Origin of the sequence: Hamadaea tsunoensis DSM 44101, assembly GCF_000428945.1 — a bacterium.
Classification (GTDB): domain Bacteria; phylum Actinomycetota; class Actinomycetes; order Mycobacteriales; family Micromonosporaceae; genus Hamadaea; species Hamadaea tsunoensis.
This window is the reverse complement of sequence record NZ_AUAX01000034.1, coordinates 1-98,725: the sequence shown is the minus strand read 5'-3', so window position 1 is coordinate 98,725 and position 98,725 is coordinate 1. Positions and strand designations below refer to the sequence as shown.

General features: G+C 70.4%; 84 protein-coding genes and 1 pseudogene. 54 read left to right on the top strand and 31 right to left on the bottom strand.

Annotated features, from left to right (window positions below; all coding sequences use genetic code 11):
* Window positions 1-167 precede the first annotated feature (167 nt).
* The 8 genes from G401_RS50345 to dapB all read left to right on the top strand — a co-directional run bounded on the left by G401_RS50345 (window position 168) and on the right by dapB (window position 9,777).
* The gene (locus G401_RS50345) at window positions 168-905 is read left to right on the top strand and encodes a M23 family metallopeptidase (RefSeq protein WP_245601949.1); all 738 of its coding nucleotides are present in this window, start codon (window positions 168-170) and stop codon (window positions 903-905) included.
* Window positions 906-971: 66 nt separating this feature from the next.
* Window positions 972-1,859 carry a tRNA pseudouridine(55) synthase TruB gene (gene truB / locus G401_RS0134185; protein ID WP_027346032.1) on the top strand — a complete coding sequence of 296 codons (888 nt, stop codon included), beginning with the start codon at window positions 972-974 and terminating at the stop codon, window positions 1,857-1,859.
* 28 nt (window positions 1,860-1,887) lie between these two features.
* Entirely contained in the window at window positions 1,888-3,723 is a 1,836-nt protein-coding gene (locus G401_RS0134180; RefSeq protein WP_027346031.1) for a hypothetical protein, read from the top strand.
* A gap of 22 nt (window positions 3,724-3,745) precedes the next feature.
* Complete coding sequence (locus tag G401_RS0134175) at window positions 3,746-4,675, top strand: bifunctional riboflavin kinase/FAD synthetase (RefSeq protein ID WP_027346030.1); 930 nt, start codon at window positions 3,746-3,748, stop codon at window positions 4,673-4,675.
* Window positions 4,676-4,846: 171 nt separating this feature from the next.
* A complete protein-coding gene (rpsO, locus tag G401_RS0134170) occupies window positions 4,847-5,116 on the top strand; it encodes a 30S ribosomal protein S15 (protein ID WP_027346029.1) in 270 nt (89 codons plus the stop codon).
* Window positions 5,117-5,359: 243 nt separating this feature from the next.
* Window positions 5,360-7,678 carry a polyribonucleotide nucleotidyltransferase gene (locus G401_RS0134165; protein WP_027346028.1) on the top strand — a complete coding sequence of 773 codons (2,319 nt, stop codon included), beginning with the start codon at window positions 5,360-5,362 and terminating at the stop codon, window positions 7,676-7,678.
* The gene (locus G401_RS0134160) at window positions 7,635-8,981 is read left to right on the top strand and encodes a M16 family metallopeptidase (RefSeq protein WP_027346027.1); all 1,347 of its coding nucleotides are present in this window, start codon (window positions 7,635-7,637) and stop codon (window positions 8,979-8,981) included. The genes G401_RS0134165 and G401_RS0134160 overlap by 44 nt, the downstream gene beginning before the upstream one ends.
* Window positions 8,982-9,018: 37 nt before the next feature.
* On the top strand, window positions 9,019-9,777 hold the full coding sequence (dapB, locus tag G401_RS0134155; protein ID WP_027346026.1) for a 4-hydroxy-tetrahydrodipicolinate reductase: 759 nt from the start codon (window positions 9,019-9,021) through the stop codon (window positions 9,775-9,777).
* Between the two features lie 894 nt (window positions 9,778-10,671).
* Here the strand turns inward: dapB and G401_RS0134150 are convergent.
* Window positions 10,672-11,229 carry a GNAT family N-acetyltransferase gene (locus tag G401_RS0134150; protein WP_027346025.1) on the bottom strand — a complete coding sequence of 186 codons (558 nt, stop codon included), beginning with the start codon at window positions 11,227-11,229 and terminating at the stop codon, window positions 10,672-10,674.
* 45 nt (window positions 11,230-11,274) lie between these two features.
* Between G401_RS0134150 and G401_RS50340 the strand changes: the two genes are divergently transcribed.
* Window positions 11,275-12,447, top strand: a complete 1,173-nt coding sequence (locus G401_RS50340; RefSeq protein WP_051367557.1) for a glycosyltransferase 87 family protein — start codon at window positions 11,275-11,277, stop codon at window positions 12,445-12,447.
* Here the strand turns inward: G401_RS50340 and G401_RS50335 are convergent.
* Window positions 12,361-12,873: a GNAT family N-acetyltransferase gene (locus tag G401_RS50335; RefSeq protein WP_034593972.1), complete on the bottom strand. Its 513-nt coding sequence runs from the start codon at window positions 12,871-12,873 to the stop codon at window positions 12,361-12,363. The two genes, G401_RS50340 and G401_RS50335, sit on opposite strands and share 87 nt — an antisense overlap.
* A gap of 56 nt (window positions 12,874-12,929) precedes the next feature.
* On the opposite strand from G401_RS50335, the gene G401_RS0134135 reads away from it, so the two are divergent.
* On the top strand, window positions 12,930-14,138 hold the full coding sequence (locus tag G401_RS0134135; protein WP_027346024.1) for a winged helix-turn-helix domain-containing protein: 1,209 nt from the start codon (window positions 12,930-12,932) through the stop codon (window positions 14,136-14,138).
* Window positions 14,135-14,629: a DUF2752 domain-containing protein gene (locus G401_RS0134130; protein ID WP_084557930.1), complete on the top strand. Its 495-nt coding sequence runs from the start codon at window positions 14,135-14,137 to the stop codon at window positions 14,627-14,629. The genes G401_RS0134135 and G401_RS0134130 overlap by 4 nt, the downstream gene beginning before the upstream one ends.
* 92 nt (window positions 14,630-14,721) lie before the next feature.
* Here the strand turns inward: G401_RS0134130 and G401_RS50330 are convergent, their stop codons facing one another.
* Window positions 14,722-15,519 carry a DUF4097 family beta strand repeat-containing protein gene (locus tag G401_RS50330; RefSeq protein ID WP_051367556.1) on the bottom strand — a complete coding sequence of 266 codons (798 nt, stop codon included), beginning with the start codon at window positions 15,517-15,519 and terminating at the stop codon, window positions 14,722-14,724.
* A 90-nt stretch (window positions 15,520-15,609) separates the two neighbouring features.
* Window positions 15,610-16,110 carry a toxin-antitoxin system HicB family antitoxin gene (locus tag G401_RS0134120; protein ID WP_027346022.1) on the bottom strand — a complete coding sequence of 167 codons (501 nt, stop codon included), beginning with the start codon at window positions 16,108-16,110 and terminating at the stop codon, window positions 15,610-15,612.
* Between the two features lie 129 nt (window positions 16,111-16,239).
* On the opposite strand from G401_RS0134120, the gene thyX reads away from it, so the two are divergent.
* The 3 genes from thyX to G401_RS0134105 all read left to right on the top strand — a co-directional run bounded on the left by thyX (window position 16,240) and on the right by G401_RS0134105 (window position 19,723).
* A complete protein-coding gene (gene thyX / locus G401_RS0134115; RefSeq protein ID WP_027346021.1) occupies window positions 16,240-16,983 on the top strand; it encodes an FAD-dependent thymidylate synthase in 744 nt (247 codons plus the stop codon).
* A 78-nt stretch (window positions 16,984-17,061) separates the two neighbouring features.
* Window positions 17,062-17,958 (top strand): 4-hydroxy-tetrahydrodipicolinate synthase, encoded by an 897-nt coding sequence (dapA, locus tag G401_RS0134110; RefSeq protein WP_027346020.1) that lies wholly within the window; start codon window positions 17,062-17,064, stop codon window positions 17,956-17,958.
* 76 nt (window positions 17,959-18,034) lie between these two features.
* The gene (locus G401_RS0134105; protein WP_027346019.1) at window positions 18,035-19,723 is read left to right on the top strand and encodes a ribonuclease J; all 1,689 of its coding nucleotides are present in this window, start codon (window positions 18,035-18,037) and stop codon (window positions 19,721-19,723) included.
* Here the strand turns inward: G401_RS0134105 and G401_RS58025 are convergent.
* Window positions 19,668-20,027, bottom strand: a complete 360-nt coding sequence (locus tag G401_RS58025; protein WP_245601947.1) for a hypothetical protein — start codon at window positions 20,025-20,027, stop codon at window positions 19,668-19,670. The genes G401_RS0134105 and G401_RS58025 overlap by 56 nt on opposite strands.
* On the opposite strand from G401_RS58025, the gene G401_RS0134100 reads away from it, so the two are divergent.
* The 8 genes from G401_RS0134100 (at window position 20,017) to G401_RS0134065 (ending at window position 28,119) form a co-directional block, all read left to right on the top strand.
* Window positions 20,017-22,332: an FtsK/SpoIIIE family DNA translocase gene (locus tag G401_RS0134100; protein ID WP_407636964.1), complete on the top strand. Its 2,316-nt coding sequence runs from the start codon at window positions 20,017-20,019 to the stop codon at window positions 22,330-22,332. The genes G401_RS58025 and G401_RS0134100 overlap by 11 nt on opposite strands.
* Before the next feature lie 102 nt (window positions 22,333-22,434).
* A complete protein-coding gene (locus tag G401_RS0134095) occupies window positions 22,435-22,824 on the top strand; it encodes a hypothetical protein (RefSeq protein ID WP_027346017.1) in 390 nt (129 codons plus the stop codon).
* A gap of 83 nt (window positions 22,825-22,907) precedes the next feature.
* Entirely contained in the window at window positions 22,908-24,017 is a 1,110-nt protein-coding gene (locus G401_RS0134090; protein ID WP_027346016.1) for a low temperature requirement protein A, read from the top strand.
* A 131-nt stretch (window positions 24,018-24,148) separates the two neighbouring features.
* Window positions 24,149-25,624 (top strand): 30S ribosomal protein S12 methylthiotransferase RimO, encoded by a 1,476-nt coding sequence (rimO, locus tag G401_RS0134085; RefSeq protein ID WP_027346015.1) that lies wholly within the window; start codon window positions 24,149-24,151, stop codon window positions 25,622-25,624.
* Between the two features lie 10 nt (window positions 25,625-25,634).
* On the top strand, window positions 25,635-26,210 hold the full coding sequence (gene pgsA / locus G401_RS0134080; RefSeq protein WP_027346014.1) for a CDP-diacylglycerol--glycerol-3-phosphate 3-phosphatidyltransferase: 576 nt from the start codon (window positions 25,635-25,637) through the stop codon (window positions 26,208-26,210).
* Complete coding sequence (locus G401_RS0134075; protein WP_027346013.1) at window positions 26,210-27,046, top strand: arylamine N-acetyltransferase family protein; 837 nt, start codon at window positions 26,210-26,212, stop codon at window positions 27,044-27,046. Before pgsA ends, G401_RS0134075 begins: the two co-directional genes overlap by 1 nt.
* Entirely contained in the window at window positions 27,043-27,513 is a 471-nt protein-coding gene (locus tag G401_RS0134070) for a CinA family protein (protein ID WP_027346012.1), read from the top strand. Before G401_RS0134075 ends, G401_RS0134070 begins: the two co-directional genes overlap by 4 nt.
* Before the next feature lie 123 nt (window positions 27,514-27,636).
* Window positions 27,637-28,119 carry a helix-turn-helix domain-containing protein gene (locus G401_RS0134065; RefSeq protein WP_027346011.1) on the top strand — a complete coding sequence of 161 codons (483 nt, stop codon included), beginning with the start codon at window positions 27,637-27,639 and terminating at the stop codon, window positions 28,117-28,119.
* Between the two features lie 120 nt (window positions 28,120-28,239).
* Here G401_RS0134065 and G401_RS0134060 read toward each other — a convergent pair whose 3' ends face one another.
* From G401_RS0134060 to G401_RS0134050, 3 genes are all read right to left on the bottom strand, one after another.
* A complete protein-coding gene (locus G401_RS0134060) occupies window positions 28,240-29,022 on the bottom strand; it encodes an SAM hydrolase/SAM-dependent halogenase family protein (protein ID WP_027346010.1) in 783 nt (260 codons plus the stop codon).
* A gap of 30 nt (window positions 29,023-29,052) precedes the next feature.
* Window positions 29,053-30,201, bottom strand: a complete 1,149-nt coding sequence (locus tag G401_RS0134055; protein WP_027346009.1) for an acyltransferase family protein — start codon at window positions 30,199-30,201, stop codon at window positions 29,053-29,055.
* 124 nt (window positions 30,202-30,325) lie between these two features.
* Entirely contained in the window at window positions 30,326-34,747 is a 4,422-nt protein-coding gene (locus G401_RS0134050; RefSeq protein WP_027346008.1) for an ATP-dependent helicase, read from the bottom strand.
* A gap of 161 nt (window positions 34,748-34,908) precedes the next feature.
* On the opposite strand from G401_RS0134050, the gene G401_RS0134045 reads away from it, so the two are divergent.
* Entirely contained in the window at window positions 34,909-35,277 is a 369-nt protein-coding gene (locus tag G401_RS0134045; RefSeq protein ID WP_027346007.1) for a hypothetical protein, read from the top strand.
* Between the two features lie 706 nt (window positions 35,278-35,983).
* On the opposite strand, the gene G401_RS0134040 is transcribed toward G401_RS0134045, so the two are convergent.
* Window positions 35,984-37,171, bottom strand: a complete 1,188-nt coding sequence (locus G401_RS0134040; RefSeq protein ID WP_245601940.1) for a bifunctional pyridoxamine 5'-phosphate oxidase family protein/GNAT family N-acetyltransferase — start codon at window positions 37,169-37,171, stop codon at window positions 35,984-35,986.
* Between the two features lie 123 nt (window positions 37,172-37,294).
* Here G401_RS0134040 and G401_RS0134035 point away from each other — a divergent pair, with 123 nt between their 5' ends.
* The 6 genes from G401_RS0134035 to rny all read left to right on the top strand — a co-directional run bounded on the left by G401_RS0134035 (window position 37,295) and on the right by rny (window position 44,371).
* On the top strand, window positions 37,295-38,605 hold the full coding sequence (locus tag G401_RS0134035) for an aminotransferase class I/II-fold pyridoxal phosphate-dependent enzyme (RefSeq protein WP_027346005.1): 1,311 nt from the start codon (window positions 37,295-37,297) through the stop codon (window positions 38,603-38,605).
* Between the two features lie 63 nt (window positions 38,606-38,668).
* Window positions 38,669-39,943 carry an MFS transporter gene (locus G401_RS50325; protein ID WP_051367552.1) on the top strand — a complete coding sequence of 425 codons (1,275 nt, stop codon included), beginning with the start codon at window positions 38,669-38,671 and terminating at the stop codon, window positions 39,941-39,943.
* Entirely contained in the window at window positions 39,930-40,127 is a 198-nt protein-coding gene (locus G401_RS0134025; RefSeq protein ID WP_027346004.1) for a DUF3046 domain-containing protein, read from the top strand. The genes G401_RS50325 and G401_RS0134025 overlap by 14 nt, the downstream gene beginning before the upstream one ends.
* A gap of 191 nt (window positions 40,128-40,318) precedes the next feature.
* Window positions 40,319-41,383 (top strand): recombinase RecA, encoded by a 1,065-nt coding sequence (recA, locus tag G401_RS0134020; protein WP_027346003.1) that lies wholly within the window; start codon window positions 40,319-40,321, stop codon window positions 41,381-41,383.
* 41 nt (window positions 41,384-41,424) lie between these two features.
* A complete protein-coding gene (locus G401_RS50320; protein ID WP_027346002.1) occupies window positions 41,425-42,225 on the top strand; it encodes a regulatory protein RecX in 801 nt (266 codons plus the stop codon).
* A gap of 277 nt (window positions 42,226-42,502) precedes the next feature.
* Window positions 42,503-44,371 (top strand): ribonuclease Y, encoded by a 1,869-nt coding sequence (rny, locus tag G401_RS0134010; protein WP_027346001.1) that lies wholly within the window; start codon window positions 42,503-42,505, stop codon window positions 44,369-44,371.
* Window positions 44,372-44,496: 125 nt separating this feature from the next.
* Here rny and G401_RS0134005 read toward each other — a convergent pair whose 3' ends face one another.
* The 4 genes from G401_RS0134005 to G401_RS0133990 all read right to left on the bottom strand — a co-directional run bounded on the left by G401_RS0134005 (window position 44,497) and on the right by G401_RS0133990 (window position 47,856).
* Window positions 44,497-45,441, bottom strand: a complete 945-nt coding sequence (locus G401_RS0134005; RefSeq protein WP_027346000.1) for an amino acid ABC transporter permease — start codon at window positions 45,439-45,441, stop codon at window positions 44,497-44,499.
* Window positions 45,438-46,151 carry an amino acid ABC transporter permease gene (locus tag G401_RS0134000; protein ID WP_027345999.1) on the bottom strand — a complete coding sequence of 238 codons (714 nt, stop codon included), beginning with the start codon at window positions 46,149-46,151 and terminating at the stop codon, window positions 45,438-45,440. Before G401_RS0134000 ends, G401_RS0134005 begins: the two co-directional genes overlap by 4 nt.
* Window positions 46,152-46,178: 27 nt before the next feature.
* The gene (locus G401_RS0133995) at window positions 46,179-47,042 is read right to left on the bottom strand and encodes a glutamate ABC transporter substrate-binding protein (RefSeq protein ID WP_027345998.1); all 864 of its coding nucleotides are present in this window, start codon (window positions 47,040-47,042) and stop codon (window positions 46,179-46,181) included.
* A gap of 73 nt (window positions 47,043-47,115) precedes the next feature.
* Window positions 47,116-47,856 carry an amino acid ABC transporter ATP-binding protein gene (locus G401_RS0133990; RefSeq protein WP_027345997.1) on the bottom strand — a complete coding sequence of 247 codons (741 nt, stop codon included), beginning with the start codon at window positions 47,854-47,856 and terminating at the stop codon, window positions 47,116-47,118.
* Window positions 47,857-48,218: 362 nt separating this feature from the next.
* Here G401_RS0133990 and G401_RS0133985 point away from each other — a divergent pair, with 362 nt between their 5' ends.
* Window positions 48,219-49,496, top strand: coding sequence for a citrate synthase (locus tag G401_RS0133985; RefSeq protein WP_027345996.1), 1,278 nt, complete (start codon window positions 48,219-48,221; stop codon window positions 49,494-49,496).
* Between the two features lie 114 nt (window positions 49,497-49,610).
* Window positions 49,611-51,074 (top strand): tRNA (N6-isopentenyl adenosine(37)-C2)-methylthiotransferase MiaB, encoded by a 1,464-nt coding sequence (miaB, locus tag G401_RS0133980; RefSeq protein ID WP_034593970.1) that lies wholly within the window; start codon window positions 49,611-49,613, stop codon window positions 51,072-51,074.
* A 61-nt stretch (window positions 51,075-51,135) separates the two neighbouring features.
* Here miaB and G401_RS0133975 read toward each other — a convergent pair whose 3' ends face one another.
* On the bottom strand, window positions 51,136-52,344 hold the full coding sequence (locus G401_RS0133975) for a DUF349 domain-containing protein (RefSeq protein ID WP_027345994.1): 1,209 nt from the start codon (window positions 52,342-52,344) through the stop codon (window positions 51,136-51,138).
* Between the two features lie 170 nt (window positions 52,345-52,514).
* Between G401_RS0133975 and miaA the strand changes: the two genes are divergently transcribed.
* Both miaA and dapF read left to right on the top strand, forming a co-directional pair.
* A complete protein-coding gene (miaA, locus tag G401_RS0133970) occupies window positions 52,515-53,441 on the top strand; it encodes a tRNA (adenosine(37)-N6)-dimethylallyltransferase MiaA (RefSeq protein ID WP_245601951.1) in 927 nt (308 codons plus the stop codon).
* A 23-nt stretch (window positions 53,442-53,464) separates the two neighbouring features.
* On the top strand, window positions 53,465-54,214 hold the full coding sequence (gene dapF, locus G401_RS0133965) for a diaminopimelate epimerase (protein WP_027345992.1): 750 nt from the start codon (window positions 53,465-53,467) through the stop codon (window positions 54,212-54,214).
* A 578-nt stretch (window positions 54,215-54,792) separates the two neighbouring features.
* Here the strand turns inward: dapF and G401_RS50315 are convergent.
* A pseudogene (locus tag G401_RS50315) lies at window positions 54,793-56,178 on the bottom strand (malic enzyme-like NAD(P)-binding protein); the annotation flags it as partial.
* A gap of 162 nt (window positions 56,179-56,340) precedes the next feature.
* Between G401_RS50315 and hflX the strand changes: the two are divergent.
* Both hflX and G401_RS50310 read left to right on the top strand, forming a co-directional pair.
* Window positions 56,341-57,771 (top strand): GTPase HflX, encoded by a 1,431-nt coding sequence (gene hflX / locus G401_RS0133955; RefSeq protein ID WP_027345991.1) that lies wholly within the window; start codon window positions 56,341-56,343, stop codon window positions 57,769-57,771.
* Window positions 57,772-57,825: 54 nt separating this feature from the next.
* Window positions 57,826-59,262 (top strand): hypothetical protein, encoded by a 1,437-nt coding sequence (locus tag G401_RS50310; protein WP_157546687.1) that lies wholly within the window; start codon window positions 57,826-57,828, stop codon window positions 59,260-59,262.
* A gap of 129 nt (window positions 59,263-59,391) precedes the next feature.
* On the opposite strand, the gene lexA is transcribed toward G401_RS50310, so the two are convergent.
* Entirely contained in the window at window positions 59,392-60,066 is a 675-nt protein-coding gene (gene lexA, locus G401_RS0133945) for a transcriptional repressor LexA (protein ID WP_034593976.1), read from the bottom strand.
* 529 nt (window positions 60,067-60,595) lie between these two features.
* Here lexA and nrdR point away from each other — a divergent pair.
* The 4 genes from nrdR to G401_RS0133925 all read left to right on the top strand — a co-directional run bounded on the left by nrdR (window position 60,596) and on the right by G401_RS0133925 (window position 65,914).
* Window positions 60,596-61,066 (top strand): transcriptional regulator NrdR, encoded by a 471-nt coding sequence (gene nrdR / locus G401_RS0133940; protein WP_027345989.1) that lies wholly within the window; start codon window positions 60,596-60,598, stop codon window positions 61,064-61,066.
* A 97-nt stretch (window positions 61,067-61,163) separates the two neighbouring features.
* Window positions 61,164-63,959 carry a vitamin B12-dependent ribonucleotide reductase gene (locus G401_RS0133935; protein ID WP_034593969.1) on the top strand — a complete coding sequence of 932 codons (2,796 nt, stop codon included), beginning with the start codon at window positions 61,164-61,166 and terminating at the stop codon, window positions 63,957-63,959.
* A gap of 825 nt (window positions 63,960-64,784) precedes the next feature.
* Window positions 64,785-65,678 (top strand): DMT family transporter, encoded by an 894-nt coding sequence (locus tag G401_RS50305; protein WP_064741919.1) that lies wholly within the window; start codon window positions 64,785-64,787, stop codon window positions 65,676-65,678.
* Window positions 65,675-65,914 carry a DUF5522 domain-containing protein gene (locus G401_RS0133925; RefSeq protein WP_027345987.1) on the top strand — a complete coding sequence of 80 codons (240 nt, stop codon included), beginning with the start codon at window positions 65,675-65,677 and terminating at the stop codon, window positions 65,912-65,914. Before G401_RS50305 ends, G401_RS0133925 begins: the two co-directional genes overlap by 4 nt.
* Here G401_RS0133925 and G401_RS0133920 read toward each other — a convergent pair.
* Window positions 65,911-66,291 (bottom strand): VOC family protein, encoded by a 381-nt coding sequence (locus G401_RS0133920; protein WP_027345986.1) that lies wholly within the window; start codon window positions 66,289-66,291, stop codon window positions 65,911-65,913. The genes G401_RS0133925 and G401_RS0133920 overlap by 4 nt on opposite strands.
* A gap of 85 nt (window positions 66,292-66,376) precedes the next feature.
* Here G401_RS0133920 and lhgO point away from each other — a divergent pair, with 85 nt between their 5' ends.
* From lhgO to G401_RS0133905, 3 genes are read left to right on the top strand one after another with little or no spacing between them, the layout of a single operon-like run.
* Entirely contained in the window at window positions 66,377-67,555 is a 1,179-nt protein-coding gene (gene lhgO / locus G401_RS0133915; protein ID WP_027345985.1) for an L-2-hydroxyglutarate oxidase, read from the top strand.
* A gap of 60 nt (window positions 67,556-67,615) precedes the next feature.
* Complete coding sequence (locus G401_RS0133910; protein ID WP_027345984.1) at window positions 67,616-68,518, top strand: TIGR03619 family F420-dependent LLM class oxidoreductase; 903 nt, start codon at window positions 67,616-67,618, stop codon at window positions 68,516-68,518.
* 16 nt (window positions 68,519-68,534) lie between these two features.
* Complete coding sequence (locus tag G401_RS0133905; protein ID WP_051367547.1) at window positions 68,535-69,068, top strand: hypothetical protein; 534 nt, start codon at window positions 68,535-68,537, stop codon at window positions 69,066-69,068.
* 48 nt (window positions 69,069-69,116) lie between these two features.
* Here G401_RS0133905 and G401_RS0133900 read toward each other — a convergent pair whose 3' ends face one another.
* On the bottom strand, window positions 69,117-69,824 hold the full coding sequence (locus G401_RS0133900) for a metal-dependent transcriptional regulator (RefSeq protein WP_027345982.1): 708 nt from the start codon (window positions 69,822-69,824) through the stop codon (window positions 69,117-69,119).
* Between the two features lie 489 nt (window positions 69,825-70,313).
* On the opposite strand from G401_RS0133900, the gene fxsT reads away from it, so the two are divergent.
* Window positions 70,314-73,523 (top strand): FxSxx-COOH system tetratricopeptide repeat protein, encoded by a 3,210-nt coding sequence (gene fxsT / locus G401_RS0133895; RefSeq protein WP_027345981.1) that lies wholly within the window; start codon window positions 70,314-70,316, stop codon window positions 73,521-73,523.
* 9 nt (window positions 73,524-73,532) lie between these two features.
* Here the strand turns inward: fxsT and G401_RS0133890 are convergent, their stop codons facing one another.
* From G401_RS0133890 to G401_RS0133870, 5 genes are all read right to left on the bottom strand, one after another.
* The gene (locus G401_RS0133890; protein ID WP_027345980.1) at window positions 73,533-74,750 is read right to left on the bottom strand and encodes an HEXXH motif domain-containing protein; all 1,218 of its coding nucleotides are present in this window, start codon (window positions 74,748-74,750) and stop codon (window positions 73,533-73,535) included.
* A gap of 314 nt (window positions 74,751-75,064) precedes the next feature.
* Window positions 75,065-76,213 (bottom strand): TIR domain-containing protein, encoded by a 1,149-nt coding sequence (locus G401_RS53685; protein ID WP_051367545.1) that lies wholly within the window; start codon window positions 76,211-76,213, stop codon window positions 75,065-75,067.
* A gap of 3 nt (window positions 76,214-76,216) precedes the next feature.
* On the bottom strand, window positions 76,217-76,660 hold the full coding sequence (locus G401_RS0133880) for a hypothetical protein (protein WP_027345979.1): 444 nt from the start codon (window positions 76,658-76,660) through the stop codon (window positions 76,217-76,219).
* A 105-nt stretch (window positions 76,661-76,765) separates the two neighbouring features.
* Window positions 76,766-77,155, bottom strand: coding sequence for a DUF3592 domain-containing protein (locus G401_RS0133875; protein WP_027345978.1), 390 nt, complete (start codon window positions 77,153-77,155; stop codon window positions 76,766-76,768).
* A gap of 13 nt (window positions 77,156-77,168) precedes the next feature.
* Entirely contained in the window at window positions 77,169-77,657 is a 489-nt protein-coding gene (locus tag G401_RS0133870; RefSeq protein WP_157546686.1) for a DUF3592 domain-containing protein, read from the bottom strand.
* Between the two features lie 95 nt (window positions 77,658-77,752).
* Here G401_RS0133870 and G401_RS0133865 point away from each other — a divergent pair, with 95 nt between their 5' ends.
* From G401_RS0133865 to G401_RS0133855, 3 genes are read left to right on the top strand one after another with little or no spacing between them, the layout of a single operon-like run.
* Window positions 77,753-78,541: a sulfurtransferase gene (locus G401_RS0133865; RefSeq protein WP_027345976.1), complete on the top strand. Its 789-nt coding sequence runs from the start codon at window positions 77,753-77,755 to the stop codon at window positions 78,539-78,541.
* Window positions 78,542-78,582: 41 nt separating this feature from the next.
* Complete coding sequence (locus G401_RS0133860) at window positions 78,583-79,707, top strand: acetoin utilization protein AcuC (protein WP_051367559.1); 1,125 nt, start codon at window positions 78,583-78,585, stop codon at window positions 79,705-79,707.
* Window positions 79,708-79,712: 5 nt separating this feature from the next.
* Entirely contained in the window at window positions 79,713-82,169 is a 2,457-nt protein-coding gene (locus tag G401_RS0133855; RefSeq protein ID WP_027345974.1) for a GNAT family N-acetyltransferase, read from the top strand.
* A 137-nt stretch (window positions 82,170-82,306) separates the two neighbouring features.
* Here the strand turns inward: G401_RS0133855 and G401_RS0133850 are convergent, their stop codons facing one another.
* From G401_RS0133850 to G401_RS50295, 5 genes are all read right to left on the bottom strand, one after another.
* Window positions 82,307-82,840: a dihydrofolate reductase family protein gene (locus tag G401_RS0133850; protein WP_027345973.1), complete on the bottom strand. Its 534-nt coding sequence runs from the start codon at window positions 82,838-82,840 to the stop codon at window positions 82,307-82,309.
* Window positions 82,841-82,923: 83 nt separating this feature from the next.
* A complete protein-coding gene (locus G401_RS0133845) occupies window positions 82,924-83,478 on the bottom strand; it encodes a hypothetical protein (RefSeq protein ID WP_027345972.1) in 555 nt (184 codons plus the stop codon).
* Window positions 83,475-84,599: an XRE family transcriptional regulator gene (locus G401_RS0133840; RefSeq protein WP_034593964.1), complete on the bottom strand. Its 1,125-nt coding sequence runs from the start codon at window positions 84,597-84,599 to the stop codon at window positions 83,475-83,477. The genes G401_RS0133845 and G401_RS0133840 overlap by 4 nt, the downstream gene beginning before the upstream one ends.
* A gap of 44 nt (window positions 84,600-84,643) precedes the next feature.
* Complete coding sequence (locus G401_RS0133835) at window positions 84,644-85,291, bottom strand: hypothetical protein (protein WP_157546685.1); 648 nt, start codon at window positions 85,289-85,291, stop codon at window positions 84,644-84,646.
* A gap of 204 nt (window positions 85,292-85,495) precedes the next feature.
* Window positions 85,496-87,640, bottom strand: coding sequence for a terpene synthase family protein (locus G401_RS50295; protein ID WP_034593962.1), 2,145 nt, complete (start codon window positions 87,638-87,640; stop codon window positions 85,496-85,498).
* A 242-nt stretch (window positions 87,641-87,882) separates the two neighbouring features.
* Between G401_RS50295 and G401_RS50290 the strand changes: the two genes are divergently transcribed.
* From G401_RS50290 to G401_RS0133810, 4 genes are all read left to right on the top strand, one after another.
* Window positions 87,883-89,316 (top strand): family 2B encapsulin nanocompartment shell protein, encoded by a 1,434-nt coding sequence (locus G401_RS50290; RefSeq protein WP_084557931.1) that lies wholly within the window; start codon window positions 87,883-87,885, stop codon window positions 89,314-89,316.
* Window positions 89,317-89,453: 137 nt separating this feature from the next.
* Window positions 89,454-90,491, top strand: a complete 1,038-nt coding sequence (locus G401_RS0133820) for a polyprenyl synthetase family protein (RefSeq protein ID WP_245601925.1) — start codon at window positions 89,454-89,456, stop codon at window positions 90,489-90,491.
* Window positions 90,491-91,897 carry a DUF6923 family protein gene (locus G401_RS0133815; RefSeq protein ID WP_027345968.1) on the top strand — a complete coding sequence of 469 codons (1,407 nt, stop codon included), beginning with the start codon at window positions 90,491-90,493 and terminating at the stop codon, window positions 91,895-91,897. The genes G401_RS0133820 and G401_RS0133815 overlap by 1 nt, the downstream gene beginning before the upstream one ends.
* 8 nt (window positions 91,898-91,905) lie before the next feature.
* The gene (locus G401_RS0133810) at window positions 91,906-92,682 is read left to right on the top strand and encodes a bestrophin-like domain (protein WP_027345967.1); all 777 of its coding nucleotides are present in this window, start codon (window positions 91,906-91,908) and stop codon (window positions 92,680-92,682) included.
* On the opposite strand, the gene G401_RS0133805 is transcribed toward G401_RS0133810, so the two are convergent.
* Window positions 92,672-93,247 carry an HhH-GPD-type base excision DNA repair protein gene (locus G401_RS0133805; RefSeq protein ID WP_027345966.1) on the bottom strand — a complete coding sequence of 192 codons (576 nt, stop codon included), beginning with the start codon at window positions 93,245-93,247 and terminating at the stop codon, window positions 92,672-92,674. The genes G401_RS0133810 and G401_RS0133805 overlap by 11 nt on opposite strands.
* Window positions 93,248-93,564: 317 nt before the next feature.
* On the opposite strand from G401_RS0133805, the gene G401_RS0133800 reads away from it, so the two are divergent.
* Both G401_RS0133800 and G401_RS55245 read left to right on the top strand, forming a co-directional pair.
* Window positions 93,565-93,795 (top strand): ribbon-helix-helix domain-containing protein, encoded by a 231-nt coding sequence (locus tag G401_RS0133800; protein WP_027345965.1) that lies wholly within the window; start codon window positions 93,565-93,567, stop codon window positions 93,793-93,795.
* Complete coding sequence (locus G401_RS55245) at window positions 93,782-94,129, top strand: type II toxin-antitoxin system PemK/MazF family toxin (protein ID WP_084557923.1); 348 nt, start codon at window positions 93,782-93,784, stop codon at window positions 94,127-94,129. Before G401_RS0133800 ends, G401_RS55245 begins: the two co-directional genes overlap by 14 nt.
* On the opposite strand, the gene G401_RS50285 is transcribed toward G401_RS55245, so the two are convergent.
* Together G401_RS50285 and G401_RS0133785 are read right to left on the bottom strand one after the other, a co-directional pair.
* Complete coding sequence (locus G401_RS50285) at window positions 94,026-94,604, bottom strand: VanZ family protein (protein ID WP_051367543.1); 579 nt, start codon at window positions 94,602-94,604, stop codon at window positions 94,026-94,028. The genes G401_RS55245 and G401_RS50285 overlap by 104 nt on opposite strands.
* Window positions 94,601-95,572, bottom strand: coding sequence for a phosphotransferase enzyme family protein (locus G401_RS0133785; protein WP_027345964.1), 972 nt, complete (start codon window positions 95,570-95,572; stop codon window positions 94,601-94,603). The genes G401_RS50285 and G401_RS0133785 overlap by 4 nt, the downstream gene beginning before the upstream one ends.
* Window positions 95,573-95,592: 20 nt before the next feature.
* On the opposite strand from G401_RS0133785, the gene G401_RS0133780 reads away from it, so the two are divergent.
* Window positions 95,593-97,107, top strand: a complete 1,515-nt coding sequence (locus G401_RS0133780; protein WP_211240923.1) for a DUF7782 domain-containing protein — start codon at window positions 95,593-95,595, stop codon at window positions 97,105-97,107.
* Window positions 97,108-97,307: 200 nt separating this feature from the next.
* On the top strand, window positions 97,308-98,717 hold the full coding sequence (locus G401_RS0133775) for an NF041680 family putative transposase (protein WP_064741918.1): 1,410 nt from the start codon (window positions 97,308-97,310) through the stop codon (window positions 98,715-98,717).
* The last annotated feature ends 8 nt before the right edge of the window (window positions 98,718-98,725 follow it).

Sequence of the window (98,725 nt, the reverse complement as noted above, 5' to 3'; positions counted from 1 at the left end):
TGGCAGTGGAGTCCCCGGAGCGCAGCGATAGGGGCGGAACGGTCTCCCGCGGGAGGAGCGGAGGTGAGATCGACGAACCCGGGACAAAAAAGATCTTGATTTTGACCTTGAAGAGGACGGCCGAACGGAGGGCGCTACGCGGCGCGGGCGGCTTATATGCTCGGCACGTGCGTCGTCGTCTCCCCCTTGTCATGGCCGTGGTCGCGGTGGTGGTCGGGCTCGGCCTGGTGCTGGGCGTGGTGTTCACCCGCAAGGAAACCGCCGGTGCCGCCGCCAGCCCCCGGCTGCCCGCCGCGGCCACCGTCACCACCGGCACGAGCGTGTCCGCGGGCAGCGTGCCGCTCACCAAGGAGACGGCCGCGCCCCCGCCGATCCGGCACAACCCGAAGCCGTACGTCTTCCCGATCATCGGCAAGGCGTCGTACGCGCACTCGCACCACGACTATCCGGCCAGCGACATCATCTCGGCCTGCGGCAACCCGGTGGTCTCGCCGGTCAACGGCACGGTGCTCGAGGTGAACCTGGTCGACACGTGGAACGCCAAGGACAACCTCGGCGCCACCCGGGGCGGCCTCGGCTGGTCGATTCTCGGCGAGGACGGAGTGCGCTACTACGGTTCGCACATGTCGTCGATCGGCGCCGACATCCGCCCCGGTGTCCGCGTCGCGGCCGGGCAGCAGATCGGCAAGGTGGGCCGGACCGGCGACACGACCGTCTGCCACCTGCACTTCGGGATCTCCCCGGTCTGCCAGCGGGTCAAGGACTGGTGGATCCGGCGCGGCGTGATCTGGCCGTGGCCCTACCTCGACTCGTGGAAGACGAGTTCGCCGAAGTCGGCGGTCAACGAGATCAAGAACTGGCAGGCGAAGAACGGCTGCCCGACCAAGCCGCTCGTCGACCCGTAACCGGCCCGAGGCACGGCCGGGCACCCGTCAGTGGCGGCCCGGTCCGGCTCTGGCACCCTGGACGCCATGGCTGAGCAGGTGACCGACGGTCTCATCGTGGTCGACAAAGCACCCGGGATGACCTCGCACGACGTCGTCGCCCGGTGCCGGCGGATCGCGCGTACGCGCAAGGTCGGCCACGGCGGCACGCTCGACCCGATGGCCACCGGTGTCCTCGTCATCGGGGTCGGCCGGGCGACGCGGCTGCTCACCTATGTGGTCGGCACCGGGAAGGCGTACCGGGCGACGGTCCGGCTCGGCCAGACCACGGTCACCGACGACGCCGAGGGCGAGATCGTGGCGACCATGTCCGCCGCCGGGATCACCGACGACTCCGTCCACGCGGGACTGAACCGGATGGTCGGCGAGATCGACCAGGTGCCGAGCGCCGTCAGCGCGATCAAGGTCAACGGCGTACGCGCGTACAAGATGGTCCGCGACGGCGAGCAGGTCGAGCTGGCCGCCCGGCGGATCACGATCTCCCGGATCGACGTGGCGGATCTGCGCCGGGTGGACGACTTCGTCGACGTCGACGTGGAGGTCGCCTGCTCCTCGGGCACCTACATCCGGGCGATCGCCCGCGATCTCGGCGCCGGTCTCGGGGTCGGCGGCCACCTGACCGCGCTGCGGCGTACCGCGGTCGGCGGCTTCACGCTCGCGGAGGCGTACACGCTGGAGGGTCTGGAGAAACTGGACGACCCGGTGACCCTGCCGCTGGCCGCGGCGCTGGCCCGCGCGATGCCGGTACGCACGGTCGACGAGGAGGCCGCCCGGGTGCTGTCGCACGGCGGATCCCTGTCGCCGGAGGGGATCGCCGGGCCGTACGGCATCCTCGGGCCGGACGGCGCGGCGCTCGCGGTGGTGTCGGAACGCGGCGGGCGGGCGCGTCCGGAGATCGTTCTGGCGGCCGCCTGACCTTGGCGGCCTGCAATACGCTGCGCGCGTGAACGGGGAACTGCTGAGGCATGGGCGCGCGCTCGCCGGGGCGGCCGCTCCCGGCGTCGCGGCGAGCTGGCTGGCCGGGATGCTCGTCAGCCTGTTCGGCGGGGGCGGCACGACCGCGCTGCTGGGCGGGCGGCCGGAGAACGTGCCCGGGCCGCACCAGTGGGCACTGCTCGCGCTGGCGGTCGGGGGCTGGGCCTACGCGGTGTCCGCCGTGATGATCGTGGCAGCCGGCGCGCTCGCCGGCACGCCGGTCGCCGTACGCGACGCGCTCCGGTACGCCGCCCGCCGCTGGCTCGCGATCGTCGGCGTCCTCGCCCTGCTGGCCGTGTACGCGATCGTCCTGCTGGTCGCGGTCGCCCTGCTGAGCTTCGGCTCCGGGTGGCTCGCCGCGGTGCTGCTCGTGATCGCCGCCGTGCTGCTGAGCCGCTTCACGTACGCGCTTCCGGCCGCGGCCGTCGACGGCATCCCGGGTACCGGCGTGACGAGGCTGCCGCGTCCACCATTCGGCGACGAACCCTGGGATCCGGACAAGCCGGCCGCCGTCGATCCGGGCGCCCGGTACACCACGGCCGACGCTCTGCGTACCGGGCTGGGGGTGGTCGCGGTCGACAAGACCGGTGCCTTCTTCCTCTTCCTCGGCGTCGTGGCCGCCGGCGTGATCGGGACGTGGGTGATCGGGCTACTGCCCGCGCGTTCCGCCCACCCGTTGGTCGTCGCGGGGATCTACCTGGTCGAACTCGTGATCATTACGGCTGTCGTGGCCGTCCAGGGCGGACTGCTGGCCCGGTCGCGGCTGTGGCGCGTACGCGAGCTGCTGCCGGGATCGCCGCCGAGCCGGTCCGGCTGGGCGATCGGGGCGGCCGCCGTCCTGCTCGCCGTCACCGTCGGGGCGGGAGTGACCGCGTGGGACCCGACCGGCGTACCGGTGCTGACGGTCCACCCCGCGAACACATCGGACCGGGCGGCCGGGGCGGGGCCCGACGGCGTACTGACCGATCGTCTCCCGGGGCGGGGTGAAGAGCGCTACGCGGCCGTGACGGCGCTGCCCGACGGCCGGCGGCTCGCCGTCACGGACGTCCTCCGCGACGAGGGCACCCTGGCCGTCTGCCGCGTCGACTCCTGCGAGACGGTGAAGACCGCCTTCGCCGGCGCCGGCGAGCGGTGGGACCGCGCCGCGATCACGATGACCCCGGCCGGTGACGTCGTGGTCGCGGCCCTGGCCTGGCTGAAGACCGGCGCGACCGTCGTGCTGTGGGCCTGCCCCGGCACGGACTGCGCCCACGCCCGGCGTACCGAGGTGCCCGAGAGCCGGGGCATGCTGTCGTTCGGCGGCATGTCCCCGTCGCGGCCCGCGGCGCCGACCGCGATCGCGGTCGGAACCGACGACGCCGGCGTGCCCGTCGTCGGCTGGAGCGACGACGACCTCGTGCGCCAGACCCGCTGCGTCGACCGGACCTGTTCCGCGCTCGGCGACACCGTCTCGCTGCTCCCGCGGGCCTGGCCGCTGACGATAACGGGCGGCGAGCCGGTCCCCGTCGCCCTCGGCTTCGACCCCCGCGGACTGCTGACCGCCGCGTTCGTCGCGCCGGCTCCGGACCGGCGGCCCGGTTTCCAGCTGCGGATCGGCACGCCCGTACCCCGCGACCGGTACGCCCTGGCCCACTGCACCGATCCGGCCTGCGCGCAGGTGACCCTGCGGCCGTGGCAGTCCGCGCCGGCCGGGAGCGCGTACGCGGGCGGCTGGATCGCGTACACGAAAGAGGGTCTGCCCTTGCTCGTCCTCGCGGGGGAGACGGAGGTAACGACGGTCCTGTGTGCCCGAGACTGCTTCTGATCGTTTCGGTAGCCTGGGCTTCATGCAGCGGTGGAGAGGTACGGCGCAGGCCCCGCGGGGCTGGGGCCGGTCGGTCGTCACGATCGGGGTCTTCGACGGAGTGCATCGCGGCCATCAGGCGACCATCGGGTACGCGGTGAAGCGCGCGCACGAGCTCGGCGACGCGAGCGTGGTGCTGACCTTCGACCCGCACCCGTCCGAGGTCGTGCGGCCCGGATCGCATCCCACGGTGCTCACCGGCCCGGCGCGCAAGGCGGAGCTGATCGAGGAGCTGGGTGTGGACGCGCTCTGCGTGGAGCCGTTCACGCGGGAGTTCTCGCGGCTGTCGCCCGAGGAGTTCGTCCACGACGTCCTCGTGGAGCACCTGCACGCGGCCGAGGTCGTGGTGGGGGAGAACTTCCGGTTCGGCCACAAGGCGGCGGGCGACGTCGAGCAGCTCACCCGGATCGGCCGGCGGTTCGGGTTCGCGGTGACGGCCGGACCGCTGCTCGCCGACGACGAGACCGTCTTCTCGTCCACCTACGTACGCTCCTGCGTCGCCGCCGGTGACGTGACCGCGGCGGCCCGGGCGCTCGGCCGGCCGCACCGGCTCGAAGGCGTGGTGGTCCGCGGTGACCAGCGCGGCCGCGAGCTCGGCTTCCCGACCGCCAACCTGCTCTGCGCCCGGTACGCGGCCATCCCCACCGACGGCGTGTACGCGGGCTGGCTGGTCCGGGGCGGCGAACGGCTGCCCGCGGCGATCTCGATCGGCACCAACCCGACCTTCGCGGGGACCGAGCGGCGCGTCGAGGCGTACGTGCTGGACTGGTCCGGGGATCTCTACGGCGAGCAGCTCGCGCTGGACTTCGTCGCGCACCTGCGCCCGACGGTGAGGTTCGACACGCTGGACGCGTTGATCAAGGCGATCGCCGACGACGTCGACCGTACACGGGAGATTCTCCTGCGTGGTTAGTCCCGCCACGTCCGATCCCGGGCGGTTCGTCGGTGCACGCCGCGCCCAAGATCGATAACGTGCGGTAACCTTGAGGCTGGTTCCGGACGGCCTGCTCGACGCCGCGGGCCCGAAACCAGCACATGATGCCGGCCGCTGTGGCCGGCGCGTACCCCAGAAGTTAGGGAGAACATGGCGCTCGACGCTGCAGTCAAGACCCAGATCATGCAGGACTATGCGACCGTCGAAGGGGACACCGGCTCGCCGGAGGTCCAGATCGCGGTCCTCACCAAGCGGATCAAGGATCTGACCGAGCACCTGAAGGTGCACAAGCACGACCACCACAGCCGCCGCGGGCTGCTGCTGCTGGTCGGCCGCCGCAAGCGGCTGCTGGCGTACCTGTCGAAGAAGGACATCGCCCGGTACCGCGCGCTCATCGAGAGCCTCGGCATCCGGCGCTGACCCGGCCGGGGGAGCAGCCGTCGCCGGTCGCTCCCCCGTTTCTCGGTTCGACAATTTCATAATTCACGCACAAAAGACGCAAAGGGGCAGGTTCGACGCTCGGTCCTCGGTAGTGGCTCCCGGCACCGCGACGCGGTCCGAGGGCTTCGATCGAAGACCGGCCGTCTGCCGCAGGACGCACACGGCGAACCCGACGCGGGTGTCGCCCGTCCGCCCCTGACGACCGAAGAGGAGTATCCATTCATGACCGAGACCACTCTCGGCACGCAGCACAGCACGGCCGTGATCGACAACGGTGCCTTCGGCACCCGGGAGATCACGTTCTCGACCGGACGCCTCGCCAAGCAGGCCGCCGGTTCCGTCCTGGCCCAGCTCGGCGACACCGTGGTTCTGTCCGCGACGACCGCCAGCAAGCAGCCCAAGGACCAGTTCGACTTCTTCCCGCTCACCGTCGACGTCGAGGAGCGGATGTACGCGGCGGGCCGGATCCCGGGCTCGTTCTTCCGCCGCGAAGGCCGTCCCACCGAGGACGCCATCCTCACCTGCCGGCTGATCGACCGGCCGCTGCGCCCGTCGTTCGTCAAGGGCCTGCGCAACGAGGTCCAGGTCGTCGAGACGGTGCTCTCGCTCGACCCGGCGCACCCGTACGACGTGGTCGCGATCAACGCCGCGAGCATGTCGACCAAGCTTTCCGGCCTGCCGTTCTCCGGCCCGATCGGCGCGACCCGGGTCGCGCTCATCGACAACCAGTGGGTCGCCTTCCCGACCCACGAGGAGCTGAGCCGGGCCGTCTTCGACATGGTCGTCGCCGGCCACGTCGTCGGTGACGACGTCGCGATCATGATGGTCGAGGCCGAGGCCACCGAGCACACGGTCAAGCTGGTCGCCGGCGGTGCCACCGCCCCGACCGAGGAGGTCGTCGCCGCGGGCCTCGAGGCCGCCAAGCCGGTCCTGCGCGAGCTGTGCCGGGCCCAGGCCGAGCTGGCCGCGGTCGCGGCCAAGCCGGTCGGCGAGTTCCCGGTCTTCCTCGACTACCAGGACGACGTGTACGCCGCGGTCAAGGCCGCCGGTGCGGCCGAGGTCGCCGAGGCGCTGAAGATCGCCGCCAAGCAGGATCGCGAAGAGGCCCTCGACCTGGTCAAGGAGAAGGTCATCGGCGCCGTCGCCCCGCAGTTCGAGGGGCGCGAGAAGGAGGTCTCGGCCGCCTTCCGTTCCGTCACCAAGGCGGAGGTACGCGGCCGCGTGCTGCGCGACAAGATCCGCATGGACGGTCGCGGGCTGGCCGACATCCGGCCGCTGACCGCCGAGGTCTCCGTGCTCCCGCGGGTGCACGGCTCGGCGATCTTCGAGCGGGGCGAGACCCAGATCCTGGGCGTGACCACGCTGAACATGCTGCGCATGGAGCAGGCGCTGGACACCCTGTCGCCGGAGAAGACCAAGCGCTACATGCACAACTACAACTTCCCGCCGTACTCGACCGGTGAGACCGGCCGGGTGGGCGCGCCGAAGCGGCGCGAGATCGGGCACGGCGCGCTCGCCGAGCGGGCCCTGATCCCGGTGCTGCCCTCGCGTGAGGAGTTCCCGTACGCGATCCGCCAGGTGTCCGAGGCGCTCGGCTCGAACGGCTCGACCTCGATGGGCTCGGTCTGCGCGTCCACGATGTCGCTGCTGACGGCCGGTGTGCCGCTGAAGGCGCCGGTGGCCGGCATCGCGATGGGCCTGATCTCGGACGAGGTCGACGGCAAGACCGAGTACGTGACGCTGACCGACATCCTCGGTGCCGAGGACGCGTTCGGCGACATGGACTTCAAGGTCGCCGGCACCCGCGAGTTCGTGACGGCCCTGCAGCTGGACACCAAGCTCGACGGCATCCCGTCGGAGGTCCTCGCGGCGGCCCTGCGCCAGGCGCACGACGCCCGGTTCACGATCCTCGACGTGATGCAGGACGCGATCGACTCGCCCGGAGAGATGAGCGAGTACGCCCCGCGCGTCACGACGGTCAAGATCCCGGTCGACAAGATCGGTATGGTCATCGGCCCGAAGGGCCAGACGATCAACGCGATCCAGGACGAGACCGGCGCCGAGATCTCGATCGAGGACGACGGCACGATCTACGTCGGCGCCACCAACGGGCCGTCGGCCCAGGCGGCGGTCGAGCGGATCAACGCGATCGCCAACCCGACCCTGCCGAAGATCGGTGACAAGTTCCTCGGCACGGTGGTGAAGACGGCCGCGTTCGGCGCGTTCGTCTCGCTGCTGCCCGGCCGCGACGGCCTGCTGCACATCTCCAAGGTGGGCGACGGCAAGCGCGTCGAGCGGGTCGAGGACTTCCTCAACGTCGGTGACAAGGTCGAGGTGGAGATCGCCGAGGTCGACTCGCGCGGCAAGATCTACCTGGACAAGGTCCTCCCCGAGGGTGTCGAGCGGCCGGCCGCGGCCGAGCGCCCGGCCAACCGGGAGACCGGGGACCGGGGCCCGCGCGACCGCGACCGCACCGACCGGGGCCCGCGCCGCGACGGTGACGACGGCGAGCGCCGCCGCCGGCAGCAGCGCCGCGACTAGTCCCGACGTGTCGCAGAGTTTCAGCACCGTGCCGTCCAGCCTGGCTCAGCCACTGGACGGCACGGTCCGTCGTACGGTCCTGCCCTCAGGGCTGCGGATCGTCACCGAGAACGTGCCGGCCATGCGCAGCGTGTCGTTCGGCATCTGGGTCGGCGTCGGTTCCCGTGACGAGAGCGCGGCCGACGGCGGCGCCTCGCACTTCCTTGAACACCTGCTGTTCAAGGGGACCCGCCGGCGTACCGCCCTGGACATCTCGGCGGCGATCGAGGCGGTGGGCGGCGAGACGAACGCCTTCACCACCAAGGAGTACACGTGCTACTACGCGCGCGTACTCGACGAGGATCTGCCGCTGGCCATCGACGTCATGTGCGACGCCGTGGCCAACTCCGTCCTCAATCCCTCCGATGTGGAGACCGAGCGCGGCGTCATCCTCGAAGAGATCGCCATGAGCGAGGACGAGCCGGCCGACGAGGTCCACGACCTGCACGCCGAGCTGGTCTTCGGAGATCACCCGCTGGCCCGGCTGATCTCCGGCACGGTCGACTCGATCACGCCGATGTCCCGGGACCAGATCGACGGCTTCTACCACGCGCGCTACGAACCCGCCGCCATGGTGATCGCGGCGGCCGGCCGGCTCGACCACGACCTCGTCGTGGCCCAGGTCGTCGCCGCGCTGGCCGGAACGGACCTCGACCGGCCGGCCGGCGTACCGGATGGTCCGCGGAGCATGGACGCGCCCGTCGTGTACGCGCCGCCGCGTACCGCCAGCCGGAGCAAGGACACCGAGCAGGCCCATCTGGTGCTCGGCGGCCCCGGTATCGGCCGGCGGGACGAGCGGCGGTTCGCCGCGGGCGTGCTCAACAACGTCCTCGGCGGCGGCATGTCGAGCCGGCTGTTCCAGGAGATCCGCGAGAAGCGCGGGCTCGCGTACTCGGTGTTCTCCTACACCTCCCAGTACGCCGAGGCCGGCACCTTCGGCGTGTACGCGGGCTGCGCCCCGGGCAAGGTCGACGAGGTGCTCTCGATCGCGCGCGACCAGCTGGCGCTGATGGCGGCCGACCCGATCACCGAGGCCGAACTGCGCCGGGGCAAGGGGATGCTCAAGGGTGCGCTGGTCCTCGGCCTGGAGGACACCGGCTCGCGGATGTCCCGGCTGGCAAAGGGCGAGCTGCTGTTCGGCGACATCCTGTCGGTCGACGAACTGCTGCGCCGCATCGAGTCCGTGTCCGTCGAGGACGTCAGCGAGATCGCCGCGGAGATCCTCGGCGGCCCCGACTACCTGGCGCTCATCGGGCCCCGTTGACCCGAACGCCCGGCCGGCGGTGCGGTAGGTTGTCGCTGTGACTACGCAGGGAACCGACCCCATCCGCGTCGCCGTGCTGGGCGCCCGTGGCCGGATGGGCGGCGAGGTCTGCCGCACCGTCGAGGCGACCGCCGGGCTGGACCTCGCGGCCGCCCTCGACCAGGGCGACGACCTGGCCGGCATCGTCGACGCGGGCGCTGCGGTCGTCGTGGACTTCACGCATCCCGGCGCGGTCATGGACAACCTCGAATGGTGCATCGCCCGCGGCGTCCACGTCGTGGTCGGCACCAGCGGCTTCACCGAGCAGCGTACGGACACCGTCCGTGCCTGGCTCGCCGACCGGCCCGGGGTCGGCGTCGTGATCGCCCCCAACTTCGCCATCGGCGCCGTCCTCATGATGGAGTTCGCCGGCCGCGCCGCGAAGTACTTCGAGTCGATCGAGATCATCGAGCAGCACCACCCGCAGAAGCTGGACGCCCCGTCGGGCACGGCTCTGCGTACCGCCGAGATCATCGCGGCCGCCCGCAAGGAAGCCGGTCAGGGCGACATGCCCGACGCCACCCGCGACCTGATGGACGGCGCCCGCGGCGCCACGGTCGAAGGGGTGCACGTGCACTCGGTCCGAGCCCGCGGTCTGGTCGCCCACCAGGAGATCATCTTCGGTACGCAGGGCGAGACGCTGACGATCCGCCACGACTCGTTCGATCGCTCGTCGTTCATGCCCGGCGTGGTGCTCGCGATCCGATCCGTGATCTCCCGGCCGGGCCTGACGGTTGGCCTCGACGCTCTTCTCTGAAGGCCAGTTCAAGATCGTTTTAAGATTTTGTCCCGGGTTCGTCGATCTCGCTTCCGCTCCTCGCGCGGGAGACCGTTCCGGCCTCTCCGCTTCGCTCCGAGGCCTGCACTGCCAGGTTTGTGGGGCGAAGCATCGTTCTTCGTCGTCCGGTCGCCGTTACCCCCAACCCCCCGTCCGGACTTTGTCGTGACTGTCCGATATGGCGGTTGGGTGGGTCGGCTGGTTGGTGATCGTTCGCGGCTGGGATGTAGATTTCGGGTCCATCCCCTCGATCCATTGCGGCTGGGATGTAGATAAAAGGCCGTTTTCCTACATCCGGACTGCTGTGAATCTTGGGCGAGGGATGCGTTTTTGCATCTCGGCCGCTGTGGATTACGTCCACGCCGGCCTGCGCTCAGTAGTTGTCCGTGATGCGGGAACGATCTTCCGCCAGGTGAACACGGCGTGCTGGTTTCTTGATCGTTTACGGCTGGGGTGTAAATCCGGCCCGATCTGCATGATCGATTACGTGTCAGGTGTAGCGGAACCCGGTCAGTGTGCTCCAGGACCGTAAACGATCATGCACCGAGCGGCCGTTTTCGCACCTCAGCCGTAAACGATCACCTCATAGGCCGTTGGCCGGGCGCACAAGTCGGACAGTCGCGACAAAGTCGCGAACGGCCAGAACCCGCCAGGGCCGGATGGTGTCCCCGATCTCCAAGATGGCCGACGATCTTGCATGAATGCCCCGAATTTCGTCCGACGCACCCGAAATGCCCGGACATTCGCGCAAGATCGCCGACCGTGATGGGCCCCGGAGCGCAGCGATAGGGGCGGAACGGTCTCCCGCGGGAGGAGCGGAAGTGAGATCGACGAACCCGGGACAAAGTATGCTTAAAAGGGATCTTGATTTGATCAGGTGAGCGCGGCGTAGTACCGGGATTGCGGAACCAGCATGTCGTCGACGTCGAGCGCGCGGGTGTTCCCGTCCAGCGCCCAGCCTGCCGATCCGAGGAACTTCCCCATGGCCGGGGCCTGGTCGAACACCCAGGCCACGGCGGCGCCCACTCCGTCGTCCCGCCAGTGATCGACAGCCGCCGCGAGCAGCCGGCTGCCGTGGCCGCGCCGGCCCCAGCGGGGCTCGACCAGCAGTTCGGTGATGCCGCCGACCGTCGGTGAGGCCGTCTCGCCGGGCGTCATGTGATCTTCGTCGAGCGGCCCGAACGCGACGAATCCCACCAAGTACGCTGGGTCGGACGCGGGTTGCTCGAGCGCGACGAGGACGCGGTGGCCTCCCGTGGGCGGTGCCACGATCGCATCCCGCCAGCCGCCCGCGATGGCCTGTTCGTCCAGGCCGTCGAGGACAGGGCGAGGGAAGAGACGACGGTACGCGACGCGCCACGTCGCCACCTGAATGCGCGCGATCTCCCCGGCGTCGCCGGGACGCGCGGGTCGCACGAAACCCACAGCCACGACGTGAGAGCCTACCCGTGGTACGGGGAAGGGGAGGGACCGGCGGTGGGGAAGAGCAGGGCGGCGCTCGTCGCGGTGATCGCGCTCGCGGCCTTGGCCTTCGACGCGGCTTTCGCGACGCGGCACGGGTTCTTCGACTTGAAGGTGTATTTCGGCGCCATCAACTGGTGGGCGCACGGGCACGGGGAACTGTACGACTACCTGAAGCCGAACAGCACGTACGGTTTCACGTATCCGCCGTTCGCGGCGTTCGCGATGCTGCCGATGGCCATCGTGCCGTGGCCGGTCGCCATCACGATCGCGTCCGTTCTGACGATCGCCGCCACCGTTCTGGTCGTCTGGTGGCTGGTACGCCCGCTCGTCCCCCGCGACGCCCTGTACGCGGCCGGGATCACGCTGGCGCTGCTGATCGCGTACGAGCCGATGCGGGAGACGTTCCTGTTCGGGCAGGTGAACATGCTGCTCGTGGCTCTGGTGGCGGGGGATCTGCTGTTCCCCACCCGGCAACGGAGGTGGTGGGCCGGCATCGGGATCGGCCTGGCGACCGCGATCAAGCTGACGCCCGGGCTGTTCATCATCTACCTGCTCGTGACCCGGAGGTTCCGGGCGGCCGGCACGGCGATGGCGACCGCCGCCGGGGTCACGCTCGTGGCGTGCGCGATCGCGCCGGACGCGGCCCGGGAGTTCTTCACGAACGCGTTGTGGGACACCGACCGGGTCGGTTCGCTGGCCTTCGTCTCCAACCAGTCGTTGCAGGGGCTGGTCGCGCGGCTCGATCCGGCGCACCCGTCGAAGGTCTTGTGGCTGGTACTCGTGCTCGCGGCCGTCGCGGTCTGGATCTGGAAGATCCGTCAGGCCGACCTGGTCACCGGGCTGGCCCTCACCGGCGTGGTGAGCTGCCTGCTCAGCCCGGTCACGTGGATCCACCACCTGGTCTGGCTGGTCCCCGCGTTCGTCCTGCTCGTCCGGGCCGGCGGCTGGCGGTTCCGGCTCGCCGCCGTCAGCTACGTGATCTTGTGCAGCAAGCTCGTCTGGGTGTTCGACAACCGGTTCTTCAGCTTCTGGGGCTACCTGGGCAGCAACGCGTACGTGTTCATCACGGTCGTGTTCCTGTTCGCGGTGCCGTCCCGGTCAGCGGACGATGCTGTAGCGCAGCTCGGGGTAGCCGGTGCCGCTGCCGGTGGGCGTCCAGATCTCGCGGACCCCGTCCGGCCTTAGCCCGAACTTCTCGTAGAACCGGCGGGCGAGCGCGTTCTCCTCCAGCACCCAGAGGCGTACCTCGGGTTGGGGCAGGGCGTCCAGCGCCGCCGCCATCAGGGCCGCACCGGCGCCCATCCCGACGTACGCGGGGGCGGCGTAGATCGCGTACACCTCGCCGACCTCGGGTGCGGTGCCGTTGTCGTCGCGGTAGGGCCCGATGTCCGCGTGCGCGATCGGCTTGTCGTCCTCGCCGACGGCCACGAGCATCCGCGCGCCGGTGCCGGCCGCCATCCATTCCCGGCGCTGGGCGGCCCGGCGGGCCGGATCCAGCCCGTCGAGGACGCTGTCGTCGACGATCCCCCGGTACGCCCACCGCCAGGCCGCCACGTGGTTGGCGGCGACCAGGTCGACGTCTTCTTCGCGCAGGTCGCGTACATGCACCATGCCCTGGACGGTAGCCAACCCGGAAATGTCGGTGCCACTGGTTATGTTGGGCGGCGATGGAACGGTTCACGCTGACACAGGCCCGCCGGATCACCCTCGCCGCCCAGGGGTTCGGCGGCCGCGCCCTGACCTCGCCACCGACAGCGCGCCACCTGCGGCGGGTGGTGGAATCGACCGGCCTGCTGCAGATCGACTCGGTCAACGTGCTGCAGCGGGCGCATTACATGCCGGCGTACAGCCGGATCGGGCCGTACGACACCGCGCTGCTCGACCGTGCGAGCAGCCGCCGGCCGCGGTGGCTCTTCGAATACTGGGCGCACGTGGCATCCCTGGTGCCGGTGCACCTGCAGCCGGCTCTGCGCTGGCGGATGAGGCAGGCCCGGGAGAAGGCGTGGGGCGGGCCGCGCTCGATCGCCGAGAACCGCCCGGACCTCGTCCGGTGGGTGCTCGACGAGGTCGAGGCCCGCGGGCCCGTGACCGCCGCCGAGATCGAGGAGGACGTGCCGCGGGCCAAGGTCGACTGGGGCTGGAACTGGTCGGACACCAAGCAGGCTCTGGAATTCCTGTTCTACGAGGGTGCCGTCACCAGTGCCGGCCGCAACGGCTCGTTCGCCCGGCGCTACGACCTGACGTCGCGCGTCCTGCCGCCGGAGGTGGTGGCCGCGCCGACGCCGACCGACGAGGAGGCGTACCGGACGCTGGTCGAGGTGGCCGCCCGGGCCTTCGGGATCGCCGCCGAATTCGAGCTGCGCGACTACTTCCGGCTGCCGCCGCAGGGTTCCCGGCAGGCGGTCGCCGACCTGGTCGAGGCCGGCGTCCTCGTCCCGGTCACGGTGCAGGGCTGGAAGCAGCAGGCGTACCTGCACCAGGACGCGCCGGGCCCGCGCAAGCCGAGCGTCAACACCTTCGTCAGCCCGTTCGACCCGCTGATCTGGGAACGCGACCGCACCGAGCGGCTGTTCGGGCTGCGCTACCGGATCGAGATCTACGTGCCCGAGCCCAAGCGCGAACACGGCTACTACGTCCTGCCGTTCCTGCAGGGCGACCGGTTCACCGCCCGGGCCGATCTCAAGGCCGACCGCAAGGCGGGCGTGCTGCGCGTACCGGCGGTGTGGGCAGAGCCGGGCATCGATCCGGAAAGCACCGCCCGGGCGCTGCGGCCCGAGCTCGAACGAATGGCCGGCTGGCTCGGCCTGAGCGCGGTCGCACCGGCCGAACGAGGCGACCTCGCGGCTGTACTCAACGGTGTAACGTCATCGGCATGACGCAGGTTCACCCCGCGCCGGGCGCCGCGGTGATGGTTCCGCCGCAGGACCGGTTCACGGTCTGGATGACCCGGATGGGTCAGCGCGCCCCGAAGTGGGTCGCGCCCGTGGCCGCGCTCGCGTGCATCGCGGGAGCGCTGGGCTACACGCTCTTCACGCACCCGGCCGCGGCACAGGCCGGCGACCCGCCCGCGTGCCTGGTGAAGCTGACGACCGGCTTCGACTGCCCCGGCTGTGGCGGCACCCGGGCCGCCTGGTACCTGATGCACGGCGACCTGCCGGCGGCTGCCCGGCACCACGCCCTCTTCGTCTTCGCGGTGCCTTTCCTGCTCTACGCGTACATCGCGTGGGCCGGGAACAAGATCTTCAATCTGCGCATTCCGCAGCTGAAGGTCGGCCCGAAGGCCATCGCCTGGTTCCTCGGCGCCTGGGGCGTCTTCACGATCATCCGGAACCTCCCGATCGCTCCGTTCACCTGGCTGTACGTCTGAGCCGCACGGCTGCTCCCGAGCCCCGCAACCGATCCTGAGAACCACGCACGAGAGGCGCCCCGGTCGGGCGCCTCTGTCGTGCCGCGTCGGGGTCAGGCCGCCCGCGTGATGGTCACGTCGCCGCTCATCGAGCGCAGGCTCAGCGACACGTGCGCCTGGCCGCCCTCGGGGGCGTTCGACGGGTCCAGATCACTGCGTACGCGGCCGGACATGGAGTGCACGTCCATCCAGACGCTGGTCCCGGCCGGTACGCCGACGGTGACGTCGCCGCTCGCGCAGGTGACCTTCGCCGCCCCGGCCCGCAGAGCGCCGATGCGTACGTCGCCGCTGGCGGTGTTGACCTTGAGGCCGTTGCCGACCGTGCCGATGGTGACGTCGCCGCTGGCCGAGTGGACGGTCACGCCGCCGTCGATCGAGTCGGCGCGCAGGTCGCCGCTGGCCGTGTTGAGCTTCAGCGAGCCGCCCACCCGGCCGACGCGAACGTCGCCGCTGGCCGCGTCGGCGGTGACGTCACCGGTGGCGCCGTCCAGGCTGACGTCGCCGCTGGCGGTGTGCACGTCGACGGCGTTGTAGGTGCCGGCGAGCGTCGCGTCCGCCGACGCCATGCGCAGTTCGAGCCCGCTGTTCTCGGGCAGCCCGATGACGATCTTGACGCTGGCGCTCCGCTTGCGCAGCCAGCCGGCGTTGTTGTCCGGGGTCTTCACGACCAGCCGGTCGCCGTGCATCTCCACAGTGGTACGCGCCGCGGCGTCCCGGGCGGCGTCGGTCGCGTCGAGCGGCGTGACCGAGACGTCGACCGTGGTACGCCCGGCCTCCGCCCGCGTGTCGAGGCGGCCGGACGCGATGCGGACCTCGGCGAGAACGGGTCCGGTGACGGGAAAAGTGGGCATGACGAATGTTCCTCTCCGTACGTGAAGTCTTTGAGCAGCGTCGGGCGGCTCAGTAGCTGTGCGGCCCCGTCGGCCGGGGCGTACGCCCGATCAGGCCTGGGCGAAGCCGGTGATCCGGCGGCCGGGCATGAAGCCGGGGCCGGGCGGCGGTGGTGGCGGTGCGGTGGGGCGCGTCGTCGCGATGCCGATCGCGCGGACGAGCCAGGCGTTGGTGGAGATGCCCTCGGTGGCGGCGGCGCGCTCGACCGCCTCCTTGAGCTGCTCGGGCAGGCGCAGGGTGATCCGAGCCTGCTCGCCGTCGCCGGTGGGCGGCGGGGCGGCGGCCGGCATCGGCTGCGGCTGTTCGGGCACCGTCTCGGTGACGACCAGGTCGGCGTCGCGACCGCGCAGGCGCACCTCGACGGCGGCGGAGCTCAACTTGCTCGTGATCTCGGCCGCCGCGTCCGACAGCGCCTCCATGAGGCACAGCCGCGCGGAGGCCTCCAGGGAACCGGCGAGCAGCGTCGCGGCCTGGGTGACCTCGGCGCCGCCGGGGGCGGCCGCCTGGGCCAGGTCGCGCTGCAGATTCTCGAGATAGGGCGACAACTCCATGACTTCACTATGACAGCACGAGTGACGTCACGCAAGTGTCATCGTGATGTCACTGAAAGAATCGACGCGTCGAACGCACCGCAACGGCCATCGATATAATGGAGGGTTTATTGTGTCGAGGTGACAGAGATGGTCGACCCCCAGGTCAAGCTGATCGCGTGGACCCATTTTGAGCCCCCGACCGACGTGCCGTGGTCGACGGATGCCGACGGCGGCCAGGCCCTCGCCGAGTTCGCCGGCCGCGCCTGCTACCAGTCTTGGGGCAAGCCCAACCCGGCCACGGCGACGAATGCCGGCTACCTCCGCCACATTCTGGAGGTCGGCCACCTCTCGGTGCTGGAGCACGGCAGCGTCACCTTCTACTTCACCGGCGTGTCGCGCTCGTTCACGCACGAGCTGATCCGGCACCGCCACTTCTCGTACTCGCAGCTGTCCCAGCGGTACGTGCCCGAGCGCGAGGCGGCCATGGTCGAGCCGTCGGTCATCGCGGCCGATCCGGAGCTGCACAAGATGTTCACCGAGGCCTCCGAGGCGGCCGTACGCGCGTACAACGAGCTGCTGGAGGGGCTGGAGGCCAAGTTCGCCGACGTCCCGAACGCGACCCTGCGCCGCAAGCAGGCCCGGCAGGCGGCGCGGGCGGTGCTGCCGAACGCGACCGAGACGCGCATCGTGGTGACCGGCAACTACCGGGCCTGGCGGCACTTCATCGCGATGCGGGCGACCGAGCACGCCGACGTGGAGATCCGTGAGCTCGCGGTGGAGTGCCTGCGCCAGCTCCAGGGGGTCGCGCCGAACGTGTTCGGCGACTTCAAGATCTCCACGCTGGGCGACGGCTCGGAGATCGCCGCCAGCGAATTCACCTGGCAGGGGTGACGGGATCTGCTGACCGGCTGGTCGGTCGACCGCCACAGGCAGTTCACCCGCCGCCGCCGGGTCCGATAAGTTTGTAGCATGACGCGCGACACGCCCCGGCCATTCGGCCGCCTGCTCACCGCCATGGTGACACCGTTCCGCGCCGACGGCTCCCTCGACGTCGAGGGAGCGGTGCGGCTCGCGACGTACCTGGTGGAGGAGCAGGGCAACGACGCGCTGGTGATCAACGGAACGACCGGTGAGAGCCCGACGACCTCCGACCAGGAGAAGGAGACGCTGCTGCGGGCGGTCGTGGAGGCCGTCGGCGACCGCGCCCAGGTCGTCGCCGGGGTCGGCACGTTCGACACGCCCCACACGATCGAGCTCGCCCGCACCGCCGAGAAGGCAGGCGCGCACGGGCTGCTCGTGGTCACGCCCTACTACTCCAAGCCGCCGCAGACGGGGCTGCTCGCGCATTTCCGCGCGGTCGCCGACGCCAGCGGCCTGCCGGTGATGCTCTACGACATCCCGGGCCGGGCCGGCGTACCGATCGCGACGGAGACCTTCCTGCGGCTGGCGGAGCACGAGCGCATCGTCGCGGTCAAGGACGCCAAGGGCGACCTCACCGCCAGCGCGTACGTGCTGCGCGACACGGGACTGGCCTACTACAGCGGTGACGACGCGCTCACCCTGCCCCTGCTGGCGCTCGGCGGAACCGGCCTGGTCGGAACCTCCACGCACTTCACCGGGGCGGTCGTCAAGAGCATGATCGTCGCGTACGACGAGGGCGACGCGGTGACCGCGCTGACCCTGCATCGGCAGGTTCTGCCCCTGCTCACGGGCATCTTCCGGACGCAGGGCGCGATCCTCGTCAAGGCGGGCCTCAACGCCCGCGGCCTGCCGGCGGGGCCCAACCGGCTGCCGCTGGTCCCGGCCACCGAGGCAGAGCTGGCCCAGCTGCGCGCGGACTGCGCGGCGGCGGGGCTGCCCCTCTAGAGACCTCTCGGGCGACCGCTGCGCGGCGCCCTTCGGCGCGGCGGGTAGCCGCAGAACGAGCACAGGAGTTGAGAAAGTGACCGAAGCGCACGTGGAGTTGGCGGCACCGCCGCCGCTGCCGGAAGGCGGCCTGCGGGTGATCCCCCTGGGCGGCCTCGGTGCGATCGGCCGGAACATGACGGTTTTCGAGTTCGGCGGGAAGTTGCTCATCGTCGACTGCGGAGTCCTGTTCCCCGACACCGAGCAACCGGGTGTCGACCTGATCCTGCCCGATTTCGAGCCCATCCTGGACCGTCTCGACGACGTCCAGGCGATCGTGCTCACCCACGGCCACGAGGACCACATCGGCGCGGTCCCGTACCTGCTGGCCCACAAGGCGGACATCCCGCTCGTCGGTTCCCGCTTCACCCTCGCGCTGGTCGAGGCGAAGCTGGCCGAGCGGCGGATCACGCCCTACTCGCTGACCGTCGTGGAGGGGCAGCGCGAGCAACTCGGCCCGTTCGAGGCCGAGTTCTTCGCGGTCAACCACTCCATCCCGGACGCGATGGCCGTCGCCATCCGTACGCCGGCCGGGCTCGTCCTGCACACCGGCGACTTCAAGATGGACCAGCTGCCCCTCGACGGGCGTATCACGGACCTGGCGGGCTTCGCCCGGCTCGGCTCCGAGGGCGTCGACCTGCTGCTGTCGGACTCCACCAACGCGGAGATCCCCGGCTTCGTCATGCCCGAGCGCGAGATCGGCCCGGTGATCAGCTCGATCTTCGCCAAGGCGACCGGCCGGATCATCGTCGCCTCGTTCGCGTCCCATGTGCACCGCGTACAGCAGGTGCTGGACGCCGCCGAGGCGCACGGCCGCAAGGTCGCCTTCATCGGCCGCTCGATGGTGCGCAACATGGGCATCGCCCGCGACCTCGGCCTGCTGCGGATCTCGACCGGGCTGGTCGTCGGGCTCGACGACGCCATGTCGCTGCCGGCCGAGGAGATCGTCCTCATGTCGACCGGCTCGCAGGGCGAGCCGATGAGCGCGCTCGGCCGGATGGCGACCGGCGACCACCGGCACATCACGATCACGGCGGGGGACACGGTCGTGCTGGCCAGTTCGCTGGTTCCCGGCAACGAGACCAGCGTCTACCGCGTGATCAACCAGCTCGCCCGGATGGGCGCGACCGTCGTGCACAAGGACGTCGCCCGGGTGCACGTCTCCGGCCACTCGCCCGCGGGCGAGCTGCTGTACCTGCTCAACGTCGTCAAGCCGAGCAACCTCATGCCGGTGCACGGCGAGTGGCGGCACCTGCGGGCGCACGCCCGGCTCGGCGTCGACAGCGGTGTGGCGCCCGACCGGATCGTCCTCTGCGAGGACGGCGACGTCGTGGACCTTGTGGACGGTCATGCCAAGGTCGTGGGCCACGTGAAGAGCCGGTACGTCTATGTGGACGGTCTGGCGATCGGCGACGTCGGCGAGAGCCTGCTCACCGAGCGCCGCATCCTCGGCGACGGCGGCTTCATCGCCGTCACCGTGGTCGTCGACTCGGTCACGGGCAAGGTCGTGGGCGGCCCGACGCTGTCGCAGAAGGGCTTCTCGGAAGACCCGACCGCCTTCGACCCCGTGCTGCCGCTCATCACGGCCGCGCTCGACCGGGCGGCCGCCGACAACATCACCGACCCGCACCAGCTCCAGCAACTCGTACGCCGAGTGGTCGGACGATGGGTCAACGACGCGTACCGGCGGCGGCCGATGATCGTACCGAACGTTCTGGAGGTTTGACGGTCCACGAGCCCTCGACACGCGTACGCGAATGCGAGGGCTCGTTGATGATCTCCTCTACGCTGTGAGCCATGGCGCGCCGCTCCACCCCGTCGACGTCCCGCCGCGCGACCGCCCCGAAGGCGACCGCCGCGACGTCGCGATCGGCCGCGCCCCGGACCACGCCTCCGAGGACCACGCCGACCCGGGCGACTCCGGCGAAGAGTACGTCGAGGAGTCCGGTCGCGCGGGCGACGCCGAGCCGGGTGCGGTCGTCCTCGCGTACGCGGAAAAGCATCCCGGGGCCGCTGGACGTGCTGGGCAAGCTCTTCATCTGGCTCGCCGGCGGGCTGGGCTGGGCCGTGCGCGCGGCCGGCCGCCAGGCCGCGACCGCGCGTGACCTGGAGACGGAGCACCGCCGCGACGGGCTGGGCCTGGTCTCGATCGGGCTGGCCCTGCTGCTGGCGGTGGCGCTGTGGTTCCACTCGGGCGGCCCGGTGGGCGAGTGGGTGGCCTCGAAGGTGCAGTTCTTCCTCGGCACGGTGGCCATCGGGCTGCCGCTGCTGCTGGTCTTCGTCGGCGTACGCCTCATGCGCGAGCTGCCCGAGCAGGTACGCCAGGGCAGCGGCGTGGTCGGCTGGTCGAGCATCATCGTCGCGCTGACCGGGATCTTCCACATCAGCAGCGGCGACCCGCATGATCAGGTGGGCCGGGACAACGCGGGCGGTGTGATCGGCTGGCTGTCCGGCGGCGGCCTCTCCCGGGCGGTGAGCGGCTGGGTGGCGGTGCCACTCCTGTTGATGCTGCTCGGATTCGGCCTGCTGGTGATCACCGCGACGCCGATCAACCGGATCCCGCAGCGCCTGCGCGAGCTCGCCGACCGCATCTTCGGCGGGGTACGCCCGACGGACGACGACGAGGACGACCCGCTCGACGACTTCGACGCGCCCGCCCCGCGGCGGCGCCGCAAGTCCCTGCCGGACCCGTTCGGCCCGCCGGAGATCGACGGGGAGGTCATCCCCGACGACGAGCTCCAGGAGACGATCGCGCTGCCGCGTACCCGCAAGTCGGCGCGCAAGCAGCTCGATCCGCCGGTGCACACGGCCGCGACCGCCAAGTCGGAGAAGGGCGAGCAGCTCGCGGTGCCCGGCCTCGGCGGCGACTACGTGCTGCCCCCGGCGGCGATGCTGCGTCCGGGCGAGGCGCCCCGGGCCCGGTCGAAGGCCAACGACGACGTCATCGAGGCGCTGCGGCACGTCTTCGACCAGTTCGACGTGGACGCCGCCGTCACCGGATTCAACCGCGGCCCGACCGTCACCCGTTACGAGGTCGAGCTCGGCCGCGGCGTGAAGGTCGAGCGCGTGACGCAGCTGTCGCGCAACATCGCGTACGCGGTGAAGTCGCAGGACGTCCGGATCATCAGTCCGATCCCCGGCAAGAGCGCGATCGGCATCGAGGTGCCGAACTCCGACCGGGAGAACGTGTCCCTCGGCGACGTGCTGCGCTCCCGGGCGGCGGAGAACGAGTCGCACCCGCTCGTCGTGGCGCTCGGCAAGGACATCGAGGGCGGCTACGTCGTCGCGAACCTCGCCAAGATGCCGCACATCCTGATCGCGGGCGCGACCGGTGCCGGCAAGTCGAGCTGCCTGAACTCGCTGCTGGTCTCGATCCTCATGCGATCCACCCCCGACCAGGTACGCCTCCTGCTCGTCGACCCGAAACGGGTGGAGCTCACGGCGTACGAGGGGATCCCGCATCTCGTGACGCCGATCGTGACGAACCCGAAGAAGGCCGCCGACGCGCTGGACTGGGTCGTCCGCGAGATGGACATGCGCTACGACGACCTGGCCGCGGCCGGCGTACGCCACGTCGACGACTTCAACCGCAAGGTACGCGCCGGCCAGCACAAGGCGCCGCCCGGCTCGGAACGGGTGATCGAGCCGTACCCGTACCTGCTGGTGATCGTGGACGAGCTCGCGGACCTCATGATGGTCGCCCCGCGGGACGTCGAGGACTCCGTCGTACGCATCACCCAGCTCGCCCGCGCGGCCGGCATCCACCTGGTGCTGGCCACGCAGCGGCCGAGCGTGGACGTCGTGACCGGCCTGATCAAGGCGAACGTGCCGTCGCGGCTCGCCTTCGCGACGAGTTCCCTGGCCGACTCGCGGGTCATCCTCGACCAGCCCGGCGCGGAGAAGCTGATCGGCCGCGGTGACGGGCTGTTCCTGCCGATGGGTGCGTCCAAGCCGATCCGCATCCAGGGCGCCTGGGTCGACGAGACCGAGATCATCAACGTCGTCGAATTCTGCAAGGGCCAGCGCGAGCCCGCCTTCCGGGAAAACGTGACGGCTCCGCCGCCGCCGGACCCGAAGCGGAAGGCCGAGGAGGAGATCGGCGACGACCTGGAGCTGCTGTTGCAGGCGATCGAGCTGGTCGTCGTGTCGCAGCTGGGCTCGACCAGCATGCTGCAGCGCAAGCTGCGGGTCGGCTTCGCCAAGGCCGGGCGGCTCATGGACCTCATGGAGACGCGCGGCATCGTCGGCCCGTCCGAGGGATCCAAGGCCCGCGAGGTCCTCCTCAAGCCCGACGAACTGCCGGAGGTACTCGCCTCTCTGGGGGCGGACGTTTAGCCGATCCTTGTGTCGGGTGGCCGATTCTTCCGGCCGCGGCGGGGCGGTGCTGGGCATGCTGGCGGGCGTACCGCTGTCCCCTCGATGGAAGGTTTCCCAGACATGGCCAACTGGTCCTCTCTGGTCAATTACGTGACCTCGAACTACAAGGTGTCCGACCAGCAGCCCGAGATGCTGAAGCTCGTCTTCGACACCGGTGACCTCCGGTCGCAGGTCGTGTTCCTGTGGCGGCAGATCCTGGGCGAGGGCGAGGAGTGGGTGCAGATCGAGTCGCCCGTCGCCGAGCTGGGCATGGTCGACCTGCCCCGGGCGCTGACCGCCATCGGCGGGATGGTCTGCGGCGCGCTCGCCGTCGTCGGCGGCCACGTCGTCGTACGCCACTCGGCGCCGCTGGAGAACCTGAACATCAACGAGTTCGAGCGGCCCCTGATGCTCGTGACCTCCACGGCCGACCGGCTCGAACGCGACCTCGTCGGCGGCGACCAGTACTGAGCGTCCCGCCCGGCCCCGACGATCCGCCGGGGCCGGGCGCACGTGATCGGGGGCGGGGCGCACTTGATCGCTAGAGTGACGCGGTGACCACCCAGCCGAACGAATCGGTCGTCCGCGTCTCCACTCTGGAGCTCTTCTTCGACCTGGTCTTCGTCTTCACCATCACGCAGCTGACGGCCCTGCTGGCGGCCGACGTGTCGCCCCGCACGGTGCTGCACGTCCTGGTCCTGCTGATGATCATCTGGTGGATGTACGACGGGTTCGCCTGGCTGACCAACACCATCGCCCCGTCCGACCCCGTACGCCGGGCGCTGCTCCTCGCCGGCATGGCCGGATTCCTCCTGATCGCTCTGGCCGGCCCCGACGCGTACGCGGCCTCGGGCTGGGCCATCGGAGTCGGCTATTTCGTGGTCAACGCGATCCACAGCGGTCTGCTCCTGCGCTTCGCGCCCGACGCGATGCGGCAGCTCGCCCCGCTGAACCTGCTCAGTGCCGCGCTGGTCCTCGCCGGCGGCTTCGCGACCGGGCCCTGGCGGCTGGGGCTGTGGCTGGCGGCGATCGTGGTGATGACCGTCTCGCCCTACGTCCATCCGCTGGCGGCCTGGAACGTCAGCTCGGCGCACTTCGTCGAGCGGCACGGGCTGATCATCATCATCGCGCTGGGCGAGTCGGTCGTCGCGATCGGCGTCGGTGCGGCCGGCCTGGCCCTCGACGCCACCCTCGTCCTCGTGGCCGTGCTCGCCCTCGTCGCGTCGTTCCTCCTGTGGTGGGTCTATTTCGGCGGCGACGACGTACGCGCCGAGCACGCCCTCGACGCCGTCCCGCCGGCCCGCCGCGCCCGGGTCGCCCTGCACGCCTTCGGCTGGGCGCACCTGCCGCTGCTGTTCGGGATCATCGCGTTCGCGGCCGGGGTGAAGAAGGCCATCGGGCACGCGGAGGAGCACATCCACCTCGGCCAGGCGCTCACCCTCGGCGGCGGGGTCGCGATCTTCCTCGCCGGCGACGTGCTGTTCCGGTGGATCCTCGGCCTCGGGATCCTGCGCTACCGGCTGCTGGCCGCCGTCCTCGCGGTCGCCACGGTCCCACTGGGCTACTACCTCACGGCCGTCGCCCAGCTGACGGCCGTGGTGGCCGTCATGGCCGCCCTGGTCACCTTCGAATGGCGCCGTTCCCCGGCCCCCGACCGCCCATGAGCGGTCCGGATCACGGTTCCGCCCGTGATCTGGCCCATGATCTCGGATGATTTCCCTGATCCAAACTCAATCTTGGTCACGCTATCGATGCGCGCGGCTTCATGGTCGTACGTGCCCGGTAGTCTGGTCGGGTGCCGCGATCCACACCACTCCCCGCCACCACCGACGGCCGCCGTGTCGCCCTGCTCACGCTGGGCTGCGCGCGCAACGAGGTCGATTCGGAGGAACTGGCCGCCCGCCTGGCCGGTGACGGCTGGAGCGTGACGACCGACGGCGAGCAGGCCGACGTCGTCCTCGTCAACACCTGCGGCTTCGTCGAGAAGGCCAAGCGCGACTCGATCGACACGCTGCTGGCCGCCGCCCAGACCGGCGCCAAGGTCGTCGCGGCCGGCTGCATGGCCGAGCGCTACGGCCGGGAGCTCGCCGAGAGTCTGCCCGAGGCCGACGCCGTGCTGGGCTTCGACGACTACCCCAGCATCTCGGCGGCCCTGGACAAGGTCATGCACGGCGAGAAGATCGCCGCACACACCCCGCGCGACCGCCGCGAGCTGCTGCCGGTCACGCCGGTCGCCCGCCGCGGCACCGATGTGATCATCCCGGGGCACGCGGCGACGATCGTGGACGCCGCGACGCCGGCCCATCTGCGCACGGTGCTGCGGCATCGGCTCGACAACTCGCCGGTCGCCTCGCTCAAGCTGGCCAGCGGCTGCGACCGCCGCTGCTCCTTCTGCGCCATCCCGGCCTTCCGCGGGGCCTTCGTCTCCCGCAAGCCCGACGAGCTGCTCGCCGAGGCCGAATGGCTGGCTTCCACCGGCGTACGCGAGCTGGTGCTGGTCAGCGAGAACTCGACCTCCTACGGCAAGGACCTCGGCGATCCCCGGGCGCTGGAGAAGCTGCTGCCCCAGCTGGCGGCCGTCGACGGCATCGTCCGGGTCCGGGCGAGCTACCTGCAGCCCGCGGAGACCCGCCCCGGCCTCGTGGAGACGATCGCGACGACGCCGGGCGTGGCCGCCTACTTCGACCTGTCGTTCCAGCACTCGTCGGAGCCGGTCCTGCGCCGGATGCGCCGGTTCGGCTCGACCGACCGGTTCCTGGAGCTGCTCGCCTCGGCCCGGGCCTTCGCGCCCGAACTGGGCGCCCGGTCCAACTTCATCGTCGGCTTCCCCGGCGAGACCCCCGCCGACGTCCGCGAGCTGGAACGGTTCCTCACCGAGGCCCGGCTCGACGCGATCGGCGTCTTCGACTACTCCGACGAGGACGGCACCGAGGCCGCCGGGTTCGACAAGAAGGTCTCCGCGCGTACGGTCAAGAGCCGCTACGACAAGGTGCTGACCCTCGCCGAGGAACTGTGCGCCCAGCGTGCCGAGGAGCGGGTCGGGACGCTGATCGAGGTCCTGGTCGACAGCGTGGGCGACGACGAGGTCGAGGGGCGCGCCGAGCATCAGGCTCCCGAGGTCGACGGCTCCACCACGCTGCGGGGCGGCGATCTCGCCGCGCTGGAGCCGGGCGATCTGGTCCGGGCCCGGGTGGTCGCCGCCGACGGCGTTGACCTGGTCGCCACGCCGGTCGAGATGATCGACGCGCGCCGGGCCCGCCGTGGCCGCTAACGTTTCGGCTGTGCAGGAGCGCGCCAAGGTCCCGGTGCTCAACGCCGCCAACGTGCTGACCGTGCTGCGGATCGTGCTCGTGCCGGTGTTCGTGATCTTCGTGATCATCTCCGGCATGACCGACCCGGGCTGGCGGATCGCGGCCGCGTTCGCCTTCGGCATCGCTTCGCTCACCGACTTCGTCGACGGCTGGATCGCCCGCCGGTTCGGCCTCGTCACGTCCTTCGGCAAGGTCGCCGATCCGATCGCCGACAAGGCCCTCACCGGGTCCGCGCTGATCCTGCTGTCGATCTACGGCGCGCTGCCGTGGTGGGTGACCATCGTCATCCTCGTCCGCGAATGGGGCATCACGGCCCTGCGGTTCTGGGTGATCCGCTACGGGGTGATCGCGGCCAGCCGGGGCGGGAAGCTCAAGACCGTCCTGCAGATCGCCGCCATCGCCTGGTACCTGTGGCCGTTCGGCGAGCCGCTGGCGTCCGTCGGAACCTGGTTGATGGGTGCCGCCCTGCTGGTTACCGTGATCACCGGAATCGACTACGTGGTGACCGCGCTGAGGCTGAGGGCGGCGGCGAAACAGGGGGCGTAATGCGGGCGTATCTGGCGCGGCTCGGTATCGACGATCCGGGCGCGCCCAGCGCCGCCGGCCTGCGCGCGTTGCACCGGGCCCAGGTCGAGCGGATCCCGTACGAGGCGATCGACATCTACCTGGGTGACCCGCCCGGTATCGACCCGGCCGAGTCGATCGCCCGGATCGGGCAGGGCCGCGGCGGCTACTGCTACCAGCTCAACGGCGCCTTCGCGACCCTCCTGACCAGCCTCGGGTACGCCGTGACCTGGCACATCGGCGGCGTGCACGGCGACGAGCAGCCGGTCGGCGCGACGGCCAACCACCTCGCCCTGACCGTCTCCGGTCTGCCGGACGAGGACAGCCCGGACGGGACCTGGTTCGTCGACGCAGGTCTGGGCGACGCGCTGCACGATCCGCTGCCGCTGCGTACCGGGGTGTTCCGGCAGGGTCCGTTCACGTTCGGGCTGGAGCCGTCGACCGTCGTCGAGGGCGGCTGGCATTTCACGCACACCGCGGACGCCTCGTTCCGGGGAATGGACTTCGGCCCGGTCGCGTTGGGGCCGGAGGACTTCCTCGCCAAGCACACCGAGCTGTCGACCTCGCCGGAGTCCGGGTTCGTCCGGACGCTGTCGGTCCAGCGCCGGGACGAGGGCGGCGTGGACATGGTCCGCGGGCGGCATCTGATCCGGTTCGACGCGGACGGCAAGGCGAAACGGGAGATCGACTCGGTCGACGAACTCGTGGCCATCCTGACCGGCGTGTTCGGGCTCGATCTCGTCGGCGTCGACGTGGACGAGTTGTGGAAGCGCGTACTCGTGGACGACCAGGCGTACCGCGAAAGGACGGCGGAGTGAACACCGAGGAGATCGTGGCGGCCCTGCTGGCCCGCGGGGAGACGCTGGCCGTCGCCGAGTCGCTGACCGGCGGCCTGCTGGCGGCGACGCTGGTCGAGGTGCCCGGGGTCTCGCGGGTGTTCCGCGGCGGCCTGGTCGTGTACGCGACAGATCTCAAGGCGAAGCTGGCCGGGGTCGATGCGGACCTGCTGGCCGAGCGTGGCCCGGTGGATCCCGACGTGGCCGCGGAGCTGGCCAAAGGAGCAGCTCAGGCCTGTGGTGCCGACTGGGGACTCGGTACGACGGGAGTGGCCGGTCCCGATCCGCAGGACGGTGTGACGCCCGGAACAGTATTCGTCGGACTCGCCGGACCCGCCGGTATTGGCACGGTACGTGGGCTGCGGCTGAACGGCGATCGAGCGACGGTTCGGGCACAGGCCGTGGCGGAGGCGCTGAAGCTGCTGGCTGAGGCTCTCGACAAGAGGTAGGGTCATAATCAGCCGTCGGTGACAACCGGCGGCAAACGGTATCCAGGGCGGGTTCGCAAGGTTAGCGGAGATCGCCACGGGTGCCGGTGAGTCCCCGATTTTCGCTCTGCTAGGGGGTGTGTGATGGTGTTGTTGCGACGAGTCATCGGCGACGCCCTGCGCGGTCGCCGCCAGCACCAGCACAGAACCCTGCGCGAGGTGTCCACGGCCGCCAACGTCAGCCTGGGTTACCTGTCCGAGATCGAGCGAGGGCAGAAGGAAGCCTCCTCCGAGTTGCTGGCGTCGATCTGTGACGCGCTCGGTGCCCAGCTCTCCGAGGTCCTGCGCGAGGTGAGCGACACGATGGCGCTCGCCGAGCAGCTCGACGGCATCGACAGCGGCGCGCGTACGCCGTCCGGTGCGCCTCGCCCGGTCATCCCGGCCGGCCGTGGTGGCGAGCAGAACGCCGCGAAGCGTACGGGAGTGCGGGTCGGCTCCGATACCAAGATCGTTGATGGCCAGGTGTCCGTCACGGTACGCCACGATTCGCCGCTGCGGACGACGCTGACGGCGACGCGCAGCAGCGCGAACCGGCGGCCAGGCGGACGGTCCCTCGAAAGCGTCTAGCAGTTCCCTGTTTCTCGAACGGCCGAGCGCGCACCGTCGCGCCCGGCCGTTTCGCCTTCCCGGCCGCGTTCCCGGTCTGACCAGACGGTGATGCGTCTGGTCAGGCGGTGACGAGTCTGATCAGGCGGTGATGCGCAGGACGTCGCCGGGGGTGACGCCGAGGACGACCGCGGCCCGGCCGCCGTTGACCGCGACCGCGATCCGGTCCGCCGAGTCCGGGAAGACGACGATCCCGCCCTGGGGCGCGTCCGCGAACGTCGCGCCGTTGATCGCCCGGCAGCCGCCGACGACCATCTGCCCGGGCAGTCCGCGCAGCAGCTCGCTCGGCGCGGCCAGCTGCACGTTGCCGAACCGGTCGATCGTCAGCACCTCCGCCTCCAGCCATCCGTCGCCGATGGCCACGACGGGGTCGGGCAGGCGTACGAGGGTGACGGGGTCGATCTCCTGGCCGGCGTCGACCAGTTTGCCGCCGTTCGCCAGCCGGGCGGCCACCGGCACGAACACGTCCCGGCCGTGGAACGTACGCGAGACGCTCGCCGCGAACCACGCCCGGTTGGTCAGCTGGTACGCCGAGGTGACCCCGCCCAGTTCGTCGGCCGCCCACGGCAGCAGCCCGTTGTCGGGGCCGACGAGCAGGCCGCGCGGCGTGACGAGGGCGACGGGACGGCGTTCGGTGCCGACGCCGGGGTCGACGACGCCGACGTGGATCGCGCGGGGGAGGTGGGCGACCGTCTGGGCCAGGACGGCGGCGCCCCGGGTCACGTCGCCCGGCGGGACCAGATGCGAGACGTCGATGGTACGCACGGCCGGCGCCAGCCGTCCGAGGACGCCGTGGCAGGCCGCGACGAAACCGTCGGACAGGCCGTAGTCGGTCGTCAGGGAGATCCACTCGTATCCGGGCATGAATCGACGTTACCCGATCGGGAGGGCCGTTCAGGTCGACGCCACGGGCTCCGGTTCGTCGGCCGGTACGCGGTGCTCTCGGCGTACGCCGATCTTGGAGAACAGGACGATCACCGGAAGTGTGCAGATCAGCGGGCCGACGACGGCGAGCGGGCGGGTGACCCACCACTGGAGGTCGATGTCGGAACGATCCGTATGGTCGGTGAATTCGTAACCGAACAGTAGCCAAGCCAGGAACAGAAATATCGCGAGTCCGGTCGTGTGGACGAGGTACAACGGCAGGGAGAACCGGTTGATGAGATCGTTCGCCCGGCGCCAGCGCGGCCGTTGGAGGACCCGGATCATCGTGGGGCGCAACAGTTCCACGACACCCATCTGGAAGATGAGCAGCGCGACGATGACGAACGTCGGCGGGGCCATGTTCGAGAAGCGCTCGCCGGGGACGCCGACCATCGAGCCGGGATACAGTCCCGAACCGACCAGCCCGACCAGTCCGAACAGCCCGGCCCACAACAACGCCCAGTCCGTACGCCGAGGCGCGTCGACGACCTGCTGGTAGAAGAAGCCGGCCTGGTGGGCGAGGCCCCACACGAGCACCATGTTGAGCCAGCCGGCCTGCTCGTAGCCGAGGTTGAAGCGCACGACGTCGACCATCATCGCGAGGCCGCCCAGCCAGACCAGCATCAGGCTGCCGAACCGCTCGTGCAGGCGGATGCTGGCCGGCAGCAGCAGGACCAGCATCAGATAGACCGCGAGAAACCACAATGGACTGACGATGAGGGTGACCGCCCGCCCGATGCCCACCAGATGGAAGTAGGCGCCGAGCACGGTCCCGACCGCGATCCACGCCATCAGCACCACGGCGGCGGGAATGGCGAGCCGCCGGATCCGTTGGTAGACGAAGTGCCCCAGGGTGTCGCCGCGCCGCCGGGCCCGTTCCCACGACCGGAGATGGACGAAGCCGCCGACGTAGAAGAACAGCGGCATCACCTGGAAGAGCCAGGTGGCGAGCCAGAAACCGTGGGTGAAACCGAGCGGGCTCGTCGCGTGCGGCCCGGCGTCCGGGCCGTTGTCGACCCAGGTCAGGATGGTGAAGGCCCAGTGCCAGAGGACCACGACGATGAGGCTCGCGGCCCGCAGAAAGTCTACATAGGAGTCACGGGGGGCTCGCTCTTCCATCTTCCGACTATGTCAGAAACCCCGTGTCTCCGTTCAGGCCGTCGGTGGCTCTTCCTTCTTCTGGGAATACGCGACCTTCTGGGAATACGCGACGCGGCGTGCTCTTCGGCGGGGGAGAGCCCGGTCAGCGGAGGCGAAGTCCTCGCGGCGTCACCTTGAATCCGACGCTCTCCAAAGCGTTTCCCAGCTCGGAGTCCTGGACGGCCTCGCCGTCCGCCCGCTCGACGCTGAGTGCGCCGAGGGCACCGTCGCGTACGGATTGGGCCAGGGCTTCCGCGGCTTGGGTCAGGGCCGGGCCGTCGGCGGCGAAGGAGAGCAGCGTTCTGCCACCGCGCTCGACATAGAGGACGAGAGCGCCGTCGACGAGCACCACCAGCGCGCCTGCCTTGCGGCCGGGGCGGTGGCCGCCGTCTCCTTCGGGCCACTCCAGTGCGGCGCCGTACGGATTCGCGGGGTCGGTGGCGGCCAGCACCACCGCTCCCGATGCCGCCTCCGCGCGAAGGCGGTCGACCGCGCCGGGGAGGGCGAACTGGGCCGCGCCCAGGCCTTCCACGAAGTAGCCCCGGCGTGCGGCGCCGCGCTCCTCCAGGCCGGCGAGCACGGGATAGACGCCCGCGAAGCCGCCGGGCGGGCCCTCGGCGGCGACCGCGCCCCGGGTGACGACACCGTGCCGTTCCAGCAGGGCGTCGGCGAGCAGGGCCGCGCGGCGGGTCGGATCGAGGTCGCGCTCGCCGACGAGATGCCAGCGGCCGGCCACGGTCGGCGGCCCCTGGGTGAGCGTCGTCAGCGAGGTACGCCCCGGCCGCTGGTACCGGGCCCGTCCCGGCGCCGGGCGGGACTTGTGCGCCCCGGAACCGCCGGAGAGCAATGCTCGCACCGGTCCCAGAGTGTCGTTGCCGACATGGCCGGCCCACACGAGGTCCCAGAGCGCGCCGATCAGGTCGGCCTGCTCGAAACCGGCGGGCAGCTGGCGGAAGAACAGTGCTCCGCCGCGCAGCGCGTCGAGGATCGCCTGATGCGCCGCCGGCCATTCCTGGTCCAGCGGCGGCGGCAGGACGAGCGGAGCGGTGTCGGCGAACGCGAACGCCAGCCAGCCGTCGCCCCCGCCGATCGGGCCGGCCCCGGCCCAGACGACCTCACCGGCCGCGCACAGTTCGTCCAGATCGGACGGACGGTAGCCGTCGACCCGGGCGGGCAGGATCAGGCGTTCGAGGGCGGAGGCGGGGATCGGCGTACCTTGCAGCTGGGCGATGACGTCGGCGACGCCGTCCACCCCGCGGCGGCTGCGCCCGACACCCTGCCAGCGCGGCAGGAAGCGGCCGAGCACCTGCGGCGCGACGGGTTCGATCTCCTTGCGCAGCGCGGCCAGCGTACGCCGGCGCAGCAGTCGCAGGACCTCGGCGTCGCACCACTCGACGTGGCCGCCGTCCGAGGCGGCCGTGAACTCGCCGGTGACGACCCGGCCGACGGCCGCCATCCGGCGCAGCGTGTGCTCGACGACGGCCACCCCGAGACCGAGCCGCTCGGCGCAGTCCTCGACGCGGAAGGGGCCGTGGGTACGCGCGTACCGGGCGAGGAGGTCGGTCAGCGGATCCGCGACCGGTGCGGTGAACGCCTGCGGCAACCCGACCGGCAACGCGACCCCGAGCGCGTCCCTGTACCGGCCGGCGTCCTCGGCCAGGATGTAGCACGGGTGGCCGCCGACGCGTACGGCGGAGATCCGGTGGGCCCGCTCCAGTGCCGTCAGCCAGGCCGGGTCCACGCCGAGCGCGTCCAGCTCGTTGATCCGCAGTTCGCCGAGCTGGCGGAGGACCTCGACCGTGTCCTCCGCGTCGCGTACGCGCCGATCGGCCCAGCGCAGGCGTTGCGCGACGGCCTCGATGACCGCGGGGTCGAGCAGCTCGCGCAGTTCGACGCGGCCGAGGAGCTCGGCGAGCAACGTGGGGTCGAGCGAGAGCGCGGCGGCCCGGCGTTCGGCGAGCGGGACGTCCTCGCCGTACAGGAAGGCGCCGACGTAGCCGAACAGCAGTGACCGGGCGAACGGCGAGGGCTTGGCCGTCCCCACGTCCACCAGCCGTACGCGTCGCGACCCGATCGCGCGCATCAGGTCGGCCAGGGCCGGCAGGTCGAAGACGTCGCGCAGGCATTCGCGGGCGGCCTCGAGGGTGACCGGGAAGTCGGGGTAGTCGCGGGCGACGTCGAGCAGCTGCGCCGCGCGTTGCCGTTGCTGCCACAACGGTTGCCGCCGGCCGGGATCGCGGCGGGGCAGCAGCAGCGAGCGCGCCGCGCATTCACGGAAGCGCGACGCGAACAGGGCGGAGCCGCCGACCGCGTCCGCGACGATCATCGAGATCTCGTCGGGGTCGAAGGCGAAGTCGCCGGCGCCGGGCGGCTCGTCGGCGCCCTCCGGCAGCCGGATGACGATCCCGTCGTCGGCCGCGTGGACCTGTGCGTCGACGCCGAGCCGCTCGGTGAGGCGCCGGCCGATCGCGAGCGCCCAGGGAGCGTTGACCGGCGCGCCGAGGACGCAGTGGATGACGATGCGCCAGTCGCCGAGTTCGTCCCGGAACCGTTCCACCAGAACGGTCCGGTCGTCGGGCAGGTGCCGGGTGGCGGCGCGCTGTTCCTCCATATAGGAGCGCAGATTCTCCTGGGCGGACGGGTCGAGATGCGAGGCGTCGCCGGGCTGGCGCAGGAACGCGCCGAGCGCCCTGCCCAGTTCGACCGGCCGGCCGGCCTGATCGCCCTTCCAGAACGGCAGTCGGGCCGGCTGCCCCGGTGCCGGCGACACCAGTACGCGATCCGGCGTGATCTCCTCGATCCGCCACGAACTCGAGCCGAGGGCGAACACGTCGCCGACCCGCGACTCGTAGACCATCTCCTCGTCCAGCTCGCCGACGCGGGCCGGCTTGTCGCTGGCGGCCAGGAAGACGCCGAAGAGGCCGCGGTCGGGGATCGTGCCGCCGCTGGTGACCGCGAGCCGCTGGTTGCCGGGGCGGCCGGAGATCCGGTCGGTCGCGCGGTCCCAGACGATACGCGGGCGAAGCTCGGCGAACGCGGTCGACGGATAACGGCCGGAAAGCATGTCGAGCACGGAATGCAGGGCGGACTCGGGCAGCTCTGCGAAGGGCGCGGCCCGGCGGATCAGGTCGCCCGCCTCGGCCACGCTCCAGTCGTCGAGCGCGGTCATCGCCACGACGTGTTGCGCGAGCACGTCGAGCGGGCTGTGCAGGTAGTCGAGGGACTCCAGCGAGCCGGTGGTCATCCGGTCGGCGACCACGGCCGCGGTGAGCAGGTCGCCGCGATGGGTGGGGAAGACCACCCCGCGGGACACCGCGCCCACCTGGTGGCCGGCCCGGCCGACTCGTTGCAGCCCGGCGGCCACGCTGGGCGGCGCGCCGACCTGGACGACGAGGTCGACGGCGCCCATGTCGATGCCGAGTTCGAGGCTGGATGTCGCGACGACGGCCGGCAGCCGCCCGGACTTCAGCTCCTCCTCGATGTGCTTGCGCTCCTCTTTGGACACCGAGCCGTGGTGCGCCCGGGCGATCACCTGTGTCGCGCCGTAGCCCGTGCCCGACTGGGCCATCACCACGGCCGGCGGCGCCACCGACCGCTCGATGTGCTCGGCGGCCAGCTCGTTGAGCCGTGCGCACAGCCGCTCGGCGCCACGCCGCGAATTGGTGAAGACGATCGTCGACCGGTGCGCCCGGATCAGCTCGTAGACGCGCTCCTCGACGGCCGGCCAGATCGACGAGCGCCGCGGCCCTTCGTCGTCGGGGCGACCCTCGTCGAGCGCGGTCATGTCCTCGACCGGCACCTCGACCGCGACCTCGATGGTCTTCGAGGCCGGCGGCTGCACGACCTCCACCGCCGCGGCGCCGCCGAGGAAGCGCGCGGCCACCGCCGTCGGCTGCACGGTCGCGGACAGCCCGATACGCTGGGCGTGCTTGGGCAGCAAGGCGTCCAGCCGCTCCAGGGACAGCGCCAGGTGCGCTCCGCGTTTCGTCCCGGCCACCGCGTGGACCTCGTCGATGATCACCGTCTCGACGCCGCGCAGCGACTCGCGCGCCTGCGAGGTCAGCAGCAGGAACAGCGACTCCGGTGTGGTGATGAGGATGTCCGGCGGCCGCCGCGCGAACAGCCGCCGCTCCTGCGCGGGCGTGTCGCCCGTACGCATCCCGACCTCGACCACCGGCTCCGGCAGGCCCAGCCGGGCGGCCGCGTGCCGGATCCCGGTCAGCGGCGTCCGCAGGTTGCGCTCGACGTCCACCGCCAGCGCCTTGAGCGGGCTCACGTAGAGCACGCGGCAGCGCTGCAGCGGCTGCGCCGGCATCGGCTCGTGGGCCAGCCGGTCCAGCGCCCACAGGAAGGCCGCCAGCGTCTTGCCCGAACCGGTCGGCGCGACCACCAGCGCGTGCCGCCCGGCCGCGATCGCCCGCCAGGCGCCCGCCTGCGCCGGAGTCGCCGCCGCGAACGCGCTCGCGAACCACTCGCGCGTCGCCGGTCCGAAGCCCGGCTCTGGCACATCCGTCACGCTACCCATCCTGCCCTGGGGCACCGACATTCCGGCGTACCTCGCAGGTGTGCGCTGAATCGCTGGTTTGGGGGAAATCTGCGCTACTTCTGGGTTGTCACCTTGCGATTACGTTGGGTAAGGTCTGGGGAACGTTCCGTGAGTCCACGACCGGCTGGAGGGCTAGTGCCATGGACGACCGTCGTTCCGCCCCGATCCTGACCCGAACCGTGCCCCGCGCCGCCTCCCACGAATCCGACGTTCTGCTCCGTCAGCTCGACGCCCACCTGGCGTGGGTACAGGCCCGTTCGCCGCACGACTTCGCGCTCGCCGAGCGGATCGCGGTCAACCTCCGCCGCCTCGTCGCCGAGACCGCCCGCGCCAGCGCGGCCGACCGGGCCATGGTCCGTGCGGCGGTCCACTTCGTCGTCGTACGCCGTGAGCGTCACCACTACCACCACGCGCGTCTCCCGCAGCGGCCGGTGAGCGCGGACGTCCCGGTCTTCAACGAGATCGTCACGGCGCTCGGCCGCCAGGATCTGGCCCTCTCGTTCGCCTGATCCGCCGCCTTCTCTCAAGATCAAGTTCAAGATCTTTCAAGGGCTTTTGTCCCGGGTTCGTCGATCTCACCTCCGCTCCTCGCGCGGGAGACCGCTCCGGCCCCGCCACTTCGTGACGGGGCCTCCACTGCCAGCTGAGTGGGGCGACGCATCATCCACCGTCGCCCAGCCACCGTTTCACCCTTCGCCCCGGCTTTTGTCGCGACTGTCCGACTTGTGCGCCCCGGCGGCGACCAACAGGGCCTCGTTTTCTTGATCCTTTACGGCTGAGGTGCGAAAACGGCTACCCAATGCATGATCGTTTACGGTTCTGGAGCACGTTGACCGGGTCCGGCTGCACCTGACGCGTAATTGATCATGCAGATCGGACCGGATTTACACCTCAGCCGTAAATGATCAAGAAAACAGTGTCCCGTGTTCGCATAACGGAAGATCGTTCCCGCATCATGGGTCACGGCCGACCGCGGGACGGCCTGAGCGTGATCCATAGCGGCTGAGATGTAAAACCCACCTCTCGCCCAAGATCCACAGCGGTCGGGATGTAGGAAACGGCCTCTACCTACATCCCAGCCGCAATGGATCGAGGGGATGGGTCGGAAACTACATCCCAGCCGCGAACGATCCCCGCCCAGCCGATCCACCCGGCCGCCATATCGGACAGTCGCGACAAAGTCCCGGGGCAGCGTGCTGCTGAAGATCGTGAGCGTTATGAGGCGCGCGGCCGGAGCCGGGCGACCAGGGCCGCCTCCGCCTTGGGCCACTCCTCGGCGGTCATGCCGAAGACCACCGTGTCGCGCCAGGTCCCGTCGGACAGCTTCTTGTGGTTGCGCAGCAGTCCTTCCCGGGTCGCGCCGAGCCGCTCGATGGCCGTGTGGGAGCGTACGTTGCCGGCGTGGGCCTCCCACTGGACGCGTACGCAGCCCAGGGTGTCGAAGGCGTGCCGGAGCAGGAGCAGCTTCGACTCCGTGTTGATCCCGGTACGCCACCACTTGCGACCCAGCGTCGTGATGCCGATGATCACCGACCGGTTGTGCGGGTCGACTCCGTAGAAGGAGGTCGTGCCGACGATCTCGCCGGTCTCCGCGTCGCGTTGGACCCAGGGCACCCGGGCACCCTGGGCCTGGGCGATCTCGGCGTCGCCGACCAGCCGGCCCATCTCCTCAAGAGAACGGGGCGTGTCGTTGAGCAGGTAACGCCAGACGTCGTCGTCCTGGCCGACCGCCGCGTACAGGCCTTCGACGTGGTCCATGGTGAGGCGTTCCAGGATCACGTGCTCGCCGGTCAGCGTCGGGGCCTCATGCCAGGGGCTGGGCGGCCGGCGCAGGTAGTCCGGCAGGGGGGCGGTGACGCCCTTGTCCGGTTCGGGCCGGCCGTAGCCCGAGCGCATCGGCACGACCCCGGCCCAGTAGGGCAGTGCGAGATCCTCGGGCTCCTCGTTCACCCCGCCGGTACGCGTACGCACGCTGACCTCGTCGAGGGGCAGCCGCAGGACGGCGGTCTGGGCGGCTTCCTTGGCCGACGGCGGCCGGGTGTGCGCCGAGCGTCCCGGACCGACCTTCTCCGTCAGGGCGGTGAACGCGGCGGACCGCTCGTCCGGGTCGGCCACCAGTTCGGCGACGCCGTGGGCGACCAGCGACCGGTAGTTCGCGCTGTGGTGGAACTGCGACCGGGCCAGGATCAGCGCGTCGAGCTGCGTCACCGACAGGCAGACGGGCAGGCCGTCCCGCCCGCCGAGGCCGATCCGGGAGCCGGTCGAGAAGTGGATGTAGACGTGGTCGCCGATGCGGACGTAGAGCGTGGGCAGCGCCCGGGGCTGTCCGTCGAGCACGAAGCTGACCGTGCAGGTCCACGCCTCGTCGAGCAGCGCGTACGCCTCCTCGCGGTTGTAGCGCATGCGATCCTTCTCGCGGAGGCTGGTGGTCCGGTCGGTCTGAGGGAAATGGGCCGGGGCAGTTTCCGGGGCAGTGGGCATGGCGGGCTCCGCGAAAGATGATTGTTCTGGTACAGTCTTGAAACTGTGGCAGTACAGTATCAGATCACCGGGAAGTCCGCAGCCGCCATCGTCGGCAGCGTCGAGGAGGGCGTGCGGACGGGCGCGCTGCGCGAAGGCGACGCGCTGCCCACCGTCCGGGCGCTCGCCGAGGAGCTGGGCGTGGCCGCGAACACCGCCGCGGCCGCGTACCAGCAGCTGCGCCAGCGGGGCGTCATCGAGACCCAGGGCCGGCACGGTACGCGTGTCCGCCGCGAGCCGCCGATCTCGACGTTCCGGTCGCAGCGCGGATTGAGCCTGCCGCCCGGCGTACTGGATCTGGCGCGGGGCGAGCCGACGCTGCTGCCCGACCTGACCGAGGCACTCACGTACGCGGCCGCCCACCGGACGCCGGCCAACTACCGCAACGGCGGACCGCTGCCCGCGCTGCTGGAGGCGGCCCGGACGCGGCTGTCCGAGCTGCCGGCGGACGCGGCGGTCACGGTCGTCGGCGGTGCGCTCGACGGCCTCGACCGCCTGCTCGACGCTGCGGTGCGACCCGGCGATCCGGTCGGCGTCGAGGACCCGGGCTGGGCGGCCTCGCTGGACCTGATGGCCGCGCGGGGGCTCACGCCGGTGCCGATGCCGGTCGACGACGAGGGCCCGACCGTCGAGGGCGTGCGCGCCGCGCTGGTCAAAGGGGTCAAGGCGATCGTGGTGACGACGCGGGCGCAGAGCCCGACCGGAGCCGCCGTGAGCGCCGCGCGCGCGGCCGACCTGCGGCGGCTGCTCCGCCACCAGGACGTGCTCGTGATCGAGGACGACCACGCCGCCGAGCTGGCCGCCGTGCCGCTGGCCACGCTGGCCGGGACCACCGACCGGTGGGCGTTCCTGCGCAGCGCGTCCAAGCCCTACGGGCCCGACCTGCGGATCGCCGTACTGGCCGGTGACGCGACGACGGTGTCCCGTGTGGAGGGTCGCATGCGGCTCGGCTCCGGCTGGGTCTCCACCGTCCTGCAGCACACCTTGCTGCGGCTCTGGGCGACCGTCGACGTCAGCGAGGCCGGCCGCGAGTACGACCGGCGGCGCGACGCGCTCGTGACTGCTCTGCGGGACCGCGGACTGCCCGCGATGGGCCGGACGGGGATCAACATCTGGGTACCCGTGGCCGACGAGACGCGTACGCTCACCGCCCTGCGGGACGCCGGGTACGCCGTCGCGCCGGGCAGCGTCTACCGGCTGGCCGCGCCGCCCGGCGTACGCGTGACGATCGCGAATCTGGAGACCGCGGAGGTGGAGCGGTTCGCGGACGCCTTCGCCGCGGCGGCCGGGGGAGCGGGCGGGCGCTGGACGGTGTGACGGTGCCGAGGGGGCGCCTGTAGGGTCGTACCTCCCTGTCACTCCTTACCCCTCGGAGTCGTCGTGTCCCTCCCCGACGTCGCGCGCGTGCAGCGGCGCACGGTGCGTGTGCTCGTCGCCAACGAGATCGTGAGCGGCTTGGGCAGCGCGATCGGCATCTCGGTGGGGGCGTTGCTGACCCGCGACATGGTGGGCACCGCGCTGTCCGGCGTCGCGCAGAGCGTCGCGGTCGTGGGCGGCGCGGTGTTCGCGGTGCCGGCGAGCCGGCTCATGAACCGCCGCGGCCGCCGTCCCGGTCTCGCGCTCTGCTACCTGGCGGGCGCGCTGGGCGCGCTGCTGGTGGTCGTCGCGGCCGCCCGGCGGGACGTCGCCTGGCTGCTCGCGGGCATGTTCCTGTTCGGGGCCGGCACCACCGGCAAATACCAGTCCCGGTACGCGGCGGCGGACCTGGCCGATCCCGCCCACCGGGGCCGCCAGCTGTCCTGGGTGGTGTGGGCCTCGACGATCGGCGCGGTGGCCGGGCCGAACCTGGCCGCGCCGGTGGGCTACCTGGTACGCGGCCGCGGCGTGCCCGAGCTGGCCGCGCCCTACCTGGCCTCGGCGGTGACGTTCGGCGTCTGCGCGATCTGGCTGCTGGTCATGCTGCGGCCGGATCCCCTGCGGCTGGCCAAGAAGCTCGCGCCGGCGGAGCCGGACCGGCCGGCGGGCCGCAAGGTGGGGCTGGCCGAGGCGGCCCGCGCGGTGTGGGCGGTGCCGGCCGCCCGGCTGGGCCTGTCCGCGATGGCGCTCGGGCACACGGTCATGGTCGGTGTGATGTCGATGACGCCGATCCACATCGGCGCCACCCACCACGGTCCGGGGACGCTGACCGTCGTCGGCTTCGTGATCGGCCTGCACATCGCCGGCATGTACGCGCTGTCGCCGCTGGTCGGCTGGCTGACCGACCGGGTCGGGCGGCGCCAGGTCGTGCTGGCCGGCGTGGCGCTGCTGGCGGCGGCGTGCGCGGTCGCGGGCACCGCCGGCGACGACGTCGTACGCCTGACGATCGGCCTGGTCCTGCTCGGCCAGGGCTGGTCGTGCACGATGGTGGCCGGCTCGACGATGTTCGCCGAGAGCGTCCCGCTGCCGGTGAAGGCGTCCGCGCAGGGCCTGTCCGATCTGGCCACGGGGATCGCCGGGGCCGGCGCCGGACTGCTGTCGGGAATCATCGTCCAGGAACTGTCGTACGCGGCGCTGGCCGGTCTGGCCGCCGTGGCGATCGTGCCGCTGCTGGCGCTGGCGCTCCGGACGGGGCACCCTGGTCGGATGAGTGGAAGGGTTGCCGATGAAGCTGAGTGACTTCTGGCGGCGGATGGGCGAGGCGTTCGGCACGACGTACGCCCGGTCGGTCGCGGCCGACCAGGTGCTGCCGCAGCTCGGCCTGACCGTCGACGACGCGCTGCGGTCCGGCGTCGAGACGGTGACCGTCTGGCGGGCTGTCGTGGCGACTTACCCCGACCGTGTGCCGTCCCGGCTCCGATAGCGTGTCGGGTAGCACTTAGTACGCCTGTACGGGTATCGTGCGGCTCGTTCACTACGGAATGGAACTCCTCCGTCGGCCCGCGCACGTGATCATCGGCGGTTTTGTCGTACCCGCCGCATACGGTGTCGGACGTGACGAAGAGCTCGACGGCGAAGGCGCCCGCGAAGGCGGCCCAGCAAGGGGTGGCAAACATGGCAGCAGCATCAGGCAGCGGCAGTCCCGATAAGAGCAAAGCGCTGGATCTGGCGCTCGCCCAGATCGAGAAGGCGCACGGCAAGGGCTCGGTGATGCGCCTCGGCGAGCGGCCGCAGGTGCAGATGTCGGTCATCCCGACCGGCTCGATCGCCCTCGACGTCGCCCTCGGCGTCGGCGGCCTGCCGCGGGGCCGCATCGTCGAGATCTACGGCCCGGAGGCCTCCGGTAAGACGTCGCTGGCCCTGCACTCGATCGCCAACGCCCAGCGGGCCGGCGGCATCGCCGCGATCATCGACGCCGAGCACGCCCTCGACCCGGAGTACGCCAAGGCTCTCGGCGTCGACACCGACGCCCTCCTGGTGTCCCAGCCGGACACCGGCGAGCAGGCGCTGGAGATCGCCGACATGCTGGTCCGGTCGGGCGCCCTCGACCTCATCGTCATCGACTCGGTGGCCGCGCTCGTGCCGCGGGCCGAGATCGAGGGCGAGATGGGCGACAGCCACGTCGGTCTGCAGGCCCGGCTCATGAGCCAGGCGCTGCGGAAGATGACCGGCGCGCTCAACAACACCAACACGACCGCGATCTTCATCAACCAGCTGCGCGAGAAGATCGGCGTGATGTTCGGCTCGCCCGAGACCACGACCGGTGGTAAGGCGCTGAAGTTCTACGCGTCGGTCCGCCTCGACGTGCGGCGGATCGAGAGCCTGAAGGACGGCACCGAGGTCGTCGGCAACCGGACCCGGGTCAAGGTCGTCAAGAACAAGGTCTCCAGCCCGTTCCGGCAGGCCGAGTTCGACATCATGTACGGCAAGGGCATCTCGCGGGAGGGTTCGCTGATCGACGTGGGCGTCGAGCAGAGCATCATCCGCAAGGCGGGCGCCTGGTACACGTACGAGGGCGACCAGCTCGGCCAGGGCAAGGAGAAGGCGCGGGAGTTCCTCAAGGAGAACCCCGACGTCGCGGCCGAGATCGAGAAGAAGATCCTGGAGAAGCTCGGCGTCGGCGTGGGTGCCGCGAACGACGAGGCCGGCGGCCCGGCGCTGCCCCCGGTGGACTTCTGATCGACGGTCACGTCCACGGGCACTGAGCGGGGGACGAGCACATCGTGACAAGACGAGCGCGTACGGGCCGGGGTTGGGATGCCGCCCCGCCCCGGCCGCCTCGTACCCGGCCCCGCGCCACCGCGGAGGGCGGCGAGGTGACGTGGTTCCCCGACGAAGCCGAGCAGGCCGCTGGTCGGTCGGCGGGGCCTGACAGTGATGAGACATTTCGCACAACCCGGGAAAGTCGGCGACACGCTCGACGCGCCGAGGGGGACGACACGCGTACCGGTGTGTCGGCGGCTCCGCCGAAGCCTCGTGACCAGAGCGAAGTCGCCCGGGACATCTGCCTCCGGCTGCTCGCCGTCCGGCCGCGTACGCGCAAGGAACTCGCCGACGCCCTGTTGAAGAAGGACATTCCGGACGAAGTCACGGCCGAGGTGCTGGACCGCTACGACGAGGTCGGCCTCATCGACGACGCGGCCTTCGCGCGCGCGTGGGTCGAATCACGCCACCACGGCAAGGGCCTCGCCCGCCGAGCGCTCAGCCAGGAGCTGCGGCGCAAGGGCGTCGACTCGGACACGGTCGCCGAGGCGCTGGACGAGCTGGCCCCGGATGCCGAGGAGCGGACCGCCCGCGAGCTGGTCGAGCGCAAAGTCCGGACGATACGGGGCGAACCGGACGCCGTCTTCCGTCGCCTGGTCGGCATGCTCGCGCGCAAGGGCTACGGGCCGGGCGTCGCGTACCGGATCGTCAAGGACGTGCTTGACCAGCGGGAACTCGGCGCCGACGGCGAAGCGTGGGCCGACGCGCTCGAGGCGGAAGCCGCCGAGGCTGAGTGGGAACGCCCGGATCGTGTCTGATCATGAGTTCTTGACCGAGCGTCCCTCACAACCTAGCCTCGTGGTACGAGGGTTTCCTCCGACCACCTTGGGTTAAAGCGCACAACATAGATCGCGTAACAGTAGAGCAACAGTTTGAGTGACCGATGTTCTCTCGACATCGGTCCGGGATAACCGTTCGGACAGCCGGCACGCGTCGGGTGTCCGGTGTGGACTTTCCGGGCCGCTGTGCGGGTCGATGTCGTGCACCCTCGCCATGGTCGGGCGACCCACGCTGATGACGGCGAAGGGAGTGACCATGAGCGGGCTCGAGGGAGTGCTCGCGGGCGCGGTCGTCCTGCTCGCCCTCGGTGTCGTCGCGTTGTTCGTGGTCGGCGTACGCGTGCTGCGCCAGATGGGCGGGGGTGGGCGGCAGCCCGCCGCGGCGGACGACCACTCGCTGTGGCAGCGGCCGATCGCAGCCGCCGACAGCGCCGAATCCCGTGAACTTCACGCGGCCGCCATCGAGGCGGCCGCGACTTTGGAACAGGCCCGCGCGCTCGCCGCCACCGCCCAGCGGGAAGCCAGCTCGGCCCGGGGCGACGCGACCGCCGCCAAGGCCGACGCCGCCGCCGCGAAGGCCGAGGCGTCCGCGGCGCGTACGGAGGCGCAGCGCATCCTCGACTCCGCCCACACGGAGGCGGAGGGGCTCCTGGAACGTGCCCAGAAGCAAGCCGAGCTCGACGCCGAACAGGTACGCCAAGCTGCCCGCCGCAGTGGTGAGCGGGAGATCGCGCTGCTGACCGCGACCGCCAAGGAGCAGTCGGAGGACGCCGAGCGGCGGGCCCAGCGGCTCGACGAACGGGAGCGCCGCCACGCCGAGGAGGCCGACCGGCTGGCCGAGCGCGAGCGCCTGCACGGCGAGGAGGCCGAACGCCTCGCCGAGCGCGACCGCCGGATCGCCGCCGCCGAACTCGACCTCGTGCGCTGGGAGACCGAGCTGAACCAGCGCTCCGACCAGCTGGACAAGGGCGAGGAGGCGCGTCGCAAGGAGTTGGAGCGTGTCGCCGGGCTGACCGCCGACGCCGCCAAGGCCGAACTCGTCGAGGCCGTCGAGGCGCAGGCGAAGCGCGAAGCGGTCCTGCTCATCCGGGACATCGAGAACGACGCCCGGTCGACCGCCGATCAGCGGGCCCGGCACATCGTCGTCGACGCCATCCAGCGGGTCGCGAGCGAGCAGACCGCGGAGAGCGTGGTCAGCGTCCTGCACCTGCCCTCCGACGAGATGAAGGGCCGGATCATCGGCCGCGAGGGCCGCAACATCCGCGCCTTCGAGCAGGTCACCGGGGTCAACCTGATCATCGACGACACTCCCGAGGCGGTCCTGCTCTCCTGCTTCGACCCCGTACGCCGGGAGATCGGCCGGGTCACCCTGGAGAAGCTGGTCCTCGACGGCCGCATCCACCCGCACCGGATCGAGGAGGTCTACGAGACCGCCCGCGACGAGGTCGAGCGGCTCTGCCTGCGGGCGGCCGAGGACGCCCTGGTCGAGGTCGGCATCACGGAGATCCACGAGGACCTGGTGACCATGCTCGGCCGGCTGCGCTACCGGACCTCGTACGGGCAGAACGTGCTCAAGCACCTCGTCGAGACCGCGCACATCGCCGGGATCATGGCGGCCGAGCTCCGGCTCGAACCGGCGATCATCAAGCGGGCGGCGTTCCTGCACGACATCGGCAAGGCGCTCACGCACGAGGTGGAGGGGTCGCACGCGCTCATCGGCGCCGACCTGGCCCGCCGCTGCGGCGAGTCGGAAGAGGTCGTGCACGCCATCGAGGCGCACCACAACGAGGTCGCGCCCCAGACCATCGAGGCGGTCCTCACCCAGGCCTCCGACGCCTGCTCCGGCGGCCGTCCGGGGGCCCGGCGGGAGAGCCTCGAAGCGTACGTGAAGCGGCTGGAGCGGATCGAGGAGATCGCCTCCGGCAAGGTCGGCGTCGAGAAGGTCTTCGCGATGCAGGCCGGCCGCGAGATCCGGGTCATGGTCCGGCCGGAGCAGGTCGACGAGATCGGCGCGGCGGTCCTCGCCCGGGACGTGGCCAAGCAGATCGAGGAGGAGCTGACCTACCCCGGTCAGATCCGCGTCACCGTCGTCCGCGAGTCGCGGACGACCGAGATCGCCCGCTGACGGAAGACCCCAAGATCCCACGACCCCAAGATCCCGCTTGGATCAGGGATGTCACCCGAATCATGGTCCATGATCACGTGCGAAAACCTGATCCAAACGGGATCATGGGCAAGCCGGGCGGGTGGTCACGCCGCGCTGGCCTCGGCCTGTGACACGAGCGCCGTGACCGGCGGTTCCACCGCCTTGTAGCCGCTCTTGGACAGCCGCTTCTGCAGGTACTGGGCCAGCTTCGACAGCGCGTAGTTCACGACGATGTACATGACGCCGACCGAGAAGTACATCGGGATGCCGATGTCGATGTTGTAGCTGTGGAACGCCTCGACCATCTGCTTGGAGACGCCGAGCGCCTCCTCGTACGAGATGATCAGGCCGCCGAGCGAGGTGTCCTTGAGGATCACGACGACCTGGCTGATCAGTGACGGCAGCATGACCCGCAGCGCCTGCGGGTAGAGCACCAGCCAGGAGGTCTGCCAGGGGCGCAGGCCGACCGCGAAGGCCGCCTCCCGCTGACCGGCCGGCAGACCGTCCATTCCGGACCGGAGGATCTCGCCGATGACGACGCTGTTGTAGAGCGTCAAGCCGATGACGAGGAACCACAGGCGGTCGTCGAAATCGATGCCCCAGACCGGCAGCACCATGAAGACGAAGAAGAGGGTCGTGACGACCGGCGTACCGCGCCAGACCTCGACCCATGTACGCGTCGCCGAGCGCGTGCTGTTCAGGCCGAGCCGCTTCAGCGGGCTCATCCGGAAGATCCGGAGTTCGAGCAGCTGACGCCGGAGCAGTGCGAGCAGGGAGCCGACGATCAGGGATGCCACGATCGACAGGCCGGCCGCCTTGAGCGTGTTCAGCCAGCCGGTCTGCCAGCGATCCCAGACCATCGGGAAGTACTGGTTGCCGGGGTTCACGATCGGCGCCCAGATCTTGCCGTCGAACTGGTGGTGCTGGTCGAGCGGCACGTAGATCCAGCGATAGGCGGCGTACGCGAGCACGGGCACGGCCACGATGCTGGCGATGATCGTGATCAGCCGCGTACGCGGACCGGGCGCGTCGTAGAGGACACTGTTCATCGGGTGGCGACCTTCTTCTGCGAGCGCTCGACCATGTCGAGGAGAAGCCCGAGCGGGATGGTCAGGATGAGGAAGCCGACGGCGACCCCGAGGAAGACCGGGACCGCGTCGTAGTACTGCTGGGAGACCAACTCGTCGACGACGCCCATGAGGGTGACGATCACGCCGAAGGCGGCGGCCAGCGCCGAATTCTTCACCATGGCGATGATGACGCTGCCCAGCGGCACGATCGCGAGCTTCCACGCCTGGGGAAGAACCACATGCCGGAGGTTCTGGGTGAAGCTGAGGCCGAGCGAGCGCGCCGCCTCGGCCTGCCCCAGCGGAACGGCGCCGATGCCCGATCGGAGCGCCTCGCAGACGAACGCCGTCGTGTAGAGCGTGAGGGCGATCGTGGCGAACCGGAAGTACGGCAGGTCGGTGCCGAGCGGCTTGATGACGTCGCGCAGCCCGGGGATCTTCAGGAAGCTCGCGTCGCTGCCCAGCAGTGGCAGGGCGAACGCCGCGAAGAACATGACCACGGTCAACGGCACGTTCCGGAACACCGTCACGTACGCCGTTCCCACCGCGCGTAGCGGCGGGATCGGCGAGATCCGCAGCACCGCGACGAGCGCGCCGAGGATCAGCGCGCCCACCGCGGCGAGCAGGCACATCTGCACGGTGCCGAGGAAGCCATTCCAGAAGACGTCGAGCTTGTCGGAGAAGACTTCCACGGCCCGTGTCCCTTCTATGGAGTTATGTCAGTAGCGCTGAACGGTCAGCGCCGTGGGCATCTTGACGTTCGTGCCGAGGGTCGCGTCCCAGGCCGTCTTGTAGCGGCCGTCCTTGAACGCCGCCTCGAGGACGTCGTTGATCCAGTCGCGGAACTGCTTGTCGTCCTTCTTGACGCCGATGCCGTAGGGCTCGCGGGTGAAGGGCTGGCCGAGCAGCTTGACCGCGTCCGGGTTCTGGCTCTGGAAGCCCGAGAGGATCACGTTGTCGGTGGTGATGGCGTCGACCTGCTTGGCCTTCAGCGCGTCCAGGCACTTCGAGTAGACGTCGAACAGGACCAGCTGAGCGGTCTTGTCCTTCAGGTACTGCTCGATGTTCTTGGCCGGCGTCGAGCCGGTCACGGAGCAGACCTTCTTGTCACCGGCCTGGAAGGACTCCGGCCCGCTGATCGAGTCGTCGTCCTTGCGGACCAGGATGTCCTGACCGGCGGTGAAGTACGGGCCGGCGAAGGAGACCTTCTCCTTGCGGGCGTCGTTGATCGTGTACGTCGCCACGACCAGGCTGACCTTGTCCTGCTGGATGTAGTCCTCGCGAACCTTCGACGGGGACTCGACCCACTCGATGTTGTCGTCCTTGATGCCCAGCTCCTTGGTGAGGATCTTCGCGATCTCCACGTCGAAGCCGGCCGGCTTGCCGTCCAGGCCCTTGAGGCCGAACAGCGGCTGGTCGAACTTGGTGCCGATCTTGATCTTGCCAGCGTCGGCGAGCTTGGCCATGGTGGAACCGGCGGGGAACTTGTTCGAGCTCGACTTGTCGTCGTCCCCACCGCAGGCGGCAGCGCCCAGCGCGAGCGCGGCGACGACTGCCACCGCGGCGATGCGCGTCAAACGCATGATGTCTCCTCCCTCAACACCGCACGCCGGTAGGGGACCGGCGGCGGAGAATGTGTGGTGATGCGGGCGGTCGTCAGTGGCTGAGGACCTTGCCCAGGAAGTCGCGGGCGCGCTCGGTGCGCGGCTGCGCGAAGAACTCCGCGGGCGGCGCCTGCTCGACGATCTGGCCGTCGGCCATGAACACGACGCGATCGGCGGCGTGCCGCGCGAAGCCCATCTCGTGGGTCACGACGATCATCGTCATGCCGCCCTTGGCCAGGCCGGTCATGACCTCCAGCACCTCGCCCACCATCTCGGGGTCCAGCGCCGAGGTCGGCTCGTCGAAGAGCATCGCCTTGGGGCGCATCGCGAGCGCCCGCGCGATCGCCGCCCGCTGCTGCTGGCCGCCGGACAGCTGGGCAGGATGCTTGCCCGCCTGGTCCGCGATTCCCACGCGCTCCAGAAGCTCCATGCCGTACGCGCGCGCGTCCGCTGTGGACTGCCGGCGTACCTTGGTCGGGCCGAGCGTCACGTTGTCGAGGATCGTCTTGTGCGCGAACAGGTTGAACGACTGGAACACCATCCCGACGTCGGCCCGCAGCCGGGCCAGCGCGCGGCCCTCGGCGGGCAGCGGGCGGCCGTCGAACGTGATGGTGCCGGAGTCTATGGTCTCCAGGCGGTTGATCGATCGGCACAGCGTCGACTTGCCGGAGCCGGAGGGTCCGATGACCACGACGACCTCGCCGGCGGCGACGGAAAGGTTTACGTCGCGCAGGACGTGGAGCTTTCCGAACCATTTGTTGACCGCGTCGAGGGTGATGAGGGCGTCGGTCATGCGTCGTCCTTCGATGGGGCCGCACTGGTGGCGGGTGGCGGGCCAGTCCGGCGGGATGCGGGCGGCGGGGCTATTGGGGTGTATGGGGCACGATGCGCTTCGCGAGTTTATGGGGAGCGTAGTGACAGCAAGCAACCCGTTTGGTCACAGAGCGGTAACACCGTAGGGGATGGGGAAACAACCGGCCGGATGAGCACGCAATGCGTGATCAGCGCGTGACGCAGACAACACCCGGGGACACCGCCGCAGGGTGTGGCCAAGCCGTTACCGTAAATCTGAAGGGATTCATCCATCAGATCCGTCAGATCCGCGACAGACACACCCGGTTCGCGGAAAACTGCACAGGCTTGCGAGGGACACCAATGTCGGAAGTCAAGCTCGAGCACCCCGGCGGGCAGCTCCTCCTGCCGGTGCACCCGGCGGTCGAAGGACCAGCCGGGGCCGACGTCAGCAAGTTGCTGAGCCAGACCGGCTTCGTGACTTACGACCCGGGCTTCGTGAACACCGCCACCTGCTCGTCGAAGATCACCTACATCGACGGAGATGCCGGTATCCTGCGTTACCGCGGGTATCCGATCGAGCAGCTGGCCGAGAAGTCCTCCTTCCTGGAGGTCTCCTACCTGCTGATCTACGGCGAACTGCCGACCGCGCAGCAGCTGGAGACGTTCACCGGCGACATCAAGCGGCACACCCTGCTGCACGAGGACATGCGCCGGTTCTTCGAGGGCTTCCCGCGCGACGCGCACCCGATGCCGGTCCTGTCCTCCGCGGTCACCGCACTGTCCACCTTCTACCAGGACAGCCTCGACCCGTTCGACACCGAGCACGTCGAGATCTCGACGATCCGCCTGCTGGCGAAGGTGCCGACGATCGCGTCGTACGCGTACAAGCGGTCGGTGGGGCAGGCGCTGCTCTACCCGGACAACTCGCTCGGCTACGTCGAGAACTTCCTGCGCATGACGTTCGGGGTCCAGGCCGAGGAGTTCATCGCCGACCCGGTGGTGGCGCGCGTACTGGACATGCTGTTCATCCTGCACGCCGACCACGAGCAGAACTGCTCGACGTCGACGGTACGCATCGCGGGCTCCGCGCAGGCCAACCTCTTCACCTCCATCTCGGCCGGCGTCAACGCGCTGTCCGGGCCGCTGCACGGCGGCGCCAACGAGGCCGTCCTGGAGATGCTCGGCGAGATCCAGGCCTCCGGCGGCGACGTCGAGGCGTTCGTGCGCCGGGTGAAGAACAAGGAGGAGGGCGTCAAGCTGATGGGCTTCGGCCACCGGGTCTACAAGAACTACGACCCGCGGGCCGCCATCGTCAAGAAGGCCGCCCGGGACGTGCTGGAGCGCATGCACAAGCCCGACCCGCTGCTCGACATCGCGATGAAGCTGGAGGAGATCGCCCTCGCGGACGACTACTTCATCTCGCGCAAGCTCTACCCCAACGTGGACTTCTACACGGGCCTGATCTACAAGGCGATGGGCTTCCCGTCGAAGATGTTCACGGTCCTGTTCGCGCTCGGCCGCCTGCCCGGCTGGATCGCCCAGTGGCGCGAAATGATCAACGACCCCGAGACGAAGATCGGCCGCCCGCGGCAGCTCTACGTCGGCTACCCGGAGCGCGACTACCCCGAGAACCGATAGATCCGCACGCTCGGGCTGCTTCGACAAGATCCCGCTTGGATCAGGGTGATTTACCTGATCCAAGCGGGATCTTGGGTTCGGGATATCGTAATAGGTCGGCAGGAGGAGGAACCCGTGTCCAGGAGCTACAAGGTCGTCACGTACGGCTGCCAGATGAACGCTCACGACTCCGAGCGCATCTCCGGGTTGCTCGACGCCGCCGGCTATGTGAAGGCTGAGTCCGACGACGCCGACGTGGTGGTCTTCAACACCTGCGCCGTACGCGAGAACGCCGACAACCGGCTCTACGGCAACCTCGGGCACCTGGCGCCGCAGAAGGCGAAGCGGCCCGGCATGCAGATCGCGGTCGGCGGCTGCCTCGCCCAGAAGGACAAGGGCGACATCGTCAAGAAGGCGCCCTGGGTCGACGTCGTCTTCGGTACGCACAACATCGGCTCCCTGCCGGTGCTGCTCGAACGCGCCCGGCACAACGAGGAGGCCGAGGTCGAGATCCTCGAGTCCCTGGAGGTGTTCCCGTCGACGCTGCCGACCCGGCGCGAGTCGACGTACGCCGGCTGGGTGTCGATCTCGGTCGGCTGCAACAACACCTGCACGTTCTGCATCGTGCCGAGCCTGCGGGGCAAGGAGAAGGACCGCCGCCCCGGCGACGTGCTGGCCGAGGTGCAGGCGCTGGTCGACGAGGGCGTGCTGGAGGTCACCCTGCTCGGCCAGAACGTCAACACCTACGGCGTGGAGTTCGGCGACCGGCAGGCCTTCTCCAAGCTGCTGCGGGCGACCGGCGAGATCGACGGCCTGGAGCGCGTCCGGTTCACCAGCCCGCACCCGGCGGCCTTCACCGACGACGTGATCGCCGCCATGGCCGAGACGGCGAACGTCTGCCACCAGCTGCACATGCCGCTGCAGTCCGGTTCGGACGACGTGCTGAAGGCGATGAAGCGCAGCTACCGGTCGGAGAAGTACCTCGGGATCCTGGACCGCGTACGCGAGGCCATGCCGGACGCCGCGATCACGACCGACATCATCGTCGGCTTCCCCGGCGAGACCGAGGAGGACTTCCAGGCGACCCTGGACGTCGTCCGGCAGGCCCGGTTCGCCAGCGCGTTCACCTTCCAGTACTCGATCCGCCCCGGTACGCCGGCCGCCACGATGCCCGACCAGCTGCCGAAGCAGGTCGTGCAGGAGCGCTACAACCGGCTGATCGAGGTCGTGGAGGAGGTGACGTGGGCCGAGAACAAGAAGCTGATCGGCACCCGTCCCGAGGTCCTCGTGGCCGTCGGCGAGGGCCGCAAGGACGCCTCGACCGGGCGCATGTCGGGACGGGCCCGTGACGGCCGCCTGGTCCACTTCGCGGTCGAGCCCGGCCAGGCGATCCGGCCAGGCGACGTCGTCACCACCGAGATCACGTACGCGGCACCGCACCACCTCAACGCCGACGGCCCGGTCCTCTCCCACCGCCGTACGCGGGCCGGCGACGCGTACGAGGCGGGGCGGGCTGTGCGTACACCTGGAGTGCTGTTGGGACTGCCGGGTGTGGGCGCGCCCAGGAGCGAGCCTGCCGCGGACGCCTGCGCCCGCTAGAGCTGAGCGAAACGAAGGGCCCGAGCCGATGTGGCTCGGGCCCTTCGGCGCTCGGCGGGGCTTATTCAGCCTTCTCCGCGAGCGCGAGGAAGTTCTTCTTGCCGTCGAGGGCGGCCTGGGCTTCCTTGATCCGCTTGGCGTCCCCGGCGGCCTGCGCCTTGGCCAGCTTGGCCTCGGCCTCGGCAACCTGCTTGCGCATCTGGTCGAGCATCGGGTTGGCGGACGGCTCGACCCGGCGCCAGGCCGAGTCCATCGCCGACCGGACCTTGTCCTCGACGGCCCGCAGGCGCCGGTCGAGCCCGGCGGCGGCGTCGCGGCCGACCCGGCCGGAGTCGTGCCACTGGCCCTGCAGCTCGCGCAGCGCGGCCTGGGCGGCCTTCGGGTCGGCGTCCACGTCCAGCGCCTCGGCCTTGGTCAGCAGCTCCTGGCGCTTGCCGAGGGCCTGCTTCTGCTCGGCGTCACGGGCGGAGAAGACCTCGCTGCGGCGGGTGAAGAAGGAGTCCTGGGCGGCGCGGAACCGCTCCCAGAGCTTCTGCTCGGACTCCTTGGAGGCGCGCGGGGCGGCCTTCCAGTCGGTCATGAGCTCCTTGAGCCGGGCGGCGGTGGCGTTCCACTCGGTCGAGTCGGCCAGCTTCTCGGCCTCGGCGACGAGCTCCTCCTTGGCTCCCTGGGCCTGCTTGCGCTGGGAGTCGAGGCTGGCGAAGTGGGCCCCGCGGCGGCGGGTGAAGCCGTCCCGGGCGGCCGCGAAGCGCTTCCACAGCTCGCCGTCGGTCTTCTTGTCGATCCCGCGGATGGTCTTCCACTCGTCGAGGATCTCCTTGAGCCGGTCGCCGGCGGCCTTCCAGCCGGTGGCCTCGTTGGCGAGCAGCTCGGCCTCTTCGACCAGGGCGGTCTTGCGGGCCACGGCCTCCACCCGGGCGGCGTCGCGGGCGGCCTTGGCCACACCGGCCTTCTCCTCGGCGGCGGTCGCGAGACGGTCGAGCCGGGCGGAGAGCGAGTCCAGGTCACCGACGACATGCGCCTCGGCGAGCCCGCCGGCGAGCTTGCGCACAGCGGTCAGGGTGTGCCCCGGGTCGGCCGAGCCGTTGTTCAGCCGGGTCTCCAGCAGCTCCACTTCCGTGATCAGGTCGGCGTACCGGCGGGCGAAGTGGGCCAGGCCCTCCTCCGGGGTACCGGCCTGCCACGATCCGACGACCCGTTCCCCCTCGCTGGTCTTGACGTAGACCGTGCCGTCCTCATCGATCCGGCCGAAGGTCGTCCAGTCGCTCATGTGCCATCCCTCAGTCTTCCCGGCCAGCACGTCGCCCGTGCCGCCCGCCAGCGCGCAGAAAGTGCTCCCCCGGCATTGTCACAGGTCCGACCCGGTGCGCGTCCACCGCCTGTGGCCGACCGTGACCATACGGTGTCCTTGATGATTGTGACAGCCTCTGTGCCGCCCAAATCCGGGCACGATCCGGTTACGGTTGTTCTGTGCAGGTGATCGCCATTGTGGGACCTACCGCCGCCGGAAAGTCGGCACTCTCGCTCGGGCTCGCGACCGCCCTGGGCGGTGAGGTGATCAATTGCGATTCCATGCAGTTCTATCGTGGCATGGATATCGGCACGGCGAAGCTACCGGTCCACGAGCGGGCGGGCGTACCTCACCATCTGCTCGACATCTGGCCGGTGACCAGGACCGCCACCGTCGCCGAGTTCCAGACCCTCGCCCGCGACGCCATCGCCGACGTCGCGGCCCGCGGCCGGATTCCCATGCTGGTCGGCGGTACAGGCCTCTATCTGCGCGCGGTCCTGGAGGAGTTCGCCTTCCCAGGGACCGATCCTGACGTACGCGCCGCGCTGGAAGCCCGCCTCGCCGCGGAGGGCCCGGGCGCCCTGCACGCCGAACTGGCCGATCGGGATCCGGCGGCGGCCGCCGCCATCCTGCCCAGCAACGGCCGCCGGATCGTCCGCGCGCTCGAAGTGATGGAGATCACTGGTGAGCCGTTCACGGCGTCGCTGCCCCACCCCACCCCGCGGTACGCGTCCGTCCAGATAGCCGTCGACCGGGACGACCTCGACGAGCGGACCGAGCGGCGGGTCACCCAGATGTGGACGGCCGGACTCGTCGACGAGGTACGCGGCCTCGTCCCGCAGGGCCTGCGCGAGGGGCTGACGGCCAGCCGGGCGCTCGGGTACCAGCAGGTGCTCGCGTACCTGGACGGGAGCATGACGGAGGAGGAGGCGTTCACGGCGACCGTCGTCGGCACCCGTCGCTTCGTGCGCCGCCAGCGTTCCTGGTTCCGCCGGGACCCCGCGATCACCTGGCTCGACGGGGCGCGGGAGGATCTGCTGGCACAGGCGCAGAAGGTGGTGGAGGGCTCGTCATGACGATCACGGCGGAACTGGGCGGCATCCCGTTCACCAAGGGCCACGGCACCGGCAACGACTTCGTCATCGTCGAAGGCGGCGTCGAACTGTCCCCGGAGCGCGTACGCGTGCTGTGCGACCGCCGCTTCGGCATCGGCGGGGACGGGGTGCTGCGCGTACTGCGCGACGGCGACCGGTTCTTCATGGACTACTGGAACTCGGACGGGTCGCTGTCGGAGATGTGCGGCAACGGCGTACGCGTCTTCGCCCGCTACCTGCTGGCGGCCGGCCACGTCCCGGCGGACGCCACGGAGATCCCGATCGCCACGCGGGCCGGTCTGCGGACCGCGTACGTGGACGGCGACCTGATCGAGGTCGACATGGGCCGGCCGGTGTTCCTCGGCGACTCCAAGGCCACGGTCGGCGGTGTGGTCTACGACGGCGCGGGCGTCTCGATGGGCAACCCGCACCTCGTCTGCCCGGTCGACGACGTGGCGCCCCTCGACCTCACCCGCGCACCCGCCTTCGACGGCGACTTCTTCCCCGAAGGCGTGAACGTCGAGTTCTCCCAGGTCCTCGGCCCCGACCACGTACGCATGCGCGTCTACGAGCGGGGCAGCGGCGAGACCCTGTCGTGCGGCACCGGCGCCTGCGCGGTGGCGGTCGCCCACCTCGACGGGCAGCCCGGCCGGGTGACGGTGGAAGTGCCCGGCGGAACCCTGGTCGTCACCCTCGCCGAAACGTGCCGCCTCGCCGGCCCGGCGGTCCTCGTCGCGACCGGCACCTTCCGCTAGCCGCGACCGACCGGCGTATCGCTCACCGCGGAGTCTGGTCACCGTTCCATCCCCGCGCTGCCCTGGACTTTGTCGCGACTGTCCGATATGGGTGGCTGGGTGGATCGGCTGGTGGGTGATCGTTCACGGCTGGGCCGCCCCGCCGTCGGCCTTGGCCCGTGATGCGGGAACGATCTTCCGTCATGCGGACACAGGACGCTGTTTTCCTGATCGTTTACGGCTGAGGTGTAAATCCGGCCCGATCTGCATGATCGATGACGCGTCAGGTGCAGCAGAAGCCGGTCAACGCGCTCCAGAATCGCAAACGATCATGCACCGAGTGGCCGTTTTACGCCTCAGCCGTAAAGGATCAAGAAAACAGCACCCGTCGGCGGTCCGCCGGGCGCACAAGTAGGACAGTCGAGACAAAGGCCGGGTGAGGGGTGAAACGGTGGCTGGGCGACGGTGAATGATGCGTCGCCCCACTCGCCTGGCAGTGGAGGCCCCCCGGGGCCGGAACGGTCTCCCGCGCGAGGAGCGGAGGTGAGATCGACGAACCCGGGAAATAATGATCTTGAATTTGAAGATTCTTATTGAGCTTTGCAGACCGCCGTGACCGCCGCCGCCACCGCTGGCGCGACCTTGGCGTCGAAGACGCTGGGGACGATGTAGCTGGCGTTGACCTTCTCCTCGCCGACCACGTCCGCGATCGCCTGGGCCGCCGCCAGCGCCATGTCCTCCGTGTACGCCGTCGCCTGCGCGTCCAGCATGCCGCGGAAGATCCCGGGGAACGCGAGCACGTTGTTGATCTGGTTGGGCTGGTCGGACCGGCCGGTGGCGACGACCGCCGCGTGCTTGCGCGCCTCGCGCGGGTCGACCTCGGGGTCGGGGTTGGCCAGGGCGAAGACGATCGCCTTGTCCGCCATCTGGGCGATGTCGTCGCCGGTGAGCAGGTTGGGCGCGCTGACGCCGATGAAGACGTCGGCCCCCTTGATCGCGCCGGGCAGGTCGCCGGCGTAGTTGCCCTTGTTGGTGTTCTCGACGAGCCACTGGTGGGTGCTGTTGAGGCCGGTCATGCCGCGGTGCAGCGCGCCCGCCCGGTCGTAGGCGATCACGTCGCCGACGCCCTGCTTGAGCAGCAGCTTCATGATGGCCGTGCCGGCGGCCCCGGCCCCGGAGACGACGACGCGGACGTCCTCGATGCGCTTGCCGACGACGCGCAGGGCGTTCGTGAGCGCGGCCAGGACGCAGATCGCCGTGCCGTGCTGGTCGTCGTGGAAGACCGGGATGTCGAGGAGTTCGCGCAGCCGGGCCTCGATCTCGAAGCAGCGCGGCGCCGCGATGTCCTCCAGGTTGATCCCCCCGTACGCCGGCGCGATGGCCCGCACGATGTTGACGATCTCGTCGGTGTCCTGGGTGTCGAGGACGATCGGCCACGCGTCGACGCCGGCGAACCGCTTGAACAGGGCCGCCTTGCCCTCCATGACGGGCAGCGACGCGGCCGGGCCGATGTTGCCCAGGCCGAGGACCGCGGAGCCGTCGCTGACCACCGCGACCGTGTTGCGCTTGATGGTCAGGCGGCGCGCGTCGGCCGGGTTCTCGGCGATGGCCATGCAGACCCGGGCCACCCCCGGCGTGTACGCGCGCGACAGCTCGTCACGCGTACGCAGGGCGACCTTCGGGCTGACCTCGATCTTGCCGCCGAGGTGGAGCAGGAAGGTGCGGTCGGAGACCTTGCGGACCTCGACCCCGTCGAGCCGGCCCAGCGCGTCGACGACCTGGTCGGCGTGCGCGGTGTCGGCGGTGTCGCAGGTGAGGTCGGCCACGACGCGTACATGGTCGGAATCGACGACGTCGAGGGCGGTGACGATGGCCCCGGCCTCGCCGACCGCGGTGGTGAGCCGGCCGATCGCGGACGAGTCCGCGGTCACCGCCACCCGGATCGTGATCGAGAAACCGGCGCTCGGGAGGCGACTGCTTGCCACTTCTGTCCCTTTCCTCACAATGTCTTCGACGCGGCCGCCATTCTCTCACCCCTTGGGAAACACCCGGGACGCCCGGGGTTAATGGGGGTGCGTCCGGGGCCCGGCCGTGCCACCCTGGAAGGCGAGGAGGACATTTTGACGAACTATCTTGCTGATCCGCTGGTGGAAGCCCCCACACACGAAGATGTCGATGACACGACGGGCGACCTGGACCTCGCGGAACGGCATGCTCTGCGTCGGGTCGCGGGGCTGTCCACCGAACTCACCGACATCACCGAGGTCGAATACCGCCAGCTGCGGCTGGAGCGCGTGGTGCTGGTCGGGGTCTGGACGACCGGGACGGTCACCGACGCGGAGAATTCCCTGACCGAGCTCGCCGCCCTGGCCGAGACCGCCGGTTCCCAGGTCCTGGAGGGCCTGATCCAGCGGCGCAGCCAGCCCGACCCCTCGACCTTCATCGGGCGGGGCAAGGTCGACGAGGTGCGATCGGTCGTCGAGGCCACCGGTGCCGACACCGTCATCTGCGACGGCGAGCTGTCGCCCAGCCAGCTGCGCTCGCTCGAGCAGCAGATCAAGGTCAAGGTCATCGACCGGACCGCGCTGATCCTGGACATCTTCGCCCAGCACGCGAAGAGCAAGGAAGGCAAGGCCCAGGTCGAACTGGCCCAGCTGCAGTACCTGCTCCCGCGTCTGCGCGGTTGGGGTGACGCGCTCTCCCGTCAATCCGGCGGTTCCGGCCGCGGTGGCGGTGCGGGTGGCGGCGTCGGCCTGCGCGGTCCCGGTGAGACCAAGCTCGAGACCGACCGTCGCCGGATCAACCAGCGCATCGCCAAGCTGCGCCGGGAGCTGTCCGCGATGCGTACGATCCGCGACACCAAGCGGGCGACGCGGCGGCGCAACTCCGTGCCGGCCGTCGCCATCGCCGGGTACACCAACGCGGGCAAGTCGAGCCTGCTCAACCGGCTCACCGGCGCGGGCGTGCTGGTCGAGGACGCGCTGTTCGCGACCCTGGACACGACCACCCGGCGGGCCGCCGCCGCGGACGGCCGCGTCTACACGCTGTCCGACACCGTCGGCTTCGTCCGGCATCTGCCCCACCACCTGGTGGAGGCGTTCCGGTCGACGCTGGAGGAGGTCGCCGAGGCCGACCTGGTCGTGCACGTCGTGGACGGGGCCCACCCCGACCCCGACGAGCAGGTCCGCGCGGTCCGCGAGGTTCTCGCCGAGGTCGGCGCGGACAAGCTGCCCGAGCTGCTGGTCGTGAACAAGGTCGACGCCGCGAACGAGGAGACCCTGCTGCGGCTCAAGCGGGAATGGCCCGGCGCGATCTTCGTGTCGGCCCACTCCGGCGCCGGCATGGCGGAGCTCAAGGCCGCGGTCGAGGCCCGGCTCCCGCGTCCCGCCGTCGAACTCGTCGTACGCCTGCCGTACGACCGCGGCGACCTGGTGACCCGCGTCCACCTGCGCGGTGAGGTGATGCGTACCGAGCACGACGAGGTGGGCACCTGGCTGCGGGCACGGGTCGACGCCGATCTCGCGGGCGAACTCGCGCCGTACGTGATCACCGAAAGTCACGAGAACGTCTCGGCATAGTGATATAGAGCCGCGGGTTCCCGTCGCGATGACGAGACGTGCGAGACTTGCCCGATGCGGCGAGTGACGACCACGGTCATCGCGGCGGGGGCCGCCCTTCTGGCGAGCATCTCCCCGGCGATGGCGGACCCCAGCCCCGCGGCTCAGGCGCCGGCACTGGGTAAGAAGGTGTGCTCCATCAGCGACGCGAAGCTCGGTGAGATCAGCGGCCTGCTCGCTACCTCCACCGGCTACCTCGCCGTCAACGCCGGCGCCGACCAGGAGCCCGAGACCCACAAGAAGATCTTCGCGATCAGCTCCGCCTGCAAGGTGACCGGCACCATCGCGTTCGCCAGCGGATCCCGGTCGCCGCAGGACATCGTGCGCGGCAAGGACGGCGCGATCTGGGTGGCCGACACCGGCGAGGGTGACAAGGACCGCACCAGCGTCGTGCTGTGGAAGGTTCCCGAGAGCGGCAGCGGCACGGCCGCGCTCTACCGGTTCACGTACCCCGAGGGCGACCGGCACGACGCGAAGGCGCTGCTGGTCGGCGGGGACGGGCTGCCGATCATCGTCACGTTCGAGACCAACGCCACCGCGCTGCTGTACACCCCGTCGGCGACGCCGGCCGCGGGCGCGAGCGTACCGCTGAAGCAGGCCGGCAAGATCAGCATCCTGCCGACGGTCACCGAGAACGTGCTGGGCGGATTCGGCCGCAAGGGTTTCGTCGGCGGGGCGGTCTCACCCGACGGTTCCAAGGTCGTTCTGCGTACGCAGGCGGACGCGTACGAGTGGGACGTCACGGGCGGCGATGTGCTGAGCGCGGTGAAGGCCGAGCCCCGCGTCACGGGCCTGCCGATGGAGCCGCTCAGCGAGGCCATCACCTACAGCGCCGACGGCTCGAAGCTGATCACGGTCACCCGGCTCGACCGGGCCGGCCAGGCGGACAAGAGCATCACGACGTCGTCCCTGCTCAGCTACACGCCGACGACCAAGCAGTACGTCGCGCCGCCGACCGTGAAGGCCAGCGCGGGCGACGGCTGGTTCACGAAGTGGTGGAAGGGCCTGTCGCTCTCCCAGGCGTACGCGTTGCTGGCGGGCATCGGTTTCGTGGGTCTGATCGTGATGCTGATCGGCATCTACGGCATGGTGACCGGTAAGAAGAAGCGGCAGAAGGCGCTGACGGCGGCCAAGAAGGCGAAGCGGCGCGAGGAAGAGCTGGAGCCGGCGGGCGTCGGCGCGGGCGGCATGTACGGCGAGCCGGCCGGCGGTGGCGGCGTGTACGGCGAGCCGCGCGGCAACGTCTACGGCGGCGGCGGTGGGGGTGGCGGCCAGGGGCGCGGCAACGTCTACGGCGGCAACGACCACGGCAACGGCGGCGGGTACGCCGAACCGGGCTGGAACCCGCCGCAGCAACAGCAGTATCCGCCGCAGAACTACCCGCCCCAGAACTACCCGCCGCAGCAGCAGCAGTATCCGCCGCAGGACCAGAACTGGAACGGCGGCTACTGACCGGCCGCACGCGAGACGGATTGAGACCACGAGACGGACATACGTAGAGCGCGCGACCGGATCTCCGGCCGCGCGCTCTATTTATTACGGCTTCATGCATTACGGCTTCGACTGGTGTTGCGGCTTCGACTAGACCCGGCGCATGACGGCGACGACCTTGCCCAGGATGGTGGCTTCATCGCCGGGGATCGGCTCGTACGCGGCGTTGCGGGGCATGAGCAGCACGTGGCCGTTGCGCTTGCGATAGGTCTTCACGGTCGCCTCGCCGTCGATCATCGCCGCGACGATGTCCCCGGAGTCGGCGGTCGGTTGCTGGCGCACGGCGACCCAGTCGCCGTCGCAGATGGCAGCCTCGATCATCGAGTCGCCCTTGACCTGCAGCAGGAAAAGCGTGCCCTCGCCGACCAACTCGCGGGGCAACGGAAAGACATCCTCCACGGACTCCTCGGCCAGGATCGGGCCGCCGGCCGCGATGCGACCGACGACGGGTACGTAGGCAGGAGTGGGGCGGAGCTGGCCGAGCAGTTCGGGGTCGCCCTCGGAGGGCGGCCGGACGTCGACCGCGCGCGGCCGGTGCGGGTCGCGCCGCAGGTAGCCCTTGCGCTCGAGTTCCTTCAGCTGGTACGCCACGCTGGACGGGCTGACGAGGCCGACGGCGTCCCCGATCTCACGGACCGTGGGCGGGTAGCCCTTCTGCTCCATCCAGGCCCGGATGGTGTCGAGAATGCGCCGCTGGCGGGCGGTGAGTTCCGGTCCGGCGTTCAGATCGGCGGCCGAGGCGGAGATCGACGCCACGGCTCTCATGGCGCTCTTGGGTTGCTTCTCGGTCCCCATTCGGGCCACTCCTGTTGTACTAGTCGGGAAGCTGCGCAATGGCGAGCGGACCATCGATGACCCGGGGAGAAGTCCGGATCTCGCGGCGATGTCCCGTCGCGCTGCCGGCGCGTGTCAACGGTCCTGAGGCCGGGTGGCCTTCAAACAGTTGTACGACGCGTGTCGGTCTCGTCATCGTACGGTTGTTCTGGTATAGCTTCAAGCCTTCCGGGATATGGCGCGCCGGAAGGAGTGAACCCCGTCGTTCATCAGCTGTCCGTGACGGCCGGTGAGCGCGGCGTGCTGAGACCTCCGACACGCGCGCGGCACGGCGTGTTCAGCTTGCGTGAAGCCTCCGAGAGGCATAAGTTCAACCCAACATCTTGTGGTGGTCGGCGGAGCCAACATCTATAGATGGTGACGGCTTCGCAACATCAGTGACCTATGTCATCGCCGGACGGCGGCCTTTCCGGGCTGCCGGTCGGCCGGTGGCGTGTGCCTCAGGGGAGGGTGATTCGTCGTGCGCTGCCCGTATTGCCGGCATTCCGACTCGCGGGTCGTCGACTCCCGTGAGGCCGAGGACGGGAAAATCATCCGTCGGCGGCGTCACTGTCCGGAGTGCGGCAAGCGGTTCACGACGGTCGAGGAGGCGATCCTGGCGATCGCCAAGCGTTCCGGCGTGACCGAGCCGTTCAGCCGCGACAAGATCATTTCCGGCGTACGCAAGGCGTGCCAGGGCCGACCGGTCGACGACGACAAGATCGCCCTGTTGGCGCAGCGGGTCGAGGAGACCATCCGCGCGCTGGGACTGGCGGAGGTGCCCTCGCAAGAGGTCGGCCTCGCCATCCTGCAGCCGCTCCAGGAGCTGGACAAGGTGGCGTACCTGCGATTCGCGAGCGTCTACCGGGACTGGTCCCTGGAGGACTTCGAGCGCGAGATCGCCGCCCTCCGCGCGCAGCCGGCGACGTCGCCGGCCGACGCGGCGACGTAGGGCGTACCGGACATATGGCGCAGCCGGAAGGCTTGGCGCAGCGAATAAGCACCACCGTTCGTTTGTTGATCAGAATGATGCCGGAGGGGGCCTGAGCATGGCGGGACGTACGCGCACGGCGGGGTTGAAGGTGGAGCGGGTCTGGACGACCCCGGGGGTCCACCCGTACGACGAGGTCGCGTGGGAGCGCCGCGACGTCGTGATGACGAACTGGCGGGACGGCTCGATCAACTTCGAGCAGCGCGGCGTGGAGTTCCCCGATTCGTGGACCATCAACGCCACCAACATCGTCACCACCAAGTACTTCCGGGGCGCCGTCGGCACGCCCGAGCGCGAGTGGAGCCTGCGCCAGCTGATCGACCGCGTGGTGCAGACCTACCGCAAGGCCGGCGAGGAGCACTCCTACTTCGCGACCGCCGCCGACGCCGAGGTCTTCGAGCACGAGCTGACCTGGATGCTGCTGCACCAGATCTTCAGCTTCAACTCGCCGGTCTGGTTCAACGTCGGCACCAGCAGCCCGCAGCAGGTCTCCGCGTGCTTCATCCTGTCGGTCGACGACTCGGTCGACTCCATCATGGACTGGTACAAGGAGGAGGGGCTGATCTTCAAGGGCGGCTCCGGCTCCGGCATCAACCTGTCGCGCATCCGCGCCAGCCGTGAGCTCCTGTCGTCCGGCGGCACCGCCTCCGGCCCGGTGAGCTTCATGCGCGGCGCCGACGCCTCGGCGGGAACCATCAAGAGCGGCGGCGCCACCCGGCGCGCGGCGAAGATGGTCATCCTCGACGTCGACCACCCGGACGTGGAGGACTTCATCGCGACCAAGGCGCGCGAGGAAGACAAGATCCGTGCGCTGCGCGACGCCGGGTTCGACATGGACCTCGGCGGCTCCGACATCATCAGCGTCCAGTACCAGAACGCCAACAACTCCGTACGCGTCAACGACGAGTTCATGCGCGCGTACGAGGAGGGCAAGTCGTTCGACCTCATCGGACGGCTGGACGGCCGTGTGATCGACACCGTCGACGCCAAGACGCTGTTCCGCAAGCTGGCCCAGGCCGCCTGGGAGTGCGCCGATCCCGGCATCCAGTACGACGGTGTGATCAACGACTGGCACACCTGCGCGGAGACCGGCCGGATCACGGCGAGCAACCCGTGCTCGGAGTACATGCACCTGGACGACACCTCGTGCAACCTGGCCTCGCTCAACCTGATGAAGTTCCTGCAGAAGGACGGCGCCTTCGACATCGAGAAGTTCGTCAAGTCGGTCGAGTTCGTGATCACCGCGATGGACATCTCGATCTGCTTCGCCGACTTCCCGACCAAGAAGATCACCGAGAACACGCGGGCCTACCGCCAGCTCGGCATCGGGTACGCCAACCTCGGCGCCCTGCTCATGGCCTCCGGCCTGCCCTACGACTCGGACGGCGGCCGCTCGGTCGCCGCGGCGATCACCGCGCTGATGACGGGTGCGGCGTACCGGCGCTCCGCCGAGCTGGCCGGCGTCGTCGGCCCGTACGACGGCTACGCCCGCAACGCCGAGCCGCACCAGCGCGTCATGCGCAAGCACGCGGCGGCGGCCGACGAGATCAAGCCGGTCGGCAAGGTGGCCCAGGCAGTCGCCAAGGAGGCCGTGAAGCAGTGGCAGCTCGGCAACAAGATCGGCGAGAAGCAGGGCTGGCGTAACTCGCAGGCCAGCGTCCTCGCCCCGACCGGCACCATCGGCTTCATGATGGACTGCGACACGACCGGCGTGGAGCCGGACCTGGCGCTGGTCAAGTTCAAGAAGCTGGTCGGCGGCGGCTCGATGCAGATCGTCAACCAGACCGTGCCGCGCGCCCTGCGCTCCCTGGGCTACCAGGAGGAGCAGGTCGAGGCGATCGTCGAGTACATCGGCCAGCACGGCCACGTCGTGGACGCGCCCGGCCTCAAGGCCGAGCACCTGTCGGTCTTCGACTGCGCCATGGGCGAGCGGGCCATCTCCCCGATGGGCCACGTGCTGATGATGGCGGCCATCCAGCCGTTCATCTCCGGCGCGATCTCCAAGACCGTCAACATGCCGGAGTCGGCGACGGTCGAGGACGTCGAGCGGATGTACTACGACGGCTGGAAGCTCGGCCTCAAGGCGCTCGCGATCTACCGCGACAACTGCAAGGTCGGCCAGCCGCTCTCGGTCGGCAAGAAGGCCGCCGACAAGGCCGACAAGGCCGAGGCCGCCACCGCGCCCGCGCCGGTCGTCGAGAAGGTCGTCGAGTACCGCCCGGTCCGCAAGCGCCTGCCGAAGAAGCGCCCGTCGCAGACGGTCTCCTTCGCGGTCGGCGACGCCGAGGGCTACCTCACCGCCTCGTCCTACCCGGACGACGGCCTCGGCGAGGTCTTCCTCAAGATGTCCAAGCAGGGCTCGACCCTCGCCGGCGTCATGGACGCGTTCTCCGTGGCCATCTCGATCGGCCTGCAGTACGGCGTACCGCTCGAGACGTATGTCAGCAAGTTCACCAACATGCGCTTCGAGCCGGCGGGCATGACCGACGACCCGGACATCCGGATCGCCAACTCGGTCATGGACTACATCTTCCGCCGCCTCGCACTGGACTTCCTGCCCTACGAGCGCCGCGCCGAGATCGGCATCTTCACCGCCGCCGAGCGGGCCGCGCAGCTGCGGGCCGAGGAGGAGGGCGTCGCGTACGAGGCGCCGGCTCCGGCCGAGAAGCCCGTGGTGAAGGCTCCGGAGACGGTTGCCGCGCCCAAGAGCGTCGGGTCCTCGACCGAGCTGCTCGAAGTGGTGCTCGGGACGTCGGCGGACGCGCCGCTCTGCTTCACCTGCGGCACGAAGATGCGGCCGGCGGGCAGCTGCTACGTCTGCGAAGGCTGCGGATCCACCAGCGGCTGCAGCTGAGAGTCTTGTTGCACAGGGGGTCGGCGTCAGCCGGCCCCCTTCTTTCATTCAGCTCAAGAACTTCAAGATCAAGATCAAGATCCCTTTGTCCCGGGTTCGTCGATCTCACCTCCGCTCCTCGCGCGGGAGACCGCTCCGGCCTCTCCGCTGCGCTCCGAGGCCTCCACTGCCAGCACAGTGGGGCGAAGCATCCTTCACCGCGGATCTGTTGCGCTTGCACCCCTTCGTTTCCTTATGCCTGCTGGCTTTGTCTCGACTGGCCTATATAGGGGCGGTGCTGGTCGGCCGGGGTGGTGATCGATTGCGGTTGAGCTGTCGTTTCCGGGGTTTCCCCTTGATCGAATGCGGCTCAGCTGCGGCCTTGCGGCCATTCCCGCATGCGACCCGCATTCGATCAAGGCGTTCCGCCCGGAACTACATCCCGACTGCTTTCGATGTTGTCGGTGCATCCGTCAAGATCTGTCCCGGTGCCAGCGGGCTCCGAATCGGACACTCTCGAAATGACATCGCAGCCGCATTCGATCGCCACCCCGGACGAGCATCGAGGCCTTGGATCGGACAGTCGGGACAAAGGCGAACCTGGGGGCGGCTGGGCGGAGGTGAGATCGACGAACCCGGGACACAATAATCTTGATGACTTTGATCTTGAGTTTGAGTCCGCGCACCGAGGCCGCCTAGAGTGTTCGGCATGGCTCGTACCATCATTTCGCCGCCGGTTCGCTGAGCGCGGGCGGCACCCGTCTCCTACCCGGCTGATACGGCCGGGTGGTTTGTCGTCGCCTGCGAATACGCGGTCCTGACGGCATTCCATTGTGGAGATAAGTGATGAGTACGCAGACCGCCGCCCTTCAGCGCGGCGGATTCAGGATGGGCGTCTTCTTCGTGACGGTGGCCGCCGTCGCGTGGGGCGTGGGCGGCATCGTGGCCGCCGTCCTCTACAAGTCCAGCGGGCTGGGTCCGCTGGCGGTGTCCTTCTGGCGGGCGGCCTTCGGCGTCGTGGTCCTCGCCGGCGTCCAGGCGGTACGCCGCAAGCCCATGGCCATGAAGCTCGACTGGCCGACGATCGTGGTCGGCCTCGGCGTGGGCGTCTACCAGAGTGCTTATTACGGTGCCATCGCCCAGGCCGGGGTGTCCGTCGGGACGGTCGCGACTCTGGGCGCATGCCCCGTCATGGTGGCGCTCGGCAGTTCGGTGTTCCTGCGCGAGCGGCTGCGGACGCGTACGGGGGTGGCGATCGGGGTGGCCGTGGCGGGCCTGGTTCTGCTGGTCGGCCGCCCCGGCGCGGTCGGGCCCCATCCTGTGCTCGGGGTCGGCCTCGCGCTGCTGTCGGCGGCCGGGTACGCCCTCGTCACGCTGGTCACCCGGGCACGCAAGGAGAGTGTCGCCGACGAGCTCGGCGGGACGCTGGCGGCCTTCTATGTGGCGACCGTGTGCCTGCTGCCGTTGGCCGCGGTCGAGGGCATCGTGCCGAGGGCGCATCTGCCGGCGACGGTCGGCTGGCTACTCTTCCTCGGTGCCGTGCCGACCGCTCTCGCGTACGCCCTCTTCTTCGTGGGACTGAAGGCGGTGCCGGCGACGTTGGCGTCGGTGATCGTGCTGGTGGAGCCGGTGAGCGCGCTGGCGCTCGCGGTGGCGCTGCTGCATGAGCGCCTGGCGTGGACGGCGGTCGTGGGAGCGGCGCTGATGCTGGGCGCGGTGTTCGCCATAGGGAAGGACTGAGCATGGAGCGCAAGCCGCTCGCGGGCCGGCGGCTCGACGAACCGCACCCGGGGCGGCTTGCGCTCGATCATCCGCGGCGGGCGGAGATCCTGGCGCGGCACCGCGCGGCGCTGGACCGGGACGAGGCCGGGTACGCCGACCCCGACACCGGCCTGTTCGTGCTGTCCGCGGGTTTCCTGGCCCGGCGCGGAACGTGCTGCGGCCGCGGGTGCCGCCACTGCCCCTATGAGGATTAGTGCCCGGCGTCTTCCCAGAGGCACGTGAGGTTCCCCTCGGTGTCCCGGAAGTACGCGGTGAATCCCATGTCGCCCACGGCCTGGCGCTCGACGACGGTCGAGCCGCCGAGCCGTCCGATCGTCTCCAGTGAGCTGGCGATGGAGTCGACCCTGATCGTGATGAGCGGGCCGGCGAACGGACCCTCCCGCGACACCATGCCGCCGTTGATCGCGCCCGGTTCGATCGGACCCTTGTCGCCGCTGGGTGTGGTCGTGACGAGCGTGTAGTCCATCTGCGGATACTCGTCGAACTTCCAGCCGAAGGCCTCGCCGTAGAAGGCGCGGGCCCGGGTGATGTCCTCGGCCGGCACCTCGAAGTGCACCACTTCTCCACTCATGAGTGTCAGCGTAGGAGGTCTGGCCTGCGGATCTGACGGGTTCGTGACAGTTGGTCCGGCCGGGGCGGGGCCGTATATTGCCACGGTGACGCGGTACGTGGTGATCGGGGCGGGCATCGTCGGCTTGGCCGTCGCCCGCAGGCTGCTGTTGGACCCCTCGACCGGGGCCGAGGTGACGGTCGTCGAGAAGGAGGCCCGCCCGGGCGCCCATCAGACCGGCCACAATTCCGGCGTTCTCCACGCGGGGGTGTATTACGCCCCGGGCAGTCTCAAGGCCCAGCTCTGCCGGGCCGGCGTCAACATGATGATCGACTTCTGCGACGAGCACTCGATCGACTACCTGATCACCGGCAAGCTCATCGTCGCCACCGACGAGTCGCAGCTGACGGCGTTGCGTACGTTGGAGGAACGGGCGCGCGCCAACGGCATCACGGCCCGCTCCATCACGCCGCACGAGGCCCGCGAGATCGAACCGCATGTCGCCTGCGTCGGCGCGCTGCACGTGCCGTCCACCGGCATCGTCGACTACGGCCAGGTCGCCGTGGCGATGGCCGAGGACGTGCGCAAGCTCGGCGGCGAGGTCAGGCTGGGCGCCGCGGTCACGGGCATCGCCGCCGACACCGTCCAGACCACCGCCGGCGACGTGCGCTACGACGTTCTCATCAACTGCGCCGGCCTGTACGCCGACCGCATCGCGGTCCTCGCCGGGGTGCACCCGCCGGCCCAGATCATCCCGTTCCGGGGGGAGTACGCGCAGCTGAAAGCGGGGCGTACGGACCTGGTGAAGGGGTTGATCTACCCCGTCCCGGATCCCCGGTTCCCGTTCCTCGGCGTCCACCTGACCCGGATGATCGACGGAACCGTGCACGCCGGACCCAACGCCGTGCTGGCCCTCGCCCGGGAGGGCTACTCCTGGGGCAAGGTGAACGTACGCGAGTTCGCCCAGTCCGTACGCTATCCCGGCCTGCGGCGGCTGGCCCGCGCGTACTATCGCGAAGGCACCGCGGAGGTGCTGCGTTCGTTGTCGCGCAAGAGGTTCGCGGCGAGCGTCGCGAAGCTGATGCCGGAGATCTCGGCCGCGGACCTGGAACCGGCCGGCGCCGGCGTACGCGCCCAGGCGATCCGGCCGGACGGCCGCCTGGTGGACGACTTCCTGATCGTCCGGGCGGACCGGCAGATCCACGTGCTGAACGCGCCCTCGCCGGCGGCGACCAGCTCGCTCGCGATCGCCCAGCACATCGTCGAGAAGATGGTCTCCGTCTGAGGCCGCCAACGGGCCGCGGATGATCCGGGAGACAGGCCCTAGGGGCTTAGGCTGAGGCTCATGAAGCTTGGCGTGGGACTGCCCGTCTCCGGGACCTGGGCGACTCCGGACCGCATCCAGCAGGTCGCCGTACGCGCGGAGGAACTCGGCTACGACAGCCTGTGGACCTTCCAGCGCCTGATCGCCGCCGAGACCTTGGAGCCGCAGTACCGCAGCGTGCTGGACGGCATCGTCCCGCTGGCGTTCGTCGCGGCCACGACGTGGCGGATCCGGCTCGGCGTGGCGATCGTCAACATGCCGTTCGTGTCGCCGGTCGTGCTGGCCAAGCAGTGCGCGACCCTGGACATCCTGTCCAACGGCCGGCTCGACACCGGTCTCGGCGTGGGCTGGTCGGCCGACGAATTCCAGGCCACCGGCGCGAATCTGGCCGAACGCGGTCCTCGTGCGGCCGAGTACGTCTCGGTTCTGCGTACACTGTGGACGGAGAAGCATCCCGAGCATGAGGGGCGTTTCTACTCGATTCCGCGTACGACCTTCGAACCCAAGCCGGTGCAGGCGCGCATCCCGATCCTGCTCGGCGGCACGGCCCCGGCCGCTCTGCGCCGCGCCGGGCGGATCGCCGACGGCTGGGTCTCCTCCAGCCGGGCCGACCTGGACGCGCTGCGTACCGGGGTGGCGACCGTCCGGCAGGCCGCCGAGGAGGTCGGCCGCGACCCGGAGACGCTGCGCCTGGTCTGCCGCGGCGCCGTGAAGGTACGCCCGGCCTCCGCCGACCGCGCCCCGCTCAGCGGCAGCATCGAGCAGATCCGCGAGGACCTCGCCGTCGTCGAGGAGATCGGCATCACCGAGTTCTTCTTCGACCTCAACTTCGACCCGGAGATCGGCTCGCCCACCGCCGACCCCGAAGCGTCGATGGCCGTCGCCCGAGAGGTACTCGACGCCTTCGCACCAGGCCGGTTGTAGTGCTACCTTGCTCCGCGTGCGCCTCGGACCCCTCGCCGTCGCGGCGGTGCTGCTGCTCGCGGTGACCGGCTGCGGTCCCGACCTGCCCGCGCCCACGCCCGCGCCGGAACCGCCCGTCCGGCCCGCCGCCCTCGCCGGCGGCGCGTGCCAGCTCGTCGACTTCGCCACCTTCGACAAGGTCCTCGGCGACCACTACACGGTCGCCGCGGCGGCCAAGAACAACAAGACCAACACCTGCGTCGTACGCACGGAGCAGGCCGCGTACCCGGAAGTGTCGGTGTCGGTCACGCCGTCGAAGGTCGACACCTCGGTCTTCGGCGACGTCGTCAAGCCGAAGGCGGCCAAGGCCGTCGCGGGAGTGGGCAGGTCCGCGTACCTGCTGACGACGGCCGCCAAGGGCGACCTGGGGCCGATCCTGGAGGTCGGCTGGCTCACGGGGGACGCGCGGCTGTTCATCGTCCATTGGACGCTCCCGGCCGGAGCCGACCCGGCGGCGGCCGAGCCCAAGGTGGTCGCGCTCGCCAAGGAACTGGACAAGTCAAGCCTGTGAAGGACAAAAGCCCCGGGGATGATCCCCGGGGCTTTGACGTGTGCTTCCCTACCGGGCGGTGACGAACACGCGGGAGGCGACCTCGCGGGGCAGGCGCACCTGCTCGCCGGAGCGGTCGATCGTGACGCCGTCGCGCTCCTGGGCCACGGTGACGGTCGCGCCCGGGTCGACCCCGGCCGCGTGCAACTGGCGCAGAACCTCCGCGTCCGTCTGCACGCTCTCGCAGATCCGCCGCACGATCACCGATCCGGTGAGCCCCGGGAAGGCAAGGTTGCGCTCGGCGTCGCTGGAGGCCGCCGGGGGCGCGCTGTCGAGCGCGGAGAGGCCCGGAATCGGGTTGCCGTAGGGCGAGCGGGTCGGCCGGTTCAGCAGTTCGTAGACCCGCTTCTCGACGGTGTCGCTCATGACGTGCTCCCACCGGCAGGCCTCTTCGTGGGCCTCCTCGTAGGGCATGCCGATCACGTTCACCAGCAGCAGTTCGGCGAGACGGTGCTTACGCATGACCGCGACCGCGTGCTCGCGGCCGTCCTCGGTCAGCTCCAGATGCCGGTCGCTCTCCACGATGTTGAGCAGACCGTCGCGCTCCATCCGGGCGACGGTCTGGCTCACGGTCGGCCCGCTCTGGTGCAGCCGCTCGGCGATACGCGCGCGCAGCGGGGGAACACCTTCCTCTTCCAGCTCGAGGATGGTGCGAAGGTACATCTCGGTGGTGTCCACGAGATCATGTTTGTGAACTGTCGCCGCCTGCTGCCGCATAGTCAGTGAACCCGCCCCGGCCTGGAGGAATCTGTAAGCAGAGCCAAGGGTACCCGTACCGGCCGACAAGAAGGGCAACCAGAGCCTCTCCGGAACAAGGCGCATGGCGGGCGGCCCGATTCCCGCGCCGCCCCTCGGTGTGATCGCGTTCACGGTGGATGCGCGAACTCAGCTGATCATGCTTCGCGATCCGGTCCGGACGGCTGCCGGAATACCTCGGCGGGGGGAAGGTGATCTTCGGTCGCATGTGGATAAACTTCGGCGGGAAGAGCCGCTGTCGCCCGGGTCGCGGACTCGCCGGGGTGTGCCGCCGACCGGACCGGGAGATGGGGGTCGCTCGATGGATGTGCCGGGCGCCGGATCGCGGTTGAATGGTTGTGTGTCGCCGCTCATCGATAGCTCCTGGCCCGAGTCGCTGGACCGGCTTCCGGACGCCGTGCGCCCACGGCCGGCCGTGAGTGGGGCGGTGCGCGTATGAGCCAGTTTCGCATGAGGTCGACGCTTCTGCAGCAGGTGTGCGACTCCCTGCTGACGATTTCCGCGTTCCGCCAGGAGAAGACCCGTACGCTCTATCTGAACCTGCTGGAGAGCGAGCTCGGTGTGGGGCTGGCTCCGGAGCGGCATCAGGAGCCGCAACTTGATCTGCTGAGCATCATCCTGGCGTATGAGCAGTCGTCGCGGGACCTGACGGGCCTCACCCGGGTGGCGAGGAACCTCTTTCCCAGGATGAACTCCCTGGCGAAGACCGAACGGCTGCTCGTGCGCTGGGAGTGCGAGGTCGACCTGCTGGAGATCCTGCCCGATCTCGACCAGGACGACGTGCTGGCGGCGGCCGGTGCGGTCGCGGACGGCCGGTTCCGGTCCGACCATCCGCTGGTGAAGATCACGGAGTCGATCGGCTGGGAGCACTCGGAGCGGTGGGGTGTGGCGGCCATGCTCGCTTTCGCCGACTGCCTGAGCCATGCAATGGACGGTCCGCAATGGGACGAAGACCGGACTCGACTGCAGGCGTGGGTGGCCCGAGTGGCACTGCGACTGGGAGTGAACGAGGCCCAATTGGCCGACGCCCGCTCCTACACCGCACGCCACTACCAGGAGCTTCGTCCGTTAATCAATGACGTATCAATTCTCGATAGCGATGATCCGGAGCCGGACGTGCGGAAAACAATCATCATCGAATCGGCGTCCCCGCAGATCGTGGCGGAGTCGGCCATTCGGGGCGGCATTCCCGCCCGTAATCCGAACTTCACCGGTCGCCACGAGATCCTGGATCGGCTCGAGGTGGCGCTGCTCGCCGAGCGGCGGGCGTCCGTGCTGCCGGAGGCGACTCTGCACGGCTTCGGCGGCGTCGGAAAGACTCAGATCGCCATCGAGTACGTTTATCGTCATGTCGACGATTATCAATTGATCTGGTGGGTGCCGGCCGAGGACCAGTCGACCGTCCGCTCCTCCCTGTCCGCCCTGGCCGGCCGCCTCGGAACACCGATCGGCCAGACCATGGACCAGACCGTCCGCGGCGTCCTGGACGCGCTCGCGTACACGACCGAGCTGAAGTGGCTGCTGGTCTACGACAACGCGGCCGAGCCGACCAGCCTCGACGATCTGATCCCCACCTCGGGCGGGCACGTGATCGTCACCTCGCGCGACCCCGGCTGGGCGGTCACCACCTCGGCGACGCTGCAGGTCGACGTCTTCACCCGGGCCGAGAGCAAGGAACTGCTGCAGCGCCGGCGCCCCGAGATCTCCGACCGGGACGCCGACCGGCTCGCCGAGCAGCTGGGCGACCTGCCGCTGGCGCTGGAGCAGGCGGCCAGCTGGCTGATCACCACCATGACCTCGGTCGACGACTACCTCAAGGAGTTCGACCGCAAAGCCACCGACCTGCTCGACGACGGCCGCCCCCGGCAGTACCCGACCACCGTCCTCACCCTGGTCGGCATGGCGCTCAGCCGGCTGCGCGAGAAGTCCGAAGGCGCCGCGAAACTGCTGGAACTGCTCGCGTACCTGGGGCCGGAGCCGATTTCCACGACGCTGCTCTGGTCCGGCCGCAGCGGTGACATCAGCGAACCCCTGCGCAGCCTCCTGCAGGAGCGCAACGACATCGCCCGCGCCGTACGCGAACTCGGCCGCTTCGGCCTCGCGAAGGTCGAGATCGCGAGCAAGAAGCTGCAGGTGCACCGCCTCATCCAACGCGTGCTGCGGGAAGAGCTGACGGAGGAGCGGCGGGAAGAGGCCCAGCGCAACGCCCGCCAGCTGCTGGCCGCCGCGAACCCGGGCCCGCCGGACGACCGCTCGACCTGGGAACGGCACGCCGAGATCTATCCGCACATCGGGCCGGCCGGACTCATCGACGGCGAGATCGACAGTCGGCGTACGCTGCTCGACCAGGTGCGGTACCTCTACAACATCGGCGACCTCGAAGGGTCGCGGGCGCTGGCGGAGGAGATCCTGCTGCGCTGGAACCGCCCGGTCGAGGAAGGCGGCCTCGGCAGGAACGACGGCCTGACCCTGCTCGCGCTGCGCCGCCATGCCGACACTCTGCGGGTCATGAACGAGTTCGCCCAGGCCCGGGAGGAGACCGAGCGCGCGTTCGAGGCGATGCGCGACGCCCTCGGCGAGGACCACGAGTACACCATCGGCGCGGCGAACAGCCTCGGTGCGGACCGCCGCATCGCCGGGCGGTTCGAGGAGGCCCAGGCGCTCGACGAGCAGTATCTCCAGATCTGCCAGGACAATCTGGGTGAAGGTGATCCCGCGACGATCCGCGCGCTGAACTCCGTCGCCCTCGATCACTACGTCCTCGGGGACTACCAAAGCGCCTACGAATCCGATGTCGAGTCCGCCCGGCAGGCGCGCATCGCACTCGGCGAGGGCGACGCGCTGACCTACTTCGCCCTTTCCATGCAGGCCCGCGACCTCAACGGCCTTGGCCGCTATGCCGAGGCTCTCCAGCTGCAGCAGCGGGTACTGCCCGCCCACATCGAGCTACTCGGCCCGTACCACGGGGCTGTGCTGCTGGCCCAGAACCATGAGGCCGCGGCCCTGCGCAAGGTCGGTCGCCTGGACGAGGCGCTGGCCCGGTCCCGCGAGAACTACCGCAGCAGCAGCACCCGGTTCGGGGAGAAGCATCAGTTCACGCTGATCTCGACGGTGACGTATGCGAACGCGCTCCGGACGATCGGCGACTTCGCCAACGCGTTCAGCCTGTCCACGACCGCCCTCAACGGCTTCACCGACCTCTACGGCGCCGAGTATCCGCTGACGCTCGCGGCGGCGGTCGACACGGCGATCGTGCACCGCGCGCAGGGCAACGACATGGATGCCCGAGAACTGGACGAGCGGACGCTGGAGATCATGCGGCGGGTGCTCCCGTCGAATCATCCCTACTTGCTCTCCCTGCTGAGCAACTATGCGATCGACCTGGTCCGCGCGCATCAGCTCGCCGATGCACGCACGCTGACCCAGCAGGTCCTGGAGGCAGCGACCGTCCGTCGGGGGGCGCTGCATCCATACACCTTGCACGCCGCGACGAATCATGCCCTCCTGCTGATCGATCTCGGTGAGAAGAAGGAAGGGACGGCGCTGCTCGCGGACAACATCGCTGCCCTCGAGCGGGTGCTCTCCAAGAATCACCCCGAGGTCGAGGGCGCCCGGCGGCATCGGCGGGCGGAGTGCGACATCGATTCGTCGACGGTGTGACCGCTGCGCTCAGGCGTGACGCTCATGCCAGACAGACTCCAGGCGCTGGAGCTCCTTCCTGGCGTGAGCGTCGTGTACGGCGTCCACCGGTGTCGCGTTGTGCTCCGCCGCGGTCCGGGCGACGGCGGCCACGAAACGCCGGCCGGCCTCCGTGAGCCCAGCGGCATCGTGTACCTGCTCGAGCGCGCGCCAGACCTGGGCGCGCAAGGTGGCGAACTGAAGGGCCGCACGCGGCTGCTCGGCCGGGGCAGCCATGAGGTCCCGCCACCAGCCAGCCACCGACAGGAAGGCGTAGATTCCCTGCAGGAGCCCGCCGAGGGGCCGCGGATCCGGCCGCCACGGAGCGAAGTAGAGCTCGTTGCCGGCGGGATCGTACAGCGGCAGCAACGCGTGCAGCGCGCTCAGCTTGCTGTGCTGGAACTCGTGGATCATGGTCGCGGCGAACGCGGCCGGGTCGGTCTGCGGCGACATGCCGAAGCCGCCGTAGGCCTCCTGATGGCTGGCGCTGACACCGGCCATCAGGTTGGCTGCCAACGGTGTCAGGACCGTGAGTCCGGCCGCGAGTTCGTCCGCCCGCGCAGGTGCGTATGCGGTGAGCAGTTCCCAGGCCGACGAGAGCACGGCTTGGGTGCGGCGGACAAAGTCGTCCGGATTGTGAGGAGCGACGCCGTAGGAGAGGCATTGCCGGAACGGATCGAGATCGTCGAGCGTCAGGGAGAGGTTGCGTCCGCCCGCTGACACCGTGACCGACTTGAGGCCGAACCAGTCGGGGCCGTTCAGATCCTTCGCTGTCAGTCGCCGCTCGTCCTGCCCCAGGCCGCGAAGCTCGCCGAGGCCCGGCACGGTGATCTTGCCTGACTGGGGCGCAACGCTGACCACGCCCGTCAGTTCGGCCCGCGAGGCCGCCGCCAGCGCCAGCCCTCGCCCATAGTCGACATCCGCCTGCCGTGGCTCGGCGGCGGCCCGCTGCAGCCACACCGCCGTCCAGGGGTACGCGATCAATCGGGCGACCGCGCCGGGGTTCTCCCAGTCGGCGGCGACGAGGATCTCCTTGACATCGTCGAGGTCCGGTCGTTCCGCGAAGAGCCGGGCCAGAAACAGCTTCGAGCGGCTGACCCGCGTACGGCCAAGGAGATCGAGGCTCGCCGGGTCGCTGCCGCCGGCGGCTAGTGCTGCGAATGGCCCGTCGGTGGCGCGGAGGGAACCTCCGGAAGAAAGCTGTTCCATCCGAGCGAAGTCTCCAATCGGCCGTCGATCGCCGCGATCAATCGTTCGGCGCAGGCCAGGAGTTCCGCGTTCGATCCCGACAGCAGATCAGCGAGGCGCGACGCCGCCACGTCGGGTACGTCGTTGTGTGCGAGATCCTCGGTCGTGGGCGTGTCCATCCTGCAGCCTCCCGCTACGCCCGCCCATGTCCGCGGCCGCCTGCGCGTACCGGCATGGTGACAGATCGGCGTCTCTTACAAGCATACGTGTAGATATGTAGTTCCCCAAGCACCGTGCGTACTGACCGAGGCTCTGACCATCCACATAGCTGTCGGCTATTCGCCTGCTGTCCAGTCGGCGTATCCGACGGGTGGGGTGCCGGGCAGAGGGGCCGCTGCCGGTACGCGTACCGCATCGAGCACTCCCGCGACCGCTGTGGCGAGTTCGTCGAGGGCGACGGCGTACAGGCGGGGGTGGCGGCTCAGCAGCCCGTGCAGCCCTTCCGCCTGGTACGCCTCGGCTGTCCGCGGATGCCGTGGGGCGAACATGGGCTGCCGGCGGATCGCCGAGGGCAGTGTCTTCCGGTCGACTGGCGACCACAGGACGGGCACGATCGCGGCACCTGGTGCTGCGGGGCCGCCCGTGGTCGCGTAGGCCGGACGGTCGGCGAAGGCCGCCCATTCGCGGGCGCAGAAGGCGCTGCGCACGTAGCGGGGGGAGATGAGCGGCAGGAGGCTCTGACTGCTCGCGATGGCCCGGAGTATGCCGGGATTCCAGAGGTCGGTGCCGGTGGCGGGAAAGTCGATGTAACCCTGGCCGACGTCGGGGCGGGTGCCGAGGGACAGTGACCGGGACAGGGCCGCGAAGAAGGCCCCCTCGCGTGGCGGTCCCGGTACGGACGACGGGCGCGCGTAGCTGACATAGAACGCGGGGGGTCGCAGCGTGCCGGTCAGTGTCCCGACGGTGGGCGGGAGGTCGCCGCGGATCGCCCCATCGATGATGCCGGCCAGCCGGCCGCCGTGCGCCGGCACGGCCGGATCGGGCTCGGGGCCGGCGCCGGGCCAGGCGGCGGTGGTCGGGCGAGGGCGGTGTGGGTGGGCGGCGGCCAGGAGTCGGCGGCGGGCGGCGGCCGGGCCGACGCCGACGAAGTCCACGTAGACGCGGGTCTGGAGCAGGCCGGTGCCGGTGACCGGGGCGATCCGGACAGGCAGGAGTTTTCGCAGCTCGCCGGTGGGGTCCTGGGCGAAGAAGCTGCGCCACTCCGCCTCGGCCATGGCCGAGGCGAGGTAGTCCGGGCTGAGCACCGCGATGAGGCGGCCCGAGGTCCTGAGAGCTTGCTGCATCTCGTGGGCGAAGTCGGTGCCGGGCCGGAAGTCGAACGACTGGACGACCGTCGTGTAGCCCGCCGCCTCCAGCGTGACCGCGATCCACTCCGCCCACTGCCGGTCCGCGGTGGCGTGGCTGATGAAGAAATCCCTGCCCATCCGTCAGACCGCGAGGATCACGACCGCGAGCACCGCGCCGAACACCGCGATCGCCAGGTGCAGGCCGGTCCAGAGCCAATGCAGGCGTACGCGGTGCAGCAGGGGGTGCCGCCGGTAGTGGTCTTCGCGCTGCTCGTCGAGGTGGGGGTCGTCGGCCAGCGCGCCGAGTTCCTTGAGCGTCCGCGTCAGGGCGCGGGCCTGCTGGAGATGGTAGGAGGCCCGCTCGTGGTACTTGGCCACGGCGAGCGCGCCGTACAGGCCGAGGGCGGCGATGAGCAGGGCCGCCGGGAGGGTGACGAGGGCGAAGCGCTGGGCGGCGATGAGGCCGGTGAGGCCGGCGGTGATGACGAGCAGGTAGTTCGTGAGCACGGACCGCTGGTCCTCGGACTGGCGGAACTGCTGCCGGTGCTCGGTCCAGTAGGCCAGGACCACCTCGGGTGTGCTCATGCCGTGTGTTCTCCCGCCAGGTCGGTGTCGACGAGTGGACCGGATCCAGGGTGACCGTCCGGTGTGGAGTGAGGCAATCGGGTGTGCGGTGGAAACCGGAGGGCGTCAGCCCAGGGCGATCGCGAAGACCACCAGGGTGACGAGCAGCAGCGTGCCGGTGAAGAGGTGCCCGGCCGCGGCCGTACCTTCGCCGGGGCCGTCGACGACCTCGACGCGGTCCGGCCGTTCGGGGCGGTACCGGACGATCACCGCCGCGCCGCGCGGGTACGCCGACCGCCGGCGTACCGGGCCGAGGACGCGGACGCGCTGGCCGTTCGCGGCGCGGTAGACGATCACCGGCCGGTACCGGACCCGGCCGAGATGGCCGGAGCGGAACTGGCTCTCGACGATGGTTCCCGGCGACTCGTGGCCGCCGTGCAGGCGCAGCGAGCGCAGCAGCCGCTTGAGGCCGATCGACAGCAGGAACAGGGCGACGACCGCCCAGACGATCGCCACGACGCCGAGTACGTCAGCACCCGAGACAGGAGGGGACACCACCCCTCGCATTCCACACGACGAACGCGATGATCGCGATGCCGAAGGCGGCGAAGACGAGTCCGCCGAGCACGCGGGGCATGCCTCCGGAGCCGGCGCCGGGGCCGGAGACGATCTCGAACTCGGTGGGCGTGTCGGGGTTGTAGCGCAGCTTGACGGGCGTACCGGTGACGAACGAGCGGTTCGACTCGACCGGACCGGTCGCCTTGACCTCGGCGCCGGTACGCGTACGGAACTCGATGACCGGGAAGAAGACCTGGTAGGAGCGGCGGTGGCCGTTATTGTTCGAGTGGCGGGTCTCGGTGACGGTTTCGACGATCGTGCCGTCGGCCTCGAAGCCGTCCTCCCGCAGGCGCCGGGACCGGCGGATGCGCAGGAGTCCGGAGCCCACCAGGACCAGTGCGACCACGCACAGGAAGCCGACGATGAGGTAGACGAAAATCGAGATGTTGGGGGCCACCATGTCCGGCACGGTAGCGGGTGGCCGCACGTATGAGCATCCGGCGAAGGTTCGAGCGGTCCGGCGAGAAGGTCGGCGGTCCCTGACAGAATGGCGGGGTGAGCAACTTCGTCTCGGCCGAGCGGCTGCTGCCGATCCTCGGTGACGTGACCCTGCTGGACGTGCGCTGGCGCCTGGCCGGGCCGCCCGGGCGCGAGGACTACGCGGCTGGCCACCTGCCCGGCGCGGTCTTCGTCGACCTCGACCGGGACCTGTGCGGTCCGCCGGGGAAGGGCGGCCGCCACCCGCTGCCGGACCTGGACGACCTCGAAGCCGCCCTCCGGAGCGCCGGGGTCGAGGCGGGGAGACCGGTGGTGGTCTACGACGGGGGCGACCTCCTGGCCGCCGGCCGGGCGTGGTGGACCCTGAAGTGGGCCGGCCACCCGGACGTCCGGGTGCTGGAAGGCGGCTTCCCGGCCTGGACCGGACCGGTCACGCGGGAGGTCCCGGAGCCGGCGGAGGGTGACTTCACGGTCGTACCCGGCCACCTGCCGACGATCGAGGCTGAGGACATCCCGGCCTTCGTGCACAAGGGCGTCCTTCTCGACGTCCGCGCGGCTGAGCGATACCGGGGCGAGGTCGAGCCGATCGACCCGGTCGCCGGGCACATTCCCGGCGCGGTCAACGCACCCGGCGAGCTGCCTGCCATCCCCGCGGAGACGCCCGTGGCCGCGTACTGCGGCAGCGGGGTGACGGCCGCCCGGACCGTGCTCAAGCTGCACGAGGCCGGCCGCCCGGACGCCGTGATCTACCTGGGTTCCTGGAGTGGATGGATCACCGACCCGAACCGCCCGATCGCCACGGGCGAGGAGAGCAGCGGCGCGGAGGAAACCGGGGAAGCGCGGTGAACAGCCTCGTCGTCTGGGATGACGCGCTGCTCGGCTACGACATGGGCGACCACCCCCTCAATCCGGTGCGGCTGCGGTTGACCATGGCGCTGGCCGACGCGTACTCCCTGCTGGACAGGGACGGAGTGACCGTCGCGCCGCCGACCGCGGCCGCGAGCGACGCGGAGCTGGGGCTGGTGCACCGGGAGGATTACATCGCGGCGGTGAAGGCGGCGCCGGACGACCCGTTCTTCCGGGGTTATGGGCTGAACACGCCGGACAATCCGACTTTCGACGGGATGCACGAGGCGTCGGCGCTGATCGCGGGGGCGACGCTGACCGCGGCGCGCGCGGTGTGGGCGGGCGAGCAGCGGCGGGCGGTGAACATCGCAGGCGGGCTGCATCACGCGATGCATGCGCGGGCCGCGGGGTTCTGCGTCTACAACGACCCGGCGATCGCGATCAAGGACCTGCTGGAGCGGGGCGCGGAGCGGATCGCGTACGTCGACATCGACGTTCATCACGGCGATGGCGTGCAGGCGGCCTTCATCGACGATCCGCGGGTGCTGACGATCAGCCTGCACGAGTCGCCGCTGTCGCTGTTCCCGGGCACGGGCTTCCCGGACGAGACGGGTGTCGACGGCACCGCGGTCAACGTGGCGCTGCCGACCGGCACCGACGACCGCGGCTGGCTGCGCGCCTTCCACGCGGTCGTCCCCTCGCTGGTACGCGCCTTCCGCCCGCAGATCCTGTTCACCCAGTGCGGCGCGGATCCGCATCGGCTGGACCCGCTGGCGAACCTGCGGCTGTCGGTCGACGGGCAGCGGGCGGCGTACCTGGCGCTGCGGGACCTGGCCGAAGAGCTCTGCGAGGGCCGCTGGGTCGCCACCGGCGGCGGCGGGTACGCGCTCGTCGAAGCGGTCCCGCGGGCGTGGACGCATCTGATCGCGGCGATCACCGGCGAGCCGCTCGACCCGGCCCGGCTGATCCCGGCGGAGTGGAAGGATCTGGCCGCCGAACTCTGCCCGCAGCGGATGGCCATGCCGCGGATGACCGACGACGCCGACCTCGCGTACCGGGCGTGGGATCCCGACGGCGATCCGTCGCCTTTGGACAGAGCGATCCTCGCCACCCGCAAGGCGGTCTTCCCGCTGCACGGGCTCGACCCGTTCGATCCGCGGGACTGAGTCCGATGCGACCGGCGGACGTGCTCCTCTCGGACGGCTCGACCGTCCGGATCCGGCAGATCGAGCCGGCCGATGCCGACGCGATCGTCGCCATGCACGCCCGCTTCTCGGAGCGGACGCGCTACCTGCGCTACTTCTCGCCCTATCCGCGGATTCCGGCCCGCGACCTCGAACGCTTCGTGCGTGTCGACCATCGCGACCGCGAGGCGCTCGTCATCGCCCACGGCATCGAGATCGTGGCCGTCGGCCGGTACGAGCGGCTCGGCCCGCAGGCGCCCGACGCCGAGGTCGCGTTCGTGGTCGAGGACGCGTACCAGGGCCGGGGGATCGGGTCGGTGCTGCTCGAACACCTCGCGGCGGCGGCCGAGCCGGCGGGGATCACCCGCTTCGTCGCCGAGGTGCTGCCCGAGAACGGCACCATGATCCGGGTCTTCACCGACGCCGGTTACATCGTCACCCGTGAGTACGCCGACGGCGTCGTCCACCTCACCTTCCCGGTCGCGCCGACCGACCGGTCCCGGCAGGTGCAGGCCGACCGGGAACGGCGCAGCGAGGCGCGATCGGTGGCCCGGCTGCTGAAGCCGAGATCCGTCGCGATCTTCGGTGCCTCGCGGTCGGGCATGGGGGTCGGCGCGGCCGTCCGGCAGCACATGTCCGGGTCGGAGTTGCCGCTGACGGTGGTGCATCCCGGTGCGGCGCTGGAGTCCGGTGTGGACCTCGCGGTCGTCGCGGTGCCCCCGTCGGCCGTCCCGGCAGTGGTGGCGGCGTGCGCGGGCAAGGTCGGCGGGCTGCTCGTCATCACCGATCTCGACCGTGCGCAGCGCCGCGACCTGGTCAGCTCCGCCCGCGCCGCCGGCATGCGGGTCATCGGTCCGGGCAGCCTGGGCATCGCCGCGGGCGACCTCAACGCGACCCTCGCGCCGCACCTGCCGCCGCCCGGCCGGGTCGGCTTCTTCAGCCAGTCCGGCACGCTGGGCCTGCTCCTGCTGGCCGAGGCCGACCGGCAGGAACTCGGCATGTCGAGCTTCGTCAACGTCGGCCAGCGCGGGGACGTGTCCGGCAACGATCTGCTGCAGTACTGGGCGGGTGACCCCGACACCGACGTGATCCTGATGTACCTGGAGACCTTCGGCAATCCCCGCAAGTTCGCCCGGATCGCCCGCGAGGTGGGCCGGGTGAAGCCGGTCGTCATCCTGTCCGGGCGTACCGGGCTTGGGTCCACATTGGATGTGTCGGCCATGCAGGCGCTCCAGGAGCACTCCGGCGTGATCCGGGTCGACACCGTCAGCGAGCTCTTCGACGTCGGCCGGCTGCTCGCCGGGCACCCGCTGCCCGCGGGGGACCGGGTCGGCATCGTCAGCAACGCGCCCGCGCTCGCGTCCCTCGCCCGGTCGGCCGTGCAGTCCGCGGGCCTAAGGGCCGGCATGATGCTCGCGGTCAGCCCGGCCGCGCCCGAGGAGGAGTTCGCCGCGGCCCTCGAACTCGCCGTCCGCTCCGAGGACACGGACACGCTGCTCGTCGTGGTCGCGCCGCCGCTGCCCACCGGCGCCATGACGCCCTACGAGGAGAAGACCGCACCGTACGCGTCCGCGGTCGCCGCGGCCTCGGCGGCGTCCGAGAAGCTGGTGGTCGCCTCGTTCCTCTACGGCACGCCGCCGCCCTCGGTCGCGGGCTATCCCTCCATCGAAGAGGCCGTACGCGCGGTCGCCCACGTGAATCGCCGGGCGGCCTGGCTGCGCGAACCGGCCGGGACCGTGCCGCCGTCCCCGCTGGCCGAGTCCGGCCCGAATCTGTCCTCTCTGGACAGAGTGCTCGCGTCCTACGGCATCTCGGTCGTGCCCTCGATCCGCGTCGCCGGCGTCGAGGCGGTCGTCGCGGCCTTCGCCGGACTCGGCGGCGGACCGGTCGCCCTCAAGGTGGTCGAGCGTCCACATCGGATCGACCTCGGCGCGGTGCGGCTCAACCTCGCCGGTCCGGACCAGGTACGCGCGGCGTACGCGGACGTCTGCGAACTGTTCGGGGCCGACATCGAGGTCTACCTGCAGCCGATGGTGGCGCCGGGCGTACCGTGCGTGGTCGAGATGGTGGACGATCCGGCGTTCGGGCCGGTCGTCGGCTTCGGGCTCGGTGGCGTGGTCGCCGATCTGGTGGGGGACCGGGCGTGGCGGGCCGCTCCGCTGACCGACCGGGACGCCTTCGACCTCGTCCGTACGCCCCGCGCGGCCAGCCTGCTCAGCGGCGCGGTCGGCGGGACGCCGGTGGATCGGTCCGCCGTGGAGGATTTGCTGCTGCGGATCGGGCATCTGGCCGCCGAGGTGCCCCAGGTCCGGCGGCTGACGCTGAACCCGGTGCTGGCCCGGTCGACGGGGATCTCGGTGCTGCACGCGTCGGGAGTGATCGACGATCCGCTGCCGCGCCCGGACACCGGCCCGCGCCGCCTCCTCCCGCCCACCCCGGCCTGACCCCGCCGCCCCGCTCTTTCGAGCCCGCAGCCCTCAAGATCCCGCTTGGATCAGGTGAATCACCCGGATCATGGCTCAAGATTCGGGTGAAAGCCCTGATCCAAGCGGGATCTTGGAGCGGTCGACGGGGCCGGGGTTCAGGCCGGGCGGTAGGTGAGGTGGGTGACGCCGGTGGGGAAGGTCTCCGATCCGGCCAGCCGCAACGGAATCCGGCCGCTGCCGTCGAACAGCCGCTTGCCGTCGCCGAGCACGATCGGGCAGACCATCAGGTGCAACTCGTCGACAAGGCCGGCCGCGAGCAGCGACCGCACCAGCGTCGCGCTCCCGGTGATGGTGATGTTGCCGCCGTCTTCTGCCTTCAGCGCGGCCAGCGACTCGACGACGTCGCCGTCGATCAGCGTGCTGCCGGTCCAGTCGACGGAGGTCAGCGTCGTCGAGGCCACCAGCTTCGGGGTGTTGTTCATGAACTCGGCGACCTCGCCGTCCTTGCCCGGCCAGAACGCCGCGAACTCCTCGTACATGGCCCGGCCGAGCAGCAGGGTCTCGGTCTCGTCGCGCCGGGACTTGATCGACTGGCCGACCTCGTCGCAGTAGTAGTCGAAGCTCCACTTCTCCGGGGACTCGATGACGCCGTCGAGCGACATGTGCAGCCCCGCAACGATCTTCCGCATGATGCCTTCTCCTTCTCGTAGGTCGTTCTCTACTGGTGCAGCGAACGGCCTCCGTCCGGATCGACACGGCGGCGAGAACTTCTTCAAGATTTTTCCGGCGCGGCCAACTCCTCGGCGGACGCGGGGAGGCGATGGACGTGCCGGCCGACCTCCACCATGCCCTCCAGCAGGTGGAGACCGTCGTGCGCCGCGATCAGGCCGGCCCCGACCGCTGCCCGCATGACCTCGGCCGTTCCCCAGGCGGGGATGCCGCGGCGGACGGCGTACTCGTAGGCGGCGCGGTCGTCGGTGATCCACAGGGAACCGGCGAACTCCAGGTCGTTCTCCAGCAGGTACAGCGTCTGCGCCTCGCCCAGGTGTCGCCGGGGATCGCGGGGCGGGCCGCCGAACACGGCCCGCCGCAGCCGTTCGATGCGGGCGATCCGCTCGGGTTCGGAGATCTCGATCGGCTCGTCGAGCCAGCCGCCGGTCAGCACGTCCGCCAGGTTGGGCAGGTAGCGCGTCGAGCGCCGCGTCTCGTACGCGACCGCGTCCGTCCAGCGCCCCCGGCCGGCGAGGGTCTTCTCCAGCAGGTCGAGCCGGCGGACGGTGGCGAAGTTGCACAGGACGGTGTTGTCCGGGAACCACCACGCCGTCATAGCGAGAAGACCGCGTCCGGCGCCGTGTCGGCGGGCGTCCCGGCGAGGGTCTCGTAGAGGTCGTCGACGTCGACGCCGAGCAGGTTCGCCAGCGGCCGCAGCGTCGTCGCCCCCTCCTGGTACGCCGCGAACAGGTCGCCGACGAGCCGGGTCGGCAGTCGCTGGGCGAGGGCGGCGTTGACCTTGTCGAGGTACTCCTCGATGCTCCCGGCCCGCTGATGGCAGGCGAGCGCCGTGGTGGCCCGCAGCTGCTCGAAGCGCACCGGGCCGACGATCTCCAGGGTGAACAGGCGCACCGCCATGGCGCTGGGGGACACCTGGAAGTCCACGACCAGCCGGGCGAACTCGTCGTCGGTGAGCGCGCCGCCGGCCCGGGCCCGGACCTCGGCCTCCGGCATGAGCAGCGCGGCCGCGAAGGAGTTGGCGCTGACCTCGGTCGGGTCGCGGTCGACGCCGGGGGAGACGTGCCGGTCGACGACCACCTGCCGGGCGTCGTCGCCGAGGAGGTGGCCGAGCTCGTGGGCGAGGGTGAAGCGCTGCCGCGTCCACTGCTGGGTCGCGGCGAGCAGGATCAACCGCCGCTGGTCGGTCTGCCAGGACAGGCCGTCGAGGCCCGGCGGCAGCTCGCCGACGGCGACGTCCACGCCGAAGACCTCTTCGACCGCGGCGACGAGTTCGGCGGCGCCGAGCCCGCTGACCGGGCCGACCCGGTGGCGGGCCAGCCGGTCGACGGCGGCGGTCGCGAGCGCCGTCCCGCGGTCGTGCATGCCGGTCGTGGCCGGGGCGTCCGGCAGCGGCGGCACCGCTCGCGTCCGGCCCAGCAGATCCAGCACCTCGTACGCGTCCGCGTAGCGATCGGCCAGGCCGGCCGGTGCCGGTGCGACCGCCGACCGGGCGGCGACCGCGGGCCGCTCCGGGGACCGGCCGGTGAGCAGCCAGTCCACCGAGACGTCGCCGGCCTCGGCGATCAGGGCCAGCTCCAGCGAGGTGAAGCGCCGGGTGCCGGCCAGGGACTTGGACAGCTTGTCCTTGCTCATGCCGATGAGGTCGCCGAACGCGGTCTGACTACCGGAAACCTGGTCGATGAGGGTGCGTACGCGATCGGTCAGCGTCGCTTTCATGTCCTCCAGAGTAGAGCGGAGTTGCGAAAACAGCAACAGCGTCCTCAGTCGGGACGGACGGCCAGGTCGTCGGCGGCCACCTCGAACCGGCCGGCCGTCCCCGACACCAGGTACGCGAACGGCGGCCCGGCCGGACCCCAGCACGCCGTCAGGATCAGCCCGTACGCGCCGGTCGGCAGGACGCGTACCGGTGTGCCGGGCGCGTGGCCGTCGTCGCCGACCACCAGGACGGCGTCGAGCACCTGCGCCTCGCCCAGCCGGGCCGGGTCGTCGCCGAGCACCCGCCGGGCGGCCCGGTCGAGACCGGCGCAGGCCTGGTCGACGGCGGTCGCCTCGGCCAGCTCCGCCACCCATCCCAGATCGGCGGGCACGAGCTGCGGATCGACCGCCCGGTACGCGTCCGCGAGCACGTCTGGCCGGGCGGCGTACAGGCCGTCGGACTCGGGGAAGCGACGGACGAGATGGGCGGCCCGGCCGGCCGGCACGTCGGCGGCTTCGCGGACCTCGGCGAGGCGTACCGCGAAGGGGCGCAGGTCCAGGGTGTCCCGATAGATCGTGCGGCCGCTGGTGGCCAGGATCTCGTCGGGTCCGACGCCTCGCTCCAGTTGCCGGCGCGCCTCCGAGTACGCGATCCCGGCCCGCTCGGCCAGCGCGCGGACGGCACGGCGGCGGGCTCGGTCGGTGGTGGTCATGCTGCCCTCCGAGATCTCACGGTCCAGCACCTCCGGCCCGGCGGCGGGAGGCGTGAACGCTGAGTCGGGGACTCTTGGCCGGACGGCTCGGGCGGGCGTGCCGCCGTACCCAGAATAGCCCGGGACCGCCCCGCGAAGGCGGCCCCGGGCGCCAGAGGAATGCTGAGGACCTGTCTCCCGGACCACGAGATCCGGGAGACAGGGCTATCGGGTGAAGAGCCGGACCGCCGAGGTGCCGAGCCCGGTCGCGCGGACGGGGGAGAAGCGCAGGGTCTTCTCCTTCAGCGCCTCCTCGTCGTAGCGCCGGGTCAGCTGGTGCCAGCGCAGCACCCCGGCCATCCAGTCGCGCAGCAGGTCCACGTAGGAGTCCAGGGCCGAGCGCTGCTCGCGGGTCAGTCCCGCGTCGTCGGCGGTACGCGGCAGATCGTCGGCGACCACGCGCTCGAACTGGCGGATGCGGGCCGCCATCAGGTCGCGGGTGATCGCCAGCGCCGTGGCCGTGTCGCAGCCGAGGAACCGCTCGATCACGAGGACCACGTTGGCCGCCTCGCCCTCGAACTCGATCTCCTTCCGGTACGAGAAGACGTCGTTGGTCATGCACCCGTAGTCGGACGCCGAGTCGTCGATCGCGGTGAGGGCCCGCGTACGGAAGATCTCCGGCGGCAGGCACGCGCCGAGCGAGAGGCGGGCGAGGGCCTTGGTGAGGTCGGAGCCGAAGGTTCTGCGCCGCATCTCCAGGTAGTCGACCGGGTCCGAGACCCGGTTCTGGATCTGGTTGTTCAGCTCCCACAGCCAGCTGCCGGTCATGTCGGTCACCGCCTGGCGGAAGGTCCGCCGGCCGGCCTCGTCCAGCGGCCCGGCTGTGCGTACCCAGAGGTCGGCGAGCCCGCTCTCGACGGGGTCGGCCGGTGGCGGGAAGGTCGCCGCGTCCATCGGCATGAACCGTCCCAGCCGCTCGGCGAACAGCTTCGCGCCGGCCATGTCACGCGTGGCGCCGAACCGCACCGGGAAGAGGTCGTCGGCGTACGTGCCCCAGGTCAGCCAGCCGGTGCTGATGTCCAGTTCGGACGGATCGGCCCGCCAGTGGATCATCGCCGCGCAGACCGCGAAGTCGAAGCCGGCGAGCATCCGCTCCGTCCACAACCCCGATCCGGGTACGCCGGGCAGCACGTCCAGCATCCCCATCCGTCTCGACCAGGCGACCATCTCCCGGCGTGCCCCGGTCAGATGCGGGCTGACCTGGACCTGGTAGGGCATGTACAGCGTGGGCGGGGGCGTCGGCCCGACCGGATGCGGCACGTGTCCGAAGGTGCGCGCGAGGCCGGCCAGCCCGGGCGAGAGCCGGTCCGCGCCGGGGCGGGCCGCGCCGTTCATGTAGCGGCTGGAGCGCAGATGCCACTCGTGGCCGCCGCTCTGCCAGTCCTGCAGCCCGCGTACGTAGTGCAGGACGGCGGCCGCTTCGAACGGGGTCAGCCCCTTCTCGACGAACAGCGGGGCCAGCTCGGTCAGCACCGTGTTCTCGAACTGCTGCAGCCGCGAGGTGATCGCGCGGTTGACCGTCTCGGCCGCCTGCTGCGGCGTACAGCGCAGGAACCGCTCGACGACCAGGACGCCGTTGTTGACCTCCCCCTCCTCCTCGGTCTCCCGCTGGTAGGAGAAGACGTCGTTGCGCAGGTGTACGCCGTCGGAGAAGGTGTCGCGCAGCACCCGCAACGGCCGGCTGTACGCGACCGCGGCCGGCACCTCCGACGTCACGTACTCGACCAGCCCGGCCGACCACGGCGCGCCGCCGACCTTCCGCCGCATCTCGATGTACTCGACCGGGTTCGGTACGCGCTTGTCGTTGATGTTGCCCAGTTCCCAGACGCAGTCGAGGAGCAGGGCGTGCGTACTCTCGGCGAACCGGGACCGCCAGTCCGCCGACATCGACGGGATCGTGCGCAGCCACAGGTCGGCGAGGCCCTTCTCGACCGGGTTGGTGGGTTCGGGGATGGCCGCGCCGTCCTCGACCGGCATGTAGAGCGGCAGCCGGTCGAGGTACTCCCGGGCGCCGGGGAGGTCGCCGGTCTTCTTGTAGACCGCCAGGAAATGGTCGTCGAAGAAGAAGACCCAGACGTACCAGTCGGTGACGAGGTCGAGCTGCGCGGCGTCCGCCTCCGGATGCGTGTACGCGCACAGCAGCGCGTAGTCGTGCGAGTCGAAGTCGGCCTCGTCCCAGACGCCGGACCCCTCGATCATCTCCATCTGCCGGGCCCACGCCTTGGTGTGTACGCGGGCGGTTTCGAGGTGGGGGTTGAGCCGGGCCGGGTGCGGGACGTAGAACTCCGGCAGCGTGAACGGCTGCGGCATGCGTACCTCCTGGCGGAGACGCCGGACCCCGCCGCCTGAGACAGGTACGGCGGGGTCTGGCAGTGATGGGGCCGGAGAGGCGCCCACGGCCGATCAGATCAGGTCACCTCTCCTCTAGTCATCCCAAATCACCCTCAATGACGATATCTCTTGACACGCATTGCGCAGCGGCTGATCTCATGTGGCCACGAGGCGCCCTGACCGCCCCGGAAGTCCCACAGCCCAGATTGGACGGTGGCATCGTGACGATCGACGTTCACGAGCAGTCGGAAACCAGCCCCAGCGCGAACGGCAGCAGCCCGAACGGCAAGACGCCTTCCAGCCTCACCACGGCGGCGGCCCGCAACCTCGCCACGACGACCAAGTCCGTTCCGCAGATGCAGGAGATCACCTCCCGCTGGCTGCTCAAGGTCCTGCCGTGGACCCAGGTCAACGGCGGCGCGTACCGGGTGAACCGGCGGCTGACCTACGCGATCGGCGACGGCCGGCTGACCTTCACCAATGTCGGTACCCACGTCCGCGTCGTCCCCCCGGAACTCTGCGAGCTGCCGCAGCTGCGCGACTTCGACGACATCGAGGTCCTCGACGCGCTCTCCCAGCGGTTCACGCAACAGGAGTACGCCGCGGGCGACACGATCGTGAGCGCCGGCAGCGCGGCCGACACGCTCTACCTGATCGCGCACGGCAAGGCGGACAAGGTCGGCGAGGGCTCCTACGGCAACAAGGCCGTGCTGGGCGTGCTGGCCGACGGCGAGTTCTTCGGCGACAAGATCCTCACCGACGCGGATCTGACCTGGGACTTCTCCGTGCAGGCAGCCACGAAGTGCATCGTGCTGAGCCTGTCGAGGACCGCGTTCCTCCAGCTGGTCGACCAGTCCGAGGCGCTGGCCGGGCACATCGGGCGGCTGCGGGCGAAGGGCGTACCGAAGCAGAACCGGCACGGCGAGGCGGAGATCGCGCTGAGCGCCGGCCACAAGGGCGAGCACGACCTGCCCGGCACCTTCGTCGATTATGAACTGTCGCCGCGCGAGTACGAGCTGAGCGTCGCCCAGACGGTCCTGCGGGTGCACACCCGGGTGGCCGACCTCTACAACCAGCCGATGAACCAGACCGAGCAGCAGCTGCGACTGACGATCGAGGCCTTGCGCGAGCGCCAGGAGTTCGAGATGGTCAACAACAGCGAGATCGGCCTGCTGCACAACGCGGATCTCAAGCAGCGCATCTCGACCCGGTCCGGCCCGCCCACCCCGGACGACCTCGACGAACTGCTCAGCCGCCGCCGCAGTACGCATTTCCTGCTGGCCCATCCCCGCGCGATCGCGGCGTTCGGCCGGGAATGCACCCGACGCGGGCTCTATCCGGACACGGTGGACTTCCAGGGGCACCACGTGCCCTCGTGGCGGGGCGTACCGCTGCTGCCGTGCAACAAGATCCCGGTGACCGACACGCACACGACCTCGGTCATCGCGATGCGTACGGGCGAGGACGACCAGGGGGTCGTCGGGCTGCACCAGATCGGCCTGCCGGACGAGTACCAGCCGGGGCTGTCGGTGCGCTTCATGGGTATCAACGAGCAGGCCGTCATCTCCTACCTCGTCAGCGCGTACTACTCCGTCGCCGTCCTCGTGCCCGATGCGTTGGGCGTGCTGGAGAACGTCGAACTCGGTCACTACTGAGATCCCGGGCCGGGCGACCGCTCCGATCGGGTTCACCGATTCGGCCGGGGTGGTTGCCCGCCCGTGGACCCTGGAGAGGCACGAGCAGCACCACAGCAGAGCCTGACCCCTGGAATGACCCAGCAGAGAGGGCGACGATGATGACAGCGCTCGAAGCCACGCCGACGGCGCAGGTCGCCGCGCGGGCCTTGGAAGCGGCGCGGACGGCGGTCGACCCCGCCCTCCGCGAGGCAGTGGACGCCCTGCCCGGGGCGTTACGGCGGCTGGCCGGCTACCACTTCGGCTGGTGGGACCGCCACGGGGTCCCTGAGGCAGGCGACCCCGGCAAGGCGTTGCGACCGGCCCTGGCCCTGCTGGCCGCCGAGGCGGTCGGCGGCTCCACGAACGCCGCGTTGCCGGCGGCGGTCGCGGTGGAACTGGTCCACAACTTCTCGCTGATCCACGACGACGTCATGGACGGCGACGAGACCCGCCGCCACCGCCCCACGGTGTGGAAGGTCTTCGGCGTCGGGCACGCCATCCTGGCCGGCGACGCCCTGCTCGCGCTGGCCTTCGAGGCCATCGCGACGGCCGACCGCCCGGCCGGCGACGGCACCCGCATGCTCGCCGCCGCCGTCAACGACCTGCTTGAAGGGCAGGGCGAGGACCTGGCCTTCGAGACCCGCGACGACGTCCGCGTCGAGCAGTGCCTGGCGATGGCCCGGCACAAGACCGGTGCGCTGCTCGAATGCAGCGCCGGGCTGGGCGCGCTGTTCGGCGGCGGGACCGCCGCCCAGGTCGCCCAGCTGCGGGCGTTCGGCGCCGACCTCGGGCTCGCCTTCCAGTTCGCCGACGACCTGCTCGGCATCTGGGGCGACCCGGCCGTGACCGGCAAGCCCGTCTACTCCGACCTGCGCAGCCGCAAGAAGTCCCTGCCCGTCGTCGCGGCGCTCAGCGGCGGCTCCCCGGTCGCCGGTCCGCTGCGCGACGCGTACTCCGGGGAAGGGGAGCTGAGTGAGGCGGAGCTGGAGCGGCTCGCGGCGGCCATCGACCTCGCGGGTGGCCGGGCCTGGTGCCTCGCGCAAGCCGACGAGCTGCTGGAACGTGCGCTCGACGCGCTGACCATGGGTGGGCCGCTGACCGGCACCACCCCGCTCGCGGCCGTCGCGGCGCTGGCCGCGCGCCGGGACCGTTGATGGCCTGGACCACGCTGCTGCTCGCCGCCGGCCTGCTCCCGGGACCGGACCCGGCCGCCTGTCACAACGGCTTCTACCTGGTCGAAGGGCACACCCTGGTCCGCTTCGACGAGAGCGCCGCGCGCAGCGTCACCGTCGCGCAGCTCCCGCCGCAGCTCAACGCCATCGTGTACGCGCAGGCCGGCGACCGGATCGTCGGACTGGCCGACGAGCAGGACGGGCCGCACGTGATCTCGGTCGGCCCGGCGGGTGACGTGGCCGACCGGGGCCGGGCGCCCGCCCTGCTCCGGGGCGCGTACGCGGCGGCCGCCGACGGGAACGCGTGGCTGATCCAGTCGGCGGACGGGGACGAGCTGATCTCGGTCGACCTCGGCACCCTGGCCGTCACGAGGCGTACGCCGCTGTCGGTGCCGGTGAGCCTCGGCGACTGGGAGCTGAACCCGGCCGACGGCAGGCTCTACGGCGTGGCCGCCGGCCCGGTCGCGAAGCTGACCGCGGTGGACCCCGCCACCGGGACGGTGTCCACGGTGGCCGCACTGCCCAGACTGCCCCACGGCAGCAGCTACGGTGCCGTGGCGATCAGCCCCTTCGGCACCCTGTACGCCCTGCACAACGGCACCGGCCGCCTGTACGCGATCCCGCTGGCCGACCCGGCTCAGACGGCAGTCGTGGCGGACGGCTCGACGGTCTACCACGCGGACGGCGCGACCTGCCCGGTCGCCTGGGACTACGGCTCGGCGGCCGGGTACGGCGCCGCCCGGAACACGCTGACCACCTTCGGCCGGTTGTCGATCGGGGCCGCGGCCGGCGTGGACGACGCCTTCGCGGCCCCGCCGACGATCGCCGCCGAGGCCACGTCCTGGCAGGTCACGGTGGCCGTCACGAACACGACCGAGCAGCCGGCGACCTTGGCCGGGTGGCAGGACTTCGCCGGGAACGCCACCTTCGGCGCGGCGGGCCTCGCCACGGCGACCGTCCCACCGGGAGCGACGACGGCCACGTTGACCTGGACCGGCGTCCAGGTCAACCCGGGCCGCGACACGGCCGGACTCCGCCTGCGCCTCTACGGGACGGTGCCGGCGTCGGGCCTGGCCCCGACCGGCTCCGCCTCGGGCGGCGAGGTCGAGGACTACCTGGTCCGCATCATCTGGCCGCAGCCGCGGCCGGCCTCCCCGCGCCCGCCGGCTCCCCTCCCGCCGGTGCCGCCCTCGGCCGCGCCGACGCCTCCGTCACCGTCCCCATCGCCGTCCGTCTCGCGTACTCCTGTTGCCCTGCATCACGCGATCCGGCGACCGCCGCCCCCGCCGCCGCCCGCCCGGCTGCCGATCACCTGGTCGGTCTTCGCCGGACTGCTCGTGCCCGCGATCACGCTCGCCGCCCGGGTCAAGGCCAGGGCCCGCCGATAGGGGTGTCCATGAGTTCGCTCTTCGCAGGCGTACTGATCATCGTCGGCTCGGCGGTCTGCGCCGTGCTCGGCTTCCTGGTGATCACCAAGATCGTCCCGCAACGCTGGCTCGTGGCGGACTCCGGCGTGGCCAGTTCGCTCTACGCCACGATCGGCATGGTGTACGCCATCCTCATCGCCATCGCGGCCATCGCGGTCTGGGAGCCGCGCGACGCCGCCGCGTCCAACGTGGACACGGAGGCGACCGGCATGGTGGAGGCGTACTGGGCCGCGAACGGGCTGGCCCCGGCCGATCGGAGCGCGGTGCGGGAGTCCATCCTCGCGTACCTCCGGCAGGCGGCCGGGCCCGAATGGCTCTCGTTGCACGACACCCGGCAACCGACCGCGGGCGCCACGACGGCCTTCACGCGGCTGCGGGAGCGCGTCGACACGATCGACCCGAAGACGGATCGCGAGCAGGGCGCGTACGACTCCGTGACCAGCCAGATCAGCACCGCCGCCGGCGCCCGCCGGTCCCGGCTCGCGGCTGCCGGCGAAGGAATGCCCACGCTGCTCTGGCCGATCCTCATCCTCGGCGGCCTGATCAGCGTGACGTTCCTGTACATGTTCGGCCTGGAACGGACCTTCCCCAACGCCCTGATGCTGGCCGTCGTCGGGGCCATGGTCGCCCTGCTGCTGATCGTGATCTACCAGGTGGAGTACCCGTTCAGCCGCGCCTTCGCCGTGGGCCCGGGCAGCTTCGAGACGGCGATATCCCAGCTGCGGGACGCGCCCGCTACTTCTTAGCGGCGGCCTTCATCTGCTTCTTGTACTCGCGTACCTCGGCCAGGCTCTCCTTGCTGACGATGTCCGCGACCGACCGGTGCGAACCCTCCTCGCCGTACACCCCGGCCGCCTCCCGCCAGCCGGCCGGCTGCACGCCGAACTGCTTGCCGAGCAGGGCCACGAAGATCTGCGCCTTCTGCTTGCCGAAACCGGGCAGCGCCTCCATCCGCTTCAGGAGGTCCCTGCCGTCCGTCGCGGTCGCCCAGATCCGCTCGGCGTCACCGTCGTACTCGGCGGCGACGGCCTGGCACAGTTTCTGCGTACGCTCGGCCATCGAGCCCGGGAACCGGTGGATGGCCGGCACGGTCGCGAACAGCTCGGCGAACTTCTCCGGGTCGTACGCGGCGATCTGGGCGGCGTCCAGCTTCGTCACGCCCATCCGCTGGGTGAGGATGTGCGGCCCGGTGAAGGCCTTCTCCAACGGGATCTGCTGGTCGAGCAGCATGCCGATGAGCAGCGCCAGCGGATCGGACGCGAGCAGCTTGTCGGCGGCGGGATCGCCGGCGAGGAAGAGCTTGGTGGCCATGCGCCCAGCTTGCCAGACGCATCTTCACTCCGGGCGGAGGTCCAGTTCATCAAAATCAAGATCAAATTCAAGATCACGTTCATGTCCCGGGTCCGTCGATCTCACCTCCGCTCCTCCCGCGGGAGACCGTTCCGGCCCTGGGGGGCCTCCACTGCCAGGTGAGTGGGGCGACGCATCGTCCGCCGTCGTTCGCTTGCGGAAAGGGGTCGTAAATCCGTCCCGGCCGGCGCATGTCCGAACGTCGGTAGCATCATCGGTAGGTATACGAGTATTACCCTTAGTGGCAGCTCTGCCGACTCCTCGGTAGCATGAGCGCTATGAAGTTGAGCGTGAGCCTGCCCGAGGAAGACATCGCCTACGTCGATGACTATCTGGAACGACGCGGCGGCTCCTCCCGGTCCGCCGTCCTTCATCAGGCTATCGACCTGCTCCGTGCGAGCGAGTTGGAAGACGCGTACGCGGCCGCCTGGCAGGAGTGGGACGCCGACGAGGACGGCAAGCTGTGGGACGCCGTCACCGCGGACGGGCTCACCGATGCGGCGCGGTGACATCTACCTGGTCGACCTCGAACCCAGTCAGGGCGCGGAGGCGAACAAGATGCGCCCGGCGGTGCTGGTCAGCAACACCACCGCCAACCGGGTCGCGGAGCGCAACGGCCGAGGTGTGGTCACGGTCGTCCCGGTGACCTCCAACATCGAGCGCGTGTATCCGTTCCAGGTTCTGATCCCAGGCGGCGAAGGCGGTCTGGCGCGCGATTCGAAGGCCCAGGCCGAGCAGGTCAGATCGGTGGATTTCGGTCGGCTGCGCAGGCGCCTGGGCGGGCTGAGCCCGGTGACGCTTGCTCGACTGGATGCCGCGCTGCGCGTACACCTCGACGTGTAGATCGCCACCAGGGCCAGGTGAGCAGGGCGCCGATGAGCGCCCCCGTCGCGTTCTGCAGGACGTCGTCGATACTGGACACGCGGCCGAGGCCGAGCGCGTACTGCAGGAACTCGATGAGCGCCGAGAACGCCGCGGCGACCAGGAAGACGCGCCGGAACCGGCGGAACCAGAGGCGCCAGAAGGGCGCGGCGGCCCCGAACGGCAGCAGGAACACGAGGTTGGCGAAGACCTGCGGGAAGGCCGCCGCCGGGTTCGAGGTGACCTGGTCATAGAGATCCACGAGCGGGACCAGGGCGACGGTACGCGTACCGCCGAGGGGCGTGAGCGCCATCCAGGTCCACGGGAACGTCCCGAGCACGATCACCGCCTCCGGTACGCCCCGGCGGCGCAGTGGCGCGACCACGAGGGCCACCGGGACGAGGGCGAGCGTGACCCAGAGGGGCAACGCCCAGCGGTGGAGCTGTTCGGAGATCACCGGGGCAGGTCCGACTCGTGGTGGGTGAGCCACTGTTCGAGGCGCTGCCCCTCCTGGAGACGCAGGCGGACGTCGTGCAGGGTCGACTGGCCCCGCTTCCAGCGGCCCGCCCGCCAGATCGCGCTGCCCATCGCGCGCAGCCGCAGGACGGTGGGGAAGGCCGCGTACTCCTCGGGGGTCAGGCGCAGCCGCGAGTGGTAGCCGCGCAGGAAGATCTCCGCCTGCTCGGTGCCGCCGGGTTCCCACCAGCCGTCCGTGCACTGCAGGATCGCGCCGACCAGGTCCGTCACCCGCAGGTCGGCACCGGCGATCTCGAAGTCGAGGACGGCGCTCACCCGGCCGTCCTCCACGAGCACGTTGGACGCGGCCATGTCGCCGTGGATGATCTGCACCGGCAGGCTCGCCCACAGCCGTTCCTGCTCGCCGGCCGTCTTCTCGACCACTTCGGCGAGCCAGAGCGCGCCCGCGTACCCGGGCATGGCCTGCAGGAGATCGGCGATGAGCGCGTGGAGGTCGGGCACGGCGGGGTGGATGGCGTGGAGCGGGCGCCGCCAGTCGATCGGCGCGAGGTCGAGGGGGAGCCGGGCCAGGGCGAGGTCGAGATCGCCCAGCGCCTGCCCGATCAGCTCGAGTTCGGTGGGGTTGTCCCGGTACGCCATCCGCCCCGGCAGGTACGCGAACAGCGCCGCCACCCCTTCCTCGGTGTCGACCCAGGTACAGCCGTCCATGGTGGGCAGTGGGCTGGGTACGGCGAAGCCGAGATCCTGGCCGGCGAGGGCGGCCAGCAGGCGGTGTTCGGCGGCGACCCGGTCGGCGTCGAGGTTCTGGTACACCCGCAGGACGTAGGGGCGGCGGCCCACCTCGAGCAGGTGGGTGATGTTGTTGGAGCCGCGCTCGGGTGAGCGGACGGAGTCGGGTTCGGGCAGTCCCCACGGGCTGAGGGCGGGTCGGAGGGCTGGCGCGGACATGAAAAGGCAGGATAGTCGACGTGATCGGACAGCAGGGAATTCTTGACGACACCGATATCGCGCGACTGCGGGAGGCCCTGGCCACCGCGAGATTCACCCAGAAGGGGGTGGCCGCCCGGCTGGGTCCCGCCGCCGTCGCGGCCGCCGGGCGGGAGGACTTCCGGGCGACGCTCGCAGTGACGGCGCCGGGGAGCGCTCGCGCGAGCCGCCAGGAGTTCGGTCAGGGCGATGGTGACACGCTGGCGACGCTCATCCGGCTGTTCCTCGCCAGCCAGACCGAGCCCGAGGCCGCCGTCGCGCGGGCCCTCGGCGGCCTTCCGCTGGAGCGGGCGCTGGAAGGCGGCCTGCTCGAACGGTCCGGGGACGGCGTACGCGCCGCGGTCGACCTCGACATCTACGGCGACTGGTGGGTGGTGGCCGACCTGCCGTCCGGCGTACGCCCCGGGCCGCTGCCGGCAGATCACGTGCTCGGCGTCGGCAACGCCTCGATGACGCTGGCCGAATCGACGATCCGCCGGCCGGTCGGCACCGCCCTCGACCTGGGCACCGGGTGCGGCGTACAGGCGCTGCACCTGTCGGAGCACGCGCGGCGGGTGACCGGAACCGATCTGTCCGAGCGTGCGCTGCGGTTCGCCGCGACCACGGCGGCGCTCAACGGGCTGGACTGGGAACTGCTGCACGGCGACCTGCTGGCGCCGGTCGCGGACCGCCGGTTCGACCTGGTGGTCAGCAACCCGCCCTTCATCGTCGGGCCGGGCGTGACCACCCACACCTACCGCGACTCGGGACGGCCCGGGGACGGGGTCTGCTCGGAGCTGGCGGCCGCCGCGCCGCGGCTGCTCAACGAGGGCGGCACGCTGCAGTACCTGGCGAACTGGGTGCACGTGGCGGGCGAGCGGTGGGAGGACCGCGTCACCGGCTGGTTCGCCGGCACCGGCTGCGACCTGTGGGTCATCCAGCGTGAGGTGACCGAGCCCCTGGACTACGTACGCCTCTGGCTCGCCGACGCGTCCGAGGGCCACGACCCGCGGCGGGCGGCCGCCTGGCTGGACTGGTTCGACCAGCACAAGATCGAGGCCGTCGGCTTCGGGCTCATCACGGCCCGGCTGTCCGGACGCGACGATCCGACCGTCGTCTGCGAGGACCTCCGCCAGACGATCGCCGGCCCGCTCGGCCCCGAGGTCGAGCAGTGGTACGCCCGCCAGGACTGGCTCGCCGCCCACGACCTCGAACACCTCCTGGGTACGCGATTCCGGCTCGCCGACGGCGTGATCCTGCGGCAGGAGGCGGTCCTGGGCCCGGACGGATGGGCCGTCGAGCGGCAGATCCTCGAACAGCAGCACGGACTGCGGTGGGCCGAGGAGATCGACCCGCTCATCGTGTCGCTGGTCGGCGGGTGCGACGGGACGGTGCCGCTGCGGGAGTTGGTGGCGCTGCTGGCGACGGCCCACGAGGCGCCGGCGGAACTGCTCGGGGTCGCGCTGTCGGGCATGGTCCGCCACCTGGTCGAACGCGGCATCCTGATCCCGGCCTAGCCGGACCTTTCGCCGCTCCGCGAGCTCATGATCCCGTTTGGATCAGGGAAGTCACCCGAATCATGGCCCAAGATTCGGGTGACTTCCCTGACTCGGGTTTTAACGTGAAGTGCTGTTTGTCCTTCTTGTCGGGTAGTGACATAGAAGTGGTCATCGCGGATCTTCGAGTAAAGGCCTGACAAACCCTCTCGGAGGTCGCGATGACCACTTCCAGCAGTGTCGCGCATGAGTTGGCCGGCGCGCAGCAGGCGCTGCGAGAGTTCCGCCATCAGGTGTACGACTGCCTGGACCGTTGGCCGGACGCATTGTTCGACCTGGTCGACGCGCAAGCGTCGGCGGTCGCGGTGGACGGCCTGGCGCATCTGACGCTCGCGCCGGGCGCACGGCGCGGGCACGGCAGCGCCTACCGGGCGATCGCCGACGGAGCGATCGACACCGGCATGCTGCGCGAGACCCTGGCCGGGTTCCGGCCCGCCGAATGGGAACCGACGTTCGCCGTCGACACCACCCTGTGGGCACGTCCGGCCGCGCAATGCTCACCCGAACGTGGCCTGCACAAGTACAACCACGCCCAAGCACAGATCACCAACGGGAAACCGATCACCGCGGGATGGTCATACTCATGGCTGGTGAACCTGTCGACCGAACCCGGTAGCTGGGTCGCGCCCCTGGACGTCTCCCGGGTGAACACCTCCCAGACCTGCACCGAAACCGCGATCGGGCAGATCCTCCTCCTGCTTCCCCTGCTCGAGCACCCCCGGTCGCAACCCCTGCCACTGTTCGTCTGCGACGCCGGCTACGACGCGGTCACCCTGGGCGTCGAACTCGCCGACCAACCCGTGCAAACCCTGATCCGGCTGCGCAACGACCGGGTCATGTGGACCCGCCCCCAACCACCGACCGGCAAACGCGGCCCCGGCACACCCCGCCGACACGGACGACGATTCCACTTCGCCCACCCCGAAAGCCACACCCCACCCGACCACGAACTCGCCCTGCACGACCCGGTCTACGGAAACGTCCACGTCACCGCATGGCACCAACTACACCCCGAAACCCAAACCCACTACCGCGACCCCGACGGGCGGCCCAGCATCATCGAAGCCACCATCCTCCGGCTCACCGTCGACAAGACACCCCGCCACCGCCAACCCGGCCCGATCTGGCTCTGGTTCAACGGCCCCGCCGACACCTTCGACCCCGACCGCTGCTGGCGCGCCTACCTACGCCGGTTCGACGTCGAACACTTCTTCCGCTTCGCCCGCCAAAACCTCGGCTGGGCCACCCCACGACTACGCCACCCACAACAAGCCGACCGGTTCAGCCAACTCACCGCCATCACCGCCACCCAGCTACGCCTGGCCCGCCCCCTCGTCGCCGACCACCGCCTGCCCTGGCAGAAACCCCTCACCAGCCAGCAAATGACCCCGGGCCGGGTCCGGCAAGGTTTCACCCACCTGCTAGCCACAATCGACACACCAGCTAGATGGCCAAAACCCACCAAACCCGGACCCGGACGACCCAAAGGCCGCACCAGCGAACCCGCACCCCGCTACGAACCCACCCGCACAACCAAAGTCAAGATCCCCAAAGAACTAATCCGACCTTAAAACCCGAG

What these genes read in the sequence shown, in the direction of transcription:
- truB (WP_027346032.1), top strand. Translation starts at nt 972, where the DNA reads ATGGCTGAGCAGGTGACCGACGGTCTCATCGTGGTCGACAAAGCACCC.
- G401_RS0134175 (WP_027346030.1), top strand. Translation starts at nt 3,746, where the DNA reads ATGCAGCGGTGGAGAGGTACGGCGCAGGCCCCGCGGGGCTGGGGCCGG.
- rpsO (WP_027346029.1), top strand. Translation starts at nt 4,847, where the DNA reads ATGGCGCTCGACGCTGCAGTCAAGACCCAGATCATGCAGGACTATGCG.
- G401_RS0134165 (WP_027346028.1), top strand. Translation starts at nt 5,360, where the DNA reads ATGACCGAGACCACTCTCGGCACGCAGCACAGCACGGCCGTGATCGAC.
- G401_RS50335 (WP_034593972.1), bottom strand. Translation starts at nt 12,873, where the DNA reads ATGGTGCATGTACGCGACCTGCGCGAAGAAGACGTCGACCTGGTCGCC.
- G401_RS0134135 (WP_027346024.1), top strand. Translation starts at nt 12,930, where the DNA reads ATGGAACGGTTCACGCTGACACAGGCCCGCCGGATCACCCTCGCCGCC.
- G401_RS0134130 (WP_084557930.1), top strand. Translation starts at nt 14,135, where the DNA reads ATGACGCAGGTTCACCCCGCGCCGGGCGCCGCGGTGATGGTTCCGCCG.
- G401_RS50330 (WP_051367556.1), bottom strand. Translation starts at nt 15,519, where the DNA reads ATGCCCACTTTTCCCGTCACCGGACCCGTTCTCGCCGAGGTCCGCATC.
- G401_RS0134120 (WP_027346022.1), bottom strand. Translation starts at nt 16,110, where the DNA reads ATGGAGTTGTCGCCCTATCTCGAGAATCTGCAGCGCGACCTGGCCCAG.
- thyX (WP_027346021.1), top strand. Translation starts at nt 16,240, where the DNA reads ATGGTCGACCCCCAGGTCAAGCTGATCGCGTGGACCCATTTTGAGCCC.
- dapA (WP_027346020.1), top strand. Translation starts at nt 17,062, where the DNA reads ATGACGCGCGACACGCCCCGGCCATTCGGCCGCCTGCTCACCGCCATG.
- G401_RS0134095 (WP_027346017.1), top strand. Translation starts at nt 22,435, where the DNA reads ATGGCCAACTGGTCCTCTCTGGTCAATTACGTGACCTCGAACTACAAG.
- G401_RS0134075 (WP_027346013.1), top strand. Translation starts at nt 26,210, where the DNA reads ATGCGGGCGTATCTGGCGCGGCTCGGTATCGACGATCCGGGCGCGCCC.
- G401_RS0134065 (WP_027346011.1), top strand. Translation starts at nt 27,637, where the DNA reads ATGGTGTTGTTGCGACGAGTCATCGGCGACGCCCTGCGCGGTCGCCGC.
- G401_RS0134060 (WP_027346010.1), bottom strand. Translation starts at nt 29,022, where the DNA reads ATGCCCGGATACGAGTGGATCTCCCTGACGACCGACTACGGCCTGTCC.
- G401_RS0134055 (WP_027346009.1), bottom strand. Translation starts at nt 30,201, where the DNA reads ATGGAAGAGCGAGCCCCCCGTGACTCCTATGTAGACTTTCTGCGGGCC.
- G401_RS0134050 (WP_027346008.1), bottom strand. Translation starts at nt 34,747, where the DNA reads ATGGGTAGCGTGACGGATGTGCCAGAGCCGGGCTTCGGACCGGCGACG.
- G401_RS0134045 (WP_027346007.1), top strand. Translation starts at nt 34,909, where the DNA reads ATGGACGACCGTCGTTCCGCCCCGATCCTGACCCGAACCGTGCCCCGC.
- G401_RS0134040 (WP_245601940.1), bottom strand. Translation starts at nt 37,171, where the DNA reads ATGCGCTACAACCGCGAGGAGGCGTACGCGCTGCTCGACGAGGCGTGG.
- G401_RS0134025 (WP_027346004.1), top strand. Translation starts at nt 39,930, where the DNA reads ATGAAGCTGAGTGACTTCTGGCGGCGGATGGGCGAGGCGTTCGGCACG.
- recA (WP_027346003.1), top strand. Translation starts at nt 40,319, where the DNA reads ATGGCAGCAGCATCAGGCAGCGGCAGTCCCGATAAGAGCAAAGCGCTG.
- rny (WP_027346001.1), top strand. Translation starts at nt 42,503, where the DNA reads ATGAGCGGGCTCGAGGGAGTGCTCGCGGGCGCGGTCGTCCTGCTCGCC.
- G401_RS0134005 (WP_027346000.1), bottom strand. Translation starts at nt 45,441, where the DNA reads ATGAACAGTGTCCTCTACGACGCGCCCGGTCCGCGTACGCGGCTGATC.
- G401_RS0133995 (WP_027345998.1), bottom strand. Translation starts at nt 47,042, where the DNA reads ATGCGTTTGACGCGCATCGCCGCGGTGGCAGTCGTCGCCGCGCTCGCG.
- G401_RS0133990 (WP_027345997.1), bottom strand. Translation starts at nt 47,856, where the DNA reads ATGACCGACGCCCTCATCACCCTCGACGCGGTCAACAAATGGTTCGGA.
- G401_RS0133985 (WP_027345996.1), top strand. Translation starts at nt 48,219, where the DNA reads ATGTCGGAAGTCAAGCTCGAGCACCCCGGCGGGCAGCTCCTCCTGCCG.
- G401_RS0133975 (WP_027345994.1), bottom strand. Translation starts at nt 52,344, where the DNA reads ATGAGCGACTGGACGACCTTCGGCCGGATCGATGAGGACGGCACGGTC.
- G401_RS50310 (WP_157546687.1), top strand. Translation starts at nt 57,826, where the DNA reads ATGCGGCGAGTGACGACCACGGTCATCGCGGCGGGGGCCGCCCTTCTG.
- lexA (WP_034593976.1), bottom strand. Translation starts at nt 60,066, where the DNA reads ATGAGAGCCGTGGCGTCGATCTCCGCCTCGGCCGCCGATCTGAACGCC.
- G401_RS0133935 (WP_034593969.1), top strand. Translation starts at nt 61,164, where the DNA reads ATGGCGGGACGTACGCGCACGGCGGGGTTGAAGGTGGAGCGGGTCTGG.
- G401_RS50305 (WP_064741919.1), top strand. Translation starts at nt 64,785, where the DNA reads ATGAGTACGCAGACCGCCGCCCTTCAGCGCGGCGGATTCAGGATGGGC.
- G401_RS0133920 (WP_027345986.1), bottom strand. Translation starts at nt 66,291, where the DNA reads ATGAGTGGAGAAGTGGTGCACTTCGAGGTGCCGGCCGAGGACATCACC.
- G401_RS0133910 (WP_027345984.1), top strand. Translation starts at nt 67,616, where the DNA reads ATGAAGCTTGGCGTGGGACTGCCCGTCTCCGGGACCTGGGCGACTCCG.
- G401_RS0133900 (WP_027345982.1), bottom strand. Translation starts at nt 69,824, where the DNA reads ATGCGGCAGCAGGCGGCGACAGTTCACAAACATGATCTCGTGGACACC.
- fxsT (WP_027345981.1), top strand. Translation starts at nt 70,314, where the DNA reads ATGAGGTCGACGCTTCTGCAGCAGGTGTGCGACTCCCTGCTGACGATT.
- G401_RS0133890 (WP_027345980.1), bottom strand. Translation starts at nt 74,750, where the DNA reads ATGGAACAGCTTTCTTCCGGAGGTTCCCTCCGCGCCACCGACGGGCCA.
- G401_RS53685 (WP_051367545.1), bottom strand. Translation starts at nt 76,213, where the DNA reads ATGGGCAGGGATTTCTTCATCAGCCACGCCACCGCGGACCGGCAGTGG.
- G401_RS0133880 (WP_027345979.1), bottom strand. Translation starts at nt 76,660, where the DNA reads ATGAGCACACCCGAGGTGGTCCTGGCCTACTGGACCGAGCACCGGCAG.
- G401_RS0133870 (WP_157546686.1), bottom strand. Translation starts at nt 77,657, where the DNA reads ATGGTGGCCCCCAACATCTCGATTTTCGTCTACCTCATCGTCGGCTTC.
- G401_RS0133860 (WP_051367559.1), top strand. Translation starts at nt 78,583, where the DNA reads ATGGGCGACCACCCCCTCAATCCGGTGCGGCTGCGGTTGACCATGGCG.
- G401_RS0133855 (WP_027345974.1), top strand. Translation starts at nt 79,713, where the DNA reads ATGCGACCGGCGGACGTGCTCCTCTCGGACGGCTCGACCGTCCGGATC.
- G401_RS0133850 (WP_027345973.1), bottom strand. Translation starts at nt 82,840, where the DNA reads ATGCGGAAGATCGTTGCGGGGCTGCACATGTCGCTCGACGGCGTCATC.
- G401_RS0133845 (WP_027345972.1), bottom strand. Translation starts at nt 83,478, where the DNA reads ATGACGGCGTGGTGGTTCCCGGACAACACCGTCCTGTGCAACTTCGCC.
- G401_RS0133840 (WP_034593964.1), bottom strand. Translation starts at nt 84,599, where the DNA reads ATGAAAGCGACGCTGACCGATCGCGTACGCACCCTCATCGACCAGGTT.
- G401_RS0133835 (WP_157546685.1), bottom strand. Translation starts at nt 85,291, where the DNA reads ATGACCACCACCGACCGAGCCCGCCGCCGTGCCGTCCGCGCGCTGGCC.
- G401_RS50295 (WP_034593962.1), bottom strand. Translation starts at nt 87,640, where the DNA reads ATGCCGCAGCCGTTCACGCTGCCGGAGTTCTACGTCCCGCACCCGGCC.
- G401_RS0133820 (WP_245601925.1), top strand. Translation starts at nt 89,454, where the DNA reads ATGATGACAGCGCTCGAAGCCACGCCGACGGCGCAGGTCGCCGCGCGG.
- G401_RS0133815 (WP_027345968.1), top strand. Translation starts at nt 90,491, where the DNA reads ATGGCCTGGACCACGCTGCTGCTCGCCGCCGGCCTGCTCCCGGGACCG.
- G401_RS0133810 (WP_027345967.1), top strand. Translation starts at nt 91,906, where the DNA reads ATGAGTTCGCTCTTCGCAGGCGTACTGATCATCGTCGGCTCGGCGGTC.
- G401_RS0133805 (WP_027345966.1), bottom strand. Translation starts at nt 93,247, where the DNA reads ATGGCCACCAAGCTCTTCCTCGCCGGCGATCCCGCCGCCGACAAGCTG.
- G401_RS0133800 (WP_027345965.1), top strand. Translation starts at nt 93,565, where the DNA reads ATGAAGTTGAGCGTGAGCCTGCCCGAGGAAGACATCGCCTACGTCGAT.
- G401_RS55245 (WP_084557923.1), top strand. Translation starts at nt 93,782, where the DNA reads ATGCGGCGCGGTGACATCTACCTGGTCGACCTCGAACCCAGTCAGGGC.
- G401_RS0133785 (WP_027345964.1), bottom strand. Translation starts at nt 95,572, where the DNA reads ATGTCCGCGCCAGCCCTCCGACCCGCCCTCAGCCCGTGGGGACTGCCC.
- G401_RS0133775 (WP_064741918.1), top strand. Translation starts at nt 97,308, where the DNA reads ATGACCACTTCCAGCAGTGTCGCGCATGAGTTGGCCGGCGCGCAGCAG.